A 97,141-nucleotide genomic window follows, 5' to 3' on the forward strand; every position below is an offset into this window, starting at 1 on the left:
TCCCAGCAGTTCACCGGTCTCGGTGCGGGAGAGGGGCAGGGGCATGTCGTCGTGGCCGCCGGTGCGTTCGTTCCAGAAGAGCAGGAAGGTGGCCAGGCGTTCGCTGGCCTTCTTGGTGCCCAGTTCCACGGCGAGCATCTCCACCTGCTGCAGGGCGGCGGCCCAACGGGCGAGCAGGGCGTGGTTCAGGGCCGGGTTGTCCGCCTGGAGGCGCTTGAGCACCGTCAGGGGCAGGCGGCACACCTGCACCGGGGTGAGGGTGGTGGCGGTGTGGTTGTAGCGCTGGCCCAACATGCACTCCAGGCCCATCACGTCCCCGCGGGTGAGCAGGCGCAGGATCTGTTCGCGCCCGTTCATGGCGGTGCGGGTGAGCTTGATGACCCCGTCCTTGAGGGTGTAGGAGGCACTGGCCTCGGCGTTCTCCCGGTAGAGGACCTCCCCGGCCGGGATCACCAGGTTCTCCGCCGGGTTGTTCAGGCGCCGCACCGCCTCTTCGGGCAGGGCGCCGAACAGGCTCTCATCCCGTACCGGGCAGCTCAGGCAGTCGTTGTCCATCAGCGGGGCGGGTTTGCGCGGGCCTGCGCCTCGGGGTCTCTTACGGTCCACTGCGGGCATCTCCCCCCGGGGGATTGGATTGCATGAATTGGCCAATGGTCAAAGCACCTCTGGTTGCGCCTGCACAATACCCGGTGGCCCGTTCCTACGGGGTCCGGGCGTCGCGGGGCGGATGCCGCCTCCATGCCCTCGCCCGACTACCTGACCATCATACCATGTTATTCCGGATTCGCGGGGCCGCCGGGTCCTTGAAAAATCGCCTGCGGATCGTCAGTCTTTGAGGCGCAGCAGGACCAGTACGGCTCCGGTCCCACCTTGATTGCGGGGGGCGGAGCAGTAGGCCAGGACCTCGGCCCGCCGGCGCAGGCACTGGGCCACGAGCCCCTTGAGCACCGGCCCCCGGTTGCTGGATCCCCGCCCCTTGCCGTGCACGATGCGCACACAGCGCAGCCGCCGCTCGCGGGCGTGGGCGAGGAATTCCGCCAGGGCCTCCCGGGCCTGGACGGAGGAGAACCCATGGAGATCCAATTCGGCGGCGATGCGGTAATGCCCACGGCGCAGCTTGCGAAAGACCTGGTGCTGCACCCCCTCCTGCGCGAAGCTCAGCTCGTCCCCCGGCTGCACCTCCGTCCCGGGAAAGGGGTCATCCCGCAATTCCTCCAGCACCTGCAGCCGTTCCCGCTCGGTCTGCCGGGGGCGCGGGGGCGGCGGCGCGGGGCGGGCCCTGTGCCGGCCACCGCGCACGGGATGAACCGGTCCCACGGCGGCGCGGAACAGGGCGCTGTCGTCTTCGGGGGGGTCCTCGGGGGGCATGGGGCTCCTCGCTCCGGGGTGCCTCGGGGATGGGGCCGGGGCATCGTACCCTGCGATGGACCCGGCGTTTCCAGTATATTAGCGAAATGACCCAACAGTGATTCAATATGCGCATCCTGCTCAGCAACGATGATGGTGTCCACGCGCCCGGACTGCAGACCCTCTCCCGGGCCCTCAAGGAACGGGCCGAGGTCACCGTCGTGGCCCCGGACCGGGACCGTAGCGGCGCCAGCAACTCCCTGACCCTCATCCGTCCCCTGCGGGCCCATACCCTGGACAACGGCGATATCCGCGTGGACGGCACCCCCACCGACTGCGTCCACCTGGCCATCACGGGCCTGCTGGAGCAGGAGCCGGACATGGTCATCTCGGGGATCAACGCCGGGGCCAATCTGGGGGACGACGTGCTCTACTCCGGCACCGTGGCGGCGGCCATGGAGGGGCGTTTTTTGGGGCTGCCGGCCATCGCCGTCTCCCTGGCGGGCGCACCCCCCGTGCATCATTACGACACGGCGGCGCGCGTGGTGCTGGACTTGCTGCAGCGGCTGCACGACATCCCGTTGCCCTCGGACACCATCCTCAACGTGAACGTCCCGGACCTGCCCTGGGAGGAGCTGCAGGGCTATCAGTCCACCCGTCTGGGGCACCGCCACAAGGCGGAGCCGGTGACCCGTTCCACGGATCCCCGGGGTCATCCCATCTACTGGGTGGGCCCCTCGGGGCCGGAGCAGGACGCGGGGGCGGGCACGGATTTCCATGCCATCCGCTGCGGCTATGTCTCCGTCACCCCCATCCAGGTGGACCTGACCCGCTACGAAGCCATGGATACGGTCTCCCGCTGGCTGGCGGAGGAACGGGCTTGAACCACGAGGTCGCGGGCATCGGCATGACCTCCCAGCGGGCCCGGGACCGCCTCGCCCGGCGCCTGGAGTCCCTGGGGATCCGGGATATGCGCGTGCTGGAGGTGATGCGCACCACGCCCCGGCACCTGTTCGTGGACGAGGCCCTGGCCCATCAGGCCTACGAGAACACCGCCCTCCCCATCGGCTTCGGCCAGACCATCTCCCAGCCCTGGATCGTGGCGCGCATGACCGAGGCCCTGCTGGCCCACGACCCTGCGCCGGGGACCGTGCTGGAGGTGGGTACCGGTTCGGGCTACCAGGCCGCCGTCCTCGCCCGGCTCGCCGGGCGCGTGGTGAGCCTGGAACGCATCCGTGCCCTGCAGCGCCGGGCCCGGGAGGTGCTCAGCAGCCTGGGCCTGCACAACATCAGCCTGCGCCATACCGACGGCAGTCAAGGCTGGGCGGAGAACGCCCCCTACGACGCCATCCTGCTCACCGCCGCCCCGCGGCAGGTGCCCGAGTCCCTCCTGCAGCAGTTGTCCCCCGGGGGACAACTGCTGGCCCCGGTGGGGGAGGAGGGGGGCAGCCAGTGCCTGGTGCGCATCATCCGCACCGCCTCCGGTTGGACCCGGGATGACCTGGGCCCGGTCAGCTTCGTGCCCCTGCTGCCGGGAGAGGTGCAGTGAAGCTGTTCGGTCCCCTCTACGACCGGGTGATGGGATGGTCCCGTCACCCCCGGGCCCCACGGTACCTGGCCGCCCTATCGTTCGCGGAATCCTCCTTCTTCCCGGTCCCTCCGGACGTCATGCTGGCCCCCATGGCCGCGGCGCGGCCCGATCAGGGCATGCGCCTGGCCCTGATCACCACCCTGTTTTCCGTCCTGGGCGGGCTGGCCGGTTATCTGCTGGGCCATCTCGCCTTCGAGGCCATCACCCCCTGGATCGTCCAGGCGGGTCACGGCGGGCAACTGGAGCGGGCCCGGGACTGGTTCGGCCAGTGGGGGGTCTGGGTGGTACTGGTGGCGGGGTTTTCCCCCATCCCGTACAAGCTGTTTACCCTCACCGCCGGGGCCATGGCCATGCCGCTGGCCCCGTTTATGCTGGCCTCCTTCCTCGGCCGGGGTGCCCGTTTCTTTGCCGTGGCCCTGATCATCGCCGCCCTGGGTCCCCGCATCGAACCCCGTCTGCGCCCGTACATGGAGTGGATCGGCTGGTCCACGGTGGCGCTGCTGGCCGTGGCGGTGCTCATCTACCAGGTGCAGGGGTAGACAGGAGGCCGTGATGGGGAAGGTGCTGGCAGCCCTGGTCCTCGGTGTGGCGCTGACCGGGTGCAGTCTGGTGCCGTATATGGAGGATCCCGGCTTCCGTTCCGGTTACTACACCGTCCGCCGTCACGAGACCCTCTACTCCATCGCCTGGCGCTACGGCCTGGAATGGCGGGAACTGGCCCGCTGGAACGGCATCGATGCCCCCTATACCATCTACCCTGGGCAGCGTCTGCGCATGAATCCCCCGGCCGGTGGCGGGACGGCGTCCCACCCCAAGGTGGCCACCGGGGGAGACCGGAGCCATTCCGTTCCCGGCCGGGGCGGACCGCAACGGGAGACGTCGCGACGCACCGCCCCATCGGCATCCCCCCCCACATCCAGGCCTACGCCAACGGCCGACTCGGCCCCCTCCGATCCCAACGACCAACAGACCGCCATCCGCTGGCAATGGCCCACCCGTGGGGAGGTGGTGCGAAGCTTTCCCCGGGAGGATACGGCCAAGCGCGGCATCGGCATCTCCGGGCAGAAGGGGCAGCCGGTGCGTGCCGCCGCCGGGGGGCGTGTGGTCTACAGCGGAAGTGGACTTGTCGGATACGGCAAGCTTATCATTGTCAAACACGATCAACGCTATCTGAGCGCATATGCTCACAATGACAAAATCCTTGTAAAAGAAGGGGTTGAAGTCCGGGCAGGAGAAGAGATTGCATTGATGGGGGAGACCGGAACCGACCGCCCCATGCTGCATTTCGAGATCCGCAAGGATGGGGAACCGGTGGATCCGCTGAACTACCTGCCTGACCGTTGAGAGGGGCGCGGCAGCCCCGCACAGGAGGTCCCATGCCGAGAAGGCGAGACGATACCCCGGGGCAGCGGGCCCATGAGGTCCTGGACGAAGACCCTGTGGCCCGGGAATCCGACGAGGAAGAGGGGGACGTCGCCCGGGAGGGCAAGGAGGCGCTCCTGGAGGGAGAGGCAGCGGAGGCGGAGGAGGCACCCGAGGTCTTCGCCGCCGGAGACGTGCCCAAGGGGGAGTTGGATGCCACGCGCATGTATCTCAGCGAGATCGAGTTCTCGCCCCTTCTGACCCCCGAGGAGGAGGTGTATTACTCCCGTCTGGCGCAGAAGGGGGACGAGCACGGCCGGCACAAGATGATCGAGTGTAACCTGCGCCTGGTGGTGAAGATCGCCCGCCGCTACATGAACCGCGGCCTGGCCCTGCTGGATCTCATCGAGGAAGGCAACCTGGGGCTGATCCGGGCCGTGGAGAAATTCGATCCCGAACGGGGTTTCCGCTTCTCCACCTACGCCACCTGGTGGATCCGGCAGACCATCGAACGGGCCATCATGAACCAGACCCGCACCATCCGGCTCCCCATCCACGTCATCAAGGAACTCAACGTCTATCTGCGGGCGGCCCGCCGGCTGGCCCAGGAGCTGGACCACGACCCCACGGCGGAGGAGGTGGCTCGTCATCTGGACAAGCCAGTGGAGCAGGTCAAGCGCATGATGGCCCTCTCCGAGCGCGTCACCTCCGTGGATCTGCCCATCAGTCGGGACGGTGACCGCCCCCTGCTGGACATGCTCCCGGACGAACAGACCCCCGAGCCCTCCGAACTGATCCAGGACGAGGACGTGGTGCACTACGTGGAGGAATGGCTGGGGGAGCTGGACGAGAAGCAGCGGGAGGTGATCGTGCGCCGCTTCGGTCTGCACGGCTTCGAGCGCTCCACCCTGGAACAGGTGGGCTTCGAACTGGGGGTGACCCGGGAGCGGGTGCGCCAGATCCAGATGGATGCCCTCAAGCGCCTGCGCCGGATCCTGGAGAGCCGGGGGTTTTCCGAGGAGAGCCTGCTGCAGAACTGAGCCGGGATCCTATCCCCGCCCGGGCATGAGCAGGGCCGCCGCCACCCTTCTTCCCTCGGCCATGATGAGATTATAGGTACGGCAGGCGGCGGGGGTGTCCATCACCTCCAGACCCACCCCCGCCTGCTGGAGCCGCAGGCGCACCTCCGGCTGCGGCCAGGCCAGATGATCCCCGGTGCCCAGGAGCACGATCTCCGGCCCCATCTCCAGGACGGGGGTGAAGGCGGCCCCGGAGAGATCCTGGGGTGCCCTCGGGGCCCAGTCCGTCAGCAATTGGTCCGGCATGACCACCAGACTCTGCCGGTGCACGGTCTCATTGACGCGCACCCCCCCCTGGCCATAGGCCGTGATGGCATACCTTCCCTCACCGTATTCCCGCGCCAGTCTCATGGCGCAGAAATTACCCCGCTCACGGGGTGCTGGCAAGGCCCCGCCCCGGTCCGGTTTCGGGGATGCGGGATCGCATTGACAGGCCCCCGCACCCTCAGTAGTGTTTTCCATTTCACCCCATCCATCCCGAACCTGTCCCGGAAACGCCCCGTGATCGACGAATTTCCCAGAATCAAGCGTCTGCCCCCCTATGTCTTCAATATCGTCAACGACCTGAAGGCCAAGGCCCGGGCCCGGGGGGAGGACGTCATCGATTTCGGGATGGGTAACCCCGACCAGCCCACGCCTTCCCATATCGTGGAGAAGCTGGTGGAGGTGGCGCGGCGCAACGACACCCACCGCTATTCCATGTCCCGTGGCATCCCGCGGCTGCGCCGCGCCGTGTGCCGTTGGTACAAGGACCGCTACGACGTGGACCTGGACCCGGAATCGGAAGCCATCGTCACCATCGGTTCCAAGGAGGGCCTGGCCCATCTGGCCCTGGCCACCCTGGGGCCCGGGGATGCCGTGCTGGTCCCCAACCCGGCCTATCCCATCCACCCCTACGGTTGCGTCATCGCCGGCGCCGATATCCGCCATGTGCCCCTGACGCCGGAGGTGGACTTCTTCGCCGAACTGCAGCGGGCCATCGAGGAGTCCTGGCCGCGGCCCAAGATGCTCATCCTCAACTTCCCGGCCAACCCCACCACCCAGTGCGTGGAGCTGGATTTCTTCGAGAAGGTGGTGGCCATCGCCCGGGAGCACAAGATCTGGGTGGTGCACGACCTGGCCTATGCCGAGATCGTCTTCGACGGCTACAAGGCCCCCTCCATCCTGCAGGTGCCCGGGGCCAAGGACGTGGCGGTGGAGTTCTACACCCTCTCCAAGAGCTATAACATGCCCGGTTGGCGCGTGGGCTTCATGTGCGGCAACCCCACCCTGGTCTCCGCCCTGGGCCGTATCAAGTCCTACCTGGATTACGGCACCTTCACCCCCATCCAGGTGGCCGCCATCGCCGCCCTGGAAGGGCCCCAGGACTGCGTCGAGGAGATCCGCCAGCTCTACCGCAGCCGCCGGGATGTGCTCTGCGACGGGCTCAACGCCCTGGGTTGGCCCGTGGAGAAGCCCAAGGCCACCATGTTCGTCTGGGCCCCCATCCCTGAGCAGTACCGTCACATGGGTTCCCTGGACTTCTGCAAGAAACTGCTGCGGGACGCCAAGGTGGCCGCCTCCCCGGGGATCGGCTTCGGCAGCCAGGGCGACGGACACGTGCGTTTCGGCCTCATCGAGAATGAGCACCGCACCCGTCAGGCCCTGCGGGGCATCAAGGCCATGCTCCGGGAAGACACCCGCGCCGCCCGCATCGCCTGAGTCCCCGTTTCCCTTCCAGGCCGTGCCGCCGGGGGCCTACCCGGGCGGCACATGCCCGTGCCCGCCCGGATGAATCGCCTCAAGGTTTTTCCCGGATGTGCGATACCCTTCACTGAATCTGTTCAAGCCTTGCGGCGCTGCGATAGCATGCGCCGGACACGATCGGGTTGATCCCCTTCTCCTTCGGGGGCCTATCTTTCGGAATCAAGGAGCATCTGCATGGCCAAGTCGATTCTTACGGTGGATGATTCGGCGTCCATCCGCCAGATGGTGTCGTTCACCCTCAAGGGGGCGGGCTACAGCGTGACCGAGGCGGTGGACGGGCAGGACGGCCTGGAAAAGGCCAGGGCCGGGAGTTTCAACCTCATTTTCACGGACCAGAACATGCCCCGCAAGGACGGGCTCACCCTCATCAAGGAATTGCGCAACCTGCCGCAATACCGGAATGTGCCGATCCTGATGCTCACCACCGAATCCAGTGAGGCCATGAAGTCCCAGGGGCGTTCCGCCGGGGCCACGGGGTGGCTGGTGAAGCCCTTCGACCCGCAGAAGCTGCTGGAGGTGGTGCGCAAGGTGATCGGCTGAGGACACCTACCCGAGTGCAGGGGAGTCAGGCATGACCATCGACATGAGCCAGTTCTACCAGGTGTTCTTCGACGAGACCGATGAACACCTCTCGGAGATGGAGAGCCTGCTCCTGGAACTGGACGTGGACCGGCCCGACCTGGAGAAGCTCAACGCCATCTTCCGGGCGGCCCATTCCATCAAGGGCGGCGCCGGCACCTTCGGATTTACCGATATGGCCCGGGTGACCCACGTCCTGGAGACCCTGCTGGACCGCCTGCGCAAGCAGGAGCTGAAACCCGCCGTGGAGATGGTGGACGCCTTCCTGGAGGCCGGGGATGTGCTCAAGGCCCAGCTGGAGGCCCACCGGGAGGGCGGGGAATACCAGGATGAGCGCATCGAACAGGTCTGCCACCACCTGGAGGCGCTGACGGCGGGGGAAAACCCTCCGGAGACGGACGCACCGGCCGGCGCCCTGGATACGGACCACCCCGCGTCATCCGGGGAAGACGCCCCCGCGGGTACGGGCTGGCGCATCCACTTCGATCCCGTGGCGGCGGGCATCGCCGAGTCCGACACCCTCAACGCCCTGGCCGACGGGATTGCGGAACTGGGGCGGCTGCAACGGGTGGACGAGGCCACCGGGCGGCCCTATCTGTGGGTGTTGACGACGGACGGCCCGCTTGCTGCGGAGCGCATCCTGGAAGTCTTCGATTTCATCTGCGATACACAGCACATCCAGATGGAGCCCCTGCCGGCATCCGGGGAATCCGCGGCCGCGGACCCCGGTTTTGGACTGTTCGATGCCGCCCCGGGGGTGCCAGGGGATACCGATGCGGATCCCGGGTACGGCCTGTTTGAGGACGCCCCCGGTGGCGGCGGTGAGGCGGGATCCGGGATGGCACCGGATGCAGTTGCGCAGGAGGCGGGGTACGGGTTCTTCACGGAGGCCCCCGGCAGCCCCGGGTCCAGCGGGGAGATCCAGGAGGGGGAGGGCTACGGTCTCTTCAGCGATGCCCCGGGCTCTGAACAGGTGCGCGCCCGGGACGAACAGGACCGGGCGGAAGCGGCCCGGGGATACGGGCTGTTCGATCCCTCCCCGGGCTATCCCGAAGGTGCCCGTGAAGGCGAAGGGGGCACGGGTGCTAAGGCCTCCGGCGGCGATGGCGTCAAGGGGAATGGCACCGCGTCAGCGGGCGCGGGCAAGACCCCGCCCCCTCCGGATGGGCAGGAACGCCGCCAGGGTTCCGGCGGTCCGCCGCGCAAGCCCGGCGGTGGGGATTCCTCCATCCGCGTGAGCGTGGAGAAGGTGGACCAGCTCATCAACCTGGTGGGGGAACTGGTCATCACCCACGCCATGCTGGCGGAGTCCGCCTCCCGGCTGGACCCGGTGGCCCATGAGAACATCTTCAACGGCCTCTCCAACCTGGAGCGCAACTCCCGGGACCTGCAGCAGGCGGTCATGTCCATCCGCATGATGCCCATCAGTTTCGTCTTCAACCGCTTCCCCCGGGTGGTGCGGGACACGGCGGCCAACCTGAAGAAGAAGGTCAGCCTGAAGTTGGTGGGGGAGGAAACCGAACTGGACAAGGGGCTCATCGAACGCCTGGCGGACCCCCTGAATCACCTGGTGCGCAACAGCATCGATCACGGTATCGAGTCCCCGGAGAAGCGGCGCGCCGCCGGCAAGTCCGAAACGGGGGAGATCACCCTGCGTGCCAGTCATCAGGGGGGCAATATCGTCGTGGAGGTGGCCGACGACGGCGGCGGCCTGAATCGCGAAAAGCTCCTGGCCAAGGCCGCGGAGCGGGGGGTGCCGGTAAGCGAGAACCCCTCGGACAAGGAGGTCTGGCAACTCATCTTCGCCCCCGGTTTCTCCACCGCGGACCAGGTCACGGACATCTCCGGCCGCGGCGTGGGCATGGATGTGGTGCGCCGCAATATCGAGCAGATGAACGGGCGCGTGGACATCGACTCGGCCCCGGGGCAGGGCACGCGCATCACCATCCGCCTGCCCCTGACCCTGGCCATCCTGGACGGCATGTCCGTGCGTCTGGGGGAGGAGATCTTCATCCTGCCGCTGACCGCCATCCGGGAATCCATCCAGCCGCGGCCGGAGCAGCTCAAGACCGTCTCCGGCCAGGGGCGGGTGCTGCAGGTGGGAGACGAGTACCTGCCCCTGATCCACCTCCAGGAGGTGTTCGACCTGGGCACCCCACCGCAAAGGATCGAGGACAGCATCATCGTGCTCGTGGACACGGGACAGGGGCGGGCCGCCCTGGTGGTGGAAGAGCTCCTGGCCCAGCAGCAGGTGGTGATCAAGAGCCTGGAGACCAATTACCGCAAGGTGGAGGGGGTGTCCGGTGCCACCATCCTGGGAGATGGCCGCGTGGCCCTGATCCTGGATGTGGATGAACTCCTCCGCCTGAGCCAGCGCACCGTCCGGCCCCGTCTATCCACCACAGCACGAGGGGATACCGCATGACCGAGGAACTGAAGGAACGGGCTGCCGTCACCACCGACGACAGCCGGGAATACCTCACGTTCACCCTGGGCGAGGAGGAATACGGCATCGACATCCTCAACGTCCAGGAGATCCGGGGCTACGACGCCGTCACCAAGATCGCCAACGCCCCCGACTTCATCAAGGGGGTGATCAATATGCGCGGGGTCATCGTCCCCATCATCGACATGCGCCTGAAGTTCAACCTGGGTGAGGTGGAGTACAACCAGTTCACCGTGGTGATCATCCTCAACGTCACCGGCCGGGTCATCGGCATGGTGGTGGACGGGGTGTCGGATGTGGTGGCCCTGCGCCAGGATCAGATCCGCCCCGCGCCGGAATTCGGGGCGGTGCTGGATACCGACTACATCGAAGGCCTGGCCACCCTGGATGAACGCATGGTGATCGTGGTGGACATCGAGCGCCTCATGTCCAGCAACGAAATGGGGCTGGTGGACCAAGTCCACCAGCAGCAGCAATCGGTCTGATCAACTCAAGGGAATCCCTCTCATGCGCTGGTTCAATAACATGCCCGCCGGGGTCAAGATCGGCCTGCTCAGCGGGGTGCTGCTGCTGTCCCTGGCCTATGCCATCTACGAGGCCTTCCTGGGCTTCAACCACTGGTCGGACTACTCCGAGCAGGTGCGCGACAACCGCCTGCCCTCCATCCAGGCCCTGGGGGCCCTGAACACCGAGCGCATGGCCATCCGCGCCCAGACCGTGGAGGTGCTGGACCAGGAGGAGGCCTATGACGATAAGACCGATCTGCGGGAGATCGCCCGGGAGCGTACCGAGTCCTGGCGGGTGATCGACGAGAACTGGGAACGGCTGCAGGGGATCCCGCGCCTGACGGAGACGGGCCGCCGCGCCATGGCGGAACTGGAGACCCGCTACCAGGACTGGCGGGAGATCTACGTGCAACTGGATCGCCTGCTGGCGCTTCTCATCAATACCCGGGAACCGGAGCGCTTTGACCGCCTCATGGTGGACTATCGCGAGACCATGGAGCGCATGGTCCCCATCTCCAATGCCATGGGTATGGCCCTTGAGGATCTGGTGGAGGGCAACATGCAACGGGCCTCCGCCCAGGCGGACGAGGCGGTGGTAACCTCCTCCAGCGAGATCCGCCAGCTCCTCTGGCTGTCCGCCCTGGCCATCCTGATTTCCCTGGCCCTGGCAGTGCTCACCATCCTGGGTCTGGCCAGACCCCTGCGCACCCTGGTGGAGCACTTTCATGCCATCGGCAACGGCGACTACGACCAGAAGATCCAGCAGGACCGGCGCGACGAGGTGGGCCAGGCCCTCAAGGGTCTGGCGGACATGCAGGCCAAACTCAAGGCGGATATCGGCAAGACCAAGCGCATGGCAGCCGAGAACCTGCGCATCCGCTACGCCCTGGACAGCGTTTCCTCCAATGTCATGGTCTCGGACGTGGAAGGGCAGATCATCTATGCCAACGATGCCGTCATCGGCATGTTCCGCCGCGGCGCCAATGAGATCCGCAAGGACCTGCCCAACTTCGATCCCGAGCAGGTGCGGGGGGGCAATGTGGACCTCTTCCACCGCAATCCCGGCCATCAGCGGCAGATGATGGAGGCCATGCGCAGCACCTACGAGACCGAGATCCGTATCGGTGGTCGCACCTTCAAGCTCATCGCCAATCCCATCTCCGACGACGAGGGCGAGCGCCTGGGCACGGTCATCGAATGGGCCGACCGCACCGAGGAGCTCAAGGTGGAGAACGAGGTGAGCACCCTTGTGGAGGGTGCGGTGAAGGGGGACTTCACCCGGCGGGTGGCCACCGAGGAGCTGGATGGCTTCTTCAAGCGGTTGGGGAGTGGCGTCAACACCCTCATGGAGAAGACGGCCACGGGCCTTGGCGAGGTGGCCAACGTGCTCAATGCCATCGCCCAGGGGGACCTCACGCGCCAGGTCACCGGCGACTACGAAGGCACCTTCGGCGAGCTCAAGCGGGATACCAACAACACCGCCGAGCGGCTGCGGGAACTCATCGGCCAGATCCAGGAATCGGTGGACGCCATCAACACGGCGGCCAAGGAGATCGCCTCGGGGAACACGGACCTGTCCCAGCGCACGGAGGAGCAGGCCTCCAGCCTGGAGGAGACGGCCTCCAGCATGGAGGAGCTCACCTCCACGGTGAAACAGACCGCGGACAACGCCCGCCAGGCCGACCAGCTCTCCGATACCGCCCGGGAGGTGGCCACCCGCGGCGGCGACAAGGCCAGGCAGGCCATGGAGTCCATGAAGGCCATCACCGAGAGCTCCGACAAGATCGGTGACATCATCACCGTGATCGACGGCATCGCCTTCCAGACCAATATCCTGGCCCTGAACGCGGCGGTGGAGGCGGCCCGTGCCGGGGAGCAGGGCCGGGGCTTTGCCGTGGTGGCCGGGGAGGTGCGCAATCTGGCGCAGCGCTCCGCCTCGGCGGCCAAGGAGATCAAGGCCCTCATCGCCGAGGATGCCGAGACCATCCAGACCGGCAGCCGGCAGGTCATGGAAGCGGGCGAGACCATGGAGGAGATCGTGGAGCAGGTGAAGCGGGTGTCGGATCTCATCGCCGAGATCGCGGCGGCGTCGGACGAGCAGAGTTCGGGCATCGAGCAGGTGAACTCGGCGGTGACGCAGATGGACGAGGTGACGCAGCAGAACGCCTCCCTGGTGGAGGAGGCGGCGGCCGCGGCCGAATCCCTGGAGGAGCAATCCCAGGGATTGGCCCGCGCGGTGAGTGTCTTCCGCCTGAGCGAGCAGCAGGGCTCCGGCGGACTGCCCGCTCCGGCGCGCCGGGAAACGCGGGCCCTCCCGGGCTCCGGATCCAAGGACACCGCCCATACCGCCCGGTCCGGAACGGGTCAGGCGGGCACATCGCGGCAACGAGCGGCCGGTCATCCGCCCCATCCTCAGGGGGGGAGCGGCACGGGCAAGTCCGCGCCGAAGGCCGGTGGCGGATCGGGTACGGGCAAGCCCGCCGCCGGTTCCCGCAAGGCCCCGCCGGCCGCTGCGGACGATGAATGGGAAGAGTTCTGATCCTTCAGGGGGGCTTGGGAGCTTGAAAGGGAACCCGGTACCCGGCCCATGCCGCCGGGACCTGCAGCGCGGGGATGGCCACCATGCGTGAACGGGAATTCGCGTTCTCGGATGCGGATTTCCAGCGCATCCGCCGCCTGATCTACGAACATGCCGGGATCTCCCTGCATACGGGCAAGCGGGACATGGTCTACAGCCGGGTGGCGCGCAGGCTGCGCGTCACGGGCCTGGATTCCTTCGCGCAATACCTGGACCGCCTGGAGGTGCAGTCAGAGGAGTGGCAGCATTTCGTCAATGCCCTGACCACCAACCTGACCTCCTTCTTCCGCGAGGCGCATCACTTCCCGATCCTCCAGGAACATGCCCAGGAGACCCATCGGCGCGAGCGCCGGGGGCTGCGCATCTGGTCCGCCGGGTGCTCCACGGGGGAGGAGCCCTATTCCATCGCCATCACCCTCATGGAGGCCTTTGGCGACCGGCAGCCCCCGGTGCGCATCCTGGCCACCGACCTGGATACCCAGGTGGTGCGGCACGCCGAGGAGGGGATCTATCCCGCCGAACGCGTGGCGCGGATGCCCGAGGCCCAGGTGAAGCGCTACTTCCTGCGCGGCAAGGGGGGGATGAAGGGGCTGGTGCGGGTCAAGCCCCAGGTGCGTGAACTGGTGACCTTCAAGCCCTTCAACCTGCTGGGATCGGAATGGCCCCTGAAGGAGCCCTTCGATGCCATCTTCTGCCGCAACGTGCTGATCTACTTCGACAAGCCGACGCAATACCGGCTGCTGGCCCGCTTCCATCCCCAGCTGCGGCCCGACGGGCTGTTGTTCGTGGGGCACTCGGAGAGCCTGGCCCATGCCGCCGATCTGTTCCGCCTGCGGGGCAAGACGGTATGCGTCCCGGTGCCCCGGTCATGAGGATGCCCGGATGACGGCCTTCGAGGAGGTATTGGCCCCGAACCTGTACTATGACCGCCACTTCGAGATGGACGCGGTCAAGATCCTGCCGGGGGAATACTACGTCTCCAACCGGGACCTGCTCATGGTGACGGTGCTGGGATCCTGCATCGGTGCCTGTGTGCGCGACCGGGTGCGGGGCATCGGCGGCATCAACCATTTCATGCTCCCGGACGACAAGCGGGAAGAAGATCAGCGTGTAGGTAGTTCCATGCGTTATGGAGACTACGCCATGGAGATCCTCATCAACCAGCTGCTCAAGCTGGGGGCCCGGCGCGCCGATCTGGAGGCCAAGGTCTTCGGCGGGGGCAATGTGCTGCCGGGGTTCAAGACCAACGTGGTGGGGGAGCGCAACGCCCGCTTCATCCTGGAGTATCTGCGCATGGAGGGGATCCCCGTGGCGGCCAAGGACCTGCTGGGGAATCACCCGCGCAAGGTCTACTTCTTTCCCGCCACCGGAAGGGTACTGGTGAAGAAGCTGCGCACCCTGCACAACGACACCATCATCGCCCGGGAGATGAACTACAGCCGCAAGCTGCGCCAGGCCCCGGTGGCCGGCGAGGTGGAGCTTTTCGGCTAAAACCCATGGCCGCTGCCTTCCCCGTGCGGGTCGGGGGAGGGGCGTGGATCCGCCATATCGATGCGACGAGGAGAGGGGACATGCACGGGACGATCAAGGAGATCCTGAGCCACCACTGGCCGGCGGCCGCGGCAGGCGCCGTCGTGTGGGTGCTGACCCTCGTGGGGCTGCTGCCCGGCTGGCTCGGTGTGCTGCTGGCGGCCCTGGCCTGGCCGGTCTCCCTGGGGCTGCGCCCCCCGCGCCGGGAGGCCCCCGAGGCCCAGGCCGCGGATGGCGGCGCCGCGCTGCGCGAGGGTTCCGACCGGGAGCTGTGGGACCTGGTGGTGGAGATCGATGCCCTCATCGCCCCGGAGACCTCGGAATTACGTGACTTGGTGAGTCAGGCCAAGGACCTGGTGCACAACGCCGCGGGGGATCTGCAGAACAGCTTCCACACCCTGAACGATTCCACCCGCAATCAGCGCGACCTGGCGGTGCAGCTCTTCCACGGCATAGCCGGGGACGAGGATGGCGACGGCCAGGGCATCGACATGGACGCCTTCATCCAGGAGAACGAGAAGGTCCTGGGGCAGAACGTGCAGATGCTCATCGACATGGGCAAGCACTCCGTGGAGGTGGCCCACCAGGTGGATGACCTGGCCACCCTCATGGGTCAGATCTTCGAGCTCCTGGACAGCGCCAAACACATCGCCGGCCAGACCAACCTGCTGGCCCTGAACGCCGCCATCGAGGCGGCCCGGGCGGGGGAGGCGGGCCGCGGCTTCGCCGTGGTGGCCCAGGAGGTGCGCAAACTCTCGCGGGATTCCGACCGCTTCAACGAGCAGATCCGCGAGCATGTGGAGAAGGCCAATCAGCTCTTCGGCCATACCCGGGACGTGGTGGGACGCATGGCCTCCCAGGACATGAACACCTCCATCAGCGCCAAGGGGAGCATGGACGAGATGATGAGCCAGGTGCAGCAGTTGAATCAGCGCATGTCCCAGGGGCTGGACGAGATGAGCCAGCAGGCGCAGCAGGTGCAGGACAGCGTCAATGCCGCCGTGCGCCTGCTGCAGTTCGAGGACATCACCCGCCAGGTGCTGGAACGGGCGCAGATGCGCATCGACTTCATGGAGCGTTTCGTCGCCGAGCTGCGCCAGCTGCCCCTGGTGGAACCCGGCCGTTCCCGGGACCAGGTGGAACAGGCCCGGGCCCGCCTGAAGTCCCTGCGGGAGGAGTTGCGCGAGGCCGCCCATAAGCCGGTACAGCAGACCTCCATGGGCGGCGGCGAGATCGAGCTGTTTTGAGGATGCGGCCCTTGATGCGGGTATGCATCACCCATCCCCGGGGGGCGGCGCGTGGATAGGCCGGTGCGCGTCCTGGTGGTGGACGACTCCGCCCTGGTGCGCAAGGTGCTCAAGGAGATCCTGGGCACCGCCCCGGGGATCGAAGTGGTGGGCACGGCCCAGGATCCCTACGTGGCCCGGGAGCGCATCAAGGCCCTGAATCCGGATGTGCTCACCCTGGACGTGGAGATGCCGCGCATGGACGGGCTCACCTTCCTGCGCAACCTCATGCGTCTGCGCCCCATGCCGGTGGTCATGGTATCCTCCCTCACCGCCCGGGGGGCCGAGGTCACCCTCCAGGCCCTGGAACTGGGGGCGGTGGATTTCGTCACCAAGCCCGCCCTGGATATGGCCCGTGGGCTGGAGGGCTATCGCGACGAGCTGGTGGAGAAGATCCGCACGGCGGCCGCGGTGAACATCCACGCCCGCCGACAGCCGCCACCGAAGCACTCCGTGGATGCGGTCCTGCCCCGGCGGCAGGCCGTGCGCCTGCGCACCACCGACCGCCTCATCGCCATCGGCGCCTCCACCGGCGGCACCGAGGCGGTCAAGGACGTCCTCGTGGCCCTGCCGGCGGACTGCCCGGCGGTGGTAGTGGCCCAACACATCCCCCCGGGGTTCAGCGGCGCCTGGGCGGCGCGCATGGACCGCCTGGCGGGCATCCGGGTGAAGGAGGCGGAGGACGGTGAGCGGCTCATGGCGGGCTGCGCCTACGTAGCCCCGGGCAACCGTCACCTGCTGGTGGCCCGGGACGGGGCCCGTTACATCTGCCGCCTCAGTGACGGGGAGGCGGTGAACCGCCACCGTCCCAGCGTGGACGTGCTCTTTCGCTCCGTGGCCCAGGCCGCCGGGACCAACGCCTGCGCCGCCCTGCTCACCGGCATGGGGGCCGATGGTGTCCTCGGGCTGGAGGAGCTGCACGCCATGGGGGTGGTCACGGTGGCCCAGGATGAGGCCACCAGCGTGGTCTGGGGCATGCCCGGGGAGGCGGTGAAACGCGGGGCCGCCAGCCAGGTCCTGCCCCTGCCGCGCATCGCCGAGGCCCTGCTGAAGGCCTCCCGCTGACCCCCTCTTTCCGGGGGGCAAAACTTTGCCGCCCGGCCCCGAAATCTGAGATGATCCCGCAGAGTGAGCACGGAGTCACATCATGAGCATCCAGACCCAAGTGGACGAGCAATCCAATCTGGTCACCATCACCGTCGGCGGGCGCTTCGATTTCGCCCAGCACAAGCAGTTCCGGGATGCCTACCGGGATATCCCCCCCAATACCCGGCGCTACGTGGTGGATCTGAGTGAGGCCACTTACCTGGACAGCTCGGCCCTGGGGATGCTCCTCCTGCTGCGGGAGCACGCCGGCGGAGACTCGGCCCGGGTGAGCATCCGCGGCTGCAGCGCGGACGTGCAGCGGGTGCTCCAGATCGCCCATTTCGACCGCCTCTTCACCCTGGAGTGATGCCCCACGCATGACGCTCTCGCCCCCATCCCCCGAGATCCGTACCGAGGCGGCAGGGAGCGCCGTGTCCCCCCCCCGCGCCTCCCGGGGAATCGCCCTGGTGGTGGACGACGAACCCACCAACCGGCGGCTGCTGGCGCGCATGCTGAAGAAGGAGGGCTTTGACGAGGTCATGGAGGCCTCGGGCGGGGAGCAGGCCATCGCGCAATTCCAGGCGTGCCGGCCGGATATCGTCTTCATGGACATCATGATGCCGCAGATGGACGGCTTCGAGGCGACGCGGCGCATCAAGGCCTTGGCAGGCATGGATTTTGTGCCCGTGATCTTCCTCACGGCCCTGCATGACGAGCAGTCCCTGGTGCGCTGCACCGAATCCGGGGGCGATGACTTCCTCACCAAGCCCTTCAACTTCAGCATCCTCAAGGCCCGCATCGTGGCCATGGAGCGGGTGCGGGACCTGCAGCGCACCATCGCCGCCAAGAACCGGGCCCTGGCCCAGCTCCTGGAGAAGGACCGCCAGGAACAGACCCTGGCCGAGCGCATCTTCAGCCGCGCGGTGAACCAGCGCAATGTGGCCACGGAACGCCTGCAGATCGTGCAGCGCTCCGCCGCCACCTTCAACGGCGACCTGCTGCTGACCCAGCACCTGCCGGACGGCGGCCTGCGCATCCTCCTGGGGGACTTCACTGGCCACGGCCTGGCGGCGGCCATCGGCGCCCTGCCGGTCTCCGATGCCTTTCGCACCATGACCCGCAAGGGGCTGGACGACGAGCAGGTACTGGAGGAACTCAACCGCAAGCTCCACGAGATGCTGCCGGCGGATCGCTTCATGGCCGCCTGCCTCATCACCCTGCCGGGCGGAGGCGGGGAACTGCGCTGGTGGAACGGCGGCATGCCCAGCGCCTGGCTGCGCACCCGGGAGGGGCTGCGGGAGCTTTCCTCCCACGCCATGCCGCTGGGGATCCTGCCGTCCCTGCCCGCGCGCGAATGCCCGCGGCGCGTCCCCATGAACGAGGGGGATCACCTCCTGCTCATGAGCGACGGCCTGCTGGAGGCGCGCAATGCCGAGGGGGTGCAGTTCCTGGACGCCGGCTTTGATCGAGTGCTCTCGGGCTGGTCCTGGAACCGGCCCGTGCTGCCCACCCTGTGCGAGGCCCTGGATCGGCACTGTGACGGGGCCGAACCGGAGGATGACGTGGCCGTGGTGGAGGTCCCCCTGGACGGGGACCTGTTCCAGCCCCGTCCCGTGGAGCCGCAGGAGGGGACGCACACGCCCCGCGGGGGCTGGACCTGGAGCCTGGTGCTGGAGGATGAACGCCTGGGGGATCTGCCATCGGTGGGTTCCGTGCTGCGGGGGCTGGGGCTCCTGGAGGGGTTGGAGGATTGCGCCGGGGCCCTGGAGACCATCGTCAACGAGCTCTATTCCAATGCCCTGGAGCACGGCATCCTGAAGCTGCACTCCCCCATGAAGGCCCATCCGGAGGGGTTCGCCAGCTATTACCAGCGCCGCGCGGAACGGCTGGAGGCGGGCCCCCGGGGCCGGGTGGAGATCCGCATCGCCTACGAACCGGGAGAGGAGGAGGCCGGGGCGGTCCGCATCCGCATCAGCGACACCGGGGAAGGGTTCGACGCTGAAGCCTGGCAGCCCGTGGCCCAGGATCCGGCACGGCCCTGGGGGCGGGGCATCGCCCTGGTGCGCAGCCTGTGTGAGTCGGTGGAGTTCGACGCGGGGGGCTCCAGGGTCGAGGCGGTCTACCGATGCACGTAGAAGATCCGAACAACTGGATGGGAAAGGTCCTCTCCGGCTATCGCGTGGGGTTCTGCGCGGTGGGCGCGGGGAAGACCCCACCCTGCCCGGAGGACGGGCGGTCCCCGTCCCTCACCGAGCGCCTCCAGCCCGGGAACCCCGGGGCGGTGCAGCGCCTGCTTACGGCCGTGGGTTGCCAGCCCCACCGCCTGAACGAAGGGGATCCCGGCCGCTGGAATGCCTCGGCCCTGGATCCCCTCCAGGCCCTGGTGGTGGACACCTCGATGCTGCCGGATGCCCCGGCGGAGCGGGCCTTCCTGGAGGCGGTGCTGCAAAGCCGTCCCGCCTCCCTGCCGCTGCTGGTGCTGTCGCGCCGTCGCGCCCTGGAACAGCGCCTGGAGCTCATGCAACTGGGGGTAAGCCGCTGTCTCGGCCTGCCGGTGCGTGCCGGCCACCTGCTGCGCAACCTGCGGGCCGTTCTCCACCAGGCCCTGCCGCGCACGGGGCACGTCCTCCTGCTGGGTCAGGATGACGATGCCCTTACCCCCTGGCGGGAGACCCTGGCCGGGGCGGGGCTGGCGGTGCAGTTGGCGGATACCCCGGACCAGGCCGCGGAACAGATGCAGAACTTCCCCGCCGAGGTGGTGGTGCTGGACGGCAGCCACCTGGATGTGGATGCGGTGAATCTGATCCGGCTCTGGCAGTCGGATGAGCATCAGGCCCACCGCCAGTATCTGCTGGCCGGCGCCAACGCCGTGCAACTGGAGCGGGCCGCCGGGGCGCTCGAAGGCCCCGATGAGATGCTCCCGCCTCCGGTGACGCCGACGCAACTGCTGCGACAGGTGCGCCTGGCCCTGCGCCGGGCCCGGCGCTGCGCAGAGGGCGGGCGATCCCTGGGCGTGGCCCTGCGCCAGGGGCTGGAGGAGCGCCTGCGCTGGCAGACCCGGGCCATGGAGGCCATCGTCGACGGCATCTCCATCGCCGATGCCACCCGTCCCGACATGCCCCTGGTGTATGTCAATCCCGCCTTCTGCGAGATGACGGGCTATGCCCCCCACGAGGTCATCGGCCATAACTGCCGCTTCCTGCAGCGGGAGGACAACGACCAGGAGGGGGTGCACGAGATCCGGCGCGCCCTGGCCGAGGAGCGTCCCGCCCGGGTGCTGCTGCGCAACTACCGCAAGGATGGGGGCATGTTCTGGAACGAATTCAGCATCGCCCCGGTGCGCAACGATGCCGGCACCATCACCCACTACGTGGGCATCCAGCAGGACGTCACCGAGCATTTCGAGACCCAGCGGGCCCTGCGGGAGGCGAAACAGGAGGCGGAACGGGCCAACCAGGCCAAGTCCGAATTCCTCTCCCGCATGAGCCATGAACTGCGCACCCCCATGAACGCCGTGCTGGGCTTCGCGCAACTGCTGGAACTGGAGTCCGATCTGAGCGAGGCGCAACGGGAAAGCGTCCAGGAGATCCTGCGCGGCGGCAAGCACCTGCTGGATCTCATCAATGAGGTCCTGGATCTGGCCCGGGTGGAGTCGGGCCGCATGGAGCTCTCCCTCGGGCCCGTGGATCTGCGCGAGCTGGTGGGTGAGTGTATCGCCATGGTGGAGCCCCTGGCCAACCGCAAGGGCCTGGCGCTGGAGACCGGCAGCCTGGGGGATGTGGCCGTCCTGGCGGACCGCATCCGCCTCAAGCAGATCCTCATCAACCTGCTCTCCAACGCCATCAAGTACAACCGCAGCGGGGGCCGGGTGTATCTGGACCTGGGGCTCTCCGACCGCCTCCCCGGCGCGGTGCGTATCGGTGTGGCGGATACCGGGCCGGGGATCCCGGAGGATCGTCTGGAGGAACTCTTCCAGCCCTTTACCCGCATCACCTCCGCCAGCGACGGGGCGGCAGAGGAAGAGGAGGGGACGGGCATCGGGCTGGCCATCAGCCGGCGGCTGGCGGAGGCCATGGGCGGGCGTATGGGGGTCTCCAGCCGCGTCGGCGAGGGCAGCCTGTTCTGGGTGGAGGTCCCTATGGCGGACCCCGGCGATCCCCCGTCGGAGGGGGAGGCGGGGCATGCATCCGCCTCCGCCCCGCAAAGGCGGGCCAGGGTCTGCCGGGTCTTGCAGATCGAGGACCATCCCTCCAATCTCAGGCTCCTGGAACGTCTGCTCTCGGGCCAGTCCATGCAGGTGTTCAGCGCCCGGGACGCCCAGGCAGGACTGGAACTGGCCCGGCGATATCGCCCCCAGGTCATCCTCCTGGACATCCGCCTGCCGGGCATGGACGGCTATCAGGTGCTGTCCCGACTGCGGCGGGACCCCCGCACCGGCGATATCCCCGTGGTGGCCCTCACGGCCCACGCCGGGGAGGAGGACCGGGACCGTGGGATGCATGCGGGGTTCGATGCCTACCTGACCAAGCCGCTGCATTTGACCACCCTGCTGGAGACCCTGGAGGATCTCATGCAGCGCAACTCCAGACCGGCGTGAGGCGGCGAAACGGAGCCATCCCAGATGCAAGAAGACGCATTGAATCCGCGCGACGACACCCCCGCCCCCCCCTATGACCCCGAGGGCAAGTCCGCCCGCATCCTGGTGGTGGACGACGAGCGCGCCAACCTGATCCTCATGGACCGCCTGCTGCGCACCGAGGGGTATCACAACCTGGTGCTGATCCAGGACCCCCGGGAGGTGATGGCCGCCTACCGCAAGGCCCCCACGGACCTGATCCTGCTGGACATCAAGATGCCCCACATGAGCGGCTTCGAGGTGATGGAACAGTTCGCGGCCCTGAACGATCCCCTGGTGCCCCCCATCCTGGTGCTCACCGCCCAGCACAGCCGGGACTACATGCTGCGGGCCCTCAACGGCGGCGCCCGGGACTTCATCGGCAAGCCCTTCGATCGCGCCGAGGTGCTGGCCCGGGTGCGCAACATGCTGGATGTGCAACTGGCCCACCGCATGACCCACGGACAGAAGGACATGCTGGAGCAGCTGGTGCACGAGCGCACCGAGGAGATCCGCCGCACCCGCCTGCAGGTGGTGCAGCGCCTGGGCCGGGCGGCGGAATACCGGGACAACGAGACCGGCTGCCACATCCTGCGCATGAGCCATATCGCCGTGCTGCTGGCCCGCCACCTGGGCTGGAGCCGGGGCACCTGCGAGCGCCTGCTGCATGCCAGCCCCATGCACGACGTGGGCAAGATCGGCATCCCCAACCGAATCCTGCTCAAGCCGGGCCGGCTCACCCCCGATGAGTGGGAGATCATGAAGACCCACACCACCATCGGCGTGGACATCCTTAGCGGCGACGATTCCGATCTATTGCACATGGCCCAGGAGATCGCCCTGACCCACCATGAACGCTGGGACGGCAGTGGCTATCCCAACGGCCTGTCCGGGGAGGGCATCCCCATGGTGGGGCGCATCTGCGCCCTGGCGGATGTCTTCGATGCCCTCACCTCCTGGCGGCCCTACAAGCCCGCCTGGCCGGTGGAGGATGCCCTGGACCTGATCCGGGAAGGGGCCGGAAGCCACTTCGATCCGCGGCTCACGGAGCTGTTCTTCAGCCTGGTGCCGGAGATCCTGGCCATCCGGGACCGTTTCCCGGAGGAATGCAGCAAGGACGGGGATTGCCCCGAGGCAGCGGATGCCCAGGGCGATTGACGGCGGTCCTGATGGGCGCCGGCGGATTCCGTTATAATCCCCCCTTTTCCGCGTTTCCAATCCACAAGGAGTTCGCTGTTGAAACCCGTCAAGATTGGCCTCCTGGGTCTGGGCACCGTGGGTGGCGGCACGGTGCGTGTACTCACGCGCAACCGGGACGAGATCACCCGCCGCGCCGGCCGGGGCATCGAGATCATCGCCGCCGCCGCCCGCAATCTGGACAGCCTGGGGGATCTGGACACCACCGGGATGCGCCTCACCGAAGACGCCTTCGAGGTGGTGGAAGACCCCGAGGTGGAGGTGATCGTCGAACTCATCGGCGGTCTCTCCCCGGCCCGGGAACTGGTGCTGCGGGCCATCGATCAGGGCAAGCACGTGGTCACCGCCAACAAGGCCCTGATCGCCCACCACGGCAACGAGATCTTCCAGCGGGCCCAGGAGAAGGGGGTGATGGTGGCCTTCGAGGCCGCCGTGGCCGGCGGCATCCCCATCATCAAGGCCATCCGCGAGGGGCTGGCGGGCAATCGCATCGAATGGCTGGCGGGGATCATCAACGGCACCGCCAACTTCATCCTCACGGAGATGCGGGACAAGGGCCGCGACTTTAACGATGTCCTGGCCGAGGCGCAGCGCCTGGGCTATGCCGAGGCGGATCCCACCTTCGACGTGGAGGGGGTGGACGCCGCCCACAAGCTCACCATCCTCGCCTCCATCGCCTTCGGCGTACCCCTGCAGTTCGACCGGGTGTACATGGAAGGCATCACCGGCATCTCCCGGGAGGACGTGGCCTACGCCAGTGAACTGGGCTACCGCATCAAGCACCTGGGCATCGCCCGGCGCAGTCCGCGGGGGATCGAGCTGCGGGTGCATCCCACCCTCATCCCCGAGCGGCGCCTCATCGCCAATGTGGACGGGGTGCTCAACGCCGTGCTGGTGTGGGGCGACGCCGTGGGGCCGACCCTCTACTACGGCGCCGGGGCCGGCGCCGAGCCCACCGCCTCGGCGGTGGTGGCGGACCTGGTGGACGTGGTGCGGGCCCTGACCATCGATCCGGAGAACCGGGTGCCGCACCTGGCCTTCCAGCCGGACGCCCTGGCCGACACCCGCATCCTGGCCATGGACGAGGTGGAGACGGCCTTCTATCTGCGCCTGCGGGTGGTGGACCAGCCCGGGGTGATGGCCGACGTGACCCGCATCCTGGCGGATCTGGACATCAGCATCGAGGCCATCCTGCAAAAAGAGCCCGACGAGGACACCCACGAGGCCGATGTGATCCTGCTCACCCATCGCGTGCGCGAGGGGAATCTGGATCAGGCCATCGGCCGCATCGAGGCCCTGTCCAGTGTCATCGCCCCGGTGCAGCGCATCCGCATGGAAGCCCTGCGCTGATTCCGCCGCAACGTCCCAACGCAGCCTGACCGAGATCCGAACCATGCCATTCCGTTCCCGCTACACCGGCATCATCGAACGCTACCGCGACCGCCTGCCGGTGCATGACGACGCCCGCGTCATCGCCCTGGGGGAGGGCAATACCCCCCTGATCCGCCTCAACAACATCCCCCGCACCCTGGGCCGGGACGTGGACATCTACGTCAAGTTCGAGGGCCTGAACCCCACCGGTTCCTTCAAGGACCGGGGCATGACCATGGCCGTCACCCGGGCGGTGGAGGAGGGGGCGCGGGCCATCATCTGCGCCTCCACGGGCAACACCTCCGCCTCCGCCGCGGCCTATGCCGCCCGCGCCGGCATCCGTGCCTTCGTGCTCATCCCCGATGGCAAGATCGCCCAGGGCAAGCTGGCCCAGGCCATGATGCACGGCGCCACGGTGCTGCAGATCAAGGGCAACTTCGACGACGGCATGCGTCTGGTGAAGGAGATGGCCCAGGCGGCGCCGGTGACCATCGTCAACTCCGTGAACCCCTACCGCCTGCAGGGGCAGAAGACGGCGGCCTTCGAGATCGTCGAGGAACTGGGGCGGGCCCCGGACTACCACTGCCTGCCCGTGGGCAATGCCGGCAACATCACCGCCCACTGGATCGGCTACTGCGAGTACTCCTCCGCCTCCGGGGATCATGTCACCGAGGCCTGCAGCTTCTGCAAGGGCCATTGCATGTACGCCGGCGGGGCCGTGGTGGGCAACCGCCCGAAGATGCTGGGCTACCAGGCCAGCGGCAGCGCCCCCTTCATGCGCGGCCATATGGTGGACAACCCGGAAACGGTGGCCACGGCCATCCGCATCGGCCATCCCCAGTCCTGGGACTATGCCTGGAAGGTGAAGGAAGAGTCGGGGGGCTGGTTCGACGAGTGCAGCGACGAGGAGATCCTGGCGGCGCAGAAGCTCCTGGCCGAACGGGAAGGGGTCTTCTGCGAGCCTGCATCCGCCGCCTCCCTGGCCGGCGCCCTGCGGGATGTGAAAAACGGCCGCATCCCCGAGGGATCCAGCATCGTCTGTACCCTCACGGGGCAGGGGCTGAAGGACCCGGAGACGGCCATCCGCCAGGGCAGCCGGCCGCCCCTCACCGTGGAGGCCGATCTGGATGCGGTGAAGCGGGCCATCCTGGACCAGCTGGACTGATCTCCCCCCACGCCGGCCTGCACGGGGTGGCGTCCCCGCCGTCCCGTGCAGGCGGGTTCCGTCCCTATGCCGCCCTGATCCGCGGCCCCTGGCCGCGGATCAGGGCCGTCCGTCCCGGTCCGTTGCCTGCGCCGTCTTTTGCCTGCCGGTCCAGTCCCGGGCGAACTGCCAGGCCACGCGGCCGCTGCGGGAGCCCCGCAGCAGGGCATACTGCAGGGCCTCCTTGCGGCAGGCCTCGTCCAGGGAGCCGCCCCCCAGGCGCCCCAGCCAATGGGACACCACGTCCAGGTACTGGGCCTGGGAGAAGGGGTGGAAGGAGAGCCAGAGCCCGAAGCGCTCCGACAGGGAGACCTTCTCCTCCACCGCCTCCCCGGGGTGGATCTCGTCGTCCACCCGGCGCGCCTCCAGATTGTCCGCCATGCGCTCAGGCATGAGATGGCGCCGGTTGGAGGTGGCGTAGATGAGCACGTTCTCCGGCGGTGTCTCCAGGGATCCGTCCAGGGTGGCCTTGAGGGCCTTGTAGGCGGGCTCGTCCGCCTCGAAGGAGAGGTCGTCTGCAAACACGATGAAGCGTTCCGGACGGTCCCGCAGTGGTGCGACGATGCGGGGCAGGTCCACCAGGGCCTGGGCATCCGTCTGCACCAGGCGCAGCCCCTGCCCCCGGTAGCGGGTGAGCAGGGCCCGCATGAGCGAGGACTTGCCCGTGCCCCGGGCCCCCCAGAGCAGGGCGTTGTTGGCCGGAAGCCCCTGGAGGAACTGGCGGGTGTTGCGCTCCAGGAGGGCCTTGGGCCGGTCCTGGTGCAGCAGGTCCTCCAGCTCCAGGGGGGCGACGTGGTGGATGGGTTGCAGGCCTCCCTCCCGCCAGCGAAAGGCGGGGGCGTTCCAGTCCGGCTCCGGCGCGGGCCCCGGCAACAGGGTCTCCACCCGTGCCAGCACGGCCTCCGCCCGTTGCAGCAGGGCGCTGAAGCGCTGCATCTCGTCCTTCGGGTCTTGGCGCGATGTCATATCCTGTGCAGATCGGATCCGAAATGGCGGCGAGGCTTAGGGGATCTCGCCGTCCGCAGGGGGACGGCGGGAACCGGTGGTGTCCCGATGGCTCAACTTGAGGCTGCGGATGGCCAGGAAGACCTCCCGCAGGAAGGCCACCAGGGATCCCACCAGGCAGAGCATGGCCAGCACGAAGAACCCCCCCACCAGTTGGGGCTGGGCCATCTCCAGGAAGAATTCCAGGAATACGGTGATGATGGTCAGGCACACCAGCAGGGCGGTGGTGATGCTCAGGGTAATGCCGATGTGCACCAGCCGGGCGCGCCGGTCCAGGATGGCCACCTCCTCCAGCATGAGGGCCTCACGCTCCGGATCCGGGGCCCGCAGCAGCCCCGCCAGGTGGCGGCGCCGGTCCACCACCCGGGAGAGACGGGCGACGAAGGCGTTGACGAACCCGGCCACCCCCACCAGCAGGAAGACCGGGGCGACCGACATCTGGATGACCTGGGAGATCTCCGCCGGAGAGGGCTGCGGGGCCATGGGCTGCTCCTTCAGGCCTCCAGCCGGCGGTATTTCACCCGGTGGGGCTGGTCCGCGTCGGTGCCCAGGCGCTTGCGCCGGTCTTCCTCGTAGTCCTGGTAATTGCCCTCGAAGAACACCACGTTCCCGTCCTCCTCGAAGGCCAGGATATGGGTGGCGATGCGGTCCAGGAACCAGCGGTCGTGGGAGATGACCACGGCGCTGCCGGGGAAGTCCAGCAGGGCCTCTTCCAGGGCGCGCAGGGTCTCCACGTCCAGGTCGTTGGTGGGTTCGTCCAGCAGCAGCAGGTTGCCGCCGCTGCGCAGCAGCTTGGCCAGGTGCACGCGGTTGCGTTCCCCGCCGGAGAGCTCCTTCATGAGCTTTTGCTGGTCACTGCCCTTGAAGTTGAAGCGGCCCACATAGGCCCGGGAGGGCATCTGGTAGTTGCCCACGTGGATGATGTCCTGGCCATCGGCGATCTCCTCCCAGACGCTGCGTTCGTCCTGCAGGGCGTCGCGGCTCTGGTCCACGTAGGCCACATCCACCGTATCCCCCACGCGGATGCTGCCGGCATCCGGGCTCTCCTGGCCCACGATCATGCGAAAGAGGGTGGACTTGCCCACGCCGTTGGGGCCGATGACCCCCAAGATGCCGCCCCGGGGGATACTGAAGGACAGGTCCTGGTAGAGCACCCGGTCGCCGTAGGCCTTGGTCACCCCATCCAGTTCCACCACCACGTCCCCCAGGCGGGGGCCCGGCGGGATGTAGATCTCCTTGGTCTCGCTGCGCTTCTGGTATTCCTGCGAAGAGATCTCCTCGAAGCGCTTGAGCCGGGCCTTGCTCTTGGCGGAGCGCCCCTTGGGGTTGCTGCGCACCCATTCCAGCTCCGCCTCCATGTTCTTGCGGCGGGCGTTTTCCTGTTTCTCCTCGATCTCCAGGCGCTTCTCCTTCTGCTCCAGCCAGGAGGAGTAATTGCCCTGCCAGGGGATGCCGTGCCCCCGGTCCAGTTCCAGGATCCAGCCGGCCACGTTGTCCAGGAAGTAGCGGTCGTGGGTCACGGCCACCACGGTGCCGGGGAATTCCTGCAGGAATCGCTCCAGCCAGGCCACGGATTCCGCGTCCAGGTGGTTGGTGGGCTCGTCCAGGATCAGCATGTCGGGGGCGGAGAGCAGCAGGCGGCACAGGGCCACACGGCGGCGCTCACCACCGGAGAGCCGGGTGACGTCCGCGTCCCAGGGGGGCAGGCGCAGGGCGTCGGCGGCCACCTCCAGCTTGCGCTCCAGGTCCCAGGCGCCGGCGGCGTCGATGCGGTCCTGGAGCTGGGCCTGCTCCGCCAGCAGGCTGTCGAAGTCGGCGTCGGGATCGGCGAAGGCCTCGGCGATGGCGTTGAACCGGTCCACCAGGGCCTTGATCTCGGCGACGCCGTCCTCCACGTTTCCGCGCACATCCTTGTCCGGGTCCAGCTGCGGCTCCTGGGGCAGGTAGCCGATCTTGATGCCGGGCTGGGCCCGGACCTCGCCCACGTATTCCTGATCCACGCCCGCCATGATGCGCAGCAGGGTGGACTTGCCCGCGCCGTTGTAGCCCAGCACCCCGATCTTGGCGCCGGGGAAGAAGTTCAGGGAGATGTCCTTGAGGATTTCCTTCTTGGGCGGGACGACCTTGCCCACACCGTTCATGGTGTAGATGTACTGGGCCATAAGAAACCTGTCTGGGGAATGGATCGTGACTGCGCGTGACCGCCCATTATCCCGGACTCGCGCCGTTCTTTCCAGACGGTGCCTGGGGGCGACGACCGCGCTGGTGAAGATCGCCATGATGCGGTGCACCGCGGTACACTGGATCCAGTCCACCCCTTGCGTTTGCCATGCCCCCCAACCCCTTCTCCCATCCCTGTGCTTACAAGGCCCTCGCCGCGGGCCTGCTGGGGGCGGCCCTCACCGCCGGGGCCTTCTGGGTGGCGGACAATGCCTGGGCCCATCGTCTGGAGGATCAGGCCCGGGCCCGGGTGCTCCAGGAACTGACCACCTACCGGGCGCGCCTGGAGGGGGAACTCAGCGCCACCGTGCACCTGACCCTGGTGTTGTCCACCTATGCCGGCATCCACCCCGATCTGGACCGGAAAGAGTTCGAGCACATCGCCGCCGCGCTCCATGCCCGCCGACCGGATGTCATCCGTAATATCACTTTGGCCCCGGATAACGTCATCCGTTACGTCTACCCCCGGGAGGGCAACGAGGCGGTCCTGGGGATGGATCTCTATCACCACCCGGAGCAGGGGGATTCGGTGCGGCGGATGATGGCCGAGGGCCGCACCGTGCTGGCCGGTCCCTGGCCGTTGCGGCAGGGCGGTCAGGCCTTGCTCATCCGCACCCCCGTCTACCTGGAGGGGCCGGATGGGCGGCGTTACTGGGGGCTGAGCAGCATCCCGGTGAACCTGGAGGCCATCCAGGGCCGCGCCCGGCTTGGGGATGTGCAACGGCGCCTGGAGATCGCCCTGCGCGGCCGCGACGGCCTGGGGGCTCAAGGGGCGGTCTTCTACGGTGACCCGGCGCTCTTTCACGGGAATACGGTGCGCCAGGCCGTGGCGGTGACCGGGGGGCGCTGGGAGATGGCCGCGCGTCCGCGCCAGGGCTGGGCGGCCTGGACCGGTCGCCCCGGGGCCTGGTATCTGGCGGGCGGGGTGCTGGTGCTCATGGCGGGGCTGCTGAGCTGGAATCTCACCTATCAGGCCCTGCGCCTGCGGGAATCCGAGCGCCGTTACCGCGCCCAGGGGGAGCGCCTGCGGGCCATCATCCGGGCCATGCCCGATATCTTCTTCATCCTGGACGCCCAGGGCCGCTACCTGGAGATCTTCGGCGGCACGGACGAGGCGGGGTACCACCAGGACTACAACGGCCTGGTGGGGCTTTCCGTGAAGGATGTCCTTCCGGCGGACAAGGCCCGGCTGTTCCTGGACCACATCCGCCAGGTACTGGCCACGGGGCAGACCCAGACCCTGGAGTACACCCTGGCGGCAGCGGATGTGGGCCTGGATGAGTCCAACGGTCCCGTGGGGCCCCAGTGGTTCGAGGGCCGGGCCACCCCCCTGGACGCGCAGGTCATGGGGCGCCCGGCGGTGCTCTGGCTGGCGGTGAACATCACCCAGCGCAAGAAGGCCCAGGAGGACATGCGCCACATGGCCCTGCACGACCCCCTCACCGGGCTGGCCAACCGCAGTCTGCTGCGGGATCGGGTGGAGCATGCCCTGGCCCAGGCCCGGCGCAGCGGCCACGGTGTGGCCCTGATGTTCATCGACCTGGACGATTTCAAGCCGGTGAACGACCGCCTGGGCCACGATGCCGGGGACCGGATGCTGTGCGAGGTGGCCCATCGCCTCATGGGCGCCGTGCGCGCCTCGGACACCGTGGCCCGGGTGGGCGGGGACGAGTTCGTGGTGCTGCTGGAGGACCTGGAGCACAGGGACCGGGTCCGGGAGGTGGCCACCAAGATCCTGGAGATCCTGAGCCGGCCCGTGGAGATCAAGGGCCGGGTCCTGCGCATCGGCTGCAGCATCGGCATCGGCCTGTATCCGCAAGACGGCGACGGCTACGAGGCCCTCATGGGCAGCGCGGACCAGGCCCTGTACTGCGCCAAGCACCGGGGCAAGGCCCGATTCTGGCCGGCCGGTCCAGCGTCGGACCCCGATGACCGGACCCCGGATCCCGCCGGGGCCTGAGGGCCGTCAATTTCGGATGCCCACCCCCCGGTCCAGCAGGTACAGGGCCGTCATGAAGAGCACGAGGACAAACCCCAGGATGATGCCGTAGGACAGGGCCAGGCCCATGTCCGACAGGCCGATGAAGCCGTAGCGGAAGGCATTGATCATGTACAGGATGGGGTTGAGCAGGGAGACGTCCTGCCAGAAGGGGGGCAGCAGGGTGATGGAGTAGAACACCCCACCCAGGTAGGTGAGGGGGGTGAGGACGAAGGTGGGGACGATGGAGATGTCGTCGAAGCTGCGGGCGAAGACGCCGTTGATCAGCCCCGCCAGGGAGAAGAGCACGGCGGTGAGCAGCACCACCGTCCCCGCCACCAGCGGGTCGTGGATCGTGAGCGGGCTGAAGAACATGGATACCAGGGTCACCCCCGCCCCCACGGCCAGACCCCGGGCCACGCCGCCGCCCACAAAACCCAGGATGATCAGGTAATTGGGTACGGGGGAGACCAGCATCTCCTCCAGATGACGCTGGAATTTGGAGCTGTAGAAGGAGGACACCACGTTGGAGTAGGCATTGGTGATCACCGCCATCATGATCAGGCCGGGGACGATGAAGTCCATGTAGCGGATGCCCTCCATCTCGCCGATGCGCCCGCCGATCAGCCCCCCGAAGATGATGAAATAGAGGCTGGTGGTGATCATGGGGGGCAGGATGGTCTGGATCCAGATGCGGGAGAAGCGCAGGATCTCCTTGAGGACGATGGTCTTGAAGGCGATCCATTGGGCATGGGCGTTCATGGATTGCGGCTCCCGTTCACCATGTGCATAAACAGCTCCTCCAGTCGGTTGGACTTGTTGCGCATGCTGCGCACCTGGATGCCCTGCCGGTTCAGGTCCAGGAACAACTGGTTGAGGCTCGTGTCCCGGTCCACATCCGCCTCCAGGGTCAGTTCGTCCACCCAGCGCAGCCGGTGATGGGGCAGATCCGGGAGGTGCATCAAGGGCTCGCTGAGGTCCAGGATGAAGGTCTCGGTGGTGAGCTTGGACAGCAGCCCCTTCATGGTGGTGTTCTCGATGATCCGCCCCTGGTCGATGATGCCGATGTGGCGGCACAGGCTCTCCGCCTCCTCCAGGTAATGGGTGGTGAGGATGATGGTGCACCCCTCGCGGTTCAGTTCCCGCAGGAAGGACCACATGGAGCGGCGGATCTCGATGTCCACCCCGGCGGTGGGCTCGTCCAGGATCAGCAGCCGGGGTTCGTGCACCAGGGCGCGAGCGATCATCAGGCGGCGCTTCATGCCCCCGGAGAGCATCCGGGCCATGCCCTTGCGCTTGTCCCACAGCCCCAGTTCCACCAGGTACTTCTCCGCCCGCTTCCAGGCCTCCCGGCGGGGGATGCCGTAATACCCCGCCTGGTTCACCACGATCTCTTCCACCGGCTCGAAGACGTTGAAATTGAACTCCTGGGGCACCAGCCCGAGGCAGCGTTTGGCGGCGTGGATGTCCCGGTCCAGGTCGTGGCCGAAGATGGAGACACTGCCGCCGGACTTGTTCACCAGGGAGGCCACGATGCTGATGGTGGTGGACTTGCCGGCCCCGTTGGGTCCGAGCAGGGCGAAGAAGTCGCCGGGCTCCACGTCCAGGTCGATGCCCTTGAGGGCCTCGAAGCCGTTGCGGTAGGTCTTGGTGAGCTGGCGGATGGAGAGTGCGCTGGGCATGATGAGGGTGAAGATCGGGTCCCGGGCCTGTGGAAACCCTTCATTCTACCCGCCCGGGCGGATCCGGGGCCAATCCATCGCGGCCGGATCCGGTGGGGGGCGGCCGGATGGCTTGGCGGATCCCTCCACCGCACCCGTCCTCCCCATGGGATCCGCTTGAAGGCGGGCTGGCGCCCCGGGGTACACTGTCTCCTTTCACCCCACGCCCATCCCCGAGGATGTTATGAACGACTGCTTCGTCACGGCCGATACCCCCGAGACCCCGGCCATCCCTTTGCTGCCGCTGGAGGCGGAGGGCCTGACCGTCTGGCTGGAAGGACAGCCGCAGCGGGTGCGGCAGTGGGTGGCGGCGGCCGGCTTCAAGGCGCGTCCCGAGCAGGTGCTCACCGTGCCGGACGAGGAAGGCGGTATCGGCCAGGTCCTGGTGGGGGCTTCCCCGGAGGGGGATACCTGGTCCCTGGCCGCGGCCGCCGGGCAGTTGCAGGAAGGGGTATTCGCCCCACCCCGGGACTGGCCTGAATCACGGCTCCTGCAGGCCGCCGTGGGCTGGGGGCTGAGCGGGTATCGTTTTGACCGTTACCGGCGCTGCGACCGGCCCGTGCCGCAATTGCATCTCCCGGGGCTGGCCCCGAAGGGGATCGTGCGCCTGCGCGATGCCGTGGCGGCGGTATCCCTGGTACGGGACCTGATCAACACCCCGGCGGAGGACATGATGCCGGAGCACCTGGGTGCGGCCACCGAGGCCCTGGCCGAGGCCTACGGGGCCCGGGTGTCCCAGGTGGTGGGGGAGGACCTGCTGCGGGAGAACTACCCGGCCATCCACCGGGTCGGCCGGGCCAGTGCCCATGCCCCCCGGCTTATCGACCTGGAATGGGGGGATCCGGCCCATCCCCGGATCACCCTGGTGGGCAAGGGGGTCTGTTTCGACAGCGGCGGGCTGGACATCAAGTCCGCCGACGGCATGCGGTGGATGAAGAAGGACATGGGGGGCGCGGCCCATGTGCTGGGCCTGGCCCGCCTGGTCATGGCCGCGGGGTTGCCGGTGCACCTGCGGGTGCTCATCGGGGCGGTGGAGAACGCCATCTCCGGCGACGCCTTCCGTCCCGGGGACGTCCTGCCCACCCGCGCCGGACTCCGTGTGGAGGTGGACAACACCGATGCCGAGGGCCGGCTGGTACTGGCCGATCTGCTGGCCCGGGCCGGGGAGGAGGCGCCGGAGGTGATCCTGGACTTCGCCACCCTCACCGGTGCGGCCCGGGTGGCGGTGGGCACCGAGATCGCCGCCTTCTTCACCGGAGATCCGGACCTGGCCCATGGCCTTTACCGGGCCGCCGCTGCCGTGGACGACCCCTGCTGGCGTCTGCCCCTGCATACCCCCTATGACGCCCTGCTGGAGAGCAGTGTGGCGGATGTGTGCAACGGTGCCCATAGCCCCTACGGCGGGGCCATCACCGCCGGATTGTTCCTGCAGCGCTTCGTGCCCGCCGGCCCGCGCTGGGTGCACTTCGATGTCATGGCCTGGAACACCCGCCACCGGCCGGGACGGCCCAAGGGGGGCGAGGCCATGGGCCTGCGCGCCGCCTTCCAATGGCTGGAGGATTCTTACCGCCGCTGAAGGGGTTGGATGCACGGGCTCCGCAGGGGGGAGGCCTTCATCCCTTCTCCTTCAGGCGCTCCTGGAGTGAATCGTCCGCCTTCTCCCGCAGGGCCCGGGCCGTGTTCTTGGACGGGTCGCTGAAGACGAAGCGCCCCGCCAGCACGCAGCCCTTCATGCCCGGCTCGCAGGGAATATCGTTCAGCCTGCCGCAACGGCCCTTGCTCTCGTGGGGGCAGCCCCATCCGCTCATCTCAACCTCCTCTTGGATATCCTCCCATGGCTCAGGCCATGGGACTCTTACGCTGCAAAGGAAAAGCGGGCCCGGGAGCTGGTTGCCCCCTTGCGCTGGTCGCGCACAGGTCCGCCGGGTCCTGGGCGCGCCGCGCCCTTCACCCCGCCGTAGAGGGGGCCGACGCCGATGCCGATGCGATCTCCACCGCTTCAATGCGTCCGCCCTGCAGCCGGTAATGCCGCGTCGCCGGCGGGGCCATGGCCGCTTCGTGGGCGATCACCAGGGTGGCACGGCTCGCCAGCCAGGGGGTGAGCCGGCTGCGCAGGCGGGCGATGGTGGCGCCATCCAGTCCCCGGAAGGGTTCGTCCAGGATCACCACCCGGGGTTCGCGCAGGATCAGGCGGGCCAGGGCCAGGCGCCGGGCCTGGCCGCCGGAGAGCAGGGCCCCGCCTTCCCCCACGGGGGTATCCAGCCCCTGTTCCAGGGTGGCCACGAAATCGTCCAGCCCCGCCAGGTGGAGGGCCCGGTGAAGACGGGCATCGTCCGCCTTCGGATCCGCCAGGCGCAGGTTGGCGGCGATGCTGTCGGCGAAGAGCACCGTCTCCTGGGTGAGCACGCCCACATGGTTGTACAGGTCCTGGTAGCGCATATCCGCCACCGGCACCCCCCCCAAACGAGCCTCACCGGACTGGGGGGACACCAGGCGCAGAGCCACCGAGGCCAGACTGGTCTTGCCGGCACCGCTTTCGCCGGTCACCAGCACGATCTCCCCGGGGTTCACCTCCAGGGACACCCGGTCCAGGACCGGGGCGGCCGTCTCCCGGTAGCGCAGCGTCACCTCCTGCAGCGCCAGTGCACCCCGATCCCCCGGGGAGACGGGGCATGGGGGTTCCGGCAGGGCAGGGCGGGTGTGGGCCACCTCCAGGAGACGGCGCGCGGCGGCGCGCATCTGTTCCACCCGTTGATAGGCCCCGGGGAGCATGGCCACCGCCTCCCCCAGGCCCAGGGCCCCCAGCACCACCAGCACCACCAGTGGCGCCCCGATCTCACCGCTGGCCAGCCAGCCGGCGCCCAGCCACAGGGCCAGCCAGACGGCCCCGAGACCCACCAGGGTGGCGGCGGCATCCCCCAATGCGCCCCAACGGCCCAGGGCGAACTCCGCCCGGGCCCGGGTCTGCTCCGCCTCCCGCAGGGCCTGTGCCTGGCGCTCCAGGCCCCCGAAGACCCGCAGTTCCGCCAGGCCCTGGACCCCCTCCACGGCATGTTCGCGCACCTGCGCCGCGGCCCCGGTACGTGCCCGCCCCGCGCCCCGGCCCAGGCCCAGGGCCAGGGCCGGCAGCAACAGCCCTGCCAGGGACAGCCAGGCCACGATCCAGAGGGCGGATGCCGGGGCCAGCCAGCCCAGGAAGACGGCCCCGGTCATGAGGGTGACGGCCGCCGTGAGGGTGGGGGTGATCACCCGCAGGAACAGGCCGTCCAGGGTGTCGATGTCCCCCACCAGGCGCTGCAGCAGGTCGGCGGAGCGGAACCGGGCCAGGGTGGCCGGGTCCAGGGGGGCCAGGGCGCGGAAGATCCAGCACCGCAGGTCCGCCAGATGGCGCAGCACCGCCTCGTGATTCACCAGGCGCTCGGTGTAGCGGGCCACGGTGCGGGTGATGGCAAAGGCCCGAATACCCCCGGCGGGACGGTACACATCCAGGCCCGCCAGCAGCCCCGCGCCCGCCAGGGCGGAGGCGGTGATGAACCAGCCGGACAGGGCCAGCAACCCCGCCGAGGTCAGCACCGTCAGCACTGCCAGCAGCAGACCGCCGCCGAACCAGGGCAGACGCGGCAGGGCGAGCCGGAGGAAGGGCGCCAGATCCCTCATCGATCCCGCCCCAGGGGTTTCGTGTCCCGCACCACCCGACCGTCCTGCAGGGTGACGACCCGGTCGGCCCAGGCCATGACCCGGGGATGATGGCTGGCGATGAGCACGGTGGCCCCGGCGGTGGCGGAGCGCTCCAGGGCCGCCAGCACCCGGGCCTCGGTGTCCGGGTCCAGGCCCGCGGTGGGTTCGTCCAGCAGCCACAGGGGGGCGCGTTTCAGCGCGGCCCGGGCCAGGGCCACCCGTTGGCCCTGGCCGCCGGAGAGGCCATGGCCCCGTTCCCCCAGGGGGGTGTCCAGGCCCTGGGGCAGGCCGGCGGCGAACTCCAGTACCCCGGCGTCCCGGGCCGCGGCCTCCACCGCCGTCTCGGAGGCCCCGGGGTCCCCCAGGCGGATGTTGTCCGCCAGGGTGCCGGCAAAGACATGGGGGCGCTGGCCCACCCAGGCCGCCTGGGCCACCGGGTCGGGGGCCTCCCCGTTCACACGGACCTGGCCCCGGTCCGGCTCGATGAAACCGGCCAGCAGGTGCAGCAGGCTGGACTTGCCTGCGCCGCTGGGGCCCACCAGGGCCACCCGCTCACCGGGGGCGATGGACAGGTCCACCCCCTCCAGCGCACGGCGATCCCCGTCGAAGCGCAGATGCACGTCTTGCAGGTGGATGGCCGCACCCTGGCCCTGGTGCGCCCCGCGCCCGGAGGCGGGAAGATCCGGCGCCCTTCGCTCCAGCAGGGGCATCAGGGTCTGGGCCGCGCCCAGGGCCGAGGCCCGGTCGTGGTAGTGCTGGGCCAGCTGGCGCAGGGGCTGGAAGAAATCCGGGGCCATGAGCAGGACGAACACCCCGGAGAAGAGGGTGAGTTCCTCCGCCGGGCCCCAGTCCAGATAGCCGATGAGCCCGAAGCCCACGTACATGGCCACCAGGGCGATGGCCACCGCGCTGAAGAATTCCAGCACCGCCGAGGAGAGGAAGGCCACCCGCAACACCTTCATGGTGCTGGCGCGGTAGCCCTCCGATGCCCGGGCCACCTCTTCGGCGGCCCGGTCCTGGGCATTGAGCAGGCGCAGGGTGGTCAGCCCCTGGAGCCGGTCCAGGAAGTGTCCCCCGAGCCGGGCCACCTGTTCCTGCTGCTCACGGCTCACCTGTTCCGCCCCCATGCCCAAAAGGGCCATGAACAGGGGGATCAGGGGGGCGGTGAAGAGCAGGATGAGGGCGGCCACCCAGTCCTGGGTGAAGGCGGCGATGAGGATGGCGGCGGGGACGGCCAGGGCCACGGCCTGTTGCGGCAGGTAGCGGGCGTAGTAGCCGGTGAGGGCCTCGACCTGCTCCACCAGGGCCGCCGACAGGGCGCCGCTGTGCCGGTCCGCCAGGCGCACCGGCCCCAGTCGGGCCAGATGGGTAAACAAGTGGTCCCGCAGGTGCCCCTGGATGCGCAGGGCCGCCGCCAGGCCCGCCGTCTCCCGGGCCCAACCCAGGAGCACCCGCAGGCACATGACCCCGGCCAGCAGCAGGAAGGGGGTCAGCAGCGCCGCCGGGGGGTGCTGCCCTGCGATGGCCCGGTCCAGGATCCAGGCCATGAGCCCCGCCTGGGGGATGACCAGCAGTCCGGCCAGCACACCGGCCGCGGTGGCACCCCCCAGCAGGGGGCGCACCGCACCCACATGCCCCTGGAGCCAGCGGCGGGCCTGTCGCGGCGGGACGGCCGGCGTCGGTTTGGCGTTTTCCCCGGTCAGTGGTAGCCCTCTCCTGCACGGACCTTGCCGCGGAACACCCAATAGGTCCAGGCGGTGTAGCCCAGGATGATGGGGATCACGAACAGCAGGCCGATGAGCGTGAACAGCTGGCTGTCCGGCGACGAGGCGGCATCCCAGTAGGTGTGCACCGGCGGCACCGCATAGGGCCACATGCTGATGACCAGCCCGATATAGGCCAGGGCGAAGAGCATCAGGGTGGCCACGAAGGGGAAGCCTTCATTGCGCCGGGACAGGGCCCGCCAGAGCCCGATCCCCACCAGGAGCGAGAGGGTGGGGAAGATCCACAGGATGGCGGCGTTGTCCAGCCAGCGTTCAAGGATATCCGGATGGCCGAGGGCGGTCCAGAGGCTCACCACCAGGTACACCAGGAGCACGGCCACCAGCATCCCGCGGGCCACCCGATAGGCCCAGGCCTGCAGATCCCCCTCGGTCTTCATGATGAGCCAGCAGGCCCCCAGCAGGGCATAGCCCATCACCAGGCCCAGGCCGGTCATCACCGTGAAGGGGGTGAGCCAGTCCAGGGGGCCGCCCACGTAGCTGAACCCCTCCACCTCGAAGCCCTGGATATAGGCGCCCACCACCGCCCCCTGGGCGAAGGCGGCCACCAGTGAGCCCAGGAAGAAGGCCCAGTTCCACGGACCCCGCCCGTCGGCCGGGGCCTTGAAGCGGAACTCGAAGGCCACACCGCGGAAGATGAGCCCGGCCAGGAGCAGGAAGACGCCAATGTACAGGGCCGGCAGGAAGACGGCGTAGATCATGGGGAAGGCCGCCAGCAGCCCCGTCCCCCCCAGCACCAGCCAGGTCTCGTTGCCGTCCCACACCGGCGCCACGGAGTTCATCATGATGTCCCGCCGCTCTTCGCTGCCGGCGAAGGGGAAGAGGATGCCCACCCCCAGGTCGAAGCCGTCCATGAGCACGTACATGAACACGCCGAAGGCGATGATGCCGATCCAGATCAGGGTCAGGTCGATGAGTTCCATGGGGTTTACCTCGTGCCCTGGGGTTGGGTGTTGGGGTCCTGGAGGGGTTCATCCACGGCCGAGAAGGGCCGCTTGGCATGGGCTCCGGGGGCCTCGCGCACCGGGGCGTCGGGCCCCTTGCGGATGATGCGCACCAGATAGGTGATGCCGGAGATGAAGACCACGGCGTAGACGGTGATAAAACCAAGGAGGCTGAACAGGGCCATGCCGCCGGTGAGGGAGGGGGTCAGGCCCTGTTCCGTACGGATGAGGCCATAGGCCAGCCACGGTTGGCGCCCCACCTCGGTGACGAACCAGCCCGAGAGCACCGCCAGGAAGGGCAGGGGGATCATGAGGCTGGTCAGGCGCAGGAACAGGCGCGACCGCTCCAGTCGCCCGAGCAGGGTGAGCAGGGCCCCCCAGAGGGACATGAGGATCATGAGCACCCCGATGCCCACCATGATGCGGAATCCCCAGAAGACCACCGGGACGTAGGGCCGGTCCTCCGGCGCCCATTCCTTGAGGCCGCGGATCTCGCCGTCCAGCTCGTGGGTGAGGATGAGGCTGGCCAGGTTGGGGATGCCGATCTCCAGGAAGTTACGCTCCGCCTCCTGGCTGGGGATGGCGAACAGCAGCAATGGCGCCCCCTGGGTGGTCTCCCAGACCCCTTCCATGGCCGAGACCTTCACCGGCTGGTGATGGAAGGTGTTGAGGCCGTGCACATCCCCTACCAGCAGCTGCCCCGGGGCGGCCACCACCAGCATGATCATGCACATCTGCAGGGCCCGTTTCGAGGCCTCCGGGGCCTTGCCCTTGAGCAGGAACCAGGCGGAGACCCCCGCCACCACGAAGCCCCCGGTGAGGAAGGAGGCCAGGGCCATGTGGAAGAAGCGGGGCGGGAACGAGGGATTGAAGATGGCCTCGCTCCAGGAGGTGAGATGGACGATGCCTTCCCTCAGCTCCACCCCCGCGGGGGTCTGCATCCAGCTGTTGGCCGAGAGGATCCAGAAGGAGGAGATGAAGGTCCCCAGGGCCACCATGCAGGCGGCGAAGAGGTGGGTGCCCCGGGGCACCTTGTCGCGGCCGAACAGCAGGATCCCCAGAAAGACCGCCTCCAGGAAGAAGGCCGTGACCACCTCGTAGGCCAGCACGGGCCCCAGGAAGTTGGCGCTGCTGTAGGAGAAGACGCTCCAGTTGGTCCCGAACTGGAACGACATGACGATGCCCGAGACCACGCCCATGCCAAAGACCACGGCGAAGACCTTGGTCCAGAACCGGGCCAACTGTTCGTAGGCCGGATTCTTGGTGCGATAGAGAAGGCCCTCCAGTACGGCGATATAGGAGGCCAGACCGATGGTGAAGACCGGGAAGAGGGCATGGAAGGAGACGACGAACGCGAACTGGATTCGCGACAAGATCAGGGGATCGAGATCCATGGGAAGGGCTCCCGTGTCACGGTGGAATGTAGACTGAGTCTAATGCTTGCCGGTCCCCGGCCCCATGAGGAATCTCAATGCGAAACCCTGGATGTGCACACCGGGGCTCCGCCGCCCTGGGCCTCTCCCTGGACCGGCACGGCGGCACGAAGACCGCAGGGAATGAGTGTACTTGTCCGGCGTGGGGACTCAATGCAGTGGTGACCGGAGTTTGATCCAGTGCAGGCAATCGTACGTATCGGGTGTTCTGCAGCCGTCTTTCCGGCCCTGCGACATGCAGATGCAATCTGGATCTGCTAGGCTTCGCTGCAGTGCAACATGGCAGATGGTACGGGCCGCCGTAGCGTCCTGCGTCCCTTCAATGGAGGTCACATGACGACCCAGCATCCCTTTTCCCTGGCCGGCAAGACCGGCATCGTCACCGGGCTTGCCAATGCCGACAGCATCGCCTTTGGCTGCGCCCGGGCCCTGCACGAGGCGGGGGCGGAGATGATCGCCACCTATGGCCATGCCAAGGCGGAGCGGCATGTCACGCCGCTGCTGGAGGCCATGGGACACCCCGAGCTGATGCTTTGCGATGTCCAGGACGAGGCGCAGGTGGAGGCCGTGTTCCAGCGCGCGCAGGAGCGCTGGGGCCGGCTGGATTTCCTCATCCATTCCATGGCCTTCGCCAACCGCGACGACCTGCACGGCCGTGTGGTGGACTGCTCCCGGGAGGGCTTCGCCCAGGCCATGGATATCTCCTGCCATTCCTTCCTGCGCCTGGCCCAGCGGGCGGAACCGCTGATGACCGCCGGGGGCTGCCTCATCACCCTGTCCTACTACGGGGCCGAGAAGGTGGTACCCAACTACGGCCTCATGGGGCCGGTGAAGGCGGCCCTGGAGGCCTCGGTGCGCTACATGGCCGATGAGCTGGGCCCTGCCGGCATCCGCGTCCAGGCCATCTCCCCGGGTCCCATCCGCACCCGCGCCGCCTCGGGCATCCGCGACTTCGAGGCCCTGGCCGAAGACGCCGAGCAGCGCGCCCCGCTGCGACGCCTGGTCTCCACCGAGGACGTGGGGCGCACGGCCGTCTTCCTGATCTCGGAGGCGGGACAATCACTCACCGGCGGCACCACCTACGTGGACGCCGGCCATCACGTGAAGGCCTGAAGATCCATGGACCAGAAAGTCGACGACCGGGATTACATCGAGAACCGCACCTTCGACGAGATCCAGGTGGGGGACACCGCCACCCTGGAGCGGCGGCTTACCATGGACGACATCAAGCTCTTCGCCATCATGTCCGGGGATGTGAACCCGGCCCATGTGGACGAGGACTTTGCCAAGAGCAGCCGTTTCCAGGAGATCATCGCCCACGGCATGTGGGGCGGGGCCCTCATCTCCACGGTCCTGGGCACGGAACTGCCCGGACCCGGGACCATCTACCTGGGTCAGACCCTGCGCTTCAAGGCCCCGGTGGGGCTGGGGGATGTGCTCCAGGTGAGCGTGCAGGTGAAGGAGAAGGACCCCAAGCGCAACCGGATCCAGTTCGATTGCCGCTGTACCAACCAGGACGGGCAGGAGGTGATCGAGGGGGTGGCGGACGTACTGGCCCCCACGGAGAAGGTGCGGCGTCCCCGCACCGTGATGCCCCAGGTGCGCATGGCGGAACGGGCCCGGCTGCACGAACTCCTGCACGCCGCCACCCATCCCGAACCCGTGACCATGGCCGTGGTACACCCGGTGGACACGGCCGCCATCCAGGGGGCCTACGAGTCCGCCCGGGCCGGCCTCATCCACCCGGTGCTGGTGGGACCGGAGGACCGCATCCGCGCCGCCGCGGAGGAGGCGGAGGTGGATATCCGGGATTTTCGCATCGTGCCCGCCCCCCACAGCCACGCAGCGGCGGAGAAGGCCGTGGCCATGACCCGCAGTGGCGAGATCGAGGCCATCATGAAGGGGTCCCTGCACACCGACGAACTCCTGCGGGAGGTGGTGCGCCGGGATGCCGGGCTGCGCACCGAGCGGCGCATCAGCCATGTCATGGCCTTCGATGTCCCCACCTACCCGCGGCCCCTGTTCATCACCGACGCGGCCATCAATATCTATCCCACCCTGGCGGACAAGGTGGACATCGTCCAGAATGCCATCGATCTGGCCCATGCCGTGGGCAACGACAACCCCAAGGTGGCCATCCTCTCGGCGGTGGAGACGGTGAACCCCAACATCCAGTCCACCCTGGAGGCGGCGGCCCTGTGCAAGATGGCCGAGCGGGGGCAGATCGAGGGGGGCGTGCTGGATGGGCCGCTGGCCTTCGACAACGCCGTCTCCGAGGCGGCGGCCAAGACCAAGCACATCGTCTCGCCGGTGGCGGGGAAGGCGGATATCCTGGTGGCCCCGGATCTGGAGGCCGCCAACATGCTCATGAAGCAGCTCACCTACCTGGCGGACGCCACCGGGGCGGGGCTGGTGGTGGGGGCGCGGGTGCCCATCGTCCTCACCAGCCGCGCGGACGACGCCATCACACGCATGGCCTCCTGCGCCCTGGCCCTGCTCATGGCGGATTATCAAAAGAAGAAGGGACGCTGATCCATGGAAGAGGTCCTGGTCATCAACAGCGGGTCCTCCAGCCTCAAGTTCGCCCTGTTCGGGCACGATGCGGTGGCCACCCCGGAGGACTTCCATCCCCGCTACCGGGGGCATTTCTCCGGCCTGGGGGAACGCCCCCGTTTCGTGGTCCAGGACGGGGAGGGCAACGCCCGGGTAGAGGAGTTGCCGGATGACACCGCGTCGGGCGATGGATTCGGCCACGAGGCGGCCCTGCACGCCCTGCTGGACTGGGTGGAGCAGCGCCCCGACGCCCGCCGTATCGCCGCCGTGGGCCACCGCATCGTGCACGGGGGGGAGGCCTACCGGGCCCCCGTGCGCCTGGATGGCCGGGTCCTGGACGACCTGGAGCGCCTCATCCCCCTGGCCCCCCTGCACCAGCCCCATGGCCTGGCCCCGGCGCGGGCGCTCAGCGACCTGCGGCCCCATCTACCCCAGGTGGCCTGCTTCGACACCGCCTTCCACCGCCATCAGCCCCGCCAGGCCCAGTCCTTTGCGTTGCCCCGGCGCTTCACCGAGCGGGGGGTGATCCGCTATGGCTTCCACGGCCTGTCCTATGAATACATCGGCCATGTGCTGCCCGCCCGCCTGGGCACCCCCCGCAGCGGCCGCACGGTGGTGGCCCACCTGGGCAACGGCGCCAGCCTGTGCGCCCTGCAGGACGGACGCAGCGTGGCCTCCACCATGGGCTTCACCGCCCTGGACGGTCTGCCCATGGGCACCCGCTGCGGCAACATCGACCCCGGCGTGGTACTGCACCTGATCGCACAGGAGGGTATGACCCCGGAGGAGGTGACGCACCTGCTCTACAAGGAATCCGGCCTGTTGGGGGTCTCCGGCATCAGCGGGGATATGCGCACCCTGCTGGAGAGCAACGCCCCCGAGGCCCGCGAGGCGGTGGACCTGTTCATCTACCGCATCGTGCGGGAGATCGGCAGCCTCGCCGCCGCCCTGGGCGGTCTGGACCATCTGGTGTTCACCGCCGGCATCGGTGAACGGGCCGCGCCCGTGCGGGCCCGGGTGGCCGAGGGCTGTGCCTGGCTCGGGATGGCCATCGACCAGGCCCGGAACACGGCCCATGAGCAGCGCATCTCCACGCAGGACAGCGCCGTGGATGTCTGGGTCCTCCCCACGGACGAGGAACGCATGATCGCCTGGCATACCGCCCGTTTGTGCCGTTAAATCCCCCCGCCCCGCAAAACCTCCCGCCGTATCGACTATATAGGGTCCATGGGCCGGTATCCCCCGAATCGGATCACCAGGGTGTCTTACTCCCCCATGGCATAACCCGGCATGGGTGCATTTCCCCCGCATGGATCGGTACCATGCCCGCCTTGGGGATGAACCCATCGGCGTGCAGCACAGACCGGGCCTGAGGGGATGCATGAGGCACCGGCTGGGGATGGACTAATATTCAATCGATAAATAAGAAAGAACATGCAAGCCCCTGGATTTATTGCAATATTGAATAATAGATACCGATTTCATGTACTGGTTATGCCGCTGCTGGGCTGCCTTTCCGGCTGCGGTCCCGAAGCGCCCTTACCACACCTCGGGATCTGGGAAGTGACGCGCGTCGTCGCTACTGAGGAGGGAGAGGAAGAGGCAGACCGAAAGGATGCCCTGGTGGGCCAACGCGCCGTATACACCCGGCACATGGCCCATTTCGAGTCCATGCAGTGCCTGCGTCCGCAATACACGCGGGAGCCCATGCCCGCTGGCGCGGGCGAGCCCGCCGTGGCGGGGGTGGAGCAGGCGGGGTCCCTGCAGGAGCGCATCATCATCTCCTGCCGGGGGAAAACCCTGCCCCCGGAGCAGGGCGGCATGCTCTACCTGCGGGATCGGGACACCCTGCTCATGACCTGGGAGGGGGGCATCCTGTATCTGCAGCGGCGCAGCCAGGGTCCATCGGCCTCTTATTGATCCCGCCCTCAAAAGACACCGGGCCCGCCTCCCCCTGGGGAGACGGGCCCGGAAGTCACGCTGCATGTCGCCGCGTCAGGCGCTCTTGCGGCTGGCGGAGGCCTTATCCTGTTCGGGGTGCAGGCGGGTCACCGTGGCCAGGCTTTCCTCACCCAGCTTCTGCACCTCCTGGGAATACCCCCGGTGCAGTTCCACCAGTTCGCTGGTATCCCGGGCCAGCTTCTCGCTCAGGGACTTGGCGGCCTCGCCCTGGGCCTTCAGATAGGACTCGAGGCTCTTGGGATCGTGCACCGTCTGCATGGCCCGCATCTGTTCGATGGCCACTTCGGAGTAGCCGCGGAACATGCTGATCTGATAGTCCACCAGCTTGGCCATGTGGTCCAGGGTCACGTTGTTGAACCGGCGCACCGGTTCGGCCATCGTGTTGAGCTGTTCCTGGGTCTTGTCGAAGAGTTCGTTGTACATGAGACAGATCCTCCCGTTTCCGGTTAGAAGGGCGGGGAGATCCCGACCTTGTTGCATTGCAGCATAGCGCAGTCTTTTGTGCACTGCAACAACAAGGATGGGGGCCTCTGTCTCCATTTCAAGGGCCTTGCCCCGGAAGGCGGTGGCGGGCAGGATGCCGTGCATCCCTCGATGGTGTAGATTCAACGGACTTTTCCCGGTCGGGGTCCGCAGCGCGGCCCTGGAGGAACCCCATGAGCCAAGCGCCCGCAGGCATCCGCGTCGGCATCCTGATCTTCGACCAGGTGGAGGTCCTGGACTTCGCCGGCCCCTTCGAGGTCTTCGCCACCACGCGCCTGGATGAATCCCGCCGCACGGAGGCGGATTCCCCCTTCGACATCCGCCTGGTGGCCGAGCGCAAGCGTCCTGTCACCACGGCGGGCGGGATGATGGTGGTGCCCCATCACGACTTCAAGGATTGCCCCGCACTGGACATCCTGGTGGTACCCGGTGGGCGGGGCGCGCGCCGGGAATTGAGCAACATCCATCTCATGGAATGGTTACGGGCCCAATCCAACGGGCTGTCCCTGCTGGCCGGGGTGTGCACCGGCTCCATGCTGCTGGGGCAGGCGGGGCTGCTGGAGGGGTTGCGCGCCACCACCCACTGGCGCTCCCTGGACTGGATGCGGGACTACTTCCCGGATGTGATGGTGGTGGAGGATGAGTTCGTGGTGGACGCCGGTTCGGTGATCACCTCAGCGGGGATCTCCGCCGGGATCGACATGGCCCTGCAGCTGGTGATGCGCTTCTATGGCCAGGACGTGGCCCGGGCCACCGCCTGCTACATGGAATACCCCTTCCCGGAGAACAGCCGCCCCCGGCAGGTGCACAAACTCAAGGCGGGATCCCGGCCGCCGGTGGCGGCCGGGGCCCCGGACTCCCCCGCAGGATGAGCCGGGGCAGGGCGGGGCGGTCTTACCGCCTGCCCGGGGCAGGGATGGGGTAACGGCCCTCAGATCCACGGTACTGGTTGGCGTCCACCACCGCCAGGGCGGTCATATTCACCAGGCGACGCACCGAGGCCGTCTCGGTGAGGATATGCACCGGGCGGTCGGCCCCCAGCAGGATGGGACCGACGCTCACCCCCTCGCCGCTGGCGGCCTTGAGCAGATTGAAGGCGATGTTGGCCGCATCGATGTTGGGCATCACCAGCAGGTTGGCCTCCCCCTTGAGGCGGCAATCCTGGAAGAGGCGCTGACGGATCTCCTCCTTGAGGGCGGCGTCGGCGTGCATCTCCCCGTCCACCTCCAGATCCGGGGCCATGTGTTCCAGCAGGTCCCGGGCGCGGCTCATCTTGCGCGCCCCCTCCGAATCCACACTGCCGAAGTTGGAGTGGGAGACCAGGGCCACCTTGGGGGTGAGGCCGAAGTTGCGCACCTCCTGGGCGGCCATGAGGGTGATCTCGGCGATGGTCTGGGCATCCGGGTTCTCATTGACGTAGGTGTCGCAGAGGAACAGGGTGCGCCGCGGCAGCATGAGCAGGTTCATGGTGGCGAAGTGGCGCACCCCCGGGGCCAGGCCGATCACGTCGCTAATGTGCTTCAGGTGATAGGCATGCTGGCCCACCATGCCGCAGATCATGGCGTCGGCCTCGCCGTTTTTCAGGAGCAGGGCGGCGATGAGGGTGTTGTTGCTGCGGATCTGCTGCTTGGCAAGATCCGGGGTGACGCCCCGTCGGCCCATGATGCGGTGGTATTCGCCCCAGTATTCCCGGAAACGGGGGTCGGAATCGGGATTGATCAGTTCGAAATCCTCCCCGGGGACCAAAGGCAGCCCGATGCGTTCGATGCGGCTGCGCACCACCTCCGGCCGGCCCACCACCACGGGCTGGGCCAGGCCTTCCTCCAGCACCGTCTGCACCGCCCGCAGGACGCGTTCGTCTTCCCCTTCGGGGTAGACCACCCGCCGGGGCGCCGCCTTGGCGGCGGCGAAGACCGGCTTCATCACGAAACCGGACTGGTAGACGAAGTTGTTCAGATGATCCCGGTAGGTCCAGAGCTCCTCGATGGGGGCGGTGGCCACCCCGGAGTCCATGGCCGCCTTGGCCACCATAGGGGCGATCTTGACGATCAGGCGGGGATCGAAGGGCTTGGGGATCAGATATTCAGGGCCAAAGCGCAATCCCTCGTCGCCGTAGGCCTTGGCCACCACCTCCGAGGGCTCGGCCCGGGCCAGCTCCGCCAGGGCCTTGACCGCGGCCACCTTCATGGTATCGGTGATGGTGCGCGCCCCCACGTCCAGGGCACCCCGGAAGATGAAGGGGAAGCACAAGACGTTATTCACCTGATTGGGGTAGTCCGAGCGGCCCGTGGCCATCATGGCGTCCTGGCGCACCTGGGCCACCTCCTCGGGGAAGATCTCCGGGTCCGGATTGGCCAGGGCCATGATGAGGGGTTTGGGGGCCATGCGCGCCACCATCTCCGGCTTGAGCACGCCACCGGCGGAGAGGCCGAGGAAGATGTCGGCCCCGTCGATGACCTCGCCCAGGGTGCGCGCCTCCGTGGCCTGGGCATAGCGCTGCTTGATGGTATCCATCTCCTCGGGGCGCCCCTTGTACAACACGCCATGGATATCGGTGACCCAGATGTTGTCCAGGGGCAGCCCCAGGGTCACCAGCAGGTCCAGGCAGGCGAGGGCGGCGGCCCCGGCACCGGAGGTGACCAGCTTGACGTTGCTCAGGTCCTTGCCGCACAGGTACATGGCGTTGAGCACGGCAGCGGCCACGACGATGGCGGTGCCGTGCTGGTCGTCGTGGAACACGGGGATGTTCATGCGCTCCCGCAGCCGGTGCTCGATGTAGAAGCACTCCGGGGCCTTGATGTCCTCCAGGTTGATGCCGCCGAAGGTGGGCTCCATGGCGGCGATCATGTCCACCAGGCGGTCGGGGTTGCGCTCATTGAGCTCGATGTCGAAGACATCGATATTGGCGAATTTCTTGAAAAGGACCGCCTTGCCCTCCATCACCGGCTTGGCCGCCAGGGGGCCTACCGCCCCCAAGCCCAGCACCGCCGTGCCGTTGGTGATCACACCCACCAGATTGGCCCGGGCCGTGAGGCGGCCGGCCTGGGAGGGGTCTTGGGCGATGAGCCGCGAGGCGGCGGCCACACCGGGGGAATAGGCCAGCGCCAGGTCCCGCTGGTTGGTGAGCCCCTTGGTGGGGACCACCGAGATCTTTCCCGGGGTGGGCTGGAGGTGGTAATCGAGGGCGGCTTGGTCTAGGGAGCTTTTATCCATGGGGTGTCAGGGCTTGGAACGGGGATTGGGGGGCGGTGTATTATCCGGGTTTACGGCCATTTCCGCACGTGCGGTCATCGGGAGAAGACGTCATGCGAGCATACAAGACCGGCTGGACCCTCATCACCGGCGGCGGCAGCGGTCTGGGACAGGCCCTGGCCTGGGACATCGCCGCCCGGGGCGGCCGGGTGATCGTGGCCGGGCGCCGCCCGGAGGCCCTGGAAGAGACCCGCGCCCGCGCCCCGGAGGCCATCCTTGCCGTGACGGCGGATGTGGCCACCCCCCAGGGACGTGATGCCGTGGCGCAGATCGTGCAGGACCGGGGGCCGCTCTATGGCGTGGTACACAATGCCGCGGTGCTGGATCCGGTGGGTCCGCTGGCCGAGGTCTCCCCGGAGGACTGGCGTTATCAGCAGGCCGTCAACGTGGAAGGACCGCTGTTCCTCACCCAGGCCCTGTTGCCCCATCTGATGCACGGCGGTCGCATCCTGCACATCTCCTCGGGGGCGGCCCATCGTTGCCTGGTGGGCTGGGGCGGCTACTGCAGTTCCAAGGCCGCGCTGTACATGCTCTACCTGTGCCTGCGGGAGGAGCTGGCCCCCCGGGGGGTGCATGTGGGCAGCGTGCGCCCGGGCGTGGTGGATACCCCCATGCAGACCCGCATCCGCGCCACCGATGCCAGCCGGTTCCCCGGCGTGGAGCGGTTCCGCCGCCTGAAGGCCGAGGGGCAACTGGAGTCCAGCGAACGCGTGGCGGATTTCGTCAGTTGGGTCCTGCTGGATACCGGGGATCGCCAGTTCTCCGAAGAGGAATGGGATATCGGCAATGAGGCGCAGACCCGCCTGTGGCGAGATACGCGGGCCCTCTGACCCGAGGCGGTAGGGCCCACCAGGACGACAGGGCCCGGGGGAGAGGGTGCGGGCGGAGCCGAGTCGGAGGGGAATCCACGCCGCCGCCACTATTTAACATAATATAAATTATGCGAACTGATTTGGATGCAGCGAGGAGGCAGTACGGGCCTTCGGCAGCCGGGAGCCGGGAGCCGGGAGCCCTGCATGTCCGGACCCCGGCCGCCGGCACGGTGGCGTTCTCGGCTTAGGCCACCGCCTTATCGATGCCCTCGGCCAGGACCTCACCGAGGAAACGGATCTGCTCCTCGGTGATGACGTACGGGGGCATCATGTAGGCCACGTTGCCCAGGGGCCGCAGCAGCGCGCCGCGTTCCAGGGCGTGGCGATACACCGCCAGGCCGCGGCGCTCCTGCCAGGGGTACGGCTCGCGGGTGGCCTTGTCCTTTACCATCTCCACGGCGGCGATCATGCCGTGCTGGCGCACATCGCCCACATGGGGATGATCCGCCAGGGGCGCCAGGGTCTCCCGGATCACCTGGGCCAGGTGACGGTTGTGCTCCAGCACCGCATCCTTCTCGAACAGGTCCAGGGTGGCCAGGGCCGCGGTACAGGCCAGCGGGTTGGCCGTATAGGAATGGGAATGCAGGAAGGCGTTGAGCCGCGTGTACTCATCGTAGAAGGCGTCGTAGACCTGCTCGTGGGTGAGCACCACGGACAGGGGCAGATACCCCGCAGTGAGCCCCTTGGACAGGCACATGAAGTCCGGGCTGATGCCGGCCTGCTCACAGGCGAACATGGTGCCGGTACGGCCAAAACCCACGGCGATCTCATCGGCGATGAGGTGCACCTCGTAGCGGTCGCAGAGCTGGCGCAGACGTTTCAGGTATTCCGGATGATGCATGCGCATGCCTCCGGCGCACTGCACCAGGGGTTCAACGATGACGGCGCAGGTCTCGTGGGCGTGGCGCTCCAGGGCCGCCTCCATGTCCGCGATGCGCCGCAGGGCCACCTGCTCGCAGGTCTCCCCGGGTTCCCGCTCGAAACAGTCCGGGGACGGTACGGTGATGGCCTCCATCAGCAGCGGCCGGTAGGTGGACTTGTACAGGGCCACGTCCCCCACCGCCAGGGCCCCCAGGGTCTCGCCGTGATAGCTGTTGGAGAGACAGATGAACCGGGTCTTCTCCCCCCGTCCCCGATTGAGCCAGTAGTGGAAGCTCATCTTCAGGGCCACTTCCACGGCGGCGGAACCGCTGTCGGCATAGAAACACCGGCTCAGGCCCTGGGGGGTCAGGGCCACCAGGCGCTCGGAGAGTTCCACCACCGGTTCATGGGTGAATCCGGCCAGGATGACGTGTTCCAACTGCTCCGCCTGGCGCCGCAGGGCCTCGTTGATATAGGGGTTGGCATGACCGAAGAGATTCACCCACCAGGAACTGACGGCATCGATGTAGCGCTGGCCATCGAAATCCTCCAGCCATACCCCCTCACCCCGGCGGATGGGGGTCATGGGCAGGTGTTCATGGTCCTTCATCTGGGTGCAGGGATGCCAAACCACGGCCAGATCGCGTTTTTTGAGGGTCTCGTTGTTCATCTCATTCACCTCGGGGATCGCCCCACTCTGCTCCTTCGGGGACCACGGAGCGCGGTGTGCAACGAAAAGGGCCGCGTCCGTCGCGGCCCGAAATGCCTGTCCTGTGCGTAGTAGCGCCCTGCCCGGGGATCAGTCCGTGGCGGCGGCCCGGGCCTGCATGGCGGCGTATTCGTCTTCAAAGAAGAACCGCTGTTCGCCGAAAGCCGGGCGCAGCTGATCCAGCCAGGTGGCCTGTTCGTCGTAGCGAGCGAAGAACGGGCGCTGGACCCAGTCCGGGTTGCGCCCCTGGATGAAGCGCAGCACGAAGACCTTCTCACCGTGGATCTCGGTCACCCCCTGGATCTCCACCTTGCCGGGACCGGCGCTCATGGAGGGGCCGCGGGCGGTGCGTCCCAGGCCGGAGACCCGGGTCATGGCCCCCCGATAGATCTCCCAGGCCCGGGCCAGCGGGACCTCGAAATAGCGGCGGGCGCCGGTGTCCCGCTCCACGAACATGTAGTACGGCACCACCCCCAGGCGTACCTGGGTCTGCCACATGCGGGCCCAGACCCCGGGGTCGTCGTTGATATGGGCCAACAGCGGCCCCTGGCTGCGGATCTCGGCGCCGGTATTGCGCAGGCGGCGGATGGCCTCCCGGGCCATGGGGGTGTCCATCTCACGCCAGTGGTTGTAATGGGCCATGAGGGCCACATGCTTGCCGGCCCGCACCAGGCGCTCCAGCAATTGCAGCAGCTCATCCGCGTCGGCATCGCTGACAAAGCGCTGGGGCCAGAACGTGAGGGCCTTGGTGCCGATGCGGATATTCTGCACGTGCTCGAAACGGGGCTCCATGAGGGGCTCCAGGTATTGCAGCAGGTGCTTGGTCTTCATCACCATGGGGTCACCGCCGGTGAGCAGCAGGTCGCTCACCTGGGGCTGGGACGCCAGGTAGGCCTGCAGCCGGTCGGCCTGGGTGGAGGCGATGCGCAGGTCCTTGTCCCCCACGAACTGGGGCCAGCGGAAGCAGAAGGTGCAGTAGGCGTGACAGGTCTGCCCCTGGCTGGGGAAGAACAGCACGGTCTCGCGGTACTTGTGCTGCAGCCCATCCAGGGGCTCGCCATGGAGTTCGGGGCGGTTCATGGCCACCTGCCCCGCGGGATGGGGATTCAGCTCCTCGCGCAATTGCCGCGCCAGGGCCGCGATCTGCTCCCGGGGCGCCTCTCTGCGGTGCAGGTCCGCCATGCGCTCGAAGGCGTCCGGCGAGAGCATGTCCCGTTGCGGGAAGGTCAGCTGGTACAGGGGATCGTCCGGCACCTGATCCCAGTCGATCAATTCCTCTATGATGTATTCGTTCACCCGGAACGGCAGCACGCTGCTCACCACCTTCATCTCGAAGCGGCGTTCCTCGGAGAGGCGTTCCAGGGCCGGGATACGGTCCAGGTTGCGTTCGGTGAAGACCTTGAACGGCCGCGGTTGAAGCGCACGCAGCTCTTCGTGTCGATAGAAATTCAGGACAGAACTCATGACGCCTCCGATACTCTGTGATCAGATCGTTGCGGAAAGGGAATCTGGATCCAGCGTGAAGAACAGCGGGCGTCGCAGGCGGGCCGGCCCTGCTCTCCGGGAAAGACCGCGCGGACGGCGGCACTAGAAACGCTGATAGCTTGTGGGGAAAAAGTCTTTCAATTATACCAAACCCGCCTTCCGTCACCAAATGCGACCGCCCGGCGGCCAGCCCCGCCGCCGGATCATCCCCGAGGATCCCGATGCACCCCGAATTCCCCCTGACAGACGATCTTTTGCACATGAATCATGCGGCGGTGGGTCCCTGGCCGGAGCGCACCCACCGGGCCGTGGCCACGTTCGCCCGCGAGAACAGCCAGGTCAGCTCCCGGCATTATCTCCGCTGGCTGGAGGTGGAACGGCGGCTGCGGGGGCGTCTGGCCGGTCTCATCAACGCCCCCTCCGAGGACGACATCGCCCTGTTGAAGAATACCTCCGAGGGGCTCTCTGTGGTGGCCCACGGGCTGGACTGGACCCCGGGGGACAATGTGGTCTGTCCGCTGCAGGAATTCCCCTCCAACCGCATCGTCTGGCAGTCCCTGGAGAAAGGACTCGGGGTGAAGGTGCGGCTGGTGGACCTGGACACGCCGGACCCGGAGGCCGCCCTCCTGGGGGCCATGGACCGGAATACCCGCCTCTTGAGCGTGAGCGCCGTGCAGTACGCCACGGGTCTGCGGCTGAACCTGGAACGCCTGGGCCGGGCCTGCCGCCAGCGGGGGGTGCTCTTCTGCGTCGATGCCATCCAGCAGTTGGGCGCCCTGCCCCTGGATGTGCAGGCCTGCAGCGCCGACTTCCTGGCGGCCGACGCCCACAAGTGGCTCCTGGGACCGGAGGGGATCGCGGTCTTCTACTGCCGTGCCGAACTCCGGGATCGTCTGCGCCTGCATCAGTTCGGCTGGCATATGGTGGAAGAGCCGGGGGACTTCGATCGCCTGGATTGGGCCCCTGCCGCCACTGCCCGGCGCTTCGAGGCCGGCAGTCCCAACATGCTGGGCATCCATGCCCTGGATGCGAGCCTGTCCCTGTTCGAGGAGACCGGCATGGACTTCGTGGCGGATGCCCTCTCGCGCAACGTGGAATACCTCATCGATCTGCTGCGCTCGGCCCGCTTTACGATCCTCTCCCCCATCGAGGCGGAACGCCGGGCCGGCATCGTCACCTTCACTCGGCCGGGGATGGTGGCCGAGGCCACCTGGAAGCGGCTCATGGACGCCGGGGTGCTCTGTGCCCCGCGGGGGGGCGGTATCCGTTTCTCCCCCCACTTCTACACCCCGGCCGGCCACCTGGAACGGGCCGTGGAGCGGGTAGCGGAGGCCTGACCCGATCAGCCGAACAGGGCGTGGTAGTTGGCCGTGGTCTGCGTGGCCAGGTCCTCCAGGGGAACCCCCCGCACCTGGGCCAGGCATTCCGCCACGTGGCGCACCCAGGCGGGGTGATTGCCCTTACCCCGGTGGGGCACCGGCGCCAGGTAGGGGGCATCGGTCTCCACCAGCAGCCGGTCGTCCGGCACCCGCCGCGCCACCTCCCGCAGGGCCTCGGCGTTGCGGAAGGTGACGATGCCGGAGAAAGAGACATACAGCCCCAGGTCCAGACCGCGCCGGGCCGTGTCCCAGTCCTCGGTATAGCAGTGCAATACGCCGCCCGTATCCCGCGCGCCCTCCTCCTCCAGGATGGCCAGGGTATCGGTGCGGGCGTCCCGGGTATGGATGATCAGGGGCTTGCCCGCCGCCCGGGCGGCGCGGATATGGCGGCGGAAGCGCTCCCGCTGCCATTCCAGGTCCCCCTCGTTGTAGTGGTAGTCCAGCCCGGTCTCGCCGATGGCCACCACCCGGTCCTCCCCTGCCAGGCGCACCAGGGTGTCCTCGTCGGTATCGGCGGCGGCGTCCGCGCTGGGGTGCACCCCCACGGAGCAGGACACCTGGGGATACCGCTGCGCCAGGGCGCGCACCCGGGGGAAATTCTCCATATCGATGGAGACACACAGCATGTGCTCCACCCCCGCCTCGGCGGCCACCGCCAGCAGGCGGTCCATGTCGCCGTCGAAGGGGGTCAGGTCGATGCGGTCCAGATGGCAGTGGGAATCGATGAGCATGAAGGTCTTCTTACGCGGGCACCAAGGCCCGGTGATTACATGGTGTGGGTGGGCCGGTCGGCCTGGGCGCTGCCCCCCAAAAGCCCCTCGATCTTGTTGCGGGTGGCGCCGTTGTCCTGTTCGTTGAACTGCACCCCGATGCCGGGGGTGCGGTTCCCCTGGGCCCGGGGCGGGGTGATCCAGATGATGCGCCCGGCCACGGGCAGCCGTTCCCGTTCGTCCATCAGGGTCAGCAGCATGAAGACCTCATCCCCCAGGCGGTACTGGCGCTTGGTGGGGATGAACAGTCCGCCATTCTTCACATAGGGCATGTAGGCCGAATAGAGGGAGTTCTTGTCCTTGATGGACAGCGAGAGAATACCTTGTCCCGGTGGCATGGCGTGCCCCTCGGTTCAGACCGCCACAGCGGCGGATGGGGATGAACGGCCGGATCCCGGCCGCGCCAGGGTGCGCAGGGTCACCAGCATGTCCTCCAGGGCCATGCGCGGGTTGAGGTTGCCCTCCACCCACCCGCGCCACCTGAGCAGATGGTCCCGGAGTTCGAACAGGGCTTCCAAGTCTAGCGCGTCGGCCAGCACCTGCAAGTCCCGCACCGGGGCCACCCCGGAAAGATCCCCTGGGGCCCCGGTCATGTGCCAGCGCACGGCATCGGCGCACAGGGTGTGCAACCGCTCCACCCATTCACTCAAGGGGGCATCCTGCAGGGACTCCGCAAGGGGGGCGATGCCACCGCGCCCGCGCAGCAGTTGCAGCAGGTCCGCCAACTGCCGCCGCCACGCCTCCACCGCCCCCGCCTCCGCCAGGGACCGCGCCCGCAGCGGCGAACCGCCCCCCAGGGCCAGGGCCATGTCCAGGTCCTCCTCGGGGAGGATCCCCGCCAGCCATGCCCGGGCCTTGGCCCGTTCCGGGAGCGGCGCACGCACGATCTGGCAACGGCTGCGGATGGTGGCTGGCAGGCGTGCCGAGTGGGCGGTCACCAGGATCAGCACCGCCCCCGGGGGGGGTTCCTCCAGGGTCTTGAGCAGGCTGTTGGCGGCCGCCTCCCCCATGGCCTCGGCGGGTTCGATGAGGGCGATGCGAAAGGCCCCTTGGCTGCGGCTCAAGCCCATGAAGCCGGACAATTCCCGGATCTGATCCACGAGGATGCGGGTGCGTTTCTCCTGGACCTCCACCCGGGTGAGATCGGGGTGGGCCCCGGCCGCCACCATGCGGCAGGCATGGCAGCGGCCGCAGGCGGCCCCGCCCGCCCCGGGAGCGCTGCACAGCAGGCTGCGGGCATAGGCCCCGGCCAGTGCGCCCTTGCCTGCCCCCGGCGGCCCGACGATCATGAGTCCCTGGGGGACCCGGTCCGCGGCCACCCGTGCCCACAGATCCCTCCAACCCGCCTCCAACCAGGGATAGGGGGCCGCCGTGGTCATGCCGATGCCTCCCCGTCGCACAGGGCATCCACCCGTTCCAGGACCGCCCGGCGCACCGCCTGCAGCGGTCCTGTGGCATCGATGAGGGCGTAGCGGGCGGGATCGCTCCGGGCGCGGTCACGGTACACCCCCCGCACCCGCTCGAAGAAGGCCAGGGTCTCCTGCTCGAAACGGTCCCCCTCCCCCCGCCGGCGGGCCCGGGCCAGCCCCGTCTCCACGGGGGTGTCCAGGACCAGTGTGAGATCCGGACGCCAGGTGCCCTGCACCCACTCTTCCAGGACGGCGATGCGCGAGGCCGGGATCTCCCGCCCGCCACCCTGATAGGCATAGGTGGCATCGGTGAAGCGGTCGCTGACCACCCAGGTCCCGGCCTCCAGTCGCGGCAGGATGTGGTGGCGCAGGTGTTCGGCCCGGGCGGCGAACATGAGCAGCAGTTCCGTGTCGGGGTGCATGGGGGGATAATCCCGGGACAGCAGCAGCCCCCTCACCGCCTCCCCCAGGGCCGTGCCACCGGGCTCACGGGTGCCCACGGCCGGGATACCCCGGGCCTGGAGGTGATCCACGATGGCCTCAAGGTGGGAGGTCTTGCCCACCCCTTCGATCCCCTCCAGGCAGATGAATCGGCCCCGCGTGGCCGGGGCGGGGATCGGGGGATCATGGGCCATAGCGGCTGGCGTCTCCATCGAGCTGGAAGCGGATGACCGCCTCGCGGTGCTCCCGGTAGGTCTTGGAGAAGTGGTGTGTGCCGTCCCCCCGTCCCACGAAGAACAGGGCATCGCTGTCGGCGGGATGGGTCACCGCCTGCAGGGACGCGGCCCCCGGCAGGGCGATGGGGGTGGGCGGCAGACCCTCCCGGGTGTAGGTGTTGTAGGGGGTATCCCTGCGCAGATCTTGTCTGCGGATATCTCCATCGAATCGTTCCATGCCGTAGATGATGGTGGGGTCCGACTGCAGGCGCATGCCGCGGCGCAGGCGCTCGATGAAGACCGCGGCCACCCGGTCATGCTCGCCCTGCCCTGCCTCCTTTTGCACGATGGAGGCCAGGATCAGGGCCTCGTAGGGGGTCTCCAGGGGCAGGTCCTCCTCCCGCTCCTCCCAGGCGGCCTCCAGTTCCGTCTCCATGTGGCGGTGTGCCCTGCGCAGGAATTCCAGGTCCGTGGTGCCATCGGGGAAGAGATAGGTATCCGGGAAGAACCAGCCCTCGGGATGTTCCCCGGGGCGGCCCAGCCGATCCATGACCCCGGCGTAGTCCTCCGGTTCCAGCGTGCTCTTCAGATGGGGATGGGCGGCGATGGCATCCATCATCTGACGGAAGGTCCATCCCTCCGGGATGACCAGCCGGTACTGGAGGGTACGTCCACTGACGAACAGGGCCAGGAGTTGGCGGGGGGTCATGCCCGGTTCGATGCGGTATTCCCCCGCCCGCAGGGACCTGGCCTGTCCGCTGCGGCGGCCCAGGATCTCCCAGTACAGGGGGCGGTCGATGAACCCTCGCTCCGCCAGACGATCCCCCACGGCACGCAGCGAGGCCCCCTGAGGTACCCGGAAGGTCTGCTCCGTGTGGGTGGTGATGGGCGCATCCAGGAAGCGCTGATAGTCCCAGAACAACCCTCCACCCAGGATCAGGGCCACCAGCAGGAGCGGGATGAATCCTCGTTTCATCATGCCCGGCACCCCCCTTCGGTTAAGCCCAGTGCCTCCCTCAGATGCCCCACCAGGGGCGGCACGGGTCTGGTCTTCCCCGCCAGGCAGGATACCGGCCAGATGCCGATCAGGGTATTGGTGAGAAACAGGCCGTCCGCCCGCCACAGATCGGCCTCGCTGATCGCCCCCACACGGCAGGGGATCCCTCTGCGGTCCGCCAGCTCCATGACCCGGGCGCGGGTGATGCCGGCCACGCCACAGTGCTGCAGATCCGGCGTGCGCAACCCATCCCCGCACACCAGGAACAGGTTGCTCATGACCCCCTCCACCACCTGCCCTTCGGTGTCCCGCATGATCCCCTCCTGGACTTCATCATCCCACTCGGAACGGGCCAGGACCTGTTCCAGGCGATTGAGATGCTTGATCTCCGCAAGCCGGGGGTTGCGTGCCAGGCGGGTGGTGCATAGGCGCACCGCCACCCCCTCCCGGGACCATGCGTCGGGATGACGGGGTGCGGGGGCCACCTGCAGGATCCGGGTGGGCTGTGCGCCCTTCGGCGGGGCATAGCCCCGGGGACCGGGCCCCCGGGTCAGGATCAGCTTGAGGACCCCTGCATCCACCCCCGCGCAGACCCGTGAGATCTCCGCATCCAGCAGGTCGGGCCCCGGCAGCGGGATCCCCAGACGACGGCAACCCGCAGAGAGCCGGGTCCGATGCCGTTCCCAGCACACGGGGCTGCCGTGGTGGATGCGCAGGGTCTCGAACAGGCCATCCCCGTATTGCAGCCCCCGATCCTCTACAGGCAGGGTGTGGGCAGGCTGGCCGTTGACCAGGATCATGGCCGGATACCCGGCACCTTCGCCCCTTCCCAAGGCCCCGGCAACCGCCGATCAGAGGGTATTGAAGACCAGGGAGCCGTTGGTGCCACCAAAGCCGAAGGAATTGGACAGGGCCACACGCGCCTGGGTCTCCCGGGGGGTATGGGGCACGAAGTCTAGGTCGCACTCCGGATCCGGGGTCTCCAGATTGATGGTGGGCGGCAGCACCCCGTGGTGCAGGGCCAGGGCGGTGAAGACCGCCTCCACGCCGCCGGCGGCCCCCAGCAGGTGGCCGGTCATGGACTTGGTGGAACTCACCGCCGCCTTATAGGCATGATCCCCCAGGGCCCGCTTGATGGCATTGGTCTCGGCCCGGTCGCCGGCGGGGGTGGAGGTGCCGTGGGCATTGATGTAGTCCACGTCCTCGGGGTTGAAACCGGCATCCTTCAGGGCGTTGCGCATGCACGTGGCGGCCCCCTCCCCGCCCTCGGAGGGCTGGGTCATGTGATAGGCGTCGGCGTTCCAGCCAAACCCGGAGAGTTCGCAATAGATGCGGGCACCGCGGGCCTTGGCATGCTCGTATTCCTCCAGCATCAGCACCCCGGCACCGTCTCCCAGCACGAAACCGTCCCGGTCCTTGTCCCATGGACGGCTGGCGTGCTCGGGATCGTCGTTGCGGGTGGACAGGGCACGGGCCGCGGCAAAGCCGCCGATGCCCAGGGGGGTGGTGGCCATCTCGGCGCCGCCGGCAAGCATCATGTCGGCATCGCCGTACTTGATCATGCGCATGGCGTCACCGATGTTGTGGGTGCCGGTGGCACAGGCGGAGACGATGGAGATGTTGGGCCCCTTGAGGCCGAACCGGATGGAGAGGTTCCCGGCCACCATGTTGATGATGGCGCTGGGCACGAAGAAGGGGGAGATCTTGCGGGCCCCGCCCCTGAGATAGGCGCCGTAGCTCTTCTCGATGTAGGGCAGTCCGCCGATGCCGGAGCCGACGGCCACGCCGATGCGCTCGGCGTTGTCCTCGTCGATCTCGATCCCGGCGTCGCGCATGGCCTGAATACCCGCGGCCATGCCGTAATGGACAAAGGTGTCCATCTTGCGCTGTTCCTTGGGCGGGATGTACTCGTCGGCGTCGAAGTCCCGCACGGCCCCGGAGATCCGCACGGACATCTGGGAGGCGTCAAAGACCTCGATCGGTGTGATACCGCTGCGTCCCGCGAGGATGTTCTCCCACGCGGCCTGGATGGTGGAACCCACCGGCGAGACGATGCCGAGACCGGTAATGACTACGCGCCGCTTAGACAATCTGCACCCCTTCTTCACGAAATAAGGCGAACCTGCCGGCGCGGCGACGACCCGCCAGGGGGTGGCCGCCGCCGCACCGCCTTGCAGGGTTGAAAACCGCGATCAGGCGTTGGGCAGGTGCTCGTTGATGTAGTCGATGGCCTGCTGCACGGTGGTGATCTTCTCGGCTTCTTCGTCGGGAATCTCCGTCTCGAATTCTTCTTCCAGGGCCATCACCAGCTCCACGGTATCCAGCGAATCCGCGCCGAGATCGTCGACGAAGGATGCGGAGGTCTTGACGTCCTCCTCCTTGACACCGAGTTGCTCGACGACGATTTTCTTGACGCGTTCTTCGATATTGCTCATGGTTAACGTATCCCCTTGATTTGAAAAGCAGCCGAAGCTGGGCCGCTATTGTAGTGAATTCCCTTCGGCCGTTCCACTCCGTGCGGCGGGGTTCCCGCCGGACGACGCATCAGGCCATGTACATGCCGCCATTGACGTGAATGGTCTCGCCGGTGACATAGGCGGCCGCCGGGGAGGCCAGGAAGGCCACCACCTCGGCCACCTCCTCCGGCATCCCCAGACGTCCCAGGGGGATCTGCCCCAGCAGCGCATCACGCTGCGCCTCCGGCAAATCCCGGGTCATGTCGGTGTCGATGAAACCGGGGGCCACCGTGTTCACCGTCACCCCCCGCGGCCCCACCTCCCGGGCCAGGGACTTGGTGAAGCCCAGGAGCCCTGCCTTGGCCGCGGCGTAATTGGTCTGGCCCGCGTTGCCGGAGGAGCCCACGACGGAACCGATATGGATGATGCGGCCCCGGCGGGCCCGGGTCATGCCCCGCAGCACGGCCTTGCTCATACGGTAGACGGCGGTGAGGTTGGTACGGATGATATCCTCCCATTCCTCGTCCTTCATGCGCATGAGCAGATTATCCCGGGTGATGCCCGCGTTGTTCACCAGGATGCCCACCGGGCCGAATTCCTCGCTGACCTGTCGGATGAGGCCGTCCACATCCTCCGGGCGGGTCACATCCAGCACCATGCCCCTGCCCCGGGCACCGGTCTCCTGCAGATAGGCCGTGATGGCCTCGGCCCCCTTCTCGCTGGTGGCGGTGCCCACCACGGTGGCCCCGCGGGCCGCCAGGGTCGTGGCGATGGCGCGGCCGATGCCCCGGCTGGCGCCGGTGACGAGCGCGATTTCACCTTCAAGCGTCATGCATGCTCCTCAAGTCTTTTTGCTTCCCGGCCCGGCTGGGTGGACACGGGTTGAATCATACCCCGCGGCACGCGGCCAAGGCCTCGTTCAGGCTCTCCGGGTCCTGCACGCAGGTCAGCGACAGGGACCGGTCGATGCGCTTGTTCAGCCCGGTAAGCACCTTGCCGGGGCCCAGTTCTACCACATGGGTCACCCCTTCGGAGGCCATGCGCCGCACGGTCTCCACCCAGCGCACCGGCCGGTGCATCTGCGCCGCCAGGGCGCCCCGGATCACCTTTGCTTCATCATGGCAAGCCACGTCCACGTTGTGAATCACCGGGATCGACGGCGTCCCCACGCGGATGGACTCCAACAGGACATGCATCTGGGAGGCGGCGGATTTCATCAGGCGGCAATGGGAAGGCACGCTCACCGGCAGGATCACACTGCGCTTGGCACCGGCGGCCTTCGCCCCTTCCACGGCGGCCTCCACGGCGGCCTTCTCGCCGGCGATCACCACCTGTCCCGGGGCGTTGAAATTCACCGCCTCCACGACCCCGTGCCCGCCGGCCTCCTGGCAGACGGCCTGCACCTGATCGTCCTCCAGGCCGAGGATGGCGGCCATGGCGCCACTGCCCTCGGCCACGGCGCCCTGCATGAGGCGTCCACGTTCGGCCACCACGCGTACCGCCGCATCAAAATCCAACGCCCCGGAGCACACCAGGGCGGTATATTCCCCCAGACTATGGCCGGCCATCATTTCGGGATCGGGGCCGCCCTGCTCCTTCCACACCCGCCAGACGGCCACGCCGGCCGCCAGCATGGCGGGCTGGGTGTTCTCCGTGCGGTTGAGTTCGGCCTCGGAGCCCTCCTGGGCAAGGGCCCACAGGTCCCGGCCCAGGACCTCCGATGCCTCCTGGAAGGTCTCCCGCACCCGGGGATGGGCCGCCCCCAGGGCGGACAACATCCCAACGCACTGGGAGCCCTGACCGGGAAAGACGCAGGCAATCTTCATGGACGGAATCCTTCACGGAGATCGGAATCAAGCCGCGTAGTGTAGGCAAACCACGGGGTTCGGGGCAATGATGAAAATGGCCTTCCCGGGGGGCTCTCGCGGCCCTTGTGTTATGCCGCCCATTGTTGATAATGAGCGACTTCGCTTGCTCAACCCTGTACAGGCGTATGCCGAAAGAAGACCACATCGAACTGGATGGCACGGTGCTGGAAAATCTGCCCAACACCATGTTCCGAGTTGAACTGGACAACGGACATGTGGTGACAGCCCATATCTCCGGTCGCATGCGCAAGCATTACATCCGCATCCTGCGCGGAGACCGGGTCACGGTGCAGATGACGCCCTATGACCTGACCAAGGGACGGATCGTCTACCGGAACAAGTAGTTCCGGCGAGCCATGCACCCCCTTCTCCCGGACCGGAGGGAACCGGTCCCGGGCCGCATTGGCCTTGCCCAAAGCCCCGCCCCCAAAGCAACCGCCCGGCTCGGGGCCGGGCGGGACGCTGGGACCGATGGGCGTGGTGCGAAGGGGGGGTCAGTGCACCGCCTCCTCGGCGAAATCCAGGGTGAGCTTGTCACCGCTGACCCCCACGTGCACCTCGCCACCCCCCACGAGACGGCCGAACAGCACCTCCTCCGCCAGGGGTTTCTTGATGTGCTCCTGGATCACCCGGGCCATGGGCCGGGCCCCCATGGCGGGGTCGTAGCCGTGCTCAGCCAGCCAGGCCCGGGCATCGTCGTCCACCACCAGCACCACCTTCTTCTCGTCCAGCTGGGCCTGGAGCTGGGTGAGGAACTTGTCCACGACGCTGGCGATGGTGACGGCATCCAGGGCCTTGAACTGGATGATGGCATCCAGGCGATTGCGGAATTCCGGGCTGAAGGTGCGCTTGAGCACCTCCATGGCATCCGTGGAATGGTCCTGGGGGGTGAAGCCCACGGAACGCCGGCTGGCCACCTCGGCCCCGGCATTGCTGGTCATCACCAGGATCACGTTGCGGAAATCCACCTTGCGTCCGTTGGTGTCCGTCAGGGTGCCGTGGTCCATCACCTGCAGCAGTAGGTTGAACACATCCGGATGGGCCTTCTCCACCTCGTCCAGGAGCAGCACCGCATGGGGCTGCTTGAGGATGGCATCGGTGAGCAGACCGCCCTCGTCGTAGCCCACGTACCCCGGAGGGGCCCCGATGAGCCGGGAGACGGTGTGCCGCTCCATGTACTCGGACATGTCGAAGCGCACCAGTTCGATCCCCAGGATCTGGGCCAGCTGACGGGTCACCTCGGTCTTGCCCACGCCGGTGGGGCCGGCGAAGAGGAAGGAGCCGATGGGCTTGTTGCTGTCCGCCAGTCCGGAGCGGGACATCTTGATGGCCGCTGCCAGGGTCTCGATGGGCTCGTCCTGACCGAACACCACCATCTTCAGGTTCCGCTCCAGGTTCTTCAGGGTCTCCATATCGGAGGCGGAGACGCTCTTGGGCGGGATGCGGGCGATCTTGGCCACGATATTCTCCACATCCTGCACCGAGATGGTCTTCTTGCGCTGGCTCACCGGCACGAGACGGCGGTTGGCGCCGGCCTCGTCGATGACATCGATGGCCTTGTCCGGCAGATGCCGGTCGGTGATGTAGCGGCTGGAGAGTTCCGCCGCCGCGCGCAGGGCCTTGTTGGTATAGCGCACGTCATGGTGCGACTCGAAGCGGCTCTTGAGCCCCCGCAGGATCTCGTAGGTCTCGTCCACCGTGGGCTCGTTCACGTCGATCTTCTGGAAACGCCGCGCCAGGGCGCGATCCTTCTCGAAGATGCCGCGGTATTCCTGATAGGTGGTGGAGCCGATGCATTTGAGCTCACCGGAGGCCAGCATGGGCTTGATGAGGTTGGAGGCATCCATGACGCCGCCGGAGGCAGAACCCGCGCCGATGATGGTGTGGATCTCGTCGATGAAGAGCACGGCCCCGGGCTGGCGGCGCAGCTGCCCCAGCACCCCCTTGAGGCGTTTCTCGAAGTCGCCGCGGTACTTCGTGCCGGCCACCAGGGCACCCAGGTCCAGGGCGTAGATGGTGCTGCGCTGCAGGACCTCCGGCACGTCCCCGTCCACGATCTTCTTCGCCAGCCCCTCGGCGATGGCCGTCTTGCCCACACCGGCCTCCCCCACGAACAGGGGGTTGTTCTTGCGCCGGCGGCAGAGGATCTGCACCGTGCGCTCCAGTTCATGGCCGCGGCCGATGAGGGGGTCGATCTTGCCCTTGCGGGCCTGGTCGTTGAGGTTGGTGGCGAAGTTTTCCAGGGGACTCTTGCGCCCGGACTCCTCCCCCTCCTGGGCCTCGGCGGAACCGCTGGAGGCGGCATCCTCGTCCTGGGATTCGTCGGGCACCTTGGAGATGCCGTGGGAGATGTAGTTGACCACGTCCAGCCGTGCCAGGTCGTGCTGGCCCAGCAGATAGACGGCGTGGGACTCCTGCTCGCCGAAGATGGCGACGAGGACATTGGCCCCCGTCACCTCCTTCTTGCCGGAGGATTGCACGTGGAAGACCGCCCGCTGCAGCACGCGCTGGAAGCCCAGGGTGGGCTGGGTGTCCCGGGGATCCTTGGCCGGCAGCTTCGGGGTGTTGGTGTCCACGAACTCCTCCAGCTGGCGGCGCAGGGTCTCCACGTTCACCCCGCAGGCCCGCAGTACGTTCACGGCCGTGGGATTGTCCGTGAGGGCGAGCAGCAGGTGCTCCACCGTCATGAACTCGTGCCGCTTCTCCCGCGCGGCCTTGAAGGCCATGTTGAGTGAAAACTCGAGTTCTTTATTCAGCATGATCGTACCGCTCTAGGCTTCTTCCATCGTGCACAGCAAAGGATGCTGGTGCTCCCGTGAATAATCGTTGACCTGCGCCACCTTCGTCTCGGCGATATCCCGAGTATAGATGCCGCACACCCCCTTGCCCCGGGTATGCACGTGCAGCATGACCCGGGTGGCCTTTTCCCGGTCCATGGCGAAGAACACCTCCAACACCTCCACCACGAACTCCATGGGGGTGTAGTCGTCGTTCAACAGCACCACCTTGTACTGGGGCGGTTGCTTGAGCCTGGGTTTGGCTTCGTCGACGGCGAGACCGCCGTCCTCCGGTCGCTTGGGTTCTTCTCCCATGGTCTTTGATCGGTCTGCGCTGGAAACGTTTCACTGTGGGAAGAATGGGCCGCGCCCCCCTGCCCTCTGTCTAGCACAGCCGGCACCGGGTGTCGCGGGGGCCGCGTCAGGAAACGGCCCTTGGAGCGGTGGGCCCCGGGGAATCGTGCCCCGGGGCCGAATGACTGCAACGCAGGCCCGGGCGGATCGCCTGTCCCGGGCCGCGCGCATCGGGGAAACCGATTACATATGCTCGACGATGTTCTCCCCGAAGGCCGAGCAGGACAACTCTTCGGCACCCTCTACGGCCCGGGCGAAGTCATAGGTCACCCTTCCGGAGCTGATGGCTCCGCTCAAACCCCGGACGATGAGATCCGCCGCCTCGACCCAGCCCAGGTGGCGCAGCATCATCTCGGCGGAGAGCACCAGGGAGCCGGGGTTCACCTTATCCTGACCCGCATATTTGGGCGCGGTTCCATGGGTGGCCTCGAACATGGCCACGGTGTCGGAGATGTTGGCGCCGGGGGCGATGCCGATGCCGCCCACCTGGGCCGCCAGGGCATCGGAGATGTAGTCCCCGTTCAGGTTCAGGGTGGCAATGACGCTGTAGTCGCCCGGGCGCAGCAGGATCTGCTGCAGGAAGTTGTCGGCGATGACATCCTTGATGACGATCTCCTTCCCGGTGCGGGGGTTCTCCATGCGGCACCAGGGGCCGCCGTCGATCTCCGTGGCACCGAACTCCTGCATGGCCAGTTCGTAGCCCCAGTTCTTGAAGGCCCCCTCGGTGAACTTCATGATGTTGCCCTTGTGCACCAGGGTGACGGAACTGCGATCATTGTCGATGGCGTAGTGGATGGCCTTGCGCACCAGGCGCTTGGTGCCCTCTTCGGAGACCGGCTTGATGCCGATGCCGCTGGTGCTGGGGAAACGCATCTTGGTCACCCCCATCTCCCCCAGCAGGAAGTCGATGATCCGCTTCGCCTCGGGGGAGCCGGCGGCCCATTCGATGCCGGCATAGATGTCCTCGGAGTTCTCCCGGAAGATCACCATATCGGTGTGTTCGGGATGCTTCAGGGGGCTGGGGGTGCCGGGGTAGTAGCGCACCGGGCGCTGGCAGACGTACAGATCCAGCTCCTGGCGCAGGGCCACGTTCAGGGAGCGGATACCGCCGCCCACGGGGGTGGTCAGCGGGCCCTTGATGGAGACCACATAATCCCGCACTGCATCCAGGGTCTCCTGGGGCAACCAGGTGTCCCCGCCGTAGACCCGGGTGGCCTTCTCACCGGCATAGACCTCCATCCAGTGGATGCGGCGCTTGCCGCCATAGGCCTTCTCCACGGCGGTATCCACCACCCGCTGCATCACCGGGGTGATGTCCACACCGATGCCATCCCCCTCGATGAACGGGATGATGGGGTCCTCGGGCACGTTCAGCGAACAGTCCGCATTGGCGGTGATGCGGGTGCCGTTCTCGGGGACTTTGATATGCTGGTAGGCCATATGGGCTCCTGAATAGATGGATGTGGATTCCGATGATGCCGGGATTATACACGCCAAGACCCGGCCCGTCGGTGACCCCCGTGCGTCCCTGCCCGGGCCCTGCCCATGCCGCCGCCACCCACCCCGACCCGGATACCCTGCCATGCCCTGGACCCCCCGCGTCACCGTCGCCGCCGTCGTGGAACGGGAAGGCCGCTTCCTCCTGGTGGAGGAACGGGCCGACGGACGGCGCGTGTTCAATCAGCCCGCCGGCCACCTGGAGGATGGGGAATCCCTGCTCCAGGCCACGGTACGGGAGACCCTGGAAGAGACGGGCCGGGCCTTCACGCCGCAATCCCTGGTGGGAATCTACCGCTGGAGGCATCCGCAAAGCGGACTCACCTTCCTGCGCGTGGCCATCGCCGGGGAGGTGGGCGAGCGGGTGCCCGGATCGCGCCTGGACCCGGACATCCTGGAGACCCACTGGCTGCCCCGGGAGCACCTGGCCCGGGAACCGGCCGGCCTGCGCAGCCCGTTGGTGCTGCGCTGCATCGACGACTATCTGGCCGGACGACACCACCCCCTGGATCTGTTGGTGGACCTGGAAACGAACCCGGATGCACAGCCGGCCCCCGGCGGTTAGAATCCTCACCCCCCATGCGATCGCGGTTGCCCTGCATGCCCCATCCCCGTGCACAACGTGTCCTTGTCGGTCTCTCCGGCGGCGTCGACTCCTCCGTGGCCGCCCTGCGCCTGCTGCAGCAGGGCTATCGTGTGGAGGGTCTGTTCATGAAGAACTGGGAGGACGACGACGAGCCCGGATACTGCGCCGCCGCCCAGGACCTGGAGGACGCCCGGGCCGTATGCGAGGACCTGGAGATCCCCCTGCACAAGGTAAACTTCGCCCGGAACTACCGGGACCGGGTCTTCGCCCATTTCCTGGCGGAGTACGAAGCCGGACGCACCCCCAATCCGGACATCCTCTGCAACCGGGAGATCAAGTTCAAAGCCTTCCTGGACTACGCCCTGGACAAGGGAGCCGATTGCATCGCCACCGGCCATTACGCCCGGGTGGAGCAGGACTCCACGAGCGGCGAATGGCGGCTGCTGCAGGGGGTGGATGCGGGCAAGGACCAGTCCTATTTCCTCCACGCCCTGGGCCAGCGGGCCCTGTCCCACACCCTCTTTCCCCTGGGGGATCTGCACAAGAGCATGGTGCGGGAGATGGCCGCCGAGGCCGGTTTCGCCAATCATGCCAAGAAGGACAGCACCGGCATCTGCTTCATCGGCGAGCGCCGTTTCCGGGATTTCCTGCAGCGCTACCTGCCGGCGCGGCCGGGGGAGATCGTGGATCCCCAAGGCCGGGTCCTGGGGGAACACCAGGGTCTGATGTACTACACGCCAGGGCAACGCCAGGGGCTGGGGATCGGGGGCACCGCCGGAGGGGCGGAGGCCCCGTGGTATGTGGCAGGTAAGGACCTGGCCCGCAACCACCTCATCGTCGTCCAGGGGCACGACCACCCGGCCCTGCTCGCCACGGCCCTCAGCGCCGGCGAGGTGCACTGGATCCGGGGCACCCCCGAGTCCCTGCCGCTGCGCTGCCAGGCCAAGATCCGTTACCGCCAGCCCCATCAGGACTGTGTGGTGGAGGCTGATCCCCATGGGCGGGGGGGGCTTCGGGTGCGCTTCGACCAGCCCCAGCGGGCCGTGGCCCCGGGACAATCGGTGGTCTTCTACCGCGGGGTGCAGTGCCTGGGTGGCGGCGTCATCACCGCCCGGGAACCCCTGCGCCTCCTCCCGGGGGAAACCCCTTCTCCTTCAACCCCAGAGATGGAAACCCTGCGTGGAAGCCTCGAACCGTAACCGCACCCTGGCCCTTGCGGCCATGTTCCAGTCCGCCGTCCTGGTCAAGGAGCTGGCCTGGCAAGGCCGCTGCGACCTGGACCCGCTGCAGACCCTGGTCTCCAGCCTGTTCGCCTTCGAGGCGGAGAGCCTGGAGGCGGTCTACGGCGGCGTGGAGCACCTGGAACGGGGGCTGCGCACCCTGGTGGAACAGATGGACGCCCCCTCGGGACGCATCGACGGGGAGATCTCCCGCTATCTCATCAACCTGATGGACCTGGAGCGCAGGCTGAGGAAACAACCGGACAGGACCCGGACCCTGCGCCAGGGCATCGAGGTGGCCCAGAGCCAGAGCGAGGTCTTCGGCCTGACCCACGAGAATGTCATGGCCCGCCTGGGCCAGACCTACCAGGACAGCATCAGCCAGCTGGGACCGCGCATCCTCGTGCAGGGGGAGCAGACCCACCTGTCCAACCAGGACACGGCGGCCCGCATCCGCACGGCCCTGCTGGGAGGCATCCGGGGGGCGGTACTCTGGCGTCAGGCCGGGGGCTCCCGCTGGCGCCTCCTGCTGGGGCGCAATGCCCTGGTGCAGGAAGCCCGCGGCATGCTGGAGCACATCGTCGACGACTGATGCGTGCCCCCACCCTATGCGCCAACGCAGCACGGGCGAGAATGATGAGTCGTAGTGGCTCCAGAGCCTGAGCACCTTCACCACTCGCTCGTCTACGCCTTTTTCCAAGCAGGGGGCTTTCCTGAAAAAACGGGGCCGGATCCAGAGATCCGGCCCCGTTTTCAGGCCCCTGTTTTCAGGCCATGAGCACGTCGCCCCTGGCGGCGTGGGTCACGAGGCCGCCTGCACGGGGATGACCTTCCGGGCCGCCGCCTCGTAATCGGGCATGCGGTCGAAGTTCATGTAACGGTAGACCTCCGTCGTGTGGGTGTTCAGGTCCCGGGCATGCTCCTGGTACTCCTGGGGTGTGGGCAGGCGCCCCAACACCGCCGCCACCGCGGCCACCTCCGCCGAGGCCAGGTACACATCCGAGCCGTCCCCCAAACGGTTGGGGAAGTTGCGGGTGGAGGTGGACACCGCCGTGCACCCCGGGGCCACCCGGGCCTGGTTGCCCATGCACAGGGAACAGCCGGGCAGTTCCATGCGCGCCCCGGCGCGGCCGAAGACCCCGTAGTAGCCCTCCTCCCGGAGCTGATCCTGGTCCATGCGCGTGGGCGGGGTGAGCCACAGGCGGGTGGGCAGCTGGGCCCCTTCGCACTGCTCCAGGACCCGTCCCGCGGCCCGGAAGTGGCCGATGTTGGTCATGCAGGAACCGATGAAGACCTCATCGATCTTCTCGCCGGCCACCTCCGACAGCAGGCGGGCGTCATCCGGATCGTTGGGGGCGCAGAGGATGGGTTCGCGGATCTCATCGAGATCGATCTCGATCACCGCCGCATACTGGGCGTCGGCATCCGCCCGCAACAGGCTCGGCTTCTCCAGCCAGTCCTCCATGGCCCGGGCGCGGCGCTCCAGGGTGGCGGCATCGCCATAGCCGTTGGCGATCATCCAGCGCAGCAGGGTGACGTTGGACCGCAGGTATTCCGCCACCCGTTCCTCCGCCAGGGTGATGGTGCAGCCTGCGGCGGAGCGTTCGGCGGAGGCATCGGAGAGTTCGAAGGCCTGCTCCACGGTCAGGTCCTCCAGCCCCTCGATCTCCAGGATGCGGCCGGAGAAGACGTTCTTCTTGCCCCGTTTCTCCACCGTCAGCAGCCCCTGCTGGATGGCGGCATGGGGGATGGCGTGCACCAGGTCCCGCAGGGTGATCCCCGGCTGGCGCTGCCCCTTGAAGCGCACCAGCACCGATTCGGGCATGTCCAGGGGCATGACCCCGGCGGCGGCGGCAAAGGCCACCAGACCCGAGCCGGCCGGGAAGGAGATCCCCAGGGGGAAGCGGGTATGGGAATCGGCACCGGTACCCACGGTGTCCGGCAGCAGCATGCGATTGAGCCAGGAGTGGATGATGCCGTCCCCGGGCTTGAGGGCGACCCCGCCCCGCGCCCGGATGAATTCCGGCAGGGTCTTGTGGGTCTCCACGTCCACCGGCGTGGGATAGGCCGCCGTATGGCAGAAGGACTGCATCACCAGGTCCGCCTGGAAGCCCAGGCAGGCCAGGTCCTTGAGCTCGTCCCGGGTCATGGGCCCGGTGGTGTCCTGGGAACCCACCGTGGTCATGCGCGGCTCGCAGTAGGTGCCCGGACGGATCCCGTCCATGCCGCAGGCCCGGCCCACCATCTTCTGGGCCAGGGTGAACCCCCCGCTGCCCTGCACCGGCTCGGTGCGCACGAAGACCTCCGACGGTCCCCGTCCCAGGGCCTCACGGGCTCGCCCGGTGAGGCCGCGGCCGATGATCAGGGGGATGCGCCCCCCGGCCCGCACCTCATCCAGCATGGTGGCGCTGCCCAGCTCGAAGGTGGTGATCACCTCGTCGCTGCCGTGACGGCACACCTTGCCCGCATAGGGATGGATGTCCACCACATCCCCGGTCTCCAGGGCGGTGACGTCCATCTCGATGGGCAGGGCACCGGCATCCTCCATGGTGTTGAAGAAGATGGGCGCGATCTTGCCGCCGATGCAGACCCCGCCGAAGCGCTTGTTGGGGATATGGGGATGATCCTCGCCGATGTACCACAGCACCGAGTTGGTGGCGGACTTGCGCGAGGAACCGGTCCCCATCACGTCCCCCACCAGGGCCACGGGATGGCCTTTCTCCTTGAGCTGGGCGATCTGCGCGGCGGCGTCGGTCACCCCCTGGCGGGGCACCTGATACATGGCCCGGGCATGGAGGGGGATATCGGGACGGCTCCAGGCCTCCCGCGCCGGGGACAGGTCATCGGTGTTGGTCTCGCCCGGCACCTTGAACACGGTGATGGTGAGCACCTCCGGCACCTTCGGCCGCGAGGTGAACCACTCCGCCTCGGCCCAGGATTCCAGCACCGCCCGGGCATGGGCGTTGCCGCCCTGGGCCTTCTCCGCCACCTGGTCGAAGGCATCGAATACCAGCAGGGTGTGCTTGAGGGCCTCGGCGGCCGCGGCCCCCAGGGTCTCGTCCTCCAGCAGTTCGATGAGCGGGGCAACATTGTACCCCCCCTGCATGGTGCCCAGCAGTTCCACCGCGCGCTGGCGGTCGATCAAAGGCGACTGGGCCTCGCCGCGGGCCACCTGCGCCAGGAATTCCGCCTTCACGCGGGCGGCCTCGTCCACCCCCGGGGGCACCCGTCGGGTGATCAGCTCCAGCAGAAAGGCCTCCTCCCCCTGGGGCGGGGATTGCAGCAGTTCCACCAGTTGGGCGGTCATCCCGGCATCCAGCGGCTTGGGCGGCACCCCGAGGGCTTCACGTTCCCGGACATGTTCACGATAGGCTTCAAGCACCATTGGTCCCCTTGTTGCAGAAAGACCCCGCGGCGCGGGGAAGGCCATGCGACCCCTTGATCGTTCTGTGTTTTTGACAATTGGAGATATTGCGCGGCAGCATTCTAAACCAGCGTGCGCAAGCAGACCACTCGGGTGCCGCACCTCTGCCCGACGGTGCTTCGCCGTCTTCACTCCGTGCCACGCCATGCCATACTGCATGCGGGAGCCGCCGCCTCGGGACCGGCCGAGAACGATGCGGCACCCCAATCCGCCCCACGACCGAGGGAAGTAGCGCGATGACCGATACATTCCAGACCCGTTCCCGCCTCGAGGTGGAAGACCGCAGCTACCACATCCACAGCCTGGCCCCCCTGCGGGAGCGCTACGATGTGGACCGTCTGCCCTATGCCCTCAAGGTGCTCCTGGAAAATCTGCTGCGCAACGAGGACGGCGACAACGTCACCCCCCAGCAGATCGAGGCCCTGCTGGCCTGGGACCCCGCTGCCGAACCCAGCCAGGAGATCGCCTTCACCCCGGCCCGGGTGCTGCTGCAGGATTTCACCGGGGTGCCGGCGGTGGTGGACCTGGCGGCCATGCGCGATGCCATGAGCGCCCTGGGCAAGGATCCCAATCGCATCAACCCCCTGGCCCCGGTGGACCTGGTCATCGACCACTCGGTGATGGTGGACTACTACAACCAGCGCAACGCCCTGGACCTGAACATCAAGCTGGAATACCACCGCAACCGGGAGCGTTACCAGTTCCTGCGCTGGGGACAAAAGGCCTTCGAGAACTTCCGGGTGGTGCCGCCGGGGACCGGCATCGTGCACCAGGTGAACCTGGAATACCTGGCGCAGACGGTGTTCGTGCGCGAGGACAACGGCGAATGCCACGCCTACCCCGACACCCTGGTGGGCACCGACTCCCACACCACCATGGTCAACGGCCTGGGGGTCCTGGGCTGGGGCGTGGGCGGCATCGAGGCGGAGGCGGCCATGCTGGGCCAGCCCGTGTCCATGCTCATCCCCCAGGTGGTGGGATTCCGGCTCACCGGCCGGCTGCCGGAGGGGGCCACGGCCACGGACCTGGTGCTCACCGTCACCCAGATGCTCCGGCAGCGGGGCGTGGTGGGCAAGTTCGTGGAATTCTTCGGCGACGGTCTGGAGCACCTGCCCCTGGCGGACCGGGCCACCATCGCCAACATGGCCCCGGAATACGGGGCCACCTGCGGCATCTTCCCCGTGGACAGCGAGACCCTGACCTATCTCAGGCTGTCGGGACGCGATGAGCAGCAGGTGGCCCTGGTGGAGGCCTATGCCCGGGAACAGGGGCTCTGGCGGGAGAAGGGCGGCCGCGAGCCCGAATACAGCGAGCTGCTGGAGCTGGACCTGGGTAGCGTCGTGCCCAGCCTGGCCGGACCCAAGCGGCCCCAGGACCGCATCCCCCTGGACCGGGCCCGCGGCAGCTTCATGGACACCCTGGATCAATTCCTGCGGGAGCATCACGCCGCGCCGGCGGACGATCAGGAGGAGCGCTTCGCCGACGAGGGCGGCCACGCCGCCCCCGGGGTGGACGACTGCCACGAGAAGGGCGCGGTGGAATTCGAGATGGACGGCCAGCGCCACCTGCTCAAGCACGGTGCCGTGGTGATCGCCGCCATCACCTCCTGCACCAACACCTCCAACCCCGCCGTCCTGCTGGCCGCGGGCCTCGTGGCGAAGAAGGCCCATGAACGGGGGCTGCGGCCCAAGCCCTGGGTGAAGACCTCCCTCGCCCCCGGCTCCCAGGTGGTGCCCGCCTATCTGAAGAAGGCCGGACTGATGGATGCCCTGGAGGACCTGGGTTTTGGTGTGGTGGGCTTTGGCTGCACCACCTGCATCGGCAATGCCGGCCCCCTGCCCGGCCCCATCGCCGAGGCCATCCGCAAGGGAGACCTGATGGTGGCCTCGGTGCTCTCCGGCAACCGCAACTTCGAGGGACGCATCCACCCCGACGTGCGCACCAACTACCTGGCCTCGCCGCCGCTGGTGGTGGCCTATGCCCTGGCGGGCTCCATGGCCGTGGACCTGTACAAGGACCCCCTGGGCACCGACAGCGCGGGACATCCGGTCTTTCTCAAGGACATCTGGCCCAGCCAGGCGGAGATCAACGCCCTCATGCATGCCCATATCACCTCGCAGATCTACCGGGAGAAGTACGCCGACGTCTTCCAGGGAGACAGCCACTGGCAGGGCATCGAGATCAGCGAATCCGAGCGCTACGACTGGCGGGAATCCACCTACGTCAAACATCCGCCCTACTTCGAGGGCATGACTCTGACCCCCGAGCCTCCGGCCCCGGTGCAGGGGGCCCGCTGCCTGGTGATGGTGGGGGACTCCATCACCACCGACCACATCTCCCCTGCCGGCGGCATCCACCCCGAGAGCCCCGCGGGACGTTATCTGCAGGAACACGGCATCGAGCCCAAGGAGTTCAACTCCTACGGCTCCCGCCGGGGCAATCACGAGGTGATGATGCGCGGTACCTTCGCCAACGTGCGCCTGCGCAACCGCATGGCCCCGGGCACGGAGGGGGGATGGACCACCCACCTGCCCGAAGGTGAGGCCATGACCGTCTATGATGCCGCCATGCGCTACCAGCATGAGGGCGTACCGCTCATCGTCCTGGCGGGCAAGGAATACGGCACCGGCTCCTCCCGGGACTGGGCGGCCAAGGGCACCCGCCTTTTGGGCATCCGGGCCGTGATCGCCGAGAGCTTCGAGCGCATCCACCGCTCCAATCTGGTGGGCTTCGGCGTCCTGCCGCTGCAGTTCCAGGAGGGAGAAAGCGCCGAGTCCCTGGGGCTGACGGGGCACGAGCGCTTCGACATCGAACCCCTGGAGGGGGGGCCGAAGACGGCCCAGGTCACCGCCCGGGCCGAAGATGGCGGCGAGATCCGATTCACCGCCCGGGTGCGCATCGACACCCCCAATGAATGGGCCTACTATCGCCACGGCGGTATCCTGCACTACGTGCTGCGGCAACTGGCGATGGACTGAGACAACGGCAGGCAAGCCCCCATAAGACCCCGCCGCGGAGCGGCGGGGACCGCACAAGGATCCCCATGGAACGCAGAAAGACCCTCCCCACCCAGGACGCCCACCCCGGCATGATCGTCGCCGAGGATGTACGCGACCGCAGCGGCCGGCTGCTGATCCCCGCCGGGGCGCCACTGAAGGAGAAGCATCTGCGGGTGTTGAAGATCTGGGGCATCACCACCCTGAGCGTTCGGGATCCCTCCGGTGCGGCGGCGCACCAGGCCCCTGCCGACGGGGATGGGGCGATGCAGCCCGCAACGGATGCCCAGGCCCGGGCCGAGGCGGTCCTGCGGGAGGTCTTCCGCCACGCGGACCTGGAACACCCCCCCCATGGGCACCCTGTTCCGCCTGGCGGTGGAACGCCTCTCCCGGCGCCTGGAGCAGGCATGATCCCCGGGATCGTGCAGGACGTGCTCCGCCGCGATCCGGACCTGGGCACCCTGGCGGACCTCTACCATCGTATCCAGGCGGTCATCGACGACCCCGCCAGCTCCCTGGATACCGTGGCCCGCACCATCGGCGCCGATCCCGCCCTCAGCGCCCGCATCCTGCGCATCGCCAACAGCAGCCTCTACCAGTTCCCCACCCGGGTGGAGTCCATCCCCCAGGCCATCGGCATCCTCGGCACACAACAGGTACGGGACCTGGTGCTGGCGGCCACCCTCATCCGCCACTTCAGCCGCATCCCGGTGAGCGGCGTGGACATGGATTCCTTCTGGCGGCACAGCATCGGCTGCGCCCTGATGGCCCGATCGGTGGCATTTTTCCGACGGGAGGCGAACCTGGAACGGGCATACGTGGCAGGACTCCTGCATGATATCGGCCGCCTGATCCTGTTCATGCACCTGGAGGATTGGGCCACCCGCGTGCTGGCGGCACGCGACCGCAGCGGCGATCTGCTGTACCGGGTGGAATCCCGGGAACTGGGCTTTGACCACAGCCAGTTGGGAGCGGCCCTGCTGGAGCACTGGCGGCTGCCCCCGGCCCTCATCGAACCGGTACGCCATCACCACAGCCCGGACGAGGCCCGCCGGTATCCCATGGAGACCGCCACGGTACACCTGGCGGACAGCATGGCCCATGCCCTGCGTCTGGGCACCAGCGGCGAACGCTACTGCCCCGCCGTGGAAGAGACGGCCTGGCAGCGCCTGGCCCTGCCCGAATCCGCCCTGGAGCAGATCGCCGCACAGACGGACCGGCACTACCAGCAGACACTGGAAGTGTTTCTGACATGAGCAACGGGAGCAGCTACGGGATGACCGTGACAGACAAGGACCAGGAGCCGACCCCCGGAGACGTCTATTTGAGGGAGCGCGTGCGGCATCTGGAAGAGGCGGCGCAACGTCACCAGTATGCCCTGGACGTGCTGCTGTCCATCACCACCCTGTTCGGCGACCACGAGCAGGACCGGGATCCCGGCCCCATCCTGGAGAAGGCCCACGACTGCATCCATCGCCTCCTGTCCCTGGAGGACGCCGGGTATTACCTGGTGGATGACGCCTCGGACTTCCGCCTCCATTACCGCCCACCGGACGCGGGCGCCGGGGCAGACCTGGAGCGCAGGGTCGATGCATTCATCGAAGACGGCACCTTCGCCTGGGCCCTCAACCAGAACCGCCCGGTATGCCTGCCGGCCCGGGACAGCGGCGAAGTCCATTGGGTGCTGCACGTGATCGCCACCCGCTCCCGCATCCGAGGCATGTTCGTGGGCCGCATCCAGAGCCAGTCCCTGCAACGGGACGAACTGGGCCTGCGGCTGCTTACCCTGGTGCTGTTCCACGCCGCCTATGCCCTGGAGAGCGCGGACCTCTACGCCCTCCTGGCCCGGCAGCGGGAGACCCTGGAGCGCGTCTCCCGGCGCCAGTCCGAGGCCCTCGCCCATCAGTACAGCCACGACACCCTCACCGGCCTGCCCAACCGCATCCTGTTCGGCGACCGCCTGAACCAGTTGCTGGGATCGCATCAGGAACAGGGGGAATGGGGAGGCTACCTGGCCGTGATCCTCATGGACCTGGATCATTTCAAGCGCATCAACGATTCCCTGGGTCACCGCGCCGGGGACCGCCTCCTGCAGCGGGTGGCCACGGACCTGCAGGGCCTGCTCTCCGACGAGGCCATGACCGCCCGCTACCGCCTGCGGCGGGCGGAGATCACCCTATCGCGTCTAGGCGGGGACGAGTTCGGTATCCTTCTGAATGCAGTGGAGTCTCCGGACCTGGCGGCACGAGTGGCCCATCGCCTGGTGCAGGCCGTGAACCGGGAGTACGAGGTGGAGGGGCACGCCGTCTTCCTTGCCTGCAGCGCCGGGGTCAGCATCCACCCCCTGGACGGCGAGGACGGCGAAACCCTGATCAAGAACGCCGACGCCGCCCTGCACGAGGCCAAGCGCCAGGGACGCAACGGATACCACTTCTATACCCGGGAGATGAATTCCCACAGCTACCGGTATCTGGTCCTGGAGAACGCATTGGCCAAGGCCCTCTCCCGAGACCAGCTGGAGATCCACTACCAGCCGCAGATCTGCCTCGCCAGCGGACGGGTCCGTGGCATGGAGGCCCTGCTGCGCTGGGAGCATCCCCAGGAAGGCATGCTCCCCCCGGCCCAGTTCATCCCCATCGCCGAGGAGACGGGGCTCATCGAGGGCCTGGGGGCCTGGGTGATGCAGCGGGTCTGCCGGGATCTGCAGCAGTTGGAGGCCGGGGGGCTGCGGCCGGAGTGGGTGGCCGTCAACCTCTCCCCGCGGCAGTTTCGCCAGGCAGATCTGGTGCAGACCTACCGGGACATCCTGCGCCAGGGGGACATCCCGCCGCAGTGGATCGAGCTGGAACTCACCGAGAGCACCCTCATGCAGGACGTGGACGCTGCGGTGAACAGCCTGCGGCAACTGCACCACCTGGGTTTCCGCCTGGCCGTGGACGACTTCGGCACGGGCTACTCCTCCCTGAGCCACCTCAAGAACTTCCCCATCCACACCCTCAAGGTGGACCGGACCTTCGTACAGGACGCCCCGGAGGATGCCAACGACGCCGCCATCGTCACCGCCATCGTGGCCATGGCTAAGGGGCTGGGTCTGGAAGTCATCGCCGAGGGGGTGGAAACCTCCGAGCAACTGGCCTTCGTGAAAGGCCTGGACTGCGGCCTGGTGCAGGGGTTTTATTACGCCCGCCCCGCCCCCCTGGAGACCTTGATCCCCCTCCTGGAGACGCCGCCCCGGAACCGGCTGCCTCCCCCCCACTGAAGCGGATTCCCTCAACACACCGCAGTCTCGTTCGTTCTGCCAACCCCTGGGAGCGCCGAGCCCCAGCTCGGCATCCTTCCTAAGCCGAGCTGGGGCTCAGCGTTCCCGGCATGACCCACCTCGCCCGGGGAACCCCGGAAAGCCCACCCCGGCGGTGACCACAACGCCCGTAGCGACCGGATGGCCGGTGACCCACAGGCATTCAGGCTCTCCGGGTGGCACTCCTCCATGAAATGCAAGTACTTCCAATCCAGGCAAAGGTGAATCCAGATACAGGAGAGAAACCGCAGCTGTGCCCATCCCTGGGAGCGCCGAGCCCCAGCTCGGCATCCATTCCCAAGCCGAGCTGGGGCTCGGCGTTCCCAGCGTGACCCACCTCGCCCGGAACCCAGAAAGCCCACCCCGGTGATGACCACGACGCCCGTGGAGGCCGGATGGCCGGTGGCCAATACGCATCCAGGCTCTCGGTCAGCACTCATCCAAGAGATGTAAGCCTTTCCAATGCAAGGCAAAGGTGAATCCAGGTGCGGGGGATCACCGCAGCCATGCCAACCCCTGGGAGCGCCGAGCCCCAGCTCGGCATCCTTCCTAAGCCGAGCTGGGGCTCGGCGTTCCCAGCGTGACCCACCTCGCCCGGAACCCAGAAAGCCCACCCCGGTGATGACCACAACGCCAGTGGCGGCCGGATGGCCGGTGACCCACAGGCATTCAGGCTCTCCAGATGGCACTCCTCCATGAAATGCAAGTACTTCCAATCCAGGCAAAGGTGAATCCATATACAGGAGAGAAACCGCAGCTGTGCCCATCCCTGGGAGCGCCGAGCCCCAGCTCGGCATCCTTCCTAAGCCGAGCTGGGGCTCGGCGTTCCCAGCGTGACCCACCTCGCCCGGAACCCAGAAAGCCCACCCCGGTGATGACCACGACGCCCGTGGAGGCCGGATGGCCGGTGGCCAATACGCATCCAGGCTCTCGGTCAGCACTCATCCAAGAGATGTAAGCCTTTCCAATGCAAGGCAAAGGTGAATCCAGGTGCGGGGGATCACCGCAGCCATGCCAACCCCTGGGAGCGCCGAGCCCCAGCTCGGCATCCTTCCTTAAGCCGAGCTGGGGCTCGGCGTTCCCAGGATGTCGCTTCATTCATCCTTGGACCCCGGCCCCCCACGGGCGAGCGCCATCGGGTCCAGCAGGGCCCGCAGGCGTTCCTCGTCCAGGTCCGTCCTCTCCCGAGCCACCTCCAGGATCGGACGGCCTTCCCGATAGGCCCGTTTGGCGATGGCGGCCCCCTGCTCATAACCGATGACCGGATTGAGGGCCGTCACCAGGATGGGGTTATGCTCCAGGGCCCGGCGCATGCGCTCCTCGTCCACACCAAACCCCGGGATGACCCGCGTGGCCAGCAGACGGGCCCCGTTGGCCAGCAGTTCCACACTCTGCAGCAGGTTGTGGGCGATCACCGGCAGCATCACGTTCAACTGGAAGTTGCCCGACTGCCCGGCCACGGCGACGGCGGCATCGTTGCCCATCACCTGGGTGCAGGCCATGGCCACCGCCTCGGGGGCCACCGGATTCACCTTCCCCGGCATGATGCTGCTCCCCGGCTGCAGGGGCGGCAGGGTGATCTCCCCCAGCCCCGCCAGGGGGCCGGAGTTCATCCAGCGCAGATCGTTGCAGATCTTCATCAGGCTCACCGCCACGGTCCGGAGCTGGCCGCTGATCTCCACCGCGCTGTCCTGGGCGGCCAGGGCCTCGAAGCGGTCAGGCTTGGGCCGGAAGGGCACCCCCGTGCGCCGGGCCAGGTCCCGGGCCACCGCCTCGCCGAACCCTGCAGGGGCGTTGACCCCCGTACCCACGGCAGTGGCGCCGATGGCCAGTTCCTCCAGGCGCACGGCGCTGTCCTGCAACCGCTCGATGCCATAGCGTACCTGCCGGCCCCAGGCCCCCACCTCCTGACCGAGGCGGATGGGCAGGGCATCCATAAGATGGGTGCGGCCCGTCTTGACCACGTGATCCAGGGCCCGGGCACGACTCTCCAGCGCCCGGGCCAGGTCCTCCAGGGCCGGCAGCAGGTGGTGCTTCAGCCCGAGGCGGGCGGATACATGCAGGGCGGTGGGGATGACATCGTTGGAACTCTGCCCCCGGTTCACGTCATCGTTGGCATGCACCGGCGCCCCCAACTCCATGGAGGCCAGGCGCGCGATCACCTCGTTGGCGTTCATGTTGGAGCTGGTGCCGCTCCCGGTCTGGAAGACATCCACCGGGAACTGCCCGGCATGCTCCCCCCCGGCCACGGCCTCGGCGGCCCGCTGGATGGCCGCCGCCTTCTCGGGGGGTAAAAGGCCCAGCTCCCCGTTCACCCGGGCGCAGGCGGCCTTCACCTCCCCCAGGGCCCGGATGAAGGCCGGCGGCAGGGTCATCCCGCTCATGGGGAAGTTGTCCACCGCCCGCTGGGTCTGGGCCCCGTAGAGGGCGTCGGCGGGTACCGCCACCTCGCCCATGCTGTCCCGCTCGATCCGTTCTCCCGCGCCCATCATCCCCTCCGGATCCCGGCTGTGTGCTGAAAATCGTGGTGTAGTATAATTTCGCCCCTTTCGCGAGACTTGGAGACACCCCATGGAGCTTTCCCCCCTCACCGCCATCGCGCCGGTGGATGGCCGCTATGGCGACAAGACCGAGATGCTGCGCCCCATCTTCAGCGAATTCGGTCTCATCCGCCACCGCGTCCGGGTGGAAGTGGAATGGCTCCGGGCCCTGAGCGCCCACCCGGGGATCCCGGAGGTCCCTGCGTTCGGGGAGCACGCCGACAACATCCTCGCCGGCCTCGTGGAGAACTTCTCCGAGGCGGATGCCCAGCGGGTGAAGAACATCGAGCGCACCACCAATCACGACGTGAAGGCGGTGGAGTACTTCCTCAAGGAGAAGATCCGGGGCAACGCGGAACTGGAAGCGGTGAGCGAGTTCATCCACTTCGCCTGCACCTCCGAGGACATCAACAACCTGGCCTACGCCCTCATGCTCAAGGAGGCCCGGGGCCAGGCCATCCTGCCGCTGATGGACGAACTCATCCATGCCCTGCGGGATCTGGCCCACCGCCACGCCCACCAGCCCATGCTCTCGCGCACCCATGGCCAGCCCGCCTCCCCCACCACCCTGGGCAAGGAACTGGCCAATGTCGTGCACCGCCTCAAGGCCCAGCGCAACCAGGTGGCCGATGTCCGCATCCGGGGCAAGATGAACGGGGCCGTGGGCAACTACAACGCCCACCTGAGCGCGTATCCGGAGGTGGACTGGGAGGCCCTGAGCCGCGGCTTCATCGAGGGGCTGGGGCTGGAGATGAACCCCTATACCATCCAGATCGAACCCCACGACTACATGGCGGAACTCTTCCACGCCATGGAACGCTTCAACACCGTGCTCACGGACTTCGCCCGGGACGTGTGGGGCTATATCGCACTGGGCTACTTCAAGCAGCGGGTGGTGGCCGGGGAGGTGGGTTCCTCCACCATGCCCCACAAGGTCAATCCCATCGATTTCGAGAACGCCGAGGGCAACCTGGGGCTGGCCAATGCCGTCTTCGGCCATCTGGCAGGCAAGCTGCCCATCTCCCGCTGGCAGCGGGACCTGACCGACTCCACGGTGCTGCGCAACATCGGCCTGGGGTTCGCCTGGTCGGTCATCGCCTACCAGGCGACGGCCAAGGGGCTCACCAAGCTGGAGGCCGATCCCGCACGTCTGGACGCAGATCTGGAGGCCAATTGGGAGGTGCTGGCCGAGCCCATCCAGACGGTGATGCGCCGTCATGGGGTGGAGAAGCCCTACGAAAAGCTCAAGGAACTCACCCGCGGGCAACGGGTGGACGGACCCCGCCTGCGGGCCTTCATCGACACCCTGGAGATCCCGGAGGAGGACAAGGCCCGCCTGAAGGCCCTCACCCCCGGCAACTACACCGGCAATGCCGGGGCACAGGCCGAACGCATCTGATGCATTCCCGGATGGGTCCCTTCGGGACACCCATCCGGGGCCATGGCACCTCAGGGGAAGGGAGACCCGGCAGGCCCGCTCACCCCCCTCGGACCTGTTCCGCCGCCTCCCGGATGACCTCGGCCCCGGCCCCCGGGCGATGGGCATGCTCGCTGAGATGCCGCCGCCAGGCCCGGGCCCCGGGAACCCCCTGGAACAGCCCCAGGATATGACGGGTCATGGTCTGCAGGGGGACCCCCTCCGCCAGCCGGGCCTCCACATAGGGCAGAAACCGCTCCACCACCTGATGCCGTGTGGGCACCGGCCCGACATCCCCGTACAGGGCCGCGTCCACCCCGGCCAGCAGGTAGGGGTTGTGATAGGCCTCCCGCCCCACCATCACCCCATCCACATGGGCCAATTGCCCCTGCATCTGCTCCAGGGTGGACAACCCGCCGTTGATCACCACCGTCAGCTGCGGGAAGGCTTCCTTGAGCCGGTGCACCCGCTCGTAGCACAGGGGGGGGATCTCCCGGTTCTGTTTCGGGCTCAGCCCCTGCAGCCAGGCCTTGCGGGCATGCACGATGAACAGGTCGCAACCAGCGGCGGCCACCCGATCCACGAAACGGAACAGATGGGCCTCGCTGTCCAGATCATCGATGCCGATGCGGCATTTCACCGTTACGGGGAGATCCACCACCGCCTTCATGGCCCGCACCCCCTCGGCCACGAGATCCGGCTCGGCCATGAGGCAGGCCCCGAAGCGACCGGAATGGACCCGGTCTGAAGGACAGCCCACATTCAGATTCACCTCATCATAGCCCCAGGCCGCCCCCATGGAGGCGGCACGGGCCAGGGCATCGGGATCGGACCCGCCGAGCTGCAGGGCCACCGGGTGCTCGGCGGGATCGAAACGCAGATGCCGGTCCGCGTCCCCGTGCAGCAGCGCACCGGTCGTGACCATCTCCGTATAGAGGAAGGTCCGGCGGGTGATCAGGCGCAGGAAGTACCGGAAATGGCGGTCCGTCCAGTCCAGCATGGGGGCCAGACAACAGCGGTGGGACCCTGAAACCACGGAGGAATGCGGGCTAGCAGTTGATTGGGCGGGGGTCTTCGTGGTCACGTTTTAGATCGTATTTTGTGGGACGTTTCCAGGTTCACAACAGCACCTGCATGATCCCCAACAGAACGAACCATATAATCAGAATCCCACCCAGCTTGATGGTGAGCTCCTTGGAGAGCAATTCCACATCCTTCTTGGTGGCTATCTTCTCACGCATTCTGTCCATCTTCCGCTGACTGGCCATTTCCTGAAGCATTCTTTCCAGATCCTTTCGGGTGGCCATGTCCCGAATATCGTCCTTGGTGACGAGCCGGTTTTCCAGGAGCTCCAGCAGGGCCTGGGTCTGGGCCTCTGCCTGGGCCTCCGTGAAACCGGCGGCGATCAGACGCTTGATATGGGAATGGGTATCGAATGCCAGCATGGTCATGCCCGAGCCTCCTGCCCTTTCATCAGGTGCGCAAACCGTCACTGGTTTGCCTCGTCGGCCCCGCCGGGCGCGACCACACGATGGCGGGTCGACGTGCCTGGCGGTCTCTGTACACAATCATTACTCTAGCGCCAAAATCCTTCGCCGTGCAGACCCCCTATGGATTTCCCCCTCTCCCTGCTGCAGTGGCTCCTGGCCAGCGCCGTGATCCTGGTGGGAGCCATCCTCCAGGGCGCCATCGGCTATGGCGTGGCCCTGCTGGGCGCGCCCCTGCTCTATCTGATCCATCCGCTGCTGGTGCCCGCCCCCATGATCATCATCGGCATGAGCCTGCCGCTGCTGATCCTGCTGCGGGAGTGGCGGGCGGTACAGCCCGCTGATGTGGCCTGGGCCCTGCCCGGTAGCCTCGCGGGGACGGCCCTGGCGGCGCTGGTGCTGGGGGTGGTGGACCAGGACCTTTTGGGGGGATTGCTGGGGGCGCTGGTGCTGCTGGCCGTCGCCCTGAGTCTGGTGCGGCGGGTTCCGGACCCTGGCCCGGCCATCCTGCTCCCGGCAGCGGGGCTTTCCGGCTTCATGGCCACCATCACCTCCATCGGAGGGCCGCCCCTGGCCCTGGCCTTCCAGAACGTCTCGGGGCCGCGCCTGCGCGGGACCCTGTCGGCCATCTTCGTGCCCGCCGGCATCCTTTCTCTATCCACCCTGGCCTGGCTGGACCGCTTCGGTCCCGTGGAGGTCCTGCTGGGACTCTCCCTGCTGCCGGCCATCCTCCTGGGTTTCTGGATCTCGGGCCAGGTGGCGCACCGGCTGGACCGGCGCTGGTTGCGGCCCGTGGTCCTCGCCTTCTCCGCCCTGGCGGGCGCGGCGGCCATGGTACAGGCCCTCCCGGTCTGATCTCCGGGCGCGGTACACTGTGATCATGTATCCCTTCCCCGATGCGCAAGCTGACTGCAGCCTCGCGAGCGGATGGGCCTTTGAGGCGGGCCCCGCACAGCCATCACGGTGTCTGCACCTGCGGCGGCCCCTGGATGGGCCATACCTTGTTGAGCGGTCGTTCTGATGGCCCGGATCACCGTCGCCGGGGCCAGTGGTTTCATCGGCACGGCCCTGTGCCATGAACTGGCCGGGGAACATCAGGTCACCGCCCTCACCCGCTCCCGGGCCCGCGCCGCGACGCCGGACCCGGATCCCCGCATCACCTGGCGGCACTGCGATCTGTTCTCCCAGTCCGACGTGAACCGGGCCCTGGAAGGGTGCGAGCGGGCCATCTACCTGATCCATTCCCTGGCCCCCTCCTCCCGGCTCACTCAGGCCACCCCCCGGGACATGGACCTGATCCTGGCGGACAACTTTGCCCGCGCCGCCGCCGCCAATGGCGTGCAGCAGATCATCTTCGTCAGTGGCCTTATCCCGGAGAGCTTTCGCATCTCCCGCCTGCTATGGAGCCGCCGGGAGGTGGAGATGGCCCTGGGGGCCCACGGGGTACCGGTCACCGTACTGCGGGCGGGGCTGGTGGTGGGCCCTGGGGGCTCGGCCACCCGGCTCATGGTGGAACTGGTGCGGCGCATGGGGGTGCTGATCCTGCCCCCCACGGCCCGGTCGGTGACCCGCCCCATCGCCCTGCGGGATCTCACCCGGGCCATTGGCTATTGCCTGGACCACCCCGGCCCATGCCAAGGCCCCCTGGATATCGGCGGACCGGAATGGCTGAGCTATGAGACCATGCTGCGCCGCACCGCCCGGGTGCTGGGTCTGCGGCGCCTGGTGATCCCCCTGCCCTGGATGCCGGAACGCATCGCCGCCCTGGGGGTGCGCTGGATCACCGGCGCCCCGGCGGAACTGGTGGGCCCCATCATGGCCAGCCTGCCCCGGGATACCCGCATCCGCAGCAACCCGGTGCAGGCCCACATCGACCCGGACGCCATCCCCTTTCACCGGGCCCTGGAAGAAGCAGTGGATCCGGAGCGCAAACGCCTGCGGCCCAGCCCGAGACAACCCATCCGCCGGGAAGTGGCCGCGGAACTGCGTCAGGCCAGCCTGGTGCGCTCCATCCAGCGCATCCTCCAGCCCCCGGGCCAGGATGCCGCCTGGGTGGCGGGCAACTACTTCCGCTGGCTGGGGAGCTGCTGCTGGCCCATGGTGCGCACCCGGATCCAGGAAGACGGCCGGATCCACGTGGACCTGGTCTGGCCGGGATTGCGCCTGCTCACCCTGCACCACGCCCCGCAGGCATCCGGCCCCGAAAGGCAGGTGTACTACATCACGGGGGGGATCCTGGCCCGGCCCAGTCCGGGCCAGGCCCGTTTCGAGTTCCAGTCGGTGCTGGGGGGGCGCTACACCCTGGCCGCCATCCATGACTACGCCCCCGCCCTGCCCTGGTCCATCTACCGCTGGACCCAGGCAGTGGTACACCTGCTGGTGATGCGGCGCTACCAGCACAAACTGGCGCGCCTGGCGCGGTAAAAATAGGGGCTTACACAGGTGTTGTAGTACACTCCACCCATGCGGTTATCCCCCGAGCAACAGGCAGCCATCCGCCGCATCGTGGCCGATGTGGCAGGTTCCGATGCGCAGGTACGGCTGTTCGGTTCCCGCCTGGACGACAGCGCCCGGGGTGGCGATGTGGACCTCTTCGTGACCCTCGAGCGACCGGTGGAACAACCCGCCCTGGTGTCCGCTCAACTTTCCGCCCGGATCAGCCGGCACCTGCAGGGGCGCCGCGTGGACGTCATCCTGAGCGCCCCCAATCTACGCACCCTGCCCATCCACGACGTGGCCCGGCGGGAAGGTGTGCTGCTGTGAAGGTCCTGCCGCCCGAAAAGCACCGCCGTTTACGCTTTCTGGCCGAGTTGGCCCGCAAAGAGGCCAGGCAGTTGATGCTGACGGACCAACGCCTGTTTGCCCAAGCCTTCACGGAGGAACGGGCGCGTTCCCTGGAAAGGGATATCGATCTTGCCGAACGAGCGGATGCCTTCGTGGCACGTTTCGGACGTCTGCAGGACACCCTGGGAGACAAGTTGCTGCCCATCCATCTGGAGGCACTGGGAGAGAGGACGGGAGCTGCAATCGACAATCTGGACACGGCGGAACGCCTGGGGATCCTCCCTTCTGCCGAAGATTGGCTGACGATGCGCAAACTACGCAATCAAATGATCCACGAGTACATCGATGACCCGCGTATCCTGGCCAATGCTCTACAGAATGGACATGCCTACGTACCCACTCTGATCGAGGTCACCGAGGCGGTGATGAACGATCTGAGGCAGCGGGGATGGTGGTAAGCAACCGGCTTCAACCCCGCCCGCGATCCACCTGCTGGTAGGCCCGGGCACCGCTGGCCTTGCGGCGGATCTGGCGCAACTCTTCCCCCAGCCGATCGCGGGCATCCTCCAGAAGGGGCTGAAGGGCACGGTCCAGTTCCCGAATCCGCGTCAGGCGCCGGGCCAGGGCTTCGGCCTCCGGGCTGTGCGGATCCAGCCCGGCCGCATCGATCACTTTCGCAAGATCGGCATGCCTTGTTTCACTGGCGAGCAGCGGCTCCCAGTCTCCCTGCCGGGCCCATTCCAGACGCCGCAGGGCCAGCCGCTCCAGATCCGCGGCCGCTGCCAACATGCGCTCCACTTGTGCCCGGGGAAAGGGCATGGCAGCGGATCTTATTCCGGCTGTTGGGATGGGGTGGCTGGGGTTTCCTTCCCGGGCTTGCGGGCCTCGGGGGGGATGGCCTGCCATCCATCCCGGATCTCCGCGAGGAGCCGGCTCACCTCGTCCAGGATCTCCACGTCGTCCCGCGCATTGGCGGTCACCAGTCGGCGCTGCATGTAGTCGTACAGTTCGTCCAGGTTTCGGGCGATCTCGCCGCCCCGCTCCAGGTCCAGACCGCCACGCAGACCACCGATGATATCCAGGGCCTTGCCGATGAGCTTGACCTTGGCGGGCCGGTCGCCTCGCAGGACGGCGCCGCGGGCCTGGGCCAGTCGGTCGATGCCGCCATTGAGCAGCATCTCGATCAGGCGGTGGGGGTCGGCGAACGCCGCCCCGGCGGCGCCCACCTGCTGGTACTGATTGATGCCTTTGTGCATGGCGGCGTAACTCATGTGCTGTTGCTCCAAGATGGATCGTACCCGTGACTCAAGGTATCGGCCAAGGCGGCGGGGGCTTGAGCGCCTCGGCCCCGTCCTCTCCATGCGGGTACCCCATCAACTGGGATTCCGGACGTGTTCCACCCACCCATCCGGCGCCCACCCCATACCGGCCCGGATCTGAATCCCGGGGGCTTGGGTCCGTACCCAGGACACATAGGCACCCGCCGCGCGCCAGGGATTTTTACTACTTGCCGCTGTTGAGGGCCGCCAGTTGGTTGTCCAGAAACTCACTGGTCTTGTTCAGGGAGGCCACCTGCGCATCCATGGCGGAGAACTGGGCGATCATGCGGCTCTCATAGCGATCCATGCGGCGGTTCAGATCCTCCCATTCCTCATCGATCCCCTCGAGCCGGTCTTGCAGGCTCTGGTTCCTGATGTTGAGGATACTGTCCCACCCGGTGTACTGCTTCACCACCGAATCCATCCGGGCACCCACACCGGTATCGGCACGGGTAAAGAGCTCTTCCACCGCCTCGGGATCCGTGGCCAGGGCCTCGTTCAGCTTCTGCTCATCCAGCTCCAGGGTGCCGTCCCGGCGGGTGGTGATCCCCAGGTCCGCCAGGGCGCGGATCCCGCCATCCATGCCCTCCACGGCCTCCCCCAGGGTCCGGGCCAGGTCCGTCTGCACACCGCGCAGGGTGGCATCGCCGTTCAGCAGCCCAGACTCCCCCGTTTCCGGATCATAGGCCCCCAGTTCATTGATGGTGGCACGCAGGCTGTTATAGGCCTCCACGAACCCCTGGATGGCCTCCTTTGCCACCCCGTACTTCTCGCTCACCGAGACCCGGGTGGTACCCACATCGGTCAGTTCCAGACGGACCCCATCGATGGCATCCGCCACCTGGTTGGTGGAGCGGGTAATCTGCAGACCATCCACGAACAGTACCGCATCCTGGGAGGCCCGCAACTGGGTAAACCCCCCGCTGGTACCGTTGCCATCCATGGAGGCGGCGTCGAAGGCCAGCTCATTGAGCAGGGCCGCGGGATCCGCATTGCTCACCCCGATGCCGGAGATGGCATTCTCCTCTCCGGTCCCGGTAGTAGTAAGGACCATGCGGTAGCCGCTGCCATCGTCCACCACCTCGGCCCGGGCCTTGTCCGATTCCGCATTGATCATGGCCCGCAGGTCCTGGAGCGTGTCCGCCTCCTCCGTCAGGGTGAAGGTCTCGGTGCTGCCGTCGGCATAGGTGAGGGTCACATCCCCTGCGCCCAGGGAGGTGGTCCCGGGGGAGAAATCGGCGCCGAAGAGATCCTCATTGGTGGTCAGCCGCTGGGACTGGGCCAGTTGGTCCACCCGCACCTCATAGTTCCCCACCGGTGCGTTGGACTGTGCATCCGCGGAGAGGACCCCCTCGTCGGAGACCTTGGACTCGATCCCCCGGAAACTCCAGCTGTACTTGAGATCGGCCACCACCGAACCGAACTGGCTGAGCCCTTCCTTAAGACGCCCCAGCCCGGAGATCTGGGTCTCGATATCCTGCTGACGGCTGGTGAGCCGCTTCTCCCAGGGCTCCCGCTCGGCAGCCACCAACTGGTCTACCAGTCCCCGCACATCGATCCCGGAGCCCACACCCAACGAACTGATCGTCGACATCATCTTCCTCCCGGGCCCTGAGGGCCCCGCCCCCATGGAGGGCCATAGCGATTCATTTCCGTCATATGTTTTCGCGAAGGTCCTGAAACGCCCTGCGGGACGCGCCCTTTTCGCAAAGGCATGCCCCGTAGAACGCTTCCGGCTGCTGGCGAAGATCTCCGCATCGGGGCCACCGCCTGCAGACAGGATATCTTATGCAAGATACAGGCCAAATCAGGCCTTGTCCTGTACCAGCAACCCACGCAACTCGTCCATGTAGGCCGCCACCTCCAGGATCTCTTCCGGCGGAAGCTGACGGATGAGCTCCTCGCTGCGGGCATCGAAGACCTTGACCACCGTCCTTCCGGTATCCTCATCCACCGTAAACTGCAGATCCCTTTGCACCACCTGGACAAAGTCGTTGATCCGCTGGACCGCATCCCCCACCTGTTCGGAGAATCCGCGGGACGAGGATGGATCCCCCCGGGCAGGATCCACTCCGGCCTGAGAACGCCCCGTAGCCGGCAGGGATTTGCCTTCTGAAGGCGCAAGGACCGGCAGCGTCTCACCGCCCGCAGCCGGTAATGCGGAGGGAGCCGCATTTGAGGTCTGGACAGGCTGCAAGGGCAAGGCATGAATTCGTGTATCCATCTGCATTCTCCTCTTCCCCGATGGCGGGAAGAACGACAGCCCGGGAAGCCTTCGCCCCCCGGGCCGCCGCGTTCACATCACCCCCGGCGGGTTACTGGAGCAGGGCCAGCACATTATTGGGGGCCTGGTTGGCCTGCGCCAGGACCGAGGTGCCGGCCTGCTGCAGGATCTGGGCCCGGGTCAGGGCCGCGGTCTCGGCGGCGAAGTCCGCATCCTGGATGCGGGATCTCGAGGCCGCAAGATTTTCGGAGCTGACCTCCAGGTTGTTCACCGTGGACTCGAACCGGTTCTGCACCGCACCCAGGTCGGCGCGCATCGAGTTCACCTGGTCCAGGACATAGTCCACAGTCACGATGGCCTTGTTGGCGTTGTCCACTGTATCGACGGCAACGTCGTTAAGTGTGGTTGTGGTAACACCCCCCAAATCCACATCAGCTTCAGTGTTTCCGCCAACATCGATACCTTTGATTGTAAGAGTCCCTCCTGCGTTTTCATCATCCAGGGCAGCGGAAAAGACCAAATTTTCACCATCTGCGCTGAGATTGGCCTTAACCCCTGTATCAGCCGATTTAGCGTTGATGGCGGAGACGATATCATCCATGGAAGAAGCTGTGCCCGAAATTGCAACACTCGATCCGCCGTAAACAACAGTCATACCATAACTGGCAGTTCCACTAGCGAAGATGTCATCAACAGAGATATCAGCCCCCCCGCCAGTTTTAAATCCATCTGTAGATTTGATCAAAGCACCCAGCTCACTACCCCGGGAGTCCATACCATCCACCTTGATGGTCTGACCGGCGTTGGCTCCCACCTGGAAGATCAGGTCCTCCACGGAGCCATCCAGGACGTTGGCACTGTTGAACTGGGTGGACGAGGCGATGCGGTTGATCTCGGCGATGGACTGCTTCACCTCGTTGTTCAGGGCCTCGCGGTCGGAGGCGGAGTTGGTGGCGTTGGCGGATTGCACGGCCAGTTCGCGGATGCGTTGGGTGATGTTGCCGATCTCGCTCAGGGCCCCTTCCGCGGTCTGGGCGAAGGAGATCCCGTCGTTGGCGTTACGGATCGCCTGGTTCTGGCCGTTGATCTGGGCGGTAAAACGCTCGGAGATGGCCAGACCGGCGGCATCGTCCTTGGCGCTGTTGATGCGAAGCCCCGAGGACAGACGCTCCAGGGAGGTCTGCAGCTGGGACTGGCTGGCGTTGAGATTGCGCTGCGCGGTGAGCGAGGCGATGTTGGTGTTGATGACCTGTGCCATGATCGTTCTCCTTGCCGGATGCGGGTCCCGGGCAGGGACCCTTGGGTTGCCGTTTTCGTGGGGGATGGATCCCCCTGCAAACCCCTTATCGGCGCCCCACCGGCAAGCTTTAGCCGCTTTGCGGAAAATTTGCGGCCCCGGATTGCCGGCCTTGCGGCCAAACCCGGGAAACCGGGCCACCGGATGCCGCCTATCGGCAAGAATAGGCCAGCCGGCAGCCCCTCACCACCTCGGAGCTGCCCCGTCCCCGCAAGCGACCGATGGAAGGGGCCACCCAGGGGATCGATGGCATACACACCCTATATAGATGTGTATCTCCCCTCCATTCCACCGCATCCCCCCCGGGACCCCGGGATCCGCCTGACGGCATCGGTATGCCGGTCACCGGCAAACCCGGGCCGCGCCCACCCTCCCCACTTCCCGCTCCAACCCCCTTCCCAATCCTGCTGGCGTTGGGGTCGCCCCCCCCTGAATCCTCGTGAGTCTTTGGTTTTATTGAATATTTACACCCTAAAGAAATGGATCAAAGGGGATGGCATGTGGATTGCTAGGGTAGGGGTACGCGCACGTGCCGCCCTGATGGGTAAGCACCCCAGGGCAGACGCGCAACCCATAACCGCCGCCCAAACATGCACTAGGGAGAACATCGATCATGTCCCAGGTCATCAATACCAACATCGCATCCCTCAATGCCCAGCGGAATCTCAACAGCAGCCAGGCCGATCTGCAGACGGCCCTGCAACGCCTCTCCTCGGGGCTTCGCATCAACAGCGCCAAGGACGATGCCGCCGGTCTGGCCATCTCCGAACGCTTCACCACCCAGATCCGGGGCCAGGAGCAGGCCATCCGCAACGCCGGGGACGGGATCAGTTACGCCCAGACCGCAGAGGGGGCCCTGGGTGAGGTGGGCAACCTGTTGCAGCGCATCCGCGAGCTGGCCGTACAGTCCGCCAACGCCACCAACTCCAATACGGACCGGGAGGCCCTGAATAAGGAGGTGCAACAGGCCATCTCCGAGATCAACCGCATCGCCTCCAATACCCAGTTCAACGACGACAACATCCTGGATGGCTCCGTGGAGGACCTGATCTTCCAGGTGGGGGCCAACGCCGGCCAGACCATCGTGGTGGGGGGCGTGGATGCCCGGGGCAGTGAGTTGGGGGCGTTGCTCACGTCAACCACCGATCTTGCGAGTACAACACCTGGTACTGGTGGCTTCACCGTGGGAGGGAAGACCGGCCTGAGCCTTGAAGAGGCCTTCGCTGAGGGCACCACTGCAGGCCTCGACTTGACTATCAATGGAGCAACTACTGTCACTGTGTCCGCTACAGTCTCGTCCATGGATGATGTCGTTTCCGCCATTAACGCGAAAACAGGTGATACAGGTATCAAGGCCAACCTTTCTGCAGATGGTAATGATCTGGTCTTTTCAAGCACCTTGGAGAATGATGGTGAGGGGTTTAATGTGGGTGTGACCTTGACTATTGGTGGTTCTACAGTGGGTACGGGGGGCACGATCGGGCTGGATGGCGAATCCATCTCCCTCAACGACCTGGCCGTGGACACGGTGGCCAACGCCAACGACACCATGGTGACCGTGGACTACGCCTTGCAGCAGATCAACGGCTTCCGGGCGGAGCTGGGGGCCATCCAGAACCGGTTCGAGTCCAACATCTCGAACCTGGAGGTGGGGGTGGAAAACCTCTCGGCCTCCCGATCCCGCATCCTGGACGCGGATTTCGCCGCCGAGACCGCGGCCCTGACCCGAGCCCAGATCCTGCAACAGGCGGGGACCTCGGTCCTGGCCCAGGCCAACCAGACCCCCAACAACGTCCTCTCCCTGCTGCAGTAAGCGGCTGCGCATCCCTGGGGCGGCCATCCTTGCCGGGCGGGTCTCCACCCGCCCGGCCTTCTGGCCCAGTCAGGACCCACACCCCACCACTTGCCGGTCGCGTAGACCCGTATACCCGCCCATGGGGTAACATGGCACTACCGACCAGCCTTCGGGAAATGCCATCTGATGAAATCCCTCGAACGGTTCAAAAAGACCCTAACGGAGATCCAACAGGCCCTGGAGCAAGGCCAGTTGGAGCGCGCCGAATCCCATTGCCGGCAGGGCCTGAAACGCCATCCGCGCCACCCCCTGATCCTCTCCAGCCTGGCCCGGGTAAAAGTGGCCCAGGACCAGCCGGAGGAGGCGCGCAAGTGTTCCGACCGGGCGCTGGAGAATGGCGGACTGAAATACCCCTCCGTGGTACATCATCACCTGGAACTCCTGGAGAAGGAGAAGGACTTCGAAGGGATGCTGGACGTGGCCCGGCGCTCCCTTCCAGTCAGCCGGGAGCCCATCAAGAGCAAGCGCATCCTGGCCCGGACCCTGATCAAGGCCAACCGCCGCCGGGAGGCCCTGGCCCTGTTCGAAGAGATCCTCAAGGAGGCCCCGGAGGCCGGTGCGCTCAATGATTGCTGCAACTGTCTCTATGACCTGGGCCAACACGAAGCCGGATTCGTGCAGAACAAGCTGGCGGCCACCCTGGAGCCCGATGCCCTGTGGATCCGCTCCAACCTGATCCTGCTGGGGCACTATCTGCCCGGAATGACCAAGGAGGACTTCATCGGTCTGCACAAGGACTGGTTCGACACCTGTGCCCGCCTGCATGGGGAGATCCGCCAACTGGAAAGACGCCCGCTGGAAGGGCGCAAGCTCAGGATCGGCTTCATCTCCAACGGGTTCTGGTCCCATCCCGCCGGATGGCTCAGCTACGGGGCCATTGCCATGCTGGCCCACTACTTCCCCTGTGAGATCCTGCTCTACAGCACCCATCCGCCCAAGCCCAAGGATGGCGTCGCGCAACGGTTCGGGGAGCTTCCGGTCACCCACACCGCCCTGCATGGATGGAGCTTCAATGCCAAGCTGCAGAAGCTTTTGGAGGATGAATTGGACATCCTGGTGGAGATGTCCGGCCACAGCGAACACTCCGCCCTGCCCCTGGTCGCCGCCCGCGTGGCCCCCGTGCAGGTGAAGTGGATCGGGGGACTGAGCGATACCTCGGCCGCGCCCAACATGGACTACCTGCTCACCGACTGGATCGAAACCCCGGCGGGTTCCGAGGATACCTATACGGAGAACCTGATCCGCCTACCCGGGGGATACGTCAGTTATGCCCCCCCCGCCTACATGCCGGAAGTGAACCCACTTCCGGCCCGGGAGAACGGATACATCACCTTCGGATGTTTCAATAACCTGCACAAGATCAACCCCCAGATCATCGGCCTGTGGGCCCGGATCCTGGAGGCCCTGCCCGAAAGCCGCCTCATGCTCAAGGACCGGCGCTTCGAAGATCCGGACGTGACCGCCTGGGTGCAACAGGCCTTCCAGGCAGAAGGGATCCCGGCGGAACGCTTGATCCTGGAAAAGGCCTCCCCCCACGCAGAACTGCTCAGAACCTACAACCGCATCGACATCGCCCTGGACCCCTGGCCGTATACCGGCGGCCTGACCACCATCGAGGCCCTGTTCATGGGCGTACCAGTGGTCACCTGCCCCGGCCCCAGCTTCGCCGGACGCCACGCCGCGAGTCATCTCACCAACGCCGGTCTCCCGGAATGGGTCGCCCAGGATTTCGATGACTACAAACGCATCGCCCTGGATTGGGCCAACCGCCTGGATGATTTGGCCGAACTGCGTCGCAACCTGCGCAGCCAGTTCCAGAAATCCCCCCTGAGCGGCCACGTCCAATTCGCCGCCAACCTCCTTCACGCATTCGAATTGATGTACCAGCAATGGGCCCAAGGCAAACCTGCTGCGCCCATTGAATTCAATGGTCCCGTACCGATCCCGGAATCGGTGCTGGCAAATATCCCGGAAACAATCGATCCGCTGAAAAGAAACAAAAGCAGAGAATCCTTTAACCAAGAACAAAACAGGGTCGACAACCAGGATTCAACCGGGGATGAAACCATAAGCAACGCCATCGATCAGATCCTGGATGGTCTGAGTAAAGGATAGCCATCATGATTCCTATTATCAAAAAAACACCGGAAGACGCGCAAGAAGACGAATACACCCCCGCCACAAAACCGAAATCTGATATAAAAAATACCGAAAGCGAATTCCTTAATTTGTTGCGGACCGCAACAAAAAAAGATCTGGATGTTTTATCGCGACTACTCATGCCACATATTGCCCGGCATGAATTGACACAGCCCAGGATATGGGGAGATCCAGGGCGGGTACACCTAGATCAATGCAATATTTCCATCAATGACCTCCTTATTAACACGCGGTCCGGACATGTCACAATTAAACAGGACTGCTTTTTTGGGCATCGGTGCATGCTGCTTACCGGAACTCATGACTACATGTCAAAAGGGATGGAGCGTTTGAAAGCAGTCCCTTCATCCGGAAGGGATATTATAGTCGAACGTGGTGTCTGGATGGGCTCTGGGGTAATGGTTTTGGGCCCTGCCGTGATCGGTCAAGATGCTGTCATCGCCGCCGGCAGCCTCGTCATTGGAGATGTTCCACCTTCTACCTTGGTAGCTGGGCGCCCTGCCAAACCAATAAAGAGTTTTGAGTGAAATGAAAACACAAAAAAACATCATCTTCACGGTTACACATGGACGTACCGGGACAACATTACTGACTGAGATATTTAAGCTATGCAAAGACACAAGGGCTGAGCATGAGCCGGAACCAAACTATGCAAGCATCCTGCCAAAAGTTAAACAAAATCCAAGATATGCTATTTCCTTTTTAGAAAAGAAAATCAATAGCATCAACTCTTGCAATGAGAAAAATTACATTGAAACAAGCAATGTTTTTGGGAAGGGATTCCTAATACCACTGATAAGAATGGGGGTTTGGCCAAAACTCATACTGCTCAATAGGGATTTCCGGCAAACCGCAAATAGTCTCTTCCAAAGGGGAAGCATACCCATGCGCACGACGCGTGGGCAGCATTTTTCATCAGACCCTTCCTTCCCTGGAAGTCTTGATATTTTTCAACCAAAGACCCTTTCAGATTACCAGCTCTGCTTCTGGGGGGTATTGGATGCTTATTCCCGACAAATCAGAGCAGCAGAAATATACAAAAGCAAGAAAAAAGATGATAGCTACCACTGGATTAGCATGGATGAATTGAACGACTTCGATAAGATTAATAAATTAGTTTCCTTACTTGGCCTGAGATTCGGTGACGAAGAAAAAACTAAAGAAAAATTCAAGAATATAACATCTCAGCACCACAACCCAAACCCCAGCTCAAAAAAAGCGACAAAAATAGATTTCTTACAAGAAGAAATAGAAGTCCTTGATAGGGCTGCTTACTACGATCCGATTTTTGTAGAAATGGTACTGAAATCAATATTCATAAACGAAAAAGTCAAAGAATTTTTCAAGCCTGACACATAAAGAAGGCTGGCACACCCATCCCTGCAGTGCCATAACCCCCCCATGACCTCCGTCATCGAGCTCTACGAGCAGATCAGCAGCGCCCCGGACGAGAAGACCCGGGCGCAACTGCTCATTGAAGCTCTGAGGCACATCGAACGCCGTCTACCCGCCGTCCACAACCTGGACACTCACGCCGCGCTGCGTGCCCCCACTGTCAGACTAGTTGTCGCCTCTGTATTGTATCCTCTTAAGTTCAGAGGGGGAGGCAGCCGCACCGAGCCATCTGTGGCATACTATGTTGCGCGATCTATGGCATTCAGAGAGGGACCGTCATGACTCTCACTGAGAGCGATATCCAGTACATCAAGGATCATTTGGGCCAGTGGCTGGCAGATCAGAGCCTGGGCCAGCCACCCGCCGTTTACGAGATCGAACTGCGCGAACGAATGGTGCGAGTGGAGGAGGAGCTCAAGCACCCCCCCTGTCAGGATAAGTGTCGTCTGGTTTGATAGAGTATTTAAAACACCCAGGGGGCGAGAGAGGAGCGCCCAAGATGCCACGATATCCTGA

Annotated in this window: 85 protein-coding genes (1 of these 85 running past the window's edge); 45 read left to right on the forward strand and 40 right to left on the reverse strand. The window is 66.8% G+C overall.

Annotated elements, in window-relative coordinates; genetic code table 11:
• Window positions 1–606: the 5' portion of a Crp/Fnr family transcriptional regulator gene (locus tag BM214_RS02440; protein ID WP_177217559.1), read on the reverse strand. The gene continues 144 nt to the left of window position 1, outside the view; 606 of the gene's 750 nt are visible here — the first part of the coding sequence; the start codon lies at window positions 604–606; its stop codon lies beyond the left edge, outside the window.
• A gap of 219 nt (window positions 607–825) precedes the next feature.
• On the reverse strand, window positions 826–1,368 hold the full coding sequence (locus BM214_RS02445; protein ID WP_090483605.1) for a Smr/MutS family protein: 543 nt from the start codon (window positions 1,366–1,368) through the stop codon (window positions 826–828).
• A 107-nt stretch (window positions 1,369–1,475) separates the two neighbouring features.
• On the opposite strand from BM214_RS02445, the gene surE reads away from it, so the two are divergent.
• From surE to rpoS, 5 genes are read left to right on the forward strand one after another with little or no spacing between them, the layout of a single operon-like run.
• A complete protein-coding gene (gene surE, locus BM214_RS02450) occupies window positions 1,476–2,231 on the forward strand; it encodes a 5'/3'-nucleotidase SurE (protein WP_090483606.1) in 756 nt (251 codons plus the stop codon).
• A gap of 23 nt (window positions 2,232–2,254) precedes the next feature.
• Window positions 2,255–2,896 carry a protein-L-isoaspartate(D-aspartate) O-methyltransferase gene (locus tag BM214_RS02455; protein ID WP_425319150.1) on the forward strand — a complete coding sequence of 214 codons (642 nt, stop codon included), beginning with the start codon at window positions 2,255–2,257 and terminating at the stop codon, window positions 2,894–2,896.
• Complete coding sequence (locus BM214_RS02460) at window positions 2,893–3,477, forward strand: YqaA family protein (protein WP_090483608.1); 585 nt, start codon at window positions 2,893–2,895, stop codon at window positions 3,475–3,477. Before BM214_RS02455 ends, BM214_RS02460 begins: the two co-directional genes overlap by 4 nt.
• A 13-nt stretch (window positions 3,478–3,490) precedes the next feature.
• A complete protein-coding gene (locus BM214_RS02465) occupies window positions 3,491–4,282 on the forward strand; it encodes a peptidoglycan DD-metalloendopeptidase family protein (RefSeq protein ID WP_090483609.1) in 792 nt (263 codons plus the stop codon).
• Window positions 4,283–4,314: 32 nt separating this feature from the next.
• Window positions 4,315–5,340: an RNA polymerase sigma factor RpoS gene (gene rpoS, locus BM214_RS02470; RefSeq protein ID WP_090483610.1), complete on the forward strand. Its 1,026-nt coding sequence runs from the start codon at window positions 4,315–4,317 to the stop codon at window positions 5,338–5,340.
• 9 nt (window positions 5,341–5,349) lie between these two features.
• Here rpoS and BM214_RS02475 read toward each other — a convergent pair whose 3' ends face one another.
• Window positions 5,350–5,730 carry an Mth938-like domain-containing protein gene (locus tag BM214_RS02475; protein WP_090483611.1) on the reverse strand — a complete coding sequence of 127 codons (381 nt, stop codon included), beginning with the start codon at window positions 5,728–5,730 and terminating at the stop codon, window positions 5,350–5,352.
• A 150-nt stretch (window positions 5,731–5,880) separates the two neighbouring features.
• Between BM214_RS02475 and alaC the strand changes: the two genes are divergently transcribed.
• From alaC to thrC, 15 genes are all read left to right on the forward strand, one after another.
• Window positions 5,881–7,080 carry an alanine transaminase gene (gene alaC, locus BM214_RS02480; RefSeq protein ID WP_090483612.1) on the forward strand — a complete coding sequence of 400 codons (1,200 nt, stop codon included), beginning with the start codon at window positions 5,881–5,883 and terminating at the stop codon, window positions 7,078–7,080.
• Window positions 7,081–7,299: 219 nt separating this feature from the next.
• Window positions 7,300–7,665 (forward strand): response regulator, encoded by a 366-nt coding sequence (locus BM214_RS02485; RefSeq protein WP_090483613.1) that lies wholly within the window; start codon window positions 7,300–7,302, stop codon window positions 7,663–7,665.
• A 31-nt stretch (window positions 7,666–7,696) separates the two neighbouring features.
• Window positions 7,697–10,129, forward strand: a complete 2,433-nt coding sequence (locus BM214_RS02490) for a chemotaxis protein CheW (protein ID WP_090483614.1) — start codon at window positions 7,697–7,699, stop codon at window positions 10,127–10,129.
• Window positions 10,126–10,635, forward strand: a complete 510-nt coding sequence (locus tag BM214_RS02495) for a chemotaxis protein CheW (RefSeq protein ID WP_090483615.1) — start codon at window positions 10,126–10,128, stop codon at window positions 10,633–10,635. The genes BM214_RS02490 and BM214_RS02495 overlap by 4 nt, the downstream gene beginning before the upstream one ends.
• A 22-nt stretch (window positions 10,636–10,657) precedes the next feature.
• Window positions 10,658–13,195 (forward strand): methyl-accepting chemotaxis protein, encoded by a 2,538-nt coding sequence (locus BM214_RS12930; protein WP_143096333.1) that lies wholly within the window; start codon window positions 10,658–10,660, stop codon window positions 13,193–13,195.
• An 83-nt stretch (window positions 13,196–13,278) separates the two neighbouring features.
• Window positions 13,279–14,106, forward strand: a complete 828-nt coding sequence (locus BM214_RS02505) for a CheR family methyltransferase (protein ID WP_090483703.1) — start codon at window positions 13,279–13,281, stop codon at window positions 14,104–14,106.
• Window positions 14,107–14,116: 10 nt separating this feature from the next.
• Window positions 14,117–14,725 carry a chemoreceptor glutamine deamidase CheD gene (cheD, locus tag BM214_RS02510; protein WP_090483616.1) on the forward strand — a complete coding sequence of 203 codons (609 nt, stop codon included), beginning with the start codon at window positions 14,117–14,119 and terminating at the stop codon, window positions 14,723–14,725.
• An 80-nt stretch (window positions 14,726–14,805) separates the two neighbouring features.
• The gene (locus tag BM214_RS02515; protein ID WP_090483617.1) at window positions 14,806–16,011 is read left to right on the forward strand and encodes a methyl-accepting chemotaxis protein; all 1,206 of its coding nucleotides are present in this window, start codon (window positions 14,806–14,808) and stop codon (window positions 16,009–16,011) included.
• 51 nt (window positions 16,012–16,062) lie between these two features.
• Window positions 16,063–17,115: a protein-glutamate methylesterase/protein-glutamine glutaminase gene (locus tag BM214_RS02520; RefSeq protein WP_090483618.1), complete on the forward strand. Its 1,053-nt coding sequence runs from the start codon at window positions 16,063–16,065 to the stop codon at window positions 17,113–17,115.
• Window positions 17,116–17,197: 82 nt separating this feature from the next.
• Entirely contained in the window at window positions 17,198–17,503 is a 306-nt protein-coding gene (locus tag BM214_RS02525; protein WP_090483619.1) for an STAS domain-containing protein, read from the forward strand.
• A 10-nt stretch (window positions 17,504–17,513) separates the two neighbouring features.
• Window positions 17,514–19,271: an ATP-binding SpoIIE family protein phosphatase gene (locus tag BM214_RS02530; RefSeq protein WP_090483620.1), complete on the forward strand. Its 1,758-nt coding sequence runs from the start codon at window positions 17,514–17,516 to the stop codon at window positions 19,269–19,271.
• A 17-nt stretch (window positions 19,272–19,288) separates the two neighbouring features.
• Window positions 19,289–21,733 (forward strand): hybrid sensor histidine kinase/response regulator, encoded by a 2,445-nt coding sequence (locus BM214_RS02535; RefSeq protein ID WP_090483621.1) that lies wholly within the window; start codon window positions 19,289–19,291, stop codon window positions 21,731–21,733.
• 24 nt (window positions 21,734–21,757) lie between these two features.
• A complete protein-coding gene (locus tag BM214_RS02540) occupies window positions 21,758–22,909 on the forward strand; it encodes an HD domain-containing phosphohydrolase (protein WP_090483622.1) in 1,152 nt (383 codons plus the stop codon).
• Window positions 22,910–22,987: 78 nt separating this feature from the next.
• Window positions 22,988–24,298: a homoserine dehydrogenase gene (locus BM214_RS02545; RefSeq protein WP_090483623.1), complete on the forward strand. Its 1,311-nt coding sequence runs from the start codon at window positions 22,988–22,990 to the stop codon at window positions 24,296–24,298.
• Between the two features lie 43 nt (window positions 24,299–24,341).
• Complete coding sequence (gene thrC, locus BM214_RS02550) at window positions 24,342–25,484, forward strand: threonine synthase (RefSeq protein ID WP_090483624.1); 1,143 nt, start codon at window positions 24,342–24,344, stop codon at window positions 25,482–25,484.
• 99 nt (window positions 25,485–25,583) lie between these two features.
• On the opposite strand, the gene BM214_RS02555 is transcribed toward thrC, so the two are convergent.
• From BM214_RS02555 to ettA, 3 genes are all read right to left on the reverse strand, one after another.
• Window positions 25,584–26,459, reverse strand: coding sequence for an ATP-binding protein (locus tag BM214_RS02555; protein WP_425319151.1), 876 nt, complete (start codon window positions 26,457–26,459; stop codon window positions 25,584–25,586).
• 66 nt (window positions 26,460–26,525) lie between these two features.
• Entirely contained in the window at window positions 26,526–27,011 is a 486-nt protein-coding gene (locus tag BM214_RS02560) for a DUF2721 domain-containing protein (RefSeq protein ID WP_090483626.1), read from the reverse strand.
• A gap of 11 nt (window positions 27,012–27,022) precedes the next feature.
• Window positions 27,023–28,690, reverse strand: coding sequence for an energy-dependent translational throttle protein EttA (gene ettA, locus BM214_RS02565; RefSeq protein ID WP_090483627.1), 1,668 nt, complete (start codon window positions 28,688–28,690; stop codon window positions 27,023–27,025).
• Window positions 28,691–28,857: 167 nt separating this feature from the next.
• On the opposite strand from ettA, the gene BM214_RS02570 reads away from it, so the two are divergent.
• Window positions 28,858–30,708, forward strand: a complete 1,851-nt coding sequence (locus tag BM214_RS02570) for a sensor domain-containing diguanylate cyclase (protein WP_090483628.1) — start codon at window positions 28,858–28,860, stop codon at window positions 30,706–30,708.
• A gap of 6 nt (window positions 30,709–30,714) precedes the next feature.
• Here BM214_RS02570 and BM214_RS02575 read toward each other — a convergent pair whose 3' ends face one another.
• Together BM214_RS02575 and BM214_RS02580 are read right to left on the reverse strand one after the other, a co-directional pair.
• On the reverse strand, window positions 30,715–31,488 hold the full coding sequence (locus tag BM214_RS02575; protein WP_090483629.1) for an ABC transporter permease: 774 nt from the start codon (window positions 31,486–31,488) through the stop codon (window positions 30,715–30,717).
• Window positions 31,485–32,408 carry an ABC transporter ATP-binding protein gene (locus BM214_RS02580; RefSeq protein WP_090483630.1) on the reverse strand — a complete coding sequence of 308 codons (924 nt, stop codon included), beginning with the start codon at window positions 32,406–32,408 and terminating at the stop codon, window positions 31,485–31,487. Before BM214_RS02580 ends, BM214_RS02575 begins: the two co-directional genes overlap by 4 nt.
• A 223-nt stretch (window positions 32,409–32,631) precedes the next feature.
• On the opposite strand from BM214_RS02580, the gene BM214_RS02585 reads away from it, so the two are divergent.
• Window positions 32,632–34,023, forward strand: a complete 1,392-nt coding sequence (locus tag BM214_RS02585) for a leucyl aminopeptidase family protein (RefSeq protein WP_090483631.1) — start codon at window positions 32,632–32,634, stop codon at window positions 34,021–34,023.
• A gap of 37 nt (window positions 34,024–34,060) precedes the next feature.
• Here the strand turns inward: BM214_RS02585 and BM214_RS02590 are convergent, their stop codons facing one another.
• From BM214_RS02590 to BM214_RS02610, 5 genes are all read right to left on the reverse strand, one after another.
• On the reverse strand, window positions 34,061–34,255 hold the full coding sequence (locus BM214_RS02590) for a hypothetical protein (protein WP_090483632.1): 195 nt from the start codon (window positions 34,253–34,255) through the stop codon (window positions 34,061–34,063).
• Between the two features lie 139 nt (window positions 34,256–34,394).
• Entirely contained in the window at window positions 34,395–36,104 is a 1,710-nt protein-coding gene (gene cydC / locus BM214_RS02595; RefSeq protein WP_090483633.1) for a thiol reductant ABC exporter subunit CydC, read from the reverse strand.
• The gene (cydD, locus tag BM214_RS02600; protein ID WP_244887818.1) at window positions 36,101–37,747 is read right to left on the reverse strand and encodes a thiol reductant ABC exporter subunit CydD; all 1,647 of its coding nucleotides are present in this window, start codon (window positions 37,745–37,747) and stop codon (window positions 36,101–36,103) included. The genes cydC and cydD overlap by 4 nt, the downstream gene beginning before the upstream one ends.
• Window positions 37,748–37,824: 77 nt before the next feature.
• The gene (cydB, locus tag BM214_RS02605) at window positions 37,825–38,829 is read right to left on the reverse strand and encodes a cytochrome d ubiquinol oxidase subunit II (protein WP_090483634.1); all 1,005 of its coding nucleotides are present in this window, start codon (window positions 38,827–38,829) and stop codon (window positions 37,825–37,827) included.
• A 5-nt stretch (window positions 38,830–38,834) separates the two neighbouring features.
• A complete protein-coding gene (locus BM214_RS02610; protein WP_090483635.1) occupies window positions 38,835–40,244 on the reverse strand; it encodes a cytochrome ubiquinol oxidase subunit I in 1,410 nt (469 codons plus the stop codon).
• Between the two features lie 372 nt (window positions 40,245–40,616).
• On the opposite strand from BM214_RS02610, the gene fabI reads away from it, so the two are divergent.
• The 4 genes from fabI (at window position 40,617) to BM214_RS02630 (ending at window position 44,756) form a co-directional block, all read left to right on the forward strand.
• Entirely contained in the window at window positions 40,617–41,396 is a 780-nt protein-coding gene (gene fabI, locus BM214_RS02615; protein WP_090483636.1) for an enoyl-ACP reductase FabI, read from the forward strand.
• A gap of 6 nt (window positions 41,397–41,402) precedes the next feature.
• Entirely contained in the window at window positions 41,403–42,815 is a 1,413-nt protein-coding gene (locus BM214_RS02620) for a bifunctional enoyl-CoA hydratase/phosphate acetyltransferase (RefSeq protein WP_090483637.1), read from the forward strand.
• A gap of 3 nt (window positions 42,816–42,818) precedes the next feature.
• Window positions 42,819–44,015 carry an acetate/propionate family kinase gene (locus BM214_RS02625; RefSeq protein ID WP_090483638.1) on the forward strand — a complete coding sequence of 399 codons (1,197 nt, stop codon included), beginning with the start codon at window positions 42,819–42,821 and terminating at the stop codon, window positions 44,013–44,015.
• A 384-nt stretch (window positions 44,016–44,399) separates the two neighbouring features.
• The gene (locus BM214_RS02630) at window positions 44,400–44,756 is read left to right on the forward strand and encodes a hypothetical protein (RefSeq protein WP_143096334.1); all 357 of its coding nucleotides are present in this window, start codon (window positions 44,400–44,402) and stop codon (window positions 44,754–44,756) included.
• 75 nt (window positions 44,757–44,831) lie between these two features.
• Here the strand turns inward: BM214_RS02630 and BM214_RS02635 are convergent, their stop codons facing one another.
• The gene (locus BM214_RS02635) at window positions 44,832–45,221 is read right to left on the reverse strand and encodes a phasin family protein (protein WP_177217561.1); all 390 of its coding nucleotides are present in this window, start codon (window positions 45,219–45,221) and stop codon (window positions 44,832–44,834) included.
• A 233-nt stretch (window positions 45,222–45,454) separates the two neighbouring features.
• Between BM214_RS02635 and BM214_RS02640 the strand changes: the two genes are divergently transcribed.
• A complete protein-coding gene (locus tag BM214_RS02640; protein WP_090483641.1) occupies window positions 45,455–46,153 on the forward strand; it encodes a DJ-1/PfpI family protein in 699 nt (232 codons plus the stop codon).
• Window positions 46,154–46,175: 22 nt separating this feature from the next.
• Here the strand turns inward: BM214_RS02640 and BM214_RS02645 are convergent, their stop codons facing one another.
• Entirely contained in the window at window positions 46,176–48,494 is a 2,319-nt protein-coding gene (locus tag BM214_RS02645; RefSeq protein ID WP_090483642.1) for an NADP-dependent malic enzyme, read from the reverse strand.
• 92 nt (window positions 48,495–48,586) lie between these two features.
• Here BM214_RS02645 and BM214_RS02650 point away from each other — a divergent pair, with 92 nt between their 5' ends.
• Window positions 48,587–49,363 (forward strand): SDR family oxidoreductase, encoded by a 777-nt coding sequence (locus tag BM214_RS02650; RefSeq protein WP_090483643.1) that lies wholly within the window; start codon window positions 48,587–48,589, stop codon window positions 49,361–49,363.
• A 226-nt stretch (window positions 49,364–49,589) separates the two neighbouring features.
• Here BM214_RS02650 and BM214_RS02655 read toward each other — a convergent pair whose 3' ends face one another.
• Entirely contained in the window at window positions 49,590–50,936 is a 1,347-nt protein-coding gene (locus BM214_RS02655; protein WP_090483644.1) for an adenosylmethionine--8-amino-7-oxononanoate transaminase, read from the reverse strand.
• A gap of 129 nt (window positions 50,937–51,065) precedes the next feature.
• Window positions 51,066–52,439, reverse strand: coding sequence for a KamA family radical SAM protein (locus BM214_RS02660; protein WP_090483645.1), 1,374 nt, complete (start codon window positions 52,437–52,439; stop codon window positions 51,066–51,068).
• A gap of 242 nt (window positions 52,440–52,681) precedes the next feature.
• Here BM214_RS02660 and BM214_RS02665 point away from each other — a divergent pair, with 242 nt between their 5' ends.
• A complete protein-coding gene (locus tag BM214_RS02665; RefSeq protein WP_090483646.1) occupies window positions 52,682–53,797 on the forward strand; it encodes an aminotransferase class V-fold PLP-dependent enzyme in 1,116 nt (371 codons plus the stop codon).
• A 5-nt stretch (window positions 53,798–53,802) separates the two neighbouring features.
• Here BM214_RS02665 and BM214_RS02670 read toward each other — a convergent pair whose 3' ends face one another.
• From BM214_RS02670 to fabD, 10 genes are all read right to left on the reverse strand, one after another.
• Entirely contained in the window at window positions 53,803–54,570 is a 768-nt protein-coding gene (locus tag BM214_RS02670; RefSeq protein ID WP_090483647.1) for a TatD family hydrolase, read from the reverse strand.
• Window positions 54,571–54,605: 35 nt separating this feature from the next.
• Window positions 54,606–54,947, reverse strand: coding sequence for a PilZ domain-containing protein (locus BM214_RS02675; RefSeq protein ID WP_090483648.1), 342 nt, complete (start codon window positions 54,945–54,947; stop codon window positions 54,606–54,608).
• A gap of 15 nt (window positions 54,948–54,962) precedes the next feature.
• Entirely contained in the window at window positions 54,963–55,988 is a 1,026-nt protein-coding gene (holB, locus tag BM214_RS02680) for a DNA polymerase III subunit delta' (RefSeq protein WP_090483649.1), read from the reverse strand.
• On the reverse strand, window positions 55,985–56,653 hold the full coding sequence (tmk, locus tag BM214_RS02685; RefSeq protein ID WP_090483650.1) for a dTMP kinase: 669 nt from the start codon (window positions 56,651–56,653) through the stop codon (window positions 55,985–55,987). Before tmk ends, holB begins: the two co-directional genes overlap by 4 nt.
• Window positions 56,643–57,650: an endolytic transglycosylase MltG gene (gene mltG / locus BM214_RS02690; protein ID WP_090483705.1), complete on the reverse strand. Its 1,008-nt coding sequence runs from the start codon at window positions 57,648–57,650 to the stop codon at window positions 56,643–56,645. The genes tmk and mltG overlap by 11 nt, the downstream gene beginning before the upstream one ends.
• Complete coding sequence (pabC, locus tag BM214_RS02695; protein ID WP_090483651.1) at window positions 57,650–58,471, reverse strand: aminodeoxychorismate lyase; 822 nt, start codon at window positions 58,469–58,471, stop codon at window positions 57,650–57,652. Before pabC ends, mltG begins: the two co-directional genes overlap by 1 nt.
• Before the next feature lie 51 nt (window positions 58,472–58,522).
• Window positions 58,523–59,761, reverse strand: a complete 1,239-nt coding sequence (gene fabF / locus BM214_RS02700; RefSeq protein ID WP_090483652.1) for a beta-ketoacyl-ACP synthase II — start codon at window positions 59,759–59,761, stop codon at window positions 58,523–58,525.
• A gap of 102 nt (window positions 59,762–59,863) precedes the next feature.
• Window positions 59,864–60,106, reverse strand: a complete 243-nt coding sequence (gene acpP, locus BM214_RS02705; protein ID WP_090483653.1) for an acyl carrier protein — start codon at window positions 60,104–60,106, stop codon at window positions 59,864–59,866.
• Window positions 60,107–60,215: 109 nt separating this feature from the next.
• A complete protein-coding gene (gene fabG, locus BM214_RS02710) occupies window positions 60,216–60,959 on the reverse strand; it encodes a 3-oxoacyl-ACP reductase FabG (protein ID WP_090483654.1) in 744 nt (247 codons plus the stop codon).
• A 55-nt stretch (window positions 60,960–61,014) separates the two neighbouring features.
• Window positions 61,015–61,953, reverse strand: coding sequence for an ACP S-malonyltransferase (fabD, locus tag BM214_RS02715; RefSeq protein WP_090483655.1), 939 nt, complete (start codon window positions 61,951–61,953; stop codon window positions 61,015–61,017).
• Window positions 61,954–62,120: 167 nt separating this feature from the next.
• Between fabD and infA the strand changes: the two genes are divergently transcribed.
• Window positions 62,121–62,339, forward strand: a complete 219-nt coding sequence (gene infA, locus BM214_RS02720; protein ID WP_090483656.1) for a translation initiation factor IF-1 — start codon at window positions 62,121–62,123, stop codon at window positions 62,337–62,339.
• Window positions 62,340–62,489: 150 nt separating this feature from the next.
• On the opposite strand, the gene clpA is transcribed toward infA, so the two are convergent.
• From clpA to icd, 3 genes are all read right to left on the reverse strand, one after another.
• Entirely contained in the window at window positions 62,490–64,754 is a 2,265-nt protein-coding gene (clpA, locus tag BM214_RS02725; protein WP_090483657.1) for an ATP-dependent Clp protease ATP-binding subunit ClpA, read from the reverse strand.
• A gap of 12 nt (window positions 64,755–64,766) precedes the next feature.
• Window positions 64,767–65,087: an ATP-dependent Clp protease adapter ClpS gene (clpS, locus tag BM214_RS02730; RefSeq protein ID WP_090483658.1), complete on the reverse strand. Its 321-nt coding sequence runs from the start codon at window positions 65,085–65,087 to the stop codon at window positions 64,767–64,769.
• Window positions 65,088–65,309: 222 nt separating this feature from the next.
• Window positions 65,310–66,566, reverse strand: coding sequence for an NADP-dependent isocitrate dehydrogenase (gene icd / locus BM214_RS02735; RefSeq protein WP_090483659.1), 1,257 nt, complete (start codon window positions 66,564–66,566; stop codon window positions 65,310–65,312).
• Window positions 66,567–66,708: 142 nt separating this feature from the next.
• On the opposite strand from icd, the gene BM214_RS02740 reads away from it, so the two are divergent.
• Genes BM214_RS02740 through hflD form a run of 3 tightly spaced genes read left to right on the forward strand, consistent with a single transcriptional unit; the run spans window position 66,709 to window position 69,021 of the window.
• A complete protein-coding gene (locus tag BM214_RS02740) occupies window positions 66,709–67,188 on the forward strand; it encodes an NUDIX hydrolase (protein WP_090483660.1) in 480 nt (159 codons plus the stop codon).
• A 35-nt stretch (window positions 67,189–67,223) separates the two neighbouring features.
• A complete protein-coding gene (mnmA, locus tag BM214_RS02745; protein WP_090483661.1) occupies window positions 67,224–68,408 on the forward strand; it encodes a tRNA 2-thiouridine(34) synthase MnmA in 1,185 nt (394 codons plus the stop codon).
• Window positions 68,389–69,021 (forward strand): high frequency lysogenization protein HflD, encoded by a 633-nt coding sequence (gene hflD, locus BM214_RS02750; RefSeq protein ID WP_090483662.1) that lies wholly within the window; start codon window positions 68,389–68,391, stop codon window positions 69,019–69,021. The genes mnmA and hflD overlap by 20 nt, the downstream gene beginning before the upstream one ends.
• Window positions 69,022–69,231: 210 nt before the next feature.
• Here the strand turns inward: hflD and acnB are convergent, their stop codons facing one another.
• Window positions 69,232–71,811 (reverse strand): bifunctional aconitate hydratase 2/2-methylisocitrate dehydratase, encoded by a 2,580-nt coding sequence (gene acnB / locus BM214_RS02755; RefSeq protein ID WP_090483706.1) that lies wholly within the window; start codon window positions 71,809–71,811, stop codon window positions 69,232–69,234.
• A 278-nt stretch (window positions 71,812–72,089) separates the two neighbouring features.
• On the opposite strand from acnB, the gene acnA reads away from it, so the two are divergent.
• The 3 genes from acnA to BM214_RS02770 all read left to right on the forward strand — a co-directional run bounded on the left by acnA (window position 72,090) and on the right by BM214_RS02770 (window position 78,108).
• Window positions 72,090–74,831, forward strand: coding sequence for an aconitate hydratase AcnA (acnA, locus tag BM214_RS02760; protein WP_090483663.1), 2,742 nt, complete (start codon window positions 72,090–72,092; stop codon window positions 74,829–74,831).
• Window positions 74,832–74,896: 65 nt separating this feature from the next.
• Window positions 74,897–76,105, forward strand: a complete 1,209-nt coding sequence (locus tag BM214_RS02765; protein ID WP_280521873.1) for an HDOD domain-containing protein — start codon at window positions 74,897–74,899, stop codon at window positions 76,103–76,105.
• A 20-nt stretch (window positions 76,106–76,125) separates the two neighbouring features.
• Window positions 76,126–78,108: a putative bifunctional diguanylate cyclase/phosphodiesterase gene (locus BM214_RS02770; protein WP_090483708.1), complete on the forward strand. Its 1,983-nt coding sequence runs from the start codon at window positions 76,126–76,128 to the stop codon at window positions 78,106–78,108.
• Window positions 78,109–79,241: 1,133 nt separating this feature from the next.
• On the opposite strand, the gene BM214_RS02775 is transcribed toward BM214_RS02770, so the two are convergent.
• The gene (locus BM214_RS02775; RefSeq protein WP_090483664.1) at window positions 79,242–80,639 is read right to left on the reverse strand and encodes a class II fumarate hydratase; all 1,398 of its coding nucleotides are present in this window, start codon (window positions 80,637–80,639) and stop codon (window positions 79,242–79,244) included.
• 79 nt (window positions 80,640–80,718) lie between these two features.
• On the opposite strand from BM214_RS02775, the gene purB reads away from it, so the two are divergent.
• Window positions 80,719–82,086: an adenylosuccinate lyase gene (purB, locus tag BM214_RS02780; protein WP_090483665.1), complete on the forward strand. Its 1,368-nt coding sequence runs from the start codon at window positions 80,719–80,721 to the stop codon at window positions 82,084–82,086.
• 79 nt (window positions 82,087–82,165) lie between these two features.
• Here the strand turns inward: purB and dusA are convergent, their stop codons facing one another.
• Window positions 82,166–83,140 (reverse strand): tRNA dihydrouridine(20/20a) synthase DusA, encoded by a 975-nt coding sequence (dusA, locus tag BM214_RS02785; protein ID WP_280521874.1) that lies wholly within the window; start codon window positions 83,138–83,140, stop codon window positions 82,166–82,168.
• Window positions 83,141–83,222: 82 nt separating this feature from the next.
• Window positions 83,223–83,555 carry a CCDC90 family protein gene (locus tag BM214_RS02790; RefSeq protein WP_090483667.1) on the reverse strand — a complete coding sequence of 111 codons (333 nt, stop codon included), beginning with the start codon at window positions 83,553–83,555 and terminating at the stop codon, window positions 83,223–83,225.
• A gap of 159 nt (window positions 83,556–83,714) precedes the next feature.
• Here BM214_RS02790 and BM214_RS02795 point away from each other — a divergent pair, with 159 nt between their 5' ends.
• From BM214_RS02795 to BM214_RS02810, 4 genes are all read left to right on the forward strand, one after another.
• On the forward strand, window positions 83,715–84,446 hold the full coding sequence (locus tag BM214_RS02795; protein WP_090483668.1) for a sulfite exporter TauE/SafE family protein: 732 nt from the start codon (window positions 83,715–83,717) through the stop codon (window positions 84,444–84,446).
• A gap of 165 nt (window positions 84,447–84,611) precedes the next feature.
• Window positions 84,612–86,015, forward strand: coding sequence for an NAD(P)H-binding protein (locus BM214_RS02800; protein ID WP_090483669.1), 1,404 nt, complete (start codon window positions 84,612–84,614; stop codon window positions 86,013–86,015).
• Window positions 86,016–86,054: 39 nt separating this feature from the next.
• Window positions 86,055–86,354 (forward strand): nucleotidyltransferase domain-containing protein, encoded by a 300-nt coding sequence (locus BM214_RS02805; protein WP_090483670.1) that lies wholly within the window; start codon window positions 86,055–86,057, stop codon window positions 86,352–86,354.
• On the forward strand, window positions 86,351–86,833 hold the full coding sequence (locus tag BM214_RS02810; RefSeq protein WP_244887819.1) for a ribonuclease HepT family protein: 483 nt from the start codon (window positions 86,351–86,353) through the stop codon (window positions 86,831–86,833). The genes BM214_RS02805 and BM214_RS02810 overlap by 4 nt, the downstream gene beginning before the upstream one ends.
• A 10-nt stretch (window positions 86,834–86,843) precedes the next feature.
• Here BM214_RS02810 and BM214_RS02815 read toward each other — a convergent pair whose 3' ends face one another.
• From BM214_RS02815 to BM214_RS02835, 5 genes are all read right to left on the reverse strand, one after another.
• Window positions 86,844–87,164 carry a flagellar protein FliT gene (locus tag BM214_RS02815; protein ID WP_177217562.1) on the reverse strand — a complete coding sequence of 107 codons (321 nt, stop codon included), beginning with the start codon at window positions 87,162–87,164 and terminating at the stop codon, window positions 86,844–86,846.
• A gap of 41 nt (window positions 87,165–87,205) precedes the next feature.
• Window positions 87,206–87,646: a flagellar export chaperone FliS gene (gene fliS / locus BM214_RS02820; protein ID WP_090483672.1), complete on the reverse strand. Its 441-nt coding sequence runs from the start codon at window positions 87,644–87,646 to the stop codon at window positions 87,206–87,208.
• A 232-nt stretch (window positions 87,647–87,878) separates the two neighbouring features.
• Window positions 87,879–89,288 (reverse strand): flagellar filament capping protein FliD, encoded by a 1,410-nt coding sequence (fliD, locus tag BM214_RS02825; protein ID WP_177217563.1) that lies wholly within the window; start codon window positions 89,286–89,288, stop codon window positions 87,879–87,881.
• 213 nt (window positions 89,289–89,501) lie between these two features.
• Window positions 89,502–89,924, reverse strand: coding sequence for a flagellar protein FlaG (locus tag BM214_RS12935; RefSeq protein ID WP_090483674.1), 423 nt, complete (start codon window positions 89,922–89,924; stop codon window positions 89,502–89,504).
• An 85-nt stretch (window positions 89,925–90,009) separates the two neighbouring features.
• Entirely contained in the window at window positions 90,010–91,176 is a 1,167-nt protein-coding gene (locus tag BM214_RS02835; protein WP_090483675.1) for a flagellin, read from the reverse strand.
• 652 nt (window positions 91,177–91,828) lie between these two features.
• Here BM214_RS02835 and BM214_RS02840 point away from each other — a divergent pair.
• The 4 genes from BM214_RS02840 (at window position 91,829) to BM214_RS12365 (ending at window position 96,589) form a co-directional block, all read left to right on the forward strand.
• A complete protein-coding gene (locus BM214_RS02840; protein ID WP_090483676.1) occupies window positions 91,829–93,028 on the forward strand; it encodes a flagellin in 1,200 nt (399 codons plus the stop codon).
• A 168-nt stretch (window positions 93,029–93,196) separates the two neighbouring features.
• Window positions 93,197–95,185 (forward strand): O-linked N-acetylglucosamine transferase, SPINDLY family protein, encoded by a 1,989-nt coding sequence (locus BM214_RS02845; protein WP_090483677.1) that lies wholly within the window; start codon window positions 93,197–93,199, stop codon window positions 95,183–95,185.
• A gap of 5 nt (window positions 95,186–95,190) precedes the next feature.
• Entirely contained in the window at window positions 95,191–95,757 is a 567-nt protein-coding gene (locus tag BM214_RS02850) for an acyltransferase (protein WP_090483678.1), read from the forward strand.
• A 1-nt stretch (window position 95,758) separates the two neighbouring features.
• Window positions 95,759–96,589, forward strand: coding sequence for a hypothetical protein (locus BM214_RS12365; protein ID WP_143096336.1), 831 nt, complete (start codon window positions 95,759–95,761; stop codon window positions 96,587–96,589).
• Between the two features lie 275 nt (window positions 96,590–96,864).
• On the opposite strand, the gene BM214_RS12560 is transcribed toward BM214_RS12365, so the two are convergent.
• Window positions 96,865–97,141 (reverse strand): hypothetical protein (locus tag BM214_RS12560; protein ID WP_218149029.1); only part of this gene is annotated, 277 nt, incomplete at its 5' end.

The organism is Ectothiorhodospira mobilis (genome assembly GCF_900114895.1).
Classification (GTDB): Bacteria; Pseudomonadota; Gammaproteobacteria; order Ectothiorhodospirales; family Ectothiorhodospiraceae; genus Ectothiorhodospira; species Ectothiorhodospira mobilis_A.

Coding starts and splice junctions, on each gene's coding strand:
- BM214_RS02445 (WP_090483605.1), bottom strand. CDS start 1,368: ATGCCCCCCGAGGACCCCCCCGAAGACGACAGCGCCCTGTTCCGCGCC.
- surE (WP_090483606.1), top strand. CDS start 1,476: ATGCGCATCCTGCTCAGCAACGATGATGGTGTCCACGCGCCCGGACTG.
- BM214_RS02455 (WP_425319150.1), top strand. CDS start 2,255: ATGACCTCCCAGCGGGCCCGGGACCGCCTCGCCCGGCGCCTGGAGTCC.
- BM214_RS02465 (WP_090483609.1), top strand. CDS start 3,491: ATGGGGAAGGTGCTGGCAGCCCTGGTCCTCGGTGTGGCGCTGACCGGG.
- rpoS (WP_090483610.1), top strand. CDS start 4,315: ATGCCGAGAAGGCGAGACGATACCCCGGGGCAGCGGGCCCATGAGGTC.
- BM214_RS02475 (WP_090483611.1), bottom strand. CDS start 5,730: ATGAGACTGGCGCGGGAATACGGTGAGGGAAGGTATGCCATCACGGCC.
- BM214_RS02485 (WP_090483613.1), top strand. CDS start 7,300: ATGGCCAAGTCGATTCTTACGGTGGATGATTCGGCGTCCATCCGCCAG.
- BM214_RS02490 (WP_090483614.1), top strand. CDS start 7,697: ATGACCATCGACATGAGCCAGTTCTACCAGGTGTTCTTCGACGAGACC.
- BM214_RS02495 (WP_090483615.1), top strand. CDS start 10,126: ATGACCGAGGAACTGAAGGAACGGGCTGCCGTCACCACCGACGACAGC.
- BM214_RS12930 (WP_143096333.1), top strand. CDS start 10,658: ATGCGCTGGTTCAATAACATGCCCGCCGGGGTCAAGATCGGCCTGCTC.
- BM214_RS02505 (WP_090483703.1), top strand. CDS start 13,279: ATGCGTGAACGGGAATTCGCGTTCTCGGATGCGGATTTCCAGCGCATC.
- cheD (WP_090483616.1), top strand. CDS start 14,117: ATGACGGCCTTCGAGGAGGTATTGGCCCCGAACCTGTACTATGACCGC.
- BM214_RS02515 (WP_090483617.1), top strand. CDS start 14,806: ATGCACGGGACGATCAAGGAGATCCTGAGCCACCACTGGCCGGCGGCC.
- BM214_RS02525 (WP_090483619.1), top strand. CDS start 17,198: ATGAGCATCCAGACCCAAGTGGACGAGCAATCCAATCTGGTCACCATC.
- BM214_RS02530 (WP_090483620.1), top strand. CDS start 17,514: ATGACGCTCTCGCCCCCATCCCCCGAGATCCGTACCGAGGCGGCAGGG.
- BM214_RS02535 (WP_090483621.1), top strand. CDS start 19,289: ATGGGAAAGGTCCTCTCCGGCTATCGCGTGGGGTTCTGCGCGGTGGGC.
- BM214_RS02540 (WP_090483622.1), top strand. CDS start 21,758: ATGCAAGAAGACGCATTGAATCCGCGCGACGACACCCCCGCCCCCCCC.
- thrC (WP_090483624.1), top strand. CDS start 24,342: ATGCCATTCCGTTCCCGCTACACCGGCATCATCGAACGCTACCGCGAC.
- BM214_RS02555 (WP_425319151.1), bottom strand. CDS start 26,459: ATGCAGCGCTTCAGCGCCCTGCTGCAACGGGCGGAGGCCGTGCTGGCA.
- BM214_RS02560 (WP_090483626.1), bottom strand. CDS start 27,011: ATGGCCCCGCAGCCCTCTCCGGCGGAGATCTCCCAGGTCATCCAGATG.
- ettA (WP_090483627.1), bottom strand. CDS start 28,690: ATGGCCCAGTACATCTACACCATGAACGGTGTGGGCAAGGTCGTCCCG.
- BM214_RS02570 (WP_090483628.1), top strand. CDS start 28,858: ATGCCCCCCAACCCCTTCTCCCATCCCTGTGCTTACAAGGCCCTCGCC.
- BM214_RS02575 (WP_090483629.1), bottom strand. CDS start 31,488: ATGAACGCCCATGCCCAATGGATCGCCTTCAAGACCATCGTCCTCAAG.
- BM214_RS02580 (WP_090483630.1), bottom strand. CDS start 32,408: ATGCCCAGCGCACTCTCCATCCGCCAGCTCACCAAGACCTACCGCAAC.
- BM214_RS02585 (WP_090483631.1), top strand. CDS start 32,632: ATGAACGACTGCTTCGTCACGGCCGATACCCCCGAGACCCCGGCCATC.
- BM214_RS02590 (WP_090483632.1), bottom strand. CDS start 34,255: ATGAGCGGATGGGGCTGCCCCCACGAGAGCAAGGGCCGTTGCGGCAGG.
- cydC (WP_090483633.1), bottom strand. CDS start 36,104: ATGAGGGATCTGGCGCCCTTCCTCCGGCTCGCCCTGCCGCGTCTGCCC.
- cydB (WP_090483634.1), bottom strand. CDS start 38,829: ATGGAACTCATCGACCTGACCCTGATCTGGATCGGCATCATCGCCTTC.
- BM214_RS02610 (WP_090483635.1), bottom strand. CDS start 40,244: ATGGATCTCGATCCCCTGATCTTGTCGCGAATCCAGTTCGCGTTCGTC.
- fabI (WP_090483636.1), top strand. CDS start 40,617: ATGACGACCCAGCATCCCTTTTCCCTGGCCGGCAAGACCGGCATCGTC.
- BM214_RS02620 (WP_090483637.1), top strand. CDS start 41,403: ATGGACCAGAAAGTCGACGACCGGGATTACATCGAGAACCGCACCTTC.
- BM214_RS02625 (WP_090483638.1), top strand. CDS start 42,819: ATGGAAGAGGTCCTGGTCATCAACAGCGGGTCCTCCAGCCTCAAGTTC.
- BM214_RS02635 (WP_177217561.1), bottom strand. CDS start 45,221: ATGTACAACGAACTCTTCGACAAGACCCAGGAACAGCTCAACACGATG.
- BM214_RS02640 (WP_090483641.1), top strand. CDS start 45,455: ATGAGCCAAGCGCCCGCAGGCATCCGCGTCGGCATCCTGATCTTCGAC.
- BM214_RS02645 (WP_090483642.1), bottom strand. CDS start 48,494: ATGGATAAAAGCTCCCTAGACCAAGCCGCCCTCGATTACCACCTCCAG.
- BM214_RS02650 (WP_090483643.1), top strand. CDS start 48,587: ATGCGAGCATACAAGACCGGCTGGACCCTCATCACCGGCGGCGGCAGC.
- BM214_RS02655 (WP_090483644.1), bottom strand. CDS start 50,936: ATGAACAACGAGACCCTCAAAAAACGCGATCTGGCCGTGGTTTGGCAT.
- BM214_RS02660 (WP_090483645.1), bottom strand. CDS start 52,439: ATGAGTTCTGTCCTGAATTTCTATCGACACGAAGAGCTGCGTGCGCTT.
- BM214_RS02665 (WP_090483646.1), top strand. CDS start 52,682: ATGCACCCCGAATTCCCCCTGACAGACGATCTTTTGCACATGAATCAT.
- BM214_RS02670 (WP_090483647.1), bottom strand. CDS start 54,570: ATGCTCATCGATTCCCACTGCCATCTGGACCGCATCGACCTGACCCCC.
- BM214_RS02675 (WP_090483648.1), bottom strand. CDS start 54,947: ATGCCACCGGGACAAGGTATTCTCTCGCTGTCCATCAAGGACAAGAAC.
- holB (WP_090483649.1), bottom strand. CDS start 55,988: ATGACCACGGCGGCCCCCTATCCCTGGTTGGAGGCGGGTTGGAGGGAT.
- tmk (WP_090483650.1), bottom strand. CDS start 56,653: ATGGCCCATGATCCCCCGATCCCCGCCCCGGCCACGCGGGGCCGATTC.
- mltG (WP_090483705.1), bottom strand. CDS start 57,650: ATGAAACGAGGATTCATCCCGCTCCTGCTGGTGGCCCTGATCCTGGGT.
- pabC (WP_090483651.1), bottom strand. CDS start 58,471: ATGATCCTGGTCAACGGCCAGCCTGCCCACACCCTGCCTGTAGAGGAT.
- acpP (WP_090483653.1), bottom strand. CDS start 60,106: ATGAGCAATATCGAAGAACGCGTCAAGAAAATCGTCGTCGAGCAACTC.
- fabG (WP_090483654.1), bottom strand. CDS start 60,959: ATGACGCTTGAAGGTGAAATCGCGCTCGTCACCGGCGCCAGCCGGGGC.
- fabD (WP_090483655.1), bottom strand. CDS start 61,953: ATGAAGATTGCCTGCGTCTTTCCCGGTCAGGGCTCCCAGTGCGTTGGG.
- infA (WP_090483656.1), top strand. CDS start 62,121: ATGCCGAAAGAAGACCACATCGAACTGGATGGCACGGTGCTGGAAAAT.
- clpA (WP_090483657.1), bottom strand. CDS start 64,754: ATGCTGAATAAAGAACTCGAGTTTTCACTCAACATGGCCTTCAAGGCC.
- clpS (WP_090483658.1), bottom strand. CDS start 65,087: ATGGGAGAAGAACCCAAGCGACCGGAGGACGGCGGTCTCGCCGTCGAC.
- icd (WP_090483659.1), bottom strand. CDS start 66,566: ATGGCCTACCAGCATATCAAAGTCCCCGAGAACGGCACCCGCATCACC.
- BM214_RS02740 (WP_090483660.1), top strand. CDS start 66,709: ATGCCCTGGACCCCCCGCGTCACCGTCGCCGCCGTCGTGGAACGGGAA.
- mnmA (WP_090483661.1), top strand. CDS start 67,224: ATGCCCCATCCCCGTGCACAACGTGTCCTTGTCGGTCTCTCCGGCGGC.
- acnA (WP_090483663.1), top strand. CDS start 72,090: ATGACCGATACATTCCAGACCCGTTCCCGCCTCGAGGTGGAAGACCGC.
- BM214_RS02765 (WP_280521873.1), top strand. CDS start 74,897: ATGGAACGCAGAAAGACCCTCCCCACCCAGGACGCCCACCCCGGCATG.
- BM214_RS02770 (WP_090483708.1), top strand. CDS start 76,126: ATGACCGTGACAGACAAGGACCAGGAGCCGACCCCCGGAGACGTCTAT.
- BM214_RS02775 (WP_090483664.1), bottom strand. CDS start 80,639: ATGATGGGCGCGGGAGAACGGATCGAGCGGGACAGCATGGGCGAGGTG.
- purB (WP_090483665.1), top strand. CDS start 80,719: ATGGAGCTTTCCCCCCTCACCGCCATCGCGCCGGTGGATGGCCGCTAT.
- BM214_RS02790 (WP_090483667.1), bottom strand. CDS start 83,555: ATGACCATGCTGGCATTCGATACCCATTCCCATATCAAGCGTCTGATC.
- BM214_RS02795 (WP_090483668.1), top strand. CDS start 83,715: ATGGATTTCCCCCTCTCCCTGCTGCAGTGGCTCCTGGCCAGCGCCGTG.
- BM214_RS02800 (WP_090483669.1), top strand. CDS start 84,612: ATGGCCCGGATCACCGTCGCCGGGGCCAGTGGTTTCATCGGCACGGCC.
- BM214_RS02805 (WP_090483670.1), top strand. CDS start 86,055: ATGCGGTTATCCCCCGAGCAACAGGCAGCCATCCGCCGCATCGTGGCC.
- BM214_RS02815 (WP_177217562.1), bottom strand. CDS start 87,164: ATGTTGGCAGCGGCCGCGGATCTGGAGCGGCTGGCCCTGCGGCGTCTG.
- fliS (WP_090483672.1), bottom strand. CDS start 87,646: ATGAGTTACGCCGCCATGCACAAAGGCATCAATCAGTACCAGCAGGTG.
- fliD (WP_177217563.1), bottom strand. CDS start 89,288: ATGTCGACGATCAGTTCGTTGGGTGTGGGCTCCGGGATCGATGTGCGG.
- BM214_RS12935 (WP_090483674.1), bottom strand. CDS start 89,924: ATGCAGATGGATACACGAATTCATGCCTTGCCCTTGCAGCCTGTCCAG.
- BM214_RS02835 (WP_090483675.1), bottom strand. CDS start 91,176: ATGGCACAGGTCATCAACACCAACATCGCCTCGCTCACCGCGCAGCGC.
- BM214_RS02840 (WP_090483676.1), top strand. CDS start 91,829: ATGTCCCAGGTCATCAATACCAACATCGCATCCCTCAATGCCCAGCGG.
- BM214_RS02845 (WP_090483677.1), top strand. CDS start 93,197: ATGAAATCCCTCGAACGGTTCAAAAAGACCCTAACGGAGATCCAACAG.
- BM214_RS02850 (WP_090483678.1), top strand. CDS start 95,191: ATGATTCCTATTATCAAAAAAACACCGGAAGACGCGCAAGAAGACGAA.
- BM214_RS12365 (WP_143096336.1), top strand. CDS start 95,759: ATGAAAACACAAAAAAACATCATCTTCACGGTTACACATGGACGTACC.